We start from the raw sequence: 115,343 nt of genomic DNA, 5'->3' as shown, positions 1-115,343 counted from the left end.
CAAGGCTGGTGATGATGTGATGATTGAGTTTGTAGATGACACCATCATTACTTTTGCTACTCCCCCAGCTAAAGCTATGAAGTAATTCTGTATTCAGCAGTCTAGCTATATGCAACAGTCAAAGGCCCGCAATGCGGGCCTTTTTGTATCTTGGTTAAAGAGTGAGGTGGGGGCCTGGGTAGCAATTCTTGGGCATCTGAGAGCGCTTAACCCCCAGTTTGACAATAATTTTTCAATTTAATCAATGGCTTAGAGATAAAAGTCGACTATGCAAAGGTGGATTTTCTTTTGAAAAATAAGCAATAGCTATTAAATTCATCATGGTTACAATGATTTGAGTCCCAGAAATGGGCCCCACTTAAACCCTTTTTGACTTAGGAGTTATCTTGAAAAAATCTCTACTTACTGGTTTGTTTGCCGCTGCTGGCCTCGCATTTGCAGCTGCTGCGTTTGCTCAACAGCCTGCAAAAATGTTGCCATTGGCTGCGGAAGTCACTGTACTGAGCGCTACTGTGGATTCTGTGGATGTTAAGAAGCGTGTAGTTGTATTAAAAGACGCTAACGGTAATTTAGTGCAAATGAATGTAGCTAAATCTGTTAACGATTTAGACAAAGTTAAAAAGGGTGACATGTTTGTGGTTGAGCATGCCCAAGCGATTGCAGTGGGTTTAACTGCAGCTGGTAAAGATGCTAAGCCGGGAGTTTCCGGTATGCGTTCAGTAGTGATCTCTGGTAAAGGTTCTGCTAAGCCATTCGAAGAAACAACTGATACTATTTTTGCAACGGTGAAGATCTCCACTATCGATGCTAAAACACGTGTTGTTACTTTCACAATGCCAAACGGCGAAAAGCAAAAAGTGAAGGTAGACCCAGCTGTTTTAGGTCTTGAGAAATTTAAAGTTGGTGATGATGTAATCGTTGAGTTCGTTGACGAAGTTGCGATTGGCTTTGTAACACCGAAGAAGTAAATAGCCCTAGCTGGCAAAATGCCAGTGGCCAATAAAAAGCCCGCAGCTGCGGGCTTTTTAGTTACTTTTTGTTTACTTTTTATTATTTGATGTTCTACCTATTCATTTCTTGGCATTCGGGAAGAAGAGTTGTTCACCATCAATCTTGTAGCTGGCAATGACCTCTTGACCATTCTTAGAAATCAGCCAGTCGATAAATGCTTGTCCTTCCGCTTTTTTGACATGCGGAAACTTCGCTGGGTTTACTAGCATGACACCATACTGGTTAAAGAGCTTAGGGTCGCCTTGCACGAGGATGACGAGATCACCGCGGTTTTTAAAGCTGAGCCAGGTTCCGCGGTCTGCCAAGATGTAGCCATTCATTGCTGAGGCGGTGTTGAGGGCGGGCCCCATGCCAGAGCCCGTTTCTTTATACCAAGAGCTTCCAGGAGCAATAGTAATGCCGGCACCTTTCCAGTAGCGCAGTTCAGCTGCGTGGGTACCGCTCTTATCTCCGCGAGATATAAATGGCGCTTGTGCAGCGGAAATCTTCTGCAGTGCCGCTTGAATATCTTTACCGCCGCCAACTTTCGCGGGATCTGATTTGGGTCCAATTAGCACAAAGTCGTTGTACATCACTTCATAACGTTTGGTGGAGTAGCCTTCTTCAACAAATTTCTCTTCGGCAGGCTTGTCATGAACAAACACGACATCTGCATCTCCCCGTTTACCAATGTCGAGCGCTTGACCAGTACCCACAGCAACAACCTTGACATCAATACCAGACTTCATTTTGAAGATCGGGAGAATGAAGCTAAATAGCCCAGACTGCTCTGTGGAAGTAGTGGATGAAACCACAATACTTTTTTCTTCGGCAATAGCTGGGGTAGTTAATAGGCTTAGAGTGGCAGTTGCAATGAATAAAAGACGAGTAGAAAACAGTTTCATTGCTTGGGGTCTCCATATTGTTCAGTTAGTATTAGTAATATTACAAAACATCAATATGCAAAAAATTACATATGCGAATTCAGATAAGACCCACCCTCGTATTTGGGAATAAGGCAGCTAAAGACCCGGCAGTGATCGATTTGGTCTGGCTAAGCAGCTTACTGAGGGATATTGATCAAGGTAAAACCTTAGTCTCAGCATGTAAAAAGGCCGGCCTTTCCTATCGAAATGTCTGGCAAAAGGTCAATGAAGTAGAGCAGGCCCTAGGTTTTAAGCTCATGGAGCGGGTACGCGGCCATGGTTCGCAACTCTCAGAATACGCAATGTATCTGATTCAATTTACGGAAGACTTTGATGAAAAGACGCGCAGATTAGGTCAAACCAGCCTCGCACATTTAGAGGAGGGGTTTGCCCAATTTAGAGTGAAGTCTGAAAAGCGCTGGAAGTTAGCCAGTAGTAGTGATCCGATTATTCAGAAAGCGGTGGGTGATTTAGAACGTTATGACCTGACTACTGCGGGTTCAGGTGAGGCATTAGAGCGCTTATTAAATTATGAGGTGGATATCGCGGGCTTTCATGTATCGGATCCCCAATCATCAAAGGTCATTGCCAAGCGCTTACAAAAAGAGGGGATGCAACTATTTCCGGTGATGAAGCGCGTGCAGGGCTTGATGATTAACAAAGGCAACCCATTGGGTATTACTCGCCTCAAGGATTTATTAAGACCCAATATTCGATTTATCAATCGGCAGAAAAGTTCAGGCACACGATTGCTACTTGATACTGCTTTGGCTAAAGAGGCAATTGATTCCAAAAAGATTAATGGCTATGAGCACGAAGAATTCACCCACTCGGCAATTGCCACAGCGATCTTAGCCAAAAAGGCAGATGTAGGTATGGGAGTTAAAAGTATTGCGCTGGAGAACGGCTTGGATTTTATCCAGTTGAAAGACGAATTATTTTTCTTAGCAATGAGCGACGAGCTAGCCATAAATAAGGAAATGGGTAAGTTGATACGCAGAATTCGTCAGTTATCAGAGGAAGCCCCAGGGTATAAGTCGATAGGCCTGAAGCGCCAAATTGCTGAATGGATCTAAACTGAGTACTAGCTACTTACTAATAAGGGGTGCAGCTTGCGCAAAGTGATTCTGACACTACTTTTTGTCTTCGCCCAAAGTGTCGGTGCCCAGCAGACAACAGTCGCGGTAGCCGCCAATATGAAGGATGCCTTTGCCGAGATTGATGCTGCATTTAGGGCAACAGAAAAATCCCAAATGAGAGTGGTTTATGGATCTTCAGGTAATTTTGCTGCGCAGATCATGAATGGCGCTCCATTCAACTTATTTATCTCTGCTGATGAACGTTTCCCGCTGGAACTATATAAGCAGGGTAAGACCGAGGATGCAGGAATTGTGTATGCCTCTGGGAAACTTGCAATCATTACTAAAAAATCTACGGAAACAAAATCATTCGATAGTAAAGAGGTATTAACTAAGGCTATTCAAAGAGCAAACAAGATTGCGATTGCAAAACCAGAACTAGCCCCTTATGGTAAAGCTGCGGTTGAATATCTTAAGGCTGAAGGTCTATGGGAGTTGGCAAAAGATAAATTGATCTATGGAGATAATATTGGCATAGCGACTATGTATGTCATTACTGGCGGCGCTGACATTGGCCTTACGGCTTTATCTTTAGCAAAGTCTCCCGAAGTTGCAAAACAAACTAGCTATAGATTAGTTGACAGCAAGTTCTATGAACCCCTTAAACAAAGAATGGTGTTAATGAAAGGGGCTACACCTGAGGCAATAGACTTGTATCTATTTATGCAGGGGAATCAAGCTAAATTGATATTGCAGAAGTACGGTTACACCACCCCTTAGTTTTTTTTATTCCTTAAGGGTAATCCCATTTGTTTTGGATCAAGCCTCCAAAGCCCAAATTAGCCCATTATTTCTAGTATTGCGGAGGTTCTCCATGAATGATATTCATTCTCATTTGGGGATATAATCCCTCATAATCTAGTCAAAAAGCGTGCTTCATGAATTTAGACCAAGTCAAGCTAGGAAGTCTTTACCGTGTCAGTAAGGTAAATGCCCCTAAAGGTGCCCCTCAAGTTAAGGGTCAACTGGAGGATATTGGCTTTTTGCCAGGTGAGCCTGTCACTGTTTTACGCAAAGGATTACTGGGCAACGGCCCTTATATGGTCCGGGTCGGCGCTTCGACATTTGCCTTGCGCAAATCTGAAGCAAGCATGATTTCAGTCGATTGATTGGTATATGACTGAATCTAAACTCCACTTCTTCACCAATGAACCGGTTGTTGCACTTCTAGGTAATCCGAATTGCGGTAAGACTGCTTTATTCAATTTACTCACGGGTAGTCGTCAAAAGGTTGCAAATTATTCTGGAGTTACGGTAGAGCGTAAGGAAGGACGTTTATCTTTCGAGTCTGGCAAGCAGATTCGTATTCTAGATTTACCCGGAGCATACAGTCTTTATCCAAGATCACTCGATGAGCGGGTGACTTGTAATGTCTTAATGGGGAGAGCAGTCGGTGAGAAGCGCCCTGACTTAGTGATCTGTGTATTAAGCGCAATAAACTTGCGCCGCAATCTTCGCCTTGTTCTGGCTGCAAAGCGCTTAGGATTGCCCTGCATCGTGGTTCTCAATATGTTGGATATTGCCAATCGCCAAGGCTTACAAATCGATATTGCTGCGCTCTCACAAGAATTAGGCTTACCGGTTATCACCAGTGTCGGTATTCATACAGATGGCGCAGATGAGATCAAGCGCTTCTTGTCTACTTTAGATTGGCGCAACTTGAGTGCATTACAAACGGGCACTAGTGATGCCACGCTCGAGAATGTCGCATCGCATATCGCTCATACTGAATCCGATAATGTGCAGGTTCAGCAGATTCTGAAGAATTTAAACTTAGATAAAATCATTCCTGATCATTTGAGTGATCGCTTGGATGCGGTGTTACTTCACCCCATTTTTGGCCCCCTGATTTTGGTGGCGCTGCTGTTTTGCATTTTCCAGGCAGTGTTTAGTTGGGCCACTTTACCGATGGAACTGATAAAGACTGGCATCGAGTATCTTGGTGCTCAAATTAGTCAGGTTCTCCCCGATACTTGGATTAGAAGTCTACTGATTAATGGCATTCTGGCCGGCCTTGGTGGAGTGGTGATTTTCTTGCCCCAAATATTAATCTTGTTCTTCTTTATTCTTCTCTTGGAAGAATCAGGTTATCTACCCAGAGCAGCTTATTTGCTAGACCGTGTCATGGGTTCAGTAGGGCTCTCTGGTCGCTCCTTCATTCCGCTTCTATCCAGTTTTGCTTGCGCTATACCGGGGATCATGGCGACGAGAAGTATTTCTAATTCTCGCGATCGTATGGTAACGATCTTGATTGCACCAATGATGACGTGTTCAGCGCGTTTACCGGTCTATGCCTTACTCATCTCTGCGTTTATCCCAGAAAGAACATTATGGGGCAGTGTAGATTTGCAAGGACTCGTTCTATTCTCGCTTTATCTGGCGGGTATCTTGGGCGCCATGGGTGTTGCTTGGATTTTGAAGCGCTTTACCAGTGAGCAATTCAGAATGAATGCATTAATGATGGAGTTGCCTAGTTATCACTTGCCCCGTTTAGGTAACTTAGCTATCAGCTTATGGCAGCGCGCTGAAATCTTTCTGCGTCGTGTGGGCGGCATTATCTTAATCATGACAATGGCATTATGGGTTTTGTCTAGCTTCCCTCTGCCACCAGATGGAGCAACAGGATCTCCTATTGAATATAGTTTTGCCGGAATGTTAGGGCAAGCATTGGCGCATGTGTTTTCCCCTATTGGCTTTAATTGGCAAATTAGTATTGCTCTAGTACCCGGTATGGCTGCACGAGAGGTAGTCGTCAGTTCATTAGCGACTGTCTATGCCTTATCCAGCTCGAGTGCAGACGCCGCAGATGCGCTGATCCCATTAATCTCTTCTGGTTGGTCCTTAGCAACCGCACTCTCACTGTTAGCCTGGTTTGTCTTTGCACCTCAGTGCTTATCCACCATTGCCGCTGTTAAACGAGAAACCGGTGGCTGGAAGATCCCCATCATCATGCTGAGCTACTTATTTGGCTTGGCTTATTTAGCTTCCTTTATTACCTATAGAGTCTCAATTTACCTTGGCCTGGGTTAAGACAGTTGCCTTGAATATATATTGCACCACCGCATAAATTCCTCAAGTAATATTCCCTTTGTAGCTAGAAAATCAATAACAACAAAGGAGATTTAGATGAGTTCTCGCCGTCAATTTATAAAAACTGCTTCGGCCGCTGGTGCTGGTTTGGTGGCAGCTTCAACTATGGGGGTTATGCAAGAGGCTTCTGCACATCCCACTTCAATATGGGGTGGCGAGGTTTATACCGGCCCCCGGGAAATGGTGAAGAATAGCAAGATCCTCTCCATTATGAATTCTGATGGAACCGAGACATTAGGCGTAGTAACTCCTAAAGGTGTGATTGATGTACGTGCGGTTGCTAGGAAAATGAAAATTTCTGCTCCTGTAACTCTTGACCAGTTATTGCAAGAAGGTAATGCTGCTGGATTTAATAAGGTAGTGGCAAGTGCCGATAAATCCGGTGTGCCCTATTTAAAAGAGTCTGATATTACATTCGGACGTCTTTTTAAAAATCCAGGAAAAATTGTGTGCGTTGGTTTGAACTATCGCGCACATGCAGACGAGGTGGGTATGGCGCATCCGCGCGTACCGCCTTTATTTAATAAGTACAACAACAGTCTCGCCGCACACAATTGCTTACTACAGATTCCCCCGCCAGCTGTTTCATATAAATTGGACTATGAAACGGAACTCCTGATTGTGATTGGCAAGCAAATGCGCAATGTACCTGAATCAGCTGCCTTAGACTATGTCGCTGGTTACTGTACGTCCAATGATTTTTCATCGCGTGACTTACAACTAGAGTTACCAAGTGGTCAGTGGATGATCGGTAAGACCTTGGATCAATATGCTCCCATTGGCCCTTACTTTGTGACAGGTGATTTGGTTGGTAATCCAAATAGTCTTCAAGTGAAAACTTGGGTAAATGGCGAATTGCGTCAAAACTCGAATACTGCTGACTTTATCCATAATACCCAAAAGATGTTGTCCTATATCAGCACTTATTGGGCTTTGGAGCCAGGTGACATCGTCTTTACGGGCACTCCACAAGGGGTGATTGCCGGTATGCCAAAAGACAAACAAGTATGGCTTAAGAAGGGCGATAAGATCGTTAGCTCTGTAGAAAAGCTTGGAGAGCTGAAATTTACCTTAGCCTAAATAGTGAAGCTGAGTTATCCATTGAAAATAAAAGCCACCCTAGGGTGGCTTTTATTTGGTTTAAATTCAGATACAGAGTTTATTCTAGATCGCTACAAAAGTATTTTCTAGTTTTCCGATGCCACCCATTTCAACAACAACCACATCACCGTTAACTAAATATTTTGGCGGCTTAAAGCCAATACCAACACCCACGGGAGTGCCAGTTGCAATCAGGTCTCCAGGATAGAGTGTGATGCCAGCAGAAACAGTTGCAATCATATTGGGGATGTCAAAAATCAAATCTTTGGTATTCGAGTTTTGACGAAGCTCACCATTGACCCAGCATTTAACAGAGATGTCATTTGCGTCGACTTCGTCGGCAGTGACTACCCAAGGACCCATGGGACAGAAGGTATCAAAACTTTTACCCAGAAACCATTGTTTATGTCTTTGTTGCCAATCTCGCGCGGTGACGTCATTAATGGCTGTGTAGCCCCAGACATGTTTCATGGCATCAGCCTCACTAATCCCTTTCCCGCCCTTACCAATAACGATCGTTAGCTCTGCTTCGTAATCGATGCAAGTAGATACTGCAGTTGGAATGATGACATTGGTATTTGGGCCGGTGACAGATTCTGGTGGCTTGGTAAAGAAGATGGCGTGACTCGGAATGTCTTCACCAGGTTTGGCGCTGCCATCAAAGCCGCTATTAGAAAATTCTTTTGCATGCTCATGATAGTTTTTCCCAACGCAAAAGATATTGCGGCGAGGTCTTGGAACAGGGGCAAGCAGGCGAATATCGGTAAACGCATGGTTCGTGATTGCTTTTGGCAGATTGTGTGCTAAATCTGCACGCACGATAGCAACAATGCCATCCTCGCTCACATCCACCCCAAGATCGAGTTCTTGAACCGTCTTGCCATCGGCAGAAATAATTCCAACGCGTGTCTTACCAGCCTCGTTTGCCAAAGAAAATGTGGCGTATTTCATGTTTGGTGTCTCCAGTGGGGGTTATGTCTTAGCAAACCCATGTTTATTGTGATAAATCTTGTAGTAGGATTAAGAGCATAAATAATAACCAAATAACAAATATGAGACAAAAAATTGACTTTTGGCGCGCGCTAGCCTTTTTGGGGCTTTGTTTTTTTGCAGCTTCCGTATTTGCTCAGGGTCAGGAAGCATGGCCAACTAGACCGATTACGATGGTTGTGCCATTTCCTCCTGGTGGGGTAGCCGATACGGTTGGCAGGCCTGTAGCAGAAGCTTTGTCAAGAAGCCTAGGTCAGTCAGTCATTGTTGAGAATAAAGCGGGGGCTGGGGGTGGTATTGGTATGGCAGCAGTTGCCAAATCTAAGCCCGACGGCTACACCATCCTAATGGCTCTCTCTTCTATTTCTATCATCCCTGAGGCTGACAAGATAGTGGGGCGCGAACAAACATTTCAGCTAAATCAATTAAAACCGATCGCACGATTTACAGCCGATCCTACGGTCTTAGTAGTACGTGCCGATAGCCCTTGGAAAGATTACAAATCTTTTGTAGCGGCCATGCGCGCCAATCCTGGAAAGTACAACTTTGGCTCTTCAGGAAACTACGGCACTATGCATGTCCCAATGGAAATGCTGAAGTCTTCAGAAAAGTTCTATATGGTACATATCCCTTATACCGGCGCTGGCCCTGCGATTGTTGGTTTGTTGGGGGGTCAAGTCGACGCCATTGCAACGGGACCGTCATCAATCGTGCAGCAAATTAAAGCGGGCAAAGTACGGGCTCTCGCACATTGGGGAGATGGAAGACTGGCTAGCATGCCTGAAGTCCCCAGCTTTAAAGAGATGGGTATTAAGATTGAGTTTTCTCAATGGGCTGGTTTGTTTGTACCAAGCGCTACTCCGGATTACATCACTAATAAGTTACGCGAAGCAGCTAAGCAGGCAGCTAATGATGAGCGAGTACGTGCGGTAATCAATGGTGCTGGTAGCCCCATTCAGTATATGGATGCACCTGAATTTAAAGTGTACTGGGATAAAGAATCAGCGCAAATGGGGGAAGTAGTCAAAAAGATCGGAAAGATTGAGTGATGAAACGCACCTTTATTTCCCTAACTTTCTTGGTTGCCACTCATGTAAGCGCAGCAAGCGTCCAAGAGCAGATGGAGCAGAATGCTGCTGTTAAGACTGCAGTAGAGGAGCTAGTTCTTGCGAATCACATTTTGTATGATCAAAATGCAGTAGATGGCTACGGCCATATTAGTGTGCGCAATCCAGCCAATCCCAATACCTTCTTTTTAGCTCGCAGTGTAGCCCCGTCGGTCGTGAAGGTCGATGACATCATAGAGTTTGATATGAATGGCAAAGCGCTGAATGGCGATACCCGGACCGCCTATGGTGAACGCTTTATTCATAGTGGTATTTTGCGTAACCGTCCAGATATTAACTCTGTGATTCATGGTCATGCGTCCCCAATCCTGCCTTACGGTTTGACGGGTACTGCGCTTAAGCCGGTTTATCACATGAGCGCCTTCTTAGGGGAGGGTGCCCCTGTTTTTGAGATTCGTAATTTTGCTAAACCTAACCCCGATACGGATATGTTTGTCAGTAGCTCAGATCTTGGGGATGCCTTGTCTCAAACCATGGGCTTGCAGTATTTTGTTTTGATGCGTGGTCATGGCTATGCAACTGGAGCAGATTCAATCAAAAAAGCAGTATTTAGGACGGTGTACGCAATTCAGAATGCGAGCATACAATCGGAAGCAATGAAGATGGGTCAGGTTCAATACCTTACCCCGGGTGAAGCTGCTAATTCTAAAGAGACGATTGAAAAAACCATCGGACGACCATGGCAGCTTTGGAGTGAGCGCGTCAAAAATCAGTAATCGTTGTTAAACTCTTGCATCATGCAGATGCGAGCCCGTCTACCTCTCCGAATCCTATTACAAGTATTGCTATTAGTAGCTTTTACAGCCATTCCTTCAGTGAGTGTGGCTGTTCTCCAGGATGAGATTCAGGTGTACGACGATGAAATTAATGCCAAGGGTGAATCCAGTCTGGAGCTCCACGTTAATACAACACCTCGTGGAGTACAGACACCAAGCTACCCTGGTGAGGTAATGAGTAACAATGGTATGCGTGTGACACCAGAGTTAGCTTATGGCCTTGGCCATGATTTAGAGGCGGGGCTCTATATCGCTTACGTTAATTATGACAATAAGTTTCAGTATGCAGGTACGAAACTACGCATGAAGTGGTTGCCTTATCGCGAAGAAAATGGGGATGATTTTTTTGCTGGCGCCAATCTTGAGCTTGCCAATATTCAACCTCAGTTTGATGAGTCACGCTACAACGCGGAATTACGTTTTATTATTGGTAAATACTTTGATAAGTGGTTATTCTCATTTAACCCTATTGTTGGTATGCCACTCTCACAACCATATCTACATCAGTCGCCATACTACTCAACAGCTACCCGCCTATCTAGAGAAGTTATGCCCGATTTAGCATTAGGTGTGGAGTACTACTCCAACGTGAATCAGCTTGGTCAACCGGTTAATTATCAAAATACACAGCAACTGGGATTTTTAATGATGTACTACGATGGCAAGCCTATTTCCTTTCAGGCGGGTGTAGGGAAAGGCTTTTCAAATAGCACCGACTCGCTAACCTTAAAGGCTATATTCTCCTTTCCATTACCCTAGGATAAGTCAGTAGGACTTGATTGCGCAGAATGGCCAATATATGTTTAATATTGGCTAGATGGATTTTAAAACCCACTTAAAACTACAACATTGATCTAGGTCGGAGACAGCTATGCCCAACTCTTCTTTTGTGAAGCGCGCTTGCGCACTCGCATTTATCTCATTTGCTTCATTCCCTTTCTTGTGTTCATCGCTTTATGCTGCAGAGCCATTTCCAAATAAGCCAGTCAAAATCATCGTGACTGCAGCCCCAGGCGGAACTACGGATATTTCTTCCAGGGCGCTCGCGGATATTTTGGGAAAAGAACTTGGCCAGACAGTGATTGTGGAAAACAAAGCAGGCGGCGCCGGAATTATCGGTATTCAGGCATTGTTAGCTGCGCCTGCTGACGGCTACACCATGGCAATGGGCAACATTGGTCCGAATGCGATTAATTACAGCCTATATAAGAACCTGCCTTACAAGATGGAAGACATGGAGCCCATCACGATTGTGATTGCAAATCCGAATGTATTGGTTGTGAATCCAGAAGTTCCTGCAAAGACAGTTGCTGAGCTAGTTGCTTTAGCTAAAGCGAACCCGGGTAAGTATTCCTTTGCATCCTCTGGCCGTGGGCAATCGATTCATATGTCTGGAGAACTATTCAGGACGCAAGCTGGCATCGATATTATTCACGTTCCCTATAAGGGTGCTGGTCCAGCATTAGCGGATCTATTGGCTGGTCAGACCAACATGATGATCGATAACCTACCAAGCTCCATGCAATACATCAAGGCTGGAAAGTTACGCGCTTTGGCGGTAACTAGTAAGAATAGAGTTGCAGAGTTACCTGATGTGCCCACAATGATTCAATCAGGTTTTCCAAACTTTGAAGTGACTGCTTGGTTTGGTTTATTTGTTCCAGCAGGAACTCCTAAGCCCGTAATTGATCGCTTGTATGTGGCAGTCAAAAAAGCACTCGAGACCCCAGAGATCAAACAGCGTTGGAAAGACCTAGGTGGTTGGGCTGTAGGCGACACACCAGCCAATACCAAGATTTTTATCGCGGCTGAGAAGAAGAAATGGGAGTTAGTAGCTCAGCAAGCCAAGATCGAGGCTGAATAAGCCAGGATTTGAACTATCTGAAGTAGAGCTAAACAATCCAGACCTGCTAGCAGGTCTGGATAGCATCCAGTAAATTAATCTGCCTTGATGTTGGCATCCTTTACCACTTTGCTCCACATGCTTAACTCCCTCTGAATGCGTTTAGTAGAGTCCGCAGGGGATAAGTAATTAACATATACACCGGCTGCAAGCATGCGCTCTTGTACATCAGGACGCTGCAATATGAGCTTAATGTCAGCACTTAACTTATCAACGATTGCCTTGGGCGTATTTGCAGGGGCCTCAATTCCAAACATACTCACTACATCAAAGTTTGGCAATCCGGTAGCTTCAGTCACCGTCGGTACATCAGGTAATTGACTGATTCGTTTAGCGGTCGTTACTGCTAAAGGCCTTAGCTGTCCAGCTTGAATAAACTGTAAGGCTGCAGGAACAGTTTCTGACATTGTGAGAACCTGACCGCCAACCAGATCTGTCATGGCAGGACCACTTCCTTTGTAAGGAACGTGCAGTAAATCTAAACCTAACTGATAGCGAAACATTTCCATCGCCAGTCGCTGTGGTGCACCCGCTCCAGAGGAAGCAAAAGTGAGTTTTCCTGGGTTAGCTTTAGCGTAAGCAATGAACTCTTTCATATTTTTTACTGGAACGGAGGGGTTCACGACAAATACCAAGGGAACAACACCGACGATAGCAACTGGTGTGAAATCTTTTTCTAAGTTGTACTTGATTTTGTCTTTATCTAGATTGGCATTGATGGCATGAGAGGTTAGCGCTCCCATTAATAAGGTATACCCATCCGGCGGAGACTTGGCCACCATGTCTGCGCCGATATTGCCGCTATCCCCAGCGCGATTATCAGGAATCACTTGTTGGTTTAGTGTTTTAGAGAGCTCTTGTGCCATGATGCGCCCGATGACATCGGTGGCCCCACCCGGAGGGTAGGGAATCACCAATTTAATGGGCTTATCTGGATAGTTTTTGATTGCAGCAGTATTTGATTGCGCCAATAGCGGGGCACTCACTAGGCTAAGGCATAGGGTTGCACCTAGGCATTGAAGGATTTTTTGTCTCATAGTCGCTTTTTTATGGTTTTTAATGGCATTCTTATTATGAATGAATTCTGGCATTTGCAAATTACAATCCCAAAATGACTCTTGAACTACACCATATTGAAATCATTGGTTATTGCGCTGCATTTCTAACTACGCTCGCCTTTTTACCCCAGGCCATCCAGTCTTGGCGCACCCGAGATTTATCAGGGATTTCTTTGGGGATGTATTCATTATTTACGACTGGGGTCGGTTTATGGCTAATTTATGGCCTCTTTACCGAGACCTGGCCCTTGATCTTGGCGAATGCCCTGACTTTTGCTTTGGCTTTTAGTATCTTGTTACTGAAATTACGCCATACTGCGAAACGTCGTAAACATTAATTACTGTATTGAATGGAAGGGATTTTATGAGTTCAGCATTTGTTATTGAACCTCCAGTGCAAATCTCACTGCCGGTAACGGGAGATACCAAACGTTTTGCTGTGAATCGCATTTACTGTGTTGGTCGTAACTACGCTGATCATGCTCGTGAAATGGGCCATGACCCAGATCGTGAACCCCCATTCTTTTTTATGAAGCCAGCTAACTCGATCGTGACGGATGGCAAGGACATGTCTTATCCAAATCTTTCAAAAGATGTCCATCATGAAATCGAGATGGTAGTTGCCATTGGTAAGGGTGGTGCCAATATTTCAGCGGATAAGGCACTTGAACACGTTTATGGTTACGGTGTTGGTTTAGATATGACCAGACGTGATCTACAGGGTGAGGCTAAAAAGATGGGCCGTCCCTGGGATACGGGTAAAGCATTTGATCAGGCTGCACCTTGTGGTGAGATTACTCCAGTAACACAATGTGGTCACCCTACAAAAGGGAGCGTTAAGCTCTTGGTCAACGGTGAAGTCCGTCAAGAGGGTGATTTAAATCAACTCATTTGGAATGTACCCGACACCATTGCTTATCTCTCTACTTTGTTTACCTTAGAGCCAGGTGACTTAATTTTCTCTGGCACACCAGCTGGAGTAGGTCCTGTACAAAAGGGTGATGTGCTAGAGGGTAGTGTTGCAGGCTTAGTAAACCTCAGGACCAAAATTAGTTAATGAGCGCCTGGTTTTATTGGAGGATGAGCTGAGGCAGAACACCCCCCGAAAAATAGGTTAATTGCGCTGCGTTCTGGATAAGCTACGCTAAAATTCGTTTATGTATATGTTTCTTCCTTTTCTGACGGCTTTCATCGGACTAGTCTTAGCCTGGTTTGGGAAGCGCCTTGCAGCATTAATAGTATTGGCTTTCACAGTAGGAATTCTGATTTACTGGTTCCGCTTTCATGCCACCACCCATCTCAACATCAGCTTATAAAAGACCGTGAGTAAATTTTCGTTTCCCTCTTTGGCTGCGCTAGGTAATCAATTGGCCTTACTTGCTGTTGTTGGGGTCCTGTCTTATGGATTTGTAGATCAACTGTATTTTGGTGAACTACCGTGCCCATTGTGTTTAATGCAACGCATTGGCTTTGTGATTATTGGTTTTGCAATAGTGCTCAACATCCGTTTTGGAGCGCATTCCTCGCATTATGGCTGGGCAATTTTGGGGGGCTTAGTGGGGATGATGGTTTCTTTACGCCAAGTCCTGTTACATATATTGCCGGGTGACAAGGGTTTTGGTGCTACCTTTCTTGAGCTGCATTTCTATACCTGGGCATTCGTTGGATATTTGGGCTTATTAGCGGGCCAAGCGATTTTATTAATGCTACCAAATCGTGAGGTGCGTTCTCGGTCGATGTTTGCTAATACTTTGGTGATTCTTTTTATTCTGCTGGTATTTGCAAATTTGTTATCAACACTGCTTGAGTGCGGTATTGGTCAATGCCCTGATGATCCTATTCAGTATGAAGGTTGGCTCTGGCTGCGCAATCGCTTTGCCTTCTAAATTCCAGCTATTCAGTATTAGACTCAGGTAATGCAATTTATAAAAGTGGCTAAGTGCCTCTTATTCTTCTGCTTCACTTGGCTCAGTCTTTGCACTGCCCATGCACAAAGTAAACCAACAGCGCATGCTTGGCCCAAGCAGGCCATTCGAATCATTGTCACCTTTACTCCTGGTGGAGCACCCGACATCTTGGCACGTGTCTTAGCGGAAAGTTGGCAACAAAGCTTAGGCGTGCCAGTTCTGGTGGAGAACCGCCCTGGCTATGGTGGCAACATTGGCGCGGATATAGTTGCCAAAAGCGAACCTGATGGCTACACCTTGCTGATTGGTACCGTAGGGATACACGCCATTAATGGCGCCCTTTATGAAAAGATGTCCTTTGATCCCGTAAAGGATTTCACCCCCATTAGTTTTTTAGCGAGCACTCCCAATGTCTTAATTGTGAATAAGGAATCAGGTATTACCAATGTTCATGAGTTGATCGAGCTTGCAAAAACCAAGCCAAATCAACTGACGTTTGGCTCATCCGGCATAGGCACCTCATTACATATGTCTGGTGAATTATTTAAAGAGATGGCCGGCATTCAAATCCGCCATATTCCCTATAAAGGGCGTGCTCAGTCTTTGCCAGACCTCATCAGCGGACGCATCACCATGCTCTTTGATAATCTGTCCTCATCGCTTCCTTTGATCAGGGCTGGCGAAGTCCAGGCTTTGGGTGTAACGACCTTAAAGCGTTCACCTGCAGCCCCAGAAATCCCGACGCTAGCGGAGCAGGGTTTACCGGGTTTTGAGGCGGTCTCCTGGTTCTCTTTAATGGCGCCCGCAAACTTGCCTCTGCCAATTCAAAAGCGCCTAAATCAATTAACTCGTCAAACCTTAGAGAAACCAGAAATCAAAAATAGGCTCTTGGCAGGGGGGTTGGAGCCTGCTCCTGGTAGCCCTAAAGACCTTTCTAAGTTGATAGCCTCAGAGTCGCGTAAGTGGAATCGGATAGTTATTCAATCTGGCGCTAAATTAGAGCCCTAAATCAGCTGTTTTCTTGTCAGCCTTTGTCAATTTGAGCGCGTTATATCAGAAAGGGAATAGGATAGGCTTAGACAACTCCAATACATTCGATTGAAAAACCCATTATTCAAACACCTTCTTTTAATCGACTAAATTTGCCTAAATTTTCAGCATTAGACTTTTCTAAATTCGGCTGCATTATGAGCATGCTTTTATTGGTGGGTTGTGCAACACAAACTCAGCAAGTAAAGATGAATGAGTCTAAGGATCAGTTCAAGAATGGTGATCTACAAAACACTACTGCAGCGATTCAGTCTGCCTTTAAAGATAAAAATACCCTTTATTACTTAGAGATGGGTGAAGTACAGCGTCTTCAAGGCCCAGGACAGATTCCGAGTAGTACGCAAAACTTACTCATAGCAGATCAACAGGTTGAGCAATGGGAGCGCAGCACCAATGACAAACTCAAGCGCTCCTTTTCTGACATGAGCTCCTATGTTTTATCTGAGGGCTTTAGTAGTAATTACGATCCCAAGCCTTATGAGGTCAGTTTTCTGAGTCAAACGCTGGCCTTAAATCATCTCACGCAGGGGCGTTGGAACGATGCCATGGTTGAGGCTAAAAAGATGGCTCAGCGTGAGAAGGTCATTGAGGATCTGATTCAAAGCAAAGTCAGTGCGGTATCCAGAACAGAGCAGGAACAGCAAAATAATCGGAATACCAAAGGCGCCACCAGTCGCATTCAGGATATTAATGGCTACCCCATCAATCTCTTAGATGATGAAGAAACGCGCAGTATGAAGAACTCGTATCAAAATCCAGGTGCTTATTACCTATCAGGCTTTATTCATGAGTCACAAGGGGAGGCTAGCTTGGCAGCCCCAGGATACCGTCTGGCAATCGAGTTACGTCCCTCGGTGAGTTTTTTTAAAACCAGTATTGCTAAGTTGGATTCCAATATTGCTAACCAACGCAAAAAAAGTTTTGCTGATACCTTGATCATTATTGATACTGGTTATATCCCCAAAATTACTCCTCAACGCATTAGCCAGACCTTCAATTTTGGGGGCCACCCTAAATTAGTTACCTTAACTTTGCCCTCGATTGAAAAATCTACCGAGCGTTACACGCCGACTTTGGTTCAGCTCGGTGATCGGACTGCTAACCCAGAGTTGGTAGCCAGCATTGATTCAATGGCTAGAAAGAATCTGCAAGATGAGATGCCGGGATATGTCTTGCGGGCAAGCACGAGAGCGCTAGTGTCATTAGCAGCGCAATATGCAGCTGACCAGTCCGCACAACAAGCTGCCAGAAGAAATAGTCAAAATAATCAAAACAACAATACGGCTGCAATTATTGGCGCCATTGCTGGATTGATTACCGGTTATGGACTACAAGCAATCAATGTGACGGATGTACGTCATTGGAGTACCTTGCCAGCACAGACCTATATGGCCCGCATGGGATTGCCGATTGGGCCAACGATGCTGAAGTTCACCTTGCCCTCGGGCGTGATTCAAAGCCAAACAGTCAATTTAGTGGGGGGCTATAACGTCGTCTATATTCGGATGTTTAGAAACAAAGCAAGCGTCCTCACGTCAAATGACCCAGCAGCATTGCCTAAACAGCCAGTCGCCGTCCCCCAAGTACTTAGTGCACCCATCACTGCACCTATCCCAGCACCCATAGAACCTACAGAAGCTTTGCCAGTTAAGGTACCAGACCCAGTAGCGCCGTTCAGCAATCCCACTCCAAGTCCTGCAAGCAGTAATATGGAAGGGTTGAAACCAGATGAGTCACCCAGTTTGCTCAATCGCTTTCAGCAGCTTTTTAATTAGGAAACTCGAGCATGAAAAAACACCTTCTTAGCCTATTGGCAGCATTCGCACTGATTGCCTGTAGCTCTACTCCTTCAATGAAGGATATGACTTTGCGAACAGGGGATACCGATAGCATTCAAGTTACCGATATGCGTAGCCTGATGCGCAATGGTGTTCTGACAGCGCAAGTGACAATTCAAAATGAAAGTAAATCCAATTTGGTAGCCTATCGTTTCAAATGGATTGGCAAGAATGGTATGACCGTCACTGATGAAGAGGCATGGAAGCCAGTGACCGTTGGTAAGGGCCAGACGACCGTTATCATGGGCATTGCCCCAACACCAGATGCAAGCGATTTCCGTTTTGAATTAAATCAATATAAATAAACCAAAAGCTGATTGAGAATGATCATGAAAATGCACACTAAAACTATCCAACTATCTTCAGTTGCAATCTTTGCAGCTTTGCTCGTAGCATGTTCTGGGCCACAAGTTCGCTACGGTGATGCCAAGGCAGTAGAGACTGTCAATGCAAACTATGGCTCAACCGATCTGCAAATGATTGCTGAGGCAATGACCCGATCTTTACTGCAATCCAAAGCCATCTCAGGAAGTAAAGATGCGCCCATTGTGACTTTGGCTGATGTGAAGAACAAGACTTCTGAATACATCGATACGCGCGTGATTACTGACAAGATCCGGACCCAGTTAACCAAGAGTGGACAGGTGCGTTTTGCAGTAAGCGTTTCGGAAATGCAGAATCAAACGGAAGAGTTAAAACGCCAAAATCAGTCTGGCTTATATAAGAGCAATACGATTGCCAAAACCGGCAATATGCAGGGTGCGCAATATCGGATTGAAGGCTCAATTGCCTCTATTGTGAAGAATACGAAGGACGTCAAAGATGTGTACTACGTCTTTAACCTCAATCTGATCAATAACGAATCCGGCTTATTAGAGTGGTCTGATGAAAAAGAAATTCGTAAGACGGCAACTCGCTAATAAAGGATATGAATTCATGCAATTGATCCAGAGAACCTTTCTAGCATCCATTGGCCTTAGCCTACTGTGCTTAGCTGGCTGTGCTTCGAAGCCGCCGGCTGCAGTGCCTGAGCAAGCCGTTGTTGGTCAGGTGCCGGCAGATCCACCGAAGAATCCCGTCATTAGCGCTGAAGTCCTTAAAGCCGACTCTAAGACTATTGCAGTGACCGATATCTACTTTAAAAAAGAAGGTAAGAACCTGATTTTTATTGAAGAGACTCGTCACAAGACCAATAACAATGTGATTTCAACTATCGCACCAAAGTCTATTGAAGTGGATGCGGATAAAGCGGATGCCTCTGCCTTAACGGGGGGTCCAAACTCTTCTGCATTTCCGGTCAAATTCACTAATCTAGCTGATCCAAAGGCGACTGCGCCAGGAACAGGCCCCATTATTACGCCGGTAGATCCAGGAAGTAGTAGCAATTCTGCTTCGAATGTGGAAACGCAGAGCCAGAAAAAGTCAGGCTATGAGAGCAAGATGGAATACGGCGAGCTACGCTACTTAGCAAACCCAATTCGTGGTTTGTTGATCAAGTCTGGCTATAAGGTGGTGCAGGCTAAACCATCAACAGTCGCGCCAAATCAAGGTGATGAGTACTTTGATATTGTGAAACGCATTAAGGCTGGCGATTTTCCAGATGCCAGCTATGTACTTTATGGTGTTTTAACTGAAATCTCCGTAGTAGATAACACCGATGACATTCCTGGAACCAAATCCTCTTCTCAGCAGGTCGTTTTAGATGTCACAGTCGACTTTAATGTAGTTGATACGCAATCCAACCAGATCATCGCCTCATTTGTGGCCTCTGGTGAAGGTAAAGAAGTCCGAATTGATGGTAAAGATAATGCTTTCAAACCGAGCATGGCGAAGTTAATGAAGCTGGCTGCTGTAGATTTGGCAGAAGATGTGCGTAAAAACTTAGCTGCCCAAAATTTCATTACCAATAACCCAGGCTCAGCGGGTTATGAACGTAATCTCAAGCGTCGCTTGGATGATGATGCTACTACTTTAAAAGTCTACAAGTAGGTAAGTAAGTAGGCAAGTAAGCAAATAAGTAAAGATCACGCCCTGAGTGTTTTCAGACTTCAACAGGCGGATGCGTTTTTTCATAGCGCTCCGCTGTTTTTCTAAAGAGGTAGAGCAGAAAGCAGGCGGCTAAGCCTAGACTGATGCTGTTGCCAGCCCAAAACCCATTAGCACCTTGCAAGAATTCTGGTGTATTGCCAAAGACATTAAAGCCCATTAAGTAGCCGCCCCCTAAGCCCACACCCCAAAGCGATCCTGCGTAGATGAGCATGGGTAAGAACGCAATGCGATATGCCCGCAATATGAAGGCAGCCGTGACTTGCAAAGCATCAAAGACTTGATAGAAGGCGATAAATAAGAATAGGGGAATCGAAAAGACTTTCACTGCTGCTGGTGGATCATATAAATCGAGCAGTTGCATTCTGAAAACCCAAACGGCAATACCAATTGCGATGCAGCTAACAGTCGTGAATACAACAGACGACCAGCCAATCTCCTCAGCACGCTCTGGTTTATTTGCCCCAATCGATTGAGAGACTAGCGTCATGGTTGCAATCGACAGAGAGAGCGGGACCATATAAATCACCGTACCCATATTGGCTACGATCTGATGACCAGCTAATGCGGTGGTACCAAGCCGTGCAATAAACAAGGACATAAAGGTGAATGAGGTCACCTCAATCAGATAACTAAAGCCAATGGGGGTGCCCAGCTTTAAGAGCGTCCAGATGCGATGCCAGTCAGGTAGGCTAAAACGCTCGAACATTTTGAAGGGGCGATAAAAGCTATCCAATAAGATAATTCCTAAGGTCATGAGTAACCAAGACCAGTTGATAATGACAGTGGCTACTGCGCAACCAGGGCCACCCATTGCCTCAATTCCAAAGCCACCATAAATGAACAGTAAGTTTAGGGGCAATTTCAGTGCTAAGCCGATGAGTTGAACAGCGGTAATGATGGCGGGTCGAGATACAGCATTATGCAAAGCCATCAAGACCCGCATAGCCATACTTGCAGGCAGACCAATGGCCAGGATATTGAGATAGAGCTTTGCTTTATCTTCGATCTCAGGGCTGACACGAGAGATCGCCAAAATATGTTCTGCATTGAGCAAGATAAAGCAACCCAAGATGGTTAATCCAAGGGCAAGCCAAGTTGCCTGCCTGACTTCTTCGCCGATTTCAGAATAGCGTCTAGCGCCAAAGAGTTGTCCAGCAATTGGGGCAAGTGCAGAGACGACACCCGTTAAGCCTACATAAATACTAATGAAGATTGCTGAGGCCATGGCTAGAGCAGCTAAGTCTTCGGCAGAATAACGCGCTGTCATGGCGGTATCCAGAACACCGAAAGCAATAACCGCCAACTGACCAACGAGAATTGGACCTGCTAGTTTGAGTAAAGAAGGAACATCCTCGCGAAGGCGCGCTAACTTAAAGTGCAGCACAAATTACTCCGGAATTACTTCGTAAAGGCGGAGACGTTCATCTCGGTCAGCAGCGCGACGATCTTCCCAAAGCAGATTGAGTTTTTTATTGTTGAGCTTGGCGTAGGCCTTAGCTTCAGATTGGGTGTGGGTCAACATCCAAGGGCAATTAGGATCATCACGCAATGTCAGTTTAGTGAAGTATTCAAAAGAAGCCAGCTGCGCAAAGCCAATATTGCTAGTGTCGATACAGCCACCACCAGCGGGGACTACCTGGGCTAGACGCGCCGATACTTGACGATAAGTTTTAGCGTAGTTAATCGTTGGAAGCCATAAGGTCATCAATAAAACCCACATCAAGGTAGTACCTGATGCAGAAATAATCAGACAACGCCAGATTTCTTTAGGGGCACGCGAAGTTCTCCAGCGTACTACTGCTAGCCACATGCCGGTAATCACCAGCGCCACTAGTAATGCGAGGAGATTAAATTGAAACTCAAATCCTGGTAGCAGACGAGCCAAGTTGGCAGCGGTAGACTCTGGATAGCCTGTCACTTTAGCTAACCAAATAATCCAAATCGCTAGCGCAATCACCGTAAAGCTAAACATCGCAAACCAATCGATAAAGCTGATCATGCTGCGTCTCAGGATTGGCAGGCTAAAGGCAGCGATGATCGATAAGCTCGGAATCAGAATCAACAAGTCATGTTCATTAGCTTCTAAGCGGAATAACACATAAATCAAGCTGCCGATAAATAGGCTTAAGGGGATACAGAGGTGCGGAGCCCGCCAGGCACCCGCTTCCTTCGTACGTCCCCAGTGGGCCAGCGAGATGATTGCTAGCGGCCATACTGGCCATGCATAGGCCCAGAAGTTCACGCTCAAGAAGCTAAGAGACTCAATTGAAGGGTTTACGCGCATCTCTGGCATATTGCGCCAACCTTCTTCAGCAATATGTCGCCACTGAATAGGAAGATCAGTCAAATACCAAATGATGGGCCAAATAGCAAAACCGATTAAACCGATCACCGTACTGGTGAGAGTCCAACGAAAGCGCAGTTTTGCATTGCTAGCAATGACCGCAATAATGGTAGAGCTCACAATGATTAAGCTAAGAGTGAGATTGCTAGAAAGAGCAACAATGGCAATACCCAAACCTGTCCAAATACCACCTTGCCATGGTTTATCTAAACCTCGGACTGTGCCGTAGAGCACGATACTGATGCCCATGAGTTGCGCCATCATGGGCGTGGTTTCATGAGCGCGCTGAGCAAGACCGACACACGCTAAGAAGATGAGCAGGGCACCATCAGCCAAAGTCATGCCGTAACTCTTTAAATCCGGTTGACCACCAACTGCAAGCGCCATGGGTTGTACTTCACGACGTCGACCTAATAAATAAGTGGCATACCAAATGGCAAGAGCAGCAGCAAAAAAGCAAATCGCTGAATACAAGCGCGCTGCATTAGCAGCACCAAGCCATGGACCAAATAATTTAATCAGGGTGGCACCCATCCAATAGGGTAGTGGCGTGCCTAGGGAAATATCACGACCGGCTAAGTGTGGAACCACCCAATCCATCGAGTTACCACGAAATAAGCTCCACATCCCACCAAAACCAATCGCATCTTCATTTTTCCAAGGGTCCCGAAAGAACAGACCAACAAAGCCATAGACCAAGGTCAACGCAAAGATAACGATACGTGGAATTGATTTAGTAGCGGCGGCGGTGAGTTTAACCATGGACTTTATTAAAGGCGAATCTATTGGTATGGCGAAAGGTATAGCGAAAGATAAAGCAAAAGGTAAAGCAAAAAATAAAAAAGGCAGCAAACGCTGCCTTGATTATCTCGCAGAGAAGGTATTTCACATACCCTGCGAATAGAAGTGTTTTAAGCCTTCTTCTTAGCTGTCTTTTCAGCAGCCTTAGCTTCTGCAGCAGCCGCTTTTTTCTCAGCTGTTTTAGCAGCGCCATCACCGGTAGACTTAGCAACAGCCTTGGTACCGAATTTCTGACGGAATTTCTCAACACGACCAGCGGTATCCATGATTTTTTGGGTGCCCGTGTAGAAAGGGTGTGATTCAGATGAAGTCTCGATCTTGGCCAATGGATATTCATTGCCATCTTCCCACTTGATTTTCTCTTTAGTGGACATGGTGGAGCGAGTCTTGAAGCTGAAGTTATTTGAAACGTCTACAAAGACGATTTCACGATATTCGGGGTGAATGCCAGGTTTCATTGTGAGTCCTATGAGCGGGGAGCCGTTTTAGCCAAACTGGCTGAAATACTTTCCCAAGTTTTAAAAGCAGTAAAGGTAATTATTTGGTGCAACAAAGGCGAAATTATGCCATGAAATCAACAACAAAGCGCACTTTTAGGCGCTAAAACAACCTGAAATGGACATTCCAGGCCTCCTTGAGCTCTAAATTAGCCTCCGCGACGCATTAAGTCGAAGAATTCACCGTTGTTTTTAGTCGATTTGAGCTTATCCACAATGAAGTTCATTGCCTCGATATCGTCCATATCGGCCAGTAATTTGCGCAATACCCAGATTTTTTGGAGGTTTTCAGCCTTGACTAGCAATTCCTCACGGCGGGTGCCGGACTTATTGAGATTGATCGATGGATAAACACGACGTTCAGCCAAGCGGCGCTCCAGGTGTACTTCCATATTGCCAGTGCCTTTGAATTCCTCATAAATGAGGTCATCCATGCGGCTACCGGTTTCAATCAGGGCAGTAGCGATGATGGTTAAGGAGCCACCTTCTTCAATATTGCGGGCCGCACCGAAGAAACGTTTTGGACGTTGCAGAGCATTTGCATCAACACCACCAGAGAGGACTTTTCCTGATGACGGAATCACCGTGTTGTATGCGCGTGCAAGGCGGGTAATGGAGTCAAGCAAGATGATCACATCTTTGCCCATCTCCACTAAGCGTTTGGCTTTTTCAATCACCATTTCAGCAACTTGAACGTGACGCACTGCTGGCTCGTCAAATGTAGAGGCCACGACTTCACCGCGAACGGAGCGCTGCATCTCAGTAACTTCTTCAGGACGCTCATCTACCAGCAGAACAATCAAGATCGCATCAGGATGATTGGCAGCAATCGCATGCGCAATGTGCTGCATCATCACGGTTTTACCGGATTTAGGTGAGGACACAATCAATCCGCGTTGGCCAAAGCCGATCGGGGAGATCATATCGATGATACGACCGGTGAGATTTTCTTCTGCCTTGATATCGCGCTCTAATAGAACTGTGCGATTCGGGTGCAGTGGCGTGAGGTTCTCAAACATGATGCGGTTCTTGAGGGCTTCAGGAGCTAATCCGTTGATCTTGTCGACCTTGACTAAGGCAAAGTAACGCTCACCATCTTTAGGGGTGCGCACTTCACCTTCCACGCTGTCACCAGTGTGCAGATTAAAGCGGCGGATCTGCGCAGGAGAGATATAAATATCGTCAGGAGAAGCCATGTAAGAGGCTTCAGGAGAGCGCAAGAAACCAAAGCCATCTGGTAGCACTTCTAATGTGCCATCACCAAAAACCATTTCACCGGCTTTAGCGCGTTTCTTCAAAATGGCAAACATCAATTCTTGTTTGCGCATCCGTTGGGTATTTTCAATCTCCAAGCTAGCTGCCATTTCAAGCAGAGCGGAAACGTGGAGGACTTTGAGTTCAGTTAATTGCATGTGGTTCTCGGGTGTTGATAAGGATAAAAATGAATAAGGGAATTTGTTTTGAGGGATCGCTGCGCTGATTTAGATCACGCAGATAGGGAAAACAGAATTTGGGAGATGTACTTAAAAGAAGGGGGAGGAAAATTGCTGGAAATGGCTGCACCGGAAAAGGTGCTGAACTGCTAATAAACGCAATACTACACTAAAAAATGGGCCTGACAAGTACGCAGAGGGGATAAAAACCACAGGCTCAACGGGTGAACCTGTGGTGTGGGACTATTTAAAGATGACTATCAATAAATGCAGTCAACTGAGATTTGGCCAAAGCGCCTACTTTTTGAGCAGCCACAGTGCCATTTTTAAATAGAATCAAGGTCGGAATGCCGCGAATATTGAACTGGGCAGGAACGCCTTGGTTCTCATCTACGTTCATTTTTGCGATTTGCAACTTATCGCCATACTCACCAGAAAGCTCTTCCAGGATAGGGCCAATCATTTTGCAAGGACCGCACCACTCAGCCCAGAAGTCGAGCAGAACAGGTTTATCGGATTTGAGGACGTCTTGTTCGAAAGAGGCGTCAGTTACATATTTAATGCCGGCACTCATGGAAATTCCTTGTTTAGACTTATTTAGCGACTTATTTAATTGGGGTGTTACAAGGCTTATATTAGCAATAAGCGAAACACTCTGCCTAAATTTCACAAACAGTTTCAAAATCAACCCTCAAACGCCAATCATGTATCCCCTGTAATGCCCCAGCCATTTCCCACCATTTCAAAGCAAAAGCAGCCACTTACATGGGCAATTACGCCTGATAGCCATGCGCTTACCGAGCTAGCTAAAGAGATCTGGGATTGTGCAGTGCAAACGAATCAGCGCCCCTTAGTGGTGCTGAGCACTGCTGGCCCACTGATTGGGGTGAGAAAAGCCTTAGAGCAAAACCGACCAAAAGATCTGCCTAGCCATATTGCCTTTTTGCCACAAGTGATTAGTTTTGCTGATTGGCTAGAAGCAGCGCCAGGTGCATGGAAGTTTCCGAAGAAGCAAACGGACTTAGAGAGATGGTTATCGGTTTATATCAACCTATGCAAACATCCCAAGCTCAAAGCTTGGTTTAAAGCAGAGAGTGATTCTGGCGCATGGGGTTTAGCAAAGTCTGTGATTGATGCTTGCGATATTTTGTCGGAAGCCATCATTCCACAACTGCAAGATGAGTTAAAGCTGTTAATCGACAGTAAGGCGCTTGACTCTGAAGCGTGGACCAAAAAATTAGAAGAGGTATTAGGTAAAACAATCGCAGTAGCTTATCCGGATCTTGCACGAAAAGTAGTGGATCAAGAGTCTGAAGTGTTATTGACCTTCTGGCGTTACTTAAGCGGCGCTGGCGATGCTGTTTTTCGGAAGCAGTTTGCAATGGCGGCTTACTTAGATGGGGCAAGAGTTAATCAAACTGAGGCTCGCCCATTTATCTGGGTCCAAACTGCAGACCCTAAACCGATTGATCAAGAAGTGATTAGTAAGTACTTAAGTGACTATGCTCAATATGCTCCCGTCGTAGAAATTGCATTAGATTGGCAGTCCGTCGCTTTATGGCCTGAGGCTCTTGCGGGGGTAAATGCAGACGGTGAATTAATCGACTGTAATGCAGAGCAAGAGCGCCAACTCAATAGCAATATTCAAGTGGCACACTACCCAGATTGGCATTTGATTTCAGCAAGACGTTTTGAAGAATTAGCCTGGGCTGCAACCAAGTCTATCGAGTCCCATTTAATTGCCGGTAAAACGAATATTGCGTTAGTGGCACAAGATCGTCTCGCAGCAAGACGGGTACGAGCATTATTAGCGCGTTTAGGCCCCGCCTTAAATATTCGAGATGAAACTGGTTGGAAGATTGATACCACTAGGGCAGCGGCAGCAATCAATAGTTGGTTAGAGCTGATTCGCGCTCCCAAGGAAGGGCCAACAGCAAGTGCCTTACTCGAGTTTTTGCAAAACCCCTATTTAGATATCGCTGCTTGCATAGAAAAGCCCCCGGAGATTTGTATCGGCCTAGTAGCGAAACTTGAAGATATCTTGATTGCGAGTCAGGCAAAGTCTGGCTGGGAAACCTTTTATATGGCGATTGAGCGGGCTAACGCCTATGCCGCAAATCACGGTACTGCGCCTAATGAGGCCTTACTAAAGCTACTGCAATTTGTGCGGGAGCGACATTACGCTTGGCAAGAGTTAAGTCTTGATTGTTCAAATGCTTACGCACTCTTACAAAGCAATTTGCAAGATACCGGCATGGGTAAGACCTTGGAAAAAGATGCTGCTGGCAAGCAATTATTAGAGGTGATTAATACCTTTGATTTGCGCTCTAGTGAGTATCAGAGTGTTGCTATGCGACTGCCAGAATGGATCAGCCTGATTAAATCAGTGCTTGAAGACGCTTCTTATGAGGAGACAGGCAAAGAAGCACAAGCAAATTTAAGCATCTTGCCGCTTAGCTCAACACGCCTGCGTCAATTTGATGCGGTAGTAGTAGTGGGTTGTGATGAGCAGCAACTCCCTGCGTTTTCTGAGCCACCCTTATTTTTCTCGGACGCCTTAAGTCGCCTACTCAAAACTTCCACCATGAATGCCCAGTATGTTCAGCAAGCGCGAGATTTATCGCAACTCTTGGTTTCTTGTGCAAGTGTTGATTTGCTTTGGCAGAGCAAAAGTAAAAATGGTGAGCCGCTGAGGCCATCAGCATGGATACAGCGTTTGCAGACAAAATTACCTCATTGGAAAGCAGAGCTTGCCAAGCCAGACTCCTATAGCGGAAAAGCACGACCATTACAAAAGGCAGTTGCCACCATAGATCAAGATCTGCCTTTACCGCTCTCAATGAGTCCAAGTGCCTATAAGGCTTTAAGGGACTGCCCCTATAAATATTATGTGCGAAGTTTATTAGGACTACGAGAAGCAAAAGTGTTTGAAGAGGGATTTGATGCCTCCTTAGCGGGGCAATCACTTCACGCCTTACTACGAAACTTTTATCAAGCACTAAAGACTGAAGAGCAAAAGGCAGATTCTAAAATTATCAACAATACACAGGCTCGTCGTCTATGGATGGAGCAAGAGTTATCTACTGTTTCTGAAAAAGAATTTAAACGACTGATTGAAGGTGATAGTAGAGTACTTGGCACACTGCGTGATTGGCAAAAACAAATCCCTAGCTTTGTAGATTGGCAACTCCAAAGAGAAGCGGCCGGCTGGCGTTATCACAACGCAGAACATCAGGTCGGCTTTGATTTGCATTTTGTCGACCTGAATGGCGAGGATCGAGTGATTCGGATTGAGGGGCGCGCCGACCGTTTTGATATTCATATTCAAAGCGAGAAGCAAGCTGAGGTGATTGATTACAAAAATCAGTCGCTGACCAAGATTAAAAAACGTGCTGAGCATGTTTTAGATGACCCACAACTGCTTATTTATGCCCGTGCCGCCAATGAGAACCCTGCTAGCGCCCATCTTCAAGGCCATCAGGTCAATCATGCCCAATGGGTCTCTCTCAAATTAGATACCAAGAGAGATAAAAAATTACTGAGATCTTTGGAGGTGGGCAGCGTTCCTGAATTAATGCCCACCTTTAATGAGCAAATTACAGAAGATATGCAAAATTTGTGGTCTCGAAAAGACATGCTTGCTTTTGCACCGGACGGCGTGTGTAAATACTGTGAGGCAAGAGGGATTTGCAGAAAGGGAATGTGGTGAAGAAGTTCGATAACGCCATCGCCTGTGATCCTCGTCGATCGGTGATTGTCTCTGCTTGTGCCGGTAGTGGCAAAACATGGCTGTTAGTTGCCCGGATGATTCGTCTCTTACTAGCTGGCGCTAAACCGCAAGACATACTGGCATTAACGTTTACCCGTAAAGCCGCACAAGAAATGCGTGATCGACTCTACAGTTTGCTAGAGCAATTTTCAACCATGAGTGATGATGATCTTCTGTCTCAATTGTCTAAACGTGGTTTGGAGAAGAGCGAGGCCAGAGCATTGCTTCCCCAAGCCAAGGCGCTCTATGAGCAGGTTCTTGCTAGCCCTCAGTCCATCGTGATTGATACCTTCCATGGCTGGTTTGGCAGGCTATTAAATGCTGCCCCTATCTCAGCAGAAGTGCAGCCTGGCTTTAGCTTGCGAGAAGATGGCAAGAGATTATTAGAAGAGTGCTTAGATGATTGGTGGGGTGATCTGCCATTAGATCTGAAGACGCACTATGACGTTTTGCTACAGCAGTTAGGCGCAAGCAATACAGAGAAGTTCTTAATGGGCAATTACGGCCTGATGAAACAACGGGGCGCTTGGACTTTCTTTGTGCAGTCTTGCAAGGAAAAAGGTATTACCCCTATTGAACACTTCAAGCAATTTTTGCCCAGACTGAATCTAGATAACCCCTTGCTGCGCATGTGGAATGCACCGAAAGCCAGAGCAGACTTTGAGTTCTTGGTTCGGTGTTTTGCCCATAGCAGTACCCAAGAGCGTGATTTCTTGCCGCGTTTAGTGTCTGCACTACAGTGCATGCAAGGCGGTGGCGATGTCATGGAAATTGCCGCAAATTTGCAATTAGTATTTTTAAATGCCGATGGCGAATCCCGCACTAATAATAATAAAGCGCTTGGAGCGGTAAAAACGTATCTTCAAAACGAAGGCCTAAGTCATCTCGAGCCAGAGCATATTGCCTATAAACAAGCTTGGGCGCAGGCATTTGTCGAGTATTTAGCATGGCAAGCCGAAAAAGATGTTTATGAATTAAATCTTGCTTGGTTCGCTATGAGTGAGCGCATGATGGACCACGCAGCTGCAGCCAAAGAAGCGATGCGCGTGCGTGATTTTGATGATTTAGAAATCGGTGTGAGTAAATTAATGGCTGACAGCGCAAATGCAGCTTATTTGCAAGCGCGCTTAGATGCTAAATATAAACATATTCTCATTGATGAGTTTCAGGATACCAATCCATTGCAGTGGCAAATTTTGCGTTCATGGTTAGAAGGTTATGGACAAGATGAGAGTAAGCCCAGCATCTTTATCGTGGGTGATCCTAAGCAATCGATCTATCGTTTCCGCAGAGCAGACCCACGCTTATTTACTAGTGCAAAAGAGTTTCTAAAAAATCATCTTCATGCAGAAGAGCTTGATCAAGATACAACGCGTCGTAACGCTCCCAAAATCAACGCAGCCGTAAATGATACTTTTGCTTCTTCGCAACTACCACCCACCTATGATTTTCATGTCCAAGATACTTTGTGGGAACCCTTGCAAGAAGGCTTGCCAAGTGAAAACTATGCAAAAGAGGGGGAGGCGGCGCTCTTGCCTCTCATCCCTTATGTCAAGGAAGAGCTAGCTCCCCGAGCGGGCAATGCTTTTGATGTACCCATTACCGATGTCAATCAAACGGTTGCAGCAACGCAGCGCTATGTTGAAGGTCAGGAGATTAGCAAGTTGATTCATGAGGTATTAGCTTCGCACCAAGTGATGGACGAACAGGATGGCCGTATGGTTTGGCGCGCTGCTAGAGAGAGCGACTTCTTACTACTTGTTAAACGCCGGAAATACTTACCGCAGTTTGAAAGGGCATTACGTGAAGCCGATCTGGCTTATGACAGCTCTAGGCTTGGTGGCTTGCTCAACACCCTTGAGATTGATGACTTGATTGCCCTGCTAACCGTCTTATTATCGCCCCGCCATGATCTGCCTTTGGCTCAAGTATTAAGAAGTCCTATTTTTGGTTTTACTGAGCAGCAAATGCAAAACCTGAGCATTACTAAAGCCAACAATCAGCAATATCGTTCTTGGTGGGATGTCTTACAAGATAGCCAAGATGCATCAGCCCAAAAAGCAGCTCGCTTTTTAGAGCATTGGCGAATGTTGGCAGAACACTTGCCGGTACATGACTTGCTCGATCAAATTTATCAAGAAAGTAATTTGCGCTTTGAATATGCTATGAGTGCCCAGCCTTTGGCTCGCGCGCAGGTAATTGCTAATTTAGATGCCTTTTTGGAACTCTCTCTCAATCAAGATGGTGGCCGTTATCCGAGTCTGAGTCGCTTTATTGATGAGATTAATGCTATGCGTCGTAGCGATGATGATGAAACGCCGGATGAAGGTGATGTTGAGCTTGAATCTGAAGTTGAGCTTGCTGAGGTAGATGAGGACAGCGAGATGTCGGAGGAAGAAAAGCATAAGCGGGTACGTCTCATGACAATTCATGGGGCTAAGGGCCTCGAGTCACCCTTTGTGATTATTTTGGATGCCAATCATACGGTTGGCGCATCTGATCATTCTGGAGTTTTATTAGAGTGGTCACCGAATGACAAAAGCCCATCGCATCTATCGATGTACACCAAGGCAGGCTTAACCTCGCCACGTACTCAAATACGGGAAGATGAAGAGCTGATTAGTCAGAATGAAAACTGGAACTTACTGTATGTGGCAATGACTCGTGCCAAGCAGGGCTTGTGGATTAGCGGCGTAGCAAAAGAGCCTACGGCAAATAATCCCGTTGGACTAGACCAGAAATCTTGGTACGCCAGAGCCCAGTTTGGGCAGCTACCTACTGTTGTGCCTGTTGAGATAACTACCATTCCTAGTGGCGCAGTAAAACAGACACGCGCTCAAAAAGAACATTCTCCCATTTCGGAAACCTTTAGCATTGAAGACTTTCAGATTACTTGGGAGCAGGCAAAGCTTAGTCACGAGCAACAGTTGCTCGATATTGAAAATGGCATCACGGTGCAGCCTAGCGGGGCAGTAGCAAAAGAAGAGCCTGACCCAGAAATCTTAGAAGAAGGTACAAACTTTCATAAGCTACTCGAGTTCCTTACGGCAGACTCTACTAAGACTCAAACATCACCCATGCCAAGCGAGCAAGAGGTGATGAATTGGCTGAGCGTAGATCAAGCACATGCGCAAAAGCTGATCGCTCGTACCAAGACAGTATTGGAAGCAGCAGAACTCAAGAGATATCTCACTTCAGGGGAGTGGATCCAGGCTTGGAATGAGCTTGATATTGCTAGTGAAGAAGGTAAGAGCTATCGAATGGACCGCCTAGTCGAGTTTGACGATCACCTCGCCATCATCGATTACAAGCTCACCATTCCAGAAGTAGCTAGTGAGAAATATGAGATGTATCGTAAACAGTTACAGGGCTACCAAGCTGAGCTGACACGTATCCGCAAAGACAAACCCAATAAGGCTTATTTAATTTCGTCTAAGGGTGAGATAGTAGAAGTGAAGTAGGGTTTTAAGCGGCAGCCTTCAATTTGCTAGTGATCAGAGTACCCTTGTTTAGCTTCTTCTCAACAGTCGAGATGGATTTAGATTCTCTTTTCACTTCGCCAAGCACTTGATTGATAAACGTTTGCCAGCCTTCACCTTTAGATTTAAAAAAATCCAAAGTCTCTTTATCTATTCTCAAGGTAACTTGCTCTTTAATCCCGCTACCCATAGGTCTTCCCCTGCCGCGAACAACTCTGTGTTTAATCTCATTCCACTCTTCTTCCGTGATGGGTGGGTTGTCAGGATCGGATAAGGCAGCCTTAGTGATTGCGGCATCCTCTTCGGCACTCAGTCTAATTAGTTTCTTCTTCATAGATCTTCATCTCACGGTTATTTGCTTTTCTTAAGCTAATAATTCTCTTTGCTATTTTTGACTCCACATAAACCACGCAGTACAGGCGTTGACCGATCGGGACCAAAGCAATATGCCTTTCTTCGCCGTAATTCTTTCTTTCGTCGATCCAGCTAAAGGCTGTATTCCAATCAAGTAGCTTTGCAGCTGAGAGGGGTAGGCCATGTTTTCTAAGGTTTGAGTCATTTTTTGCCGAATCATAAGTGAATTTCATCGGAAATATTGTAGTTACGTTAAATCATAACATCAATGAATTAATATAACTACAATAATTAAGGGAATTCCCAGAAAAGTTCACTGGCATGCCAGATAAAGCACTATTATTCGCACATGGAACGATTCCCCATCATGATTGAAATAGCAGAAACCGTGCAGCCTTGGCTCTACCGCGCCAGCATTTATTTATCCAATACTTTTGCAGATGATCCGGCGATTCTGGCATTTGTGTTCTGCTAAATAAAAAACCACCGCAGTCGGTGGTTTTTTATTGGAAGCAAAAAAAGTAAAAGAAGTAAAAAATAAAAAGAAAAATTCAGCAGGCTTTACTTAATCATCCCTGCGTTCTTGGCATCATCCATCGCCTGAGGAATTTTCTCTTTCATGAAGGCGGGCATTTTTGCCAAAGGGATATCCACAATCACAAATCCAGAGTCCTCTAACTTTTTCTTAGTCTCAGGGTCTGCATTGAGTTTGGCAAAGTAGTCAGACAGCTTTTGTTGCAGTACTAATGGAGTGGCTTTAGGCACAGCCACACCACGATATGCACCGTCAACCCAGTTCAGGCCCAACTCTTTAAAGGTTGGCACATCCGGTAGGGCAGGGTTACGCTTCTCAGTAGCAATCGCCAGGGTGCGTACCTTGCCTTTTTGCTGAATCGCTAATGGCAGATAACCCATGGCACCATCCACATGCATTCCAATCAAGGCGGTAATCAAATCACCCGTGCCTTTAAAAGGAACATAAGTAATTTTGACGCCAGCCAATTTATTCAAGCGCTCAACTGCCATATGGTTGGCAGAGTATTGCGCCGATCCAGCTAGAGTCATCTTGCCTGGATCTTTTTTGGCGGCAGCAATAAATTCTTGATAGGTCTTGTAAGGGCTATCTGCGGAGACCATCAAGGCATCAGGCGTGAAGTGGTAGTAGTAGATCGCATTAATGTCTTCAGTCTTGTACTGAATACCTTCTTGTAATGGCTGCAAGATCGTGTGCGGAATATTCACACCCACTACCGTGGTGCCATCAGCAGGATAGGTATTGAGGGCGCTCCATACCAAAGCGCCGCCAGCACCAGCGCGATTAATCACCACCATAGGCTGCTTAAATTTCCTGGCAGATATTTCGGCTTGATAGCGTGCTACTAAATCCGATTCACCAGCGGCGGGGAAGGGGATGATGTACTGAATGGTTTTATCTGGAAAAGGCTGTGCACTAGCGCTCGATAACAAACCTAGTGAAATCAAGCAGATACTCAGTAACGTACTTAGTACAGTACTCAGTAAGGCGCTTAGTAATTTCAATCGCTTCATTTAGAAATCTCCTCAATTACTGCATTGGTAACATCACTCATCATGGCGGTGCCGCCTAAATCACGGGTGTGTAACTTTGGATTGGCTGTTACTTTTTCAATGGCAGCCATTAATTTGGCGCCAAGTGCTTTTTCACCTAAGAAGTCGAGCATCATGACCGCCGACCAGAATGTACCGATCGGGTTAGCAAGCCCTTTACCCATGATGTCAAAGGCAGACCCATGAATCGGTTCAAACATCGATGGATAGCGCCGCTCGGGATCCAGGTTAGCAGTAGGCGCAATACCTAAGCTGCCGGCGAGTGCTGCTGCTAAATCACTTAATACATCGGCATGCAAGTTGGTAGCGACGATTGTGTCTAAAGACTCAGGGCGATTGACCATGCGGGCTGTGGCAGCATCAACCAATTCTTTATCCCAAGTCACATCCGGGAAGTCTTTGGCAACGAGGTTGGCGATTTCATCCCACATCACCATGCCATGGCGCTGGGCATTGGATTTGGTAATGACGGTGAGGTGCTTGCGTGGGCGTGACTGCGCCAACTTAAAGGCAAAGCGCTGGACACGCTCAACCCCAACGCGAGTCATGATGCTCATATCCGATGCGACTTCAATGGGATGCCCTTGATGTGCTCTGCCGCCTACACCAGAGTATTCACCTTCGGAGTTCTCGCGCACGATCACCCAATCGAGTTGGCCCAGTTTGCAATTGCGCAGCGGTGTTTCAATACCGGGAAGAATGCGGGTAGGGCGCACGTTAGCGTACTGATCAAAGCCTTGACAGATTTTGAGACGCAAGCCCCATAGCGTAATGTGATCCGGAATGTGTGGGTCACCAGCTGAACCAAACAAGATGGCATCTTTAGAACGCAAAGGTTCAAGACCATCGTTGGGCATCATGATGCCGTGTTTGCGGTAGTAGTCACCACCCCAATCAAAGTGCTCAAACTCAAAAGCCACTTCAGGATGTTTTTTGCTGAGGGCGGTTAAGACCTTTTCGCATTCGGGAATCACTTCTTTGCCAATTCCGTCACCCGGAATGGACGCTATCTTGTACGTCTTCATGTGTCTCCTACTGTTCTTTTTATATGAGCCATTATGCAATCCATTACCCCCTGAAAGCGTCAAAACAACAAATACAGGCTCATTTTTTGAGGTTTTTACATATACTGTATAAACATACAGTATATTAATGACTATGACGCCAGTAATGAACCCTGCAAAAGTAAGCTTAAGCCAAGCACCACAAGCCTTGGGAGGGCATTTTGCCGCCTATGAACTCAAACTGCTGAGCCACCGGATTTCAGCGGGATTTCCCAGTCCAGCGGCAGATTACGCTGAGGACGGCCTAGATCTGAACCATTACCTAGTCCAGAACAAGCCGGCCACCTTCATGTTCACCGTCAAGGGGGACTCTATGTTGGGCGCGGGGATTTGTGATGGTGACAAGGTGGTGGTGGATAAAGCCCTCAAACCCAAACACAAAGACATCGTGGTAGCAGTGGTCGATAGTGAATACACCATCAAGCGTCTTTATCAATTACGTGGCCGTATTGAACTCCAAGCAGAAAACCCGAACTATCAACCCATTACGTTTAACGAAGGTAGTGAGTTGCAAATCTGGGGAGTGGTGGTTGGGGTGGTGCGTAAGTACAGCAATGCGAGTAGCCGATATAGCAAAGGCGGTAAGTCATGAACACATCTGCATCAAACTCAACAAACTCAACCAACCCACTCTTTGCATTAGTCGACGTGAACAACTTCTACGTCTCTTGTGAGCGGGTGTTCCAGCCCAAGTTAGAAGAGGTGCCGATGGTGGTGCTCTCCAATAATGATGGCTGCGCTGTAGCGCGTAGCGCTGAAGTCAAAGCACTGGGTGTGAAGATGGGAACGCCCTGGTTTCAGATGCAAGACTTAGCCAAGAAGCATGGCATCAAAGCCTACTCATCAAACTACACCCTGTATGGCGATATGAGTAGCCGGGTAGTGCAAGTACTCAAGACGTTTACGCCAAACCTTGAGGTCTACAGCATTGATGAGAGTTTCTTACAAATCGAAACGGTCTTAAAACAATACCAAGACACGATTGAGCTGGGTCAAATCATCAAGCAACAAGTCAAAGACACCACGGGCCTACCAGTATGCGTGGGCATTGGTGCTAGCAAGACCTTAGCCAAGCTGGCTAATCACTTGGCTAAGAAGCACAAGCAGTTCGCTGGGGTGTGTGATGTGAATGCCATGGCCAAACCAGAACTCTATCAATGGATGAGTGAGACTGAAGTGGGTGAGGTATGGGGTATTGGTAAGCAAATTGCCAAGAAACTCAAAGCCCAAAAAATTCAGAGCGTATTTGATCTCTTGCAGACTTCACCACAAGCCATGCGTCAGCAGTTTGGTGTGGTGATGGAGCGCCTTTGTTATGAGTTGCGCGGCGTTTCTTGTTTACAACTTGAAGAAGTAGCGCCCGCTAAACAACAAATTATTGCCTCCCGTAGTTTTGGCAAACTCGTGACGAGTCAAACAGAGTTAGCGGAATCCGTAGCGACCCATGCAGCCCGCGCAGCAGAAAAACTGAGAACGCAAAATAGCACTACGGGCGCGCTGACTGTATTTATTCAGACAAACCCGTTCAAACAAAACGAGCCACAGTATCACCAAAGTATCACGATCCCACTAGCAGATCCAAGTGATAACACCCTGACCTTAACCAATGCTGCACTGGCAGGACTAAAGCAAATTTACCAAACCGGCTTTCGGTATAAGAAAGCGGGAGTTATTTTGAATCTCATTAGCGATAAGCCAACCCTGCAGCAATCCTTATTTGAAGATATCGAAAGCAAAGGGAAGTCAGCGCATCTGATGAAAGCCATGGACGATATCAATCTACGCTTTGGTAATGCAGTCATTCGATCGGCGGCTGCAGGAACGAATAGTAGTAAACAAGATTGGCAAATGCGCTCAGGCAATAAGTCGCCGAATTACACCACCCAATGGGATGAGTTACCGGTGGTGAGGTAGAGGGTGAGAGATGGAAAACAACAAGAAAAGCAACTATTTTTTACTAGCTCATTTCGTGAGCTTTAAGTCAATTAATCTGAATTCGTAGCAGCAAAGTAGTAGCAATTAACTAGCAAAGGAAAAGAGCAATGGAACTACTAAATAACTTTAACGGCATCTCATTAGCGGTAATTATGGTGCTTTCTTACTGCGCAGTGCTAAAAAACACCAAGCGTCATGAAAGTGCCACAAATCAGGGATTAAATCACAGGTCTCAGCAGTAAATAAGTTTAAAAAACAATTGTTGTAGCAGGTTTTTTCGGGGGAATAAGGAAATCACGGACTCCTTATTCCCTAATTCTTTTGGGCGTCAAATACACCCTCATATCGCTGTCGAGTAAATAGTCTGGCCAGGGATGATTTACTCAGAAATCAAAATCACAATCATCGTCACCAAAGCGATACTCTAGATAGATATCTTTACGAGTTTTGTGTTGCCAATGGAGACGGTCTTTCAAGAGGTCGTATTTAATGCCATCGGCATACTCATTGAAATAATCATCTTCTTCATTATTAAAGTGATGAAATCGCATCATTACCTCCTAGGTGTATTAGGTTTGTGACCCAAAGACTGAGGAGCGGGTTAAAAATGTGCGGTAATCAAATTCCTATTTCGCTCCGCAGATCCAATGCTTGAGCGAAGTCTGAGTAATTTGTGATGACATGTCTATCAAAGAGGGAATTATTTTGTGTATAAAGCGCAAAACAATTGCTAAAAAACGACACAAATAAAATACTTACTTGGCTTCTAAGGCCTTGCGCAGATATTCAGAGACATTGTCTTGGCGCAACATCCACTGTTTGTAGTCTGATGGCATTTGGCTAATGAGTTCACCTTTGTGTTTACCGTAAGGCATCGTCGTCGGAATGCGAGCCTTCTCAGACATTTCCCAGAGGGCATCTAAAGAGAGTGGGTGTAACTGATTCATAATTTGCCCAACAACCTTAGAGCAGATCCAGACATCTGCTAAAGCGCTATGTGCATTACGTAATTGATCTCTAGCGCTATCTCGTTCAAAGTAATACAACAGGGCACTTTGGGTATGACTGTCTAATGCAGGCCAAAGACTGCGGGCAAGCGCTAAGGTACAAATACGTTTTACTTCGGGCTTGCCAATCGCTACCCAATCAAAATCGATATTGTGGCCAATCAGGTATTTAGTGCCAGCCGGCAGACTAAATGAGCTGCTTGGGGGGCAATTAACCAGCTCTTCATCCAGGATGTGATGGGTTGCCAGTGCGCCTAGGCTAATCGGTTTACCAGGGTTGTAGCGCTGCACCCAAGGGTTGCCTACTTCAAATGGATTGAGTGAGGTGACATCTAGCGTGGCAGCTTCAATAATGACAGCATCGTTTTTATCGGTTGCTTCAACATCAAAAATAATGGCTTGGGGCATAAGTTCTTTATTAGTTTTTATATGGAGACTATTGTGCACTTCTTTCTCACACCAAAATCATCCTTAATCCCTGTTATTTAACTTTCTAACGTTCTACGCTGATCTCTTGCATATATAAAGGAGGTCAGCTTTGCGAGTTTCTATTGAGTGTTCCCATAAACATCTGCAACTATTCAGAATTGCGCTAGACGCGAGAACTGTCCTCGTTTTACTAATTATTTGGATGATTTGGGGAATCCTAAGGATGCTGAAGATTTTCTAAAGCTTGCTTAAAAAGCTACAGTTGTTGCCCATAAAGCAACAATAGCAATGACATAAGATGGGGAAGGGTGGATGAGCCAAACCCCCGGCACTGGCAGAAACTGGGTTTGGCTGCTTCGTTCCCGACCTGACCAGGTTATCCAACCCACCATGCGGGGAGGCCCATCCAATTCCATTTTAGCTTGTTAGAATGTAAGACATGACAGCATTGGCATTAGCCCGTTCGTGGCGCCCTAAAACATTCTCCGCATTAGTCGGTCAAGACCATGTGGTTAAGGCTTTAACCCATGCTTTGGATCAGGGTCGTTTGCATCATGCCTGGCTCTTTACAGGCACCCGTGGAGTAGGTAAGACCACCATCGCCCGCATTATGGCCAAAGCCCTCAATTGCACTGGAGCTGATGGGCAAGGCAAGATGACTTCAGAGCCTTGCGGAAAATGCCCAGCTTGTATGGAAATCGATGCTGGTCGCTTTGTGGACTATATCGAGATGGATGCTGCCAGTAATCGCGGTGTCGACGATATTGCTGCTCTTCTAGAAAAAGCCGCTTACGCACCGAGCAATGCGCGGTACAAGGTTTACATGATTGACGAGGTGCACATGCTCACCAATCATGCCTTTAATGCCATGCTTAAAACTTTGGAAGAACCTCCAGAGCACGTCAAATTTATTCTGGCAACCACCGATCCCCAAAAGATCCCCGTCACCATTTTGTCCCGTTGCTTGCAGTTCAACCTCAAGCAAATGCCAGTACCCCTCATCGTTGAGCATCTAGAAAAAGTACTCGCCGCAGAGAAGGTGGAGTACGAAGTCAATGCCTTAAGAGTATTAGCTAAAGCAGCCCAAGGCTCGATGCGCGATGCTTTATCACTGACTGACCAAGCCATTGCTTATGCCGCTGGCAAAGTGAGTGAAGAATCTGTCCGCGGCATGCTTGGTACCTTAGATGATGCCTATCTCATTCGGATTTTGGATAACTTGATTGCAAAAGACGGCGCAAGTCTCTTAGCGGTTGCTAATGAAATGGGTGAGCGCAGTATGTCTTTCTCATTAGCATTGCAAGATCTCTCTAGCCTTCTGCAAAAGATTGCAGCAGCACAAGTAGTTCCAGAGTCAGTATTAGAAGATTGGCCAGAAGCAGGGGAGATTCGTCGCCTAGCTACCCAGTTCACTAAAGAAGAAGCCCAACTCTTCTACCAAATCACTATCACGAGTCGTCCCGATTTATCACTCGCACCCGATGAGCAGACTGGCTTTGCTATGACGCTGCTGCGCATGTTGGCATTTCGTCCGGGAAGCAATGGCAGTGGAGGAGGCAGTACTGCACCAACCTCATCATCGCCACCAGTAAATACAGTACGCCCTGCATCTGCCCCTGCAGCTAAATCCGCACCCGCACCTACAGCTAGCAAACCCGTTGCTTCTGCTCCGGCATCTGCCACCGCAGCTACACCAGTTGGCAACTCAGCAGAACGCCCCGATTGGCATAGCTTAATGCGCCAAATACCGGTCAAAGGAATGGTGCAACAGTTAGCGTTTCAGACAGAGTTACAAGATTGGGTAGATTCAGCAGCGGGTGTGAAAGCAACGATCGTCACACCAATGCCGCAGTTAGCATCAGATGCTTCAATAGCTCGCTTGGCGGATGCACTCACTGCGCACTTCGGTAAGCCAGTCAAGATCCTGATTGAAAAGGGTGAAGTGGAAGGTAAGACCGTTGCTAAGGTCGATGCCCAGATTCATCAAGAGAAAAGAATGAATGCGGAGCAAATGATTGCAGCTGACCCATTTATTCAGCAGTTAGAAAAAGAGTTCGGTGCCAAAGTGGTTGGCGGCTCAGTCAAACCCTTGTAATGCGCCTCTTTAAAGATACGTAAATATTTAATTCACTCTATATAGCCCTTAAGGAAAAGAAACGATGATGAAAGGTGGACTTGCTGGTCTCATGAAACAGGCTCAGCAGATGCAAGAGAAGATGAAATTAGCGCAAGACCAATTGGCTGCGTTAGAGGTCACTGGCCAAGCTGCTGGTGGCTTAGTGAAAGTAACGATCTCTGGCAAATACGAACTCAAGCGGGTGCAAATTGATCCAGGTGCAATGGATGATCGCGAGATGTTAGAAGACTTGATCGTTACTGCCTATACAGAAGCATTCAAACAAGTAGAAGCAGCAAGCGCACAGATGATGTCTGGTGCTACTGCTGGTATGCCAATGCCCCCTGGCTTTAAGCTGCCTTTCTAAACTAATTGATTTAATTCATTCATGGCACGCATAGAAGCACCTGTTGATGCACTCGGTCGTTTGATCGAGGCTTTGCGTGTGCTACCAGGAGTAGGCCCCAAGTCTGCGCAGCGCATGGCCTTTTATCTTTTGCAACATGATCGTAATGGCGCTGCAGTACTGGCGCAGTCATTAGGTGAAGCGGTAGAAACGGTTGGGCACTGCGCGCGTTGTAATACCTTCTCTGAAACCCAAATCTGTATCACCTGTTCCGATGATCGTCGTGATCCATCCTTGCTGTGTATTGTGGAAACGCCTGCAGATCAAGTGATGGTGGAGCAGACTTTAAGTTTCAAAGGCAATTACTTTGTATTGATGGGGCGTCTCTCACCACTCGATGGTATGGGTCCCAATGAAATTCATTTTGATCGCTTACTAACCCGTATTGAAAATCCGGATACCGGGGTATCTATTCGGGAAGTGGTGTTAGCCACCAACTTCACCAGTGAAGGTGAAGCTACTGCCCATTACATTGGTGAAGTACTTAAAGCCAAAGGCATCAAAGTCACGCGGATTGCACGTGGCATCCCCGTAGGCGGGGAGTTGGAGTATGTCGATGCGGGCACCTTGGCAAGAGCTTTAATGGATCGACGCTAATAGCTAGTCCTTAGCTTAAAACCCGCGTTCAGCCTATTACCCTCAGCTTAGGGGAAGTACTTAAATACGTACCGTAATAGTTGCATTAGAGTCGATTTATTACAAGAAAGTAGCTTAATAAGGGAGATGGGTCATGCGTAAATTTCAGTCCACCAATATCTTGGTAGCAAGCTTAATGAGTGCTGGTTTGATATTGGTTTCTAATGTTGCCCAAGCTCAAGTAGGCTTTCCGCCACCACCACCCAAAGTAAGTCCTGCAGCAGGGGTGATTGATATGCACGTGCACCCCGATCCAGATGTTTTTGGTAGATCCTTAACCGATTATGAATTAGCCACTATTGCTCGTCGCAAAGGGATGCGCGGTATCGTCATTAAAAACCACGTAGTGACCACGAATGATCGTGCAGCCTTGGTCATGCAACAAGTCCCAGGAATTGAAGTGTGGGGCGGCATTGTTCTGAACAAATCGGTTGGTGGGGTCAATCCTTCAGCGGTAGAGTGGATGCACCGTATGTCTGGCGGTCGCGGCAAAGTGGTTTGGTTGCCAACCTTTGACTCTGATAAGCATGTCAAGACTCTGGTTGATAAGAACCAATCTGGCATTGTGGTTGCGACCAATGGCCAAGTCACACCAGAACTTGAAGAGGTATTAAAAATCATTGCCCGTGAAGATTTAATTCTGGCTACCGGTCACATCTCGGCTGAGGAAGTTGTGACAGTAGTCAAGCGCGCCAAGGAATTGGGTGTCAAAAATATCTTAATTACCCATGGCTTAACGAATATTCCTGGCCTATCTTGGGAGCAGGCCAAGCAAGTTGCTGCGATGGGTGCTTATATTGAAATTTGCTACTTACAATTTATGACGGGTCCTACAGCACAGTACAAATGGATGACGCATTGGGAAAAAGTGGACGCAACCATGGTTGCTAAAGCGGTGAATGAAATTGGCGCAGACCATTTAGTACTCTCAACCGACCTGGGTCAACAGGGCATGATGACGCCACCCGATGGCGTTGAGAATGAAATTGCAGCGGTCAAAGCGGCGGGTGTATCACAAGCAGACGTTGACAAGATGATGAAAAAGAACCCAGCAAAACTCTTGGGTCTAAAAGACTGAGGCGCATTTCTGGCGAGGGATCGGTCTTTTGTCATGCCCGAGACATAAAAACTAGGTAAATTATCTCTTTTTGGGGATAATTTGGCCTGCAGCATCCTTGGTCTTCAATCCCAAGCCATGCTTGCCTTGTTTTTCCTATCGGCATGTTGCTTTTGCTTTGATTGCATTGGCATCCCAATTAGAAGTTGTGAATGACCCGCAAGATTTATCTTTTTCTCCTGTTGAGCATTTTTTATACTATGTTGGGCACTTCTGCATTTGCGCAGAGGGCGGGGTCAGGCGCTGATCAAATTGCCAGTTTTGCTGACGATATTTCCTGGCTGCCAACTGAAGGTGATATTTTTGGTCTGCCGGTAAACGTGCACGGTCAAACCACCTATATCAATCAGCGCTATAACAATTTCACCTCATCTTATTCTGGCCAGAACAGTTTGTCGGCTGAGAAGGCAATGAGCTACACCTGGTCGGGTACTTTATTTTTCGGTGCACGCTTAGCACCAAACACGGATGTGTACTTCAATCCTGAAGTAGTCTCAGGCGTTCCATTTTCTGGATTACTGGGTCTAGGTGGCTTTAGTAACGGCGAGGCAACTAAGGCAAGTGGATTGAATGCCAAGTTGTATTCTGCGCGCGCATTTGTGCGTCACACCATCAATCAAGAAGGCGACAAAGTGGTTCTTGAGAATGATGCCAACCAAATTACCCAAACCGTGAGTAGTAATCGCGTGGTGATTACTGCCGGTCAGTTTTCTACTTTAGATATTTTTGACGACAGCCGTTACGCTAAGGACCCGCGTATTCAGTTCATGAACTGGGGCAATATGACCTATCTAGCCTATGACTACGCTGCTGATGCCCGCGGTTACAGTACAGGCTTAGCAGGTGAGTGGTATGTGGATAATTGGGTTTTGCGCGCCTCTCGCATGCTTGCACCCAAGAACCCGAATGGCCGCGATCTCAGCTGGCAAATCTTTAATACCTATGGTGACCAAGTGGAAGTGGAGCGCCAGCACAATATCGGCGATCTCCCCGGTAAGGTTAGTGTGCTGGCGTATCGCAACAGAATGATCTTGGCGCGTTTTTCGGATGCAACCAATTATGTCATTGCGAATAACGCCCAAGGCACTCAAGCGATTAACAATGTACGCACTAACTATCAATACAAAACGGGTATTGGTATCAATGGCGAACAGGCCTTAACTAAGGACTTAGGTATCTATGGACGCGCCTTTACATCCGATGGCCATACTGAAACCATGTCTTTTACAGAAGCGGATAACTCCGTTTCTGTTGGTATGGGCTTTAATGGCACAAGTTGGAGTCGCCCCAGCGACACTATTGGTGTCTCGATGATGCAAAACGGCCTCTCCAGTTACAGAAGGGGTTATCTGCAAGCAGGTGGTGTGTCTTACTTTATTGGTGACTATGCTAGTCCTAGCCAGACAATTTCTTATCGTCCAGAGCGGATTGGCGAGGTCTATTACAACGCCTTGGTAGTCCACAATATCCTTGCAGGTTTGAACTTTCAGCACATCAGTAATCCGGCCTACAACTCAGCCCGCGGTCCGGTAAATATCTTGTCTTTCAGGATTCATGCTGAGTTTTAGAGTATTGACTGCGGTGAAGGTTCATTATTATTTTTAGAATCAATAAGATAGGGTTTGTTAATTATTCGCCTTTTCACTTTTGTAACCTATAATCCCTAAAACCCCCTGTAGCGGTCATGAACTGACGGTATTTCTGCATCAGGGGCTGTAAAAACAGTATTTTGATTGATTTAAAGGCAGCCGCATTTGTTGAATTTCGGCATACGTAAAACTAGCGCATCAAGCCTATTCAAAAGCATTGCGCCATTTGCAATGATGACTTTTGCTATTTCAGTATTTGCCCAAACATCTACAGATAAAGTGCCCGCTAGTGTGACTGTTCAGTCAGGGGATTCTGCATTATCTGCGCCACCATCGATTGGCTCGCAACTCAATTCCCAAGATAAAAGTTCTAAAGCGGCTGAGCTCTTTGCGCCTGTAACCCAAAAAAATACCCCCATGATTTATACCAAGGGTACGCCGTCAGGTCCTTCTGAGATGGATTTGCGCCAACTCTGGAATGAGTTGAGGTTGAACAATCCGCAGTTGTCCTCCTTACGCGAATCCTATCTCGCTGCCAAAGCAACCGTGCCGCAAATTAATGCGCCTGCCAATCCACAAGTTGGTCTCATCTGGTCTGGTATGCCAGCGGGTGCTCCATTTGCTTTGGGTGGGGCAAATGCACCAACAACGCAATACCCTCAGGGTATTAGCCAAAATAACGGCATTACCTTTGCTCAGCCGTTCCAGTTCCCAGGTAAAAAGAGTTTGGCATCGGAGATTGCCAATACCAATGCCGAAGCACTGTTTGCTAGTGCGGAATCAACGTATTTGCAATTGGGTGCTCAACTATCGACTTTGTACTACGGTGCTCTTGCTGCTCAGAAGCAGTTACAAGTACTAAAAGAATCCGTTGTGCGCTTGGAAATGATTAAGAACGTGGCTAAAGCCCGTTACTCCAATAACGCTGCAGCGTATGTTGAATTTCTGAATGCGCAGGTCGCGCAAAGTTCAGCACAAGCAGACCAATTTAATGTGGAACGTCAGCTACAAGTTGCGATTAATAGCATCAATACCTTGGTTGGTCGACACTCGCGTGAAAAACTCATACTTCGCGCCGATGTGCGGCGTGCTTTAGCTGGTACACCTTCCCTGATTGAATTAGAAGATTACGCAGAAACGAGTCATCCCTCTTTGAAGAGCACGACTTTACAATTGGATGCTGCACGTAAAGGCGTGGACCTAGCCAAGAAAGCCTATTTACCGGATTTCCAAGTCATTGGATCTTCCTTTACTCCGCGTGGACCATTTTCTGCAAATAACGGCACGATGTTTTATCAGCTGGAATTTGATCTCATTATTCCGCTATATTTCTTTACCAAAGAAAAATATGGGGTAGAGCAGGCCCAGCGCAATCAAGCGGCTGCCGAGGCGGGTAATATTTCGAATCGCCAGCAAATCGTGCTCGCCGTCAATGCTGCGTATGCTGCCTATGAGCTGGCCAAGAACCAAACCCAATTTTTGCGGGAGCGCCAGGTACCGCAGGCGGATGCCGCCTATAGGGTAGGCCTGACGCAGTACTCGAATAATGGTCAAGGATTTAATGATTTATTGATTGCCCAAACCCAATTGCGTACATTGGAGATTGCATTGGCGCAGGCAGAGAGTAATCTATTGCAAGCACAAGCAATATTAATGGTTTCAGCGGGCAAAGAGCCTTTTTAAGGAGTAGTTTTGATCGACAAAATTCTTTCGTTTCTCAAGCAATTATCTGAAAAGGCAAAACCCATTTTGCAAAAGGGTGCCGATCACGGCGCACATCATGCAAAGATTGCCGCTGCCGGTTTGGTGGGCTTGTATTGGAACCTTTCTGCGATTAATCGATACCGTTTGCGCTTGGCAGCCTTTGCTTTTGCAATCCTGTCGCTAGGGATCGTAGTAGGCCGCATTACTAACGTTGACCGTACAGTAAAGACTACTACTTCAGATAAAGCACTCAAAGTAGAGAAGAGTGGCGTCTTAGAGTTAAAACTTCCTGGCGTTCAATTGAATCCGGAGATTTATGTATTTCAGGTAGCTGAAAAAGTCCAAGTACCAGTCAATATTAAAGTACCGGGACGTTTGGCATTTAACGCAGAAAGATCGAAGGTTCTTTCTGTTCGTGCTCCCGGCAGAGTAGAGCGCATTTATGCTTTTGATGGTGCTCAAGTAGAGATGGGTTCTCCAGTAGTTGAACTCTACAGCCCAGAGTTTTTATCGGCACAGCAAGAGTATTTGCTTTCCTCCAAGACCGCTAAGATTTTGGAGGGCAGCAAAACGATGAGTGATTTACTGGGTGATGCCCGCATTACTCAACAAGCGGCTGCAAGCCGTATGAGAAATTTGGGCGCCGGTGAAGGCGATATCAAGAGTATCGAAACCACGGGTAAGACTTCGAGTAATTTGATCATGCGCTCACCGATCAAAGGCGTTGTAGTCAAGCGCAATGTTGAGCCTGGTGCTGCTGTGAACTCAGGTGATGTCATTACCACTTTGGCTGACCCGAAGCATCTTTGGTTTTTGGGTAACGTGTTTGAACAAGATTTTCGCATGATCAAGCAGGGTCAGAAAATGACCTTACGGCTTGAAGCCTATCCTGATAAAGAATTTATTGCCTATGCGAATTACATCGCACCCACGATTGATCCACAGACGCGCGCCTTGTTGATTCGTGCTGATGTAGAAAACACAGATGACTTATTGCGTCCTGATATGTATGCCTATGGTTTACTGAATACGGGCACTGCTGATGCGGTAGTGGTGCCGCAATCCGCGATTGTGCGGGTGCGCGAGAACCGTTACGCCATTATTAAGATTGGTCCTGAAACGTATCGCCGTGTGCCTGTTAAAGGTTATGACCTCAATAGCAAGAGCTTTGCCATTACTGAGGGTGTAGAGCAGGGCTGGCAAGTATTGGCTGAAGGCGCTGTTTTGTTAAATGATCGCTTCGCTAAACAGGAGGACTAATTGAGTATTTTTACCTCCTTCATTCGGGGAGTTATCGAAAAGCGCATATTAGTCATCTTTGCTTCAATCGCATTGCTGGGCTTGGGTATGTTCAGCCTCAGCAAGCTACCCATTCAGCCCTATCCAGGGGTTGCACCATTAACCATCCAAGCAATTTCGCAATGGCCTGGACGAAGTACTACTGAGGTTGAGCAACAGGTCACCATTCCCGTAGAGAATGCACTAGCGGGTATTCCTGGTTTACAAGCATTTCGTTCAGTCTCTTTATTTGGACTCTCAGTTGTTACGCTTAAATTTAATGACACAACCGATCCATTTAAGGCGCGTCAAGTATTTATATCAAATTTAGGGAATGTCGCCTTTCCTCCAGGCGTTACTTCCAGTATTAGCCCTGACTCAGATGCAACCGGCGAGATTATGCGTTACGAGGTGCGCTCTGATTACGCCTCTTCTACGCAATTGAAGACCTTGCAAAACTATGAGATCTATAAAGAGCTCAAACAAACACCTGGTGTAGCCGATGTATCTTCTTTTGGCGGTAAGGTGCGTCAATATCAAGTGATTGTTAGTCCTGAAAGTTTGCAAGCCAAGGGTGTATCCGTCAATCAGCTGATCTTGGCACTCACTAACGCTAATAGCAATACCGGTGGTGGACTCCTTCCAAGTGGAGAGCAACAGTTTGTGGTGCGTGGCGTTGGTTTACTGAAGAATATTGATGACATTAAACAAGTAGTCATCACCATTAATAATGGCGTGCCGATTCGGATTGGTGATGTTGCTCGGGTGGAGATTGGGAATGCGCCACGCTTAGGCATGTTCCAGTTCAATGAAAACCCCGATTCGGTTGAGGGCATTGTTTACCTGCGTCGCGGTGAAAATGCTACTGAAGTTTTAGCACGTGTCCGTACTACTATTGATAATATCAATAGACATGTATTGCCCCCCGGTATTGAAGTAAAACCCTTCTATGATCGTCAGGTTCTTTTAGACATCACCATTGGAACGGTCAAGCACACCTTATTTTTTGGTATCTCTTTGGTGTTGGCGGTGCTGTTCTTCTTCTTAGGCAATATCCGTGCTGCAGCAGTGGTCGCTGCTGTGATTCCCTTGGCTTTATGCGTGTCTTTTATTCAGATGCACATCTGGAGTGTGCCGGCCAATTTGATTTCCTTGGGTGCGATTGACTTTGGAGTCATCGTTGACTCTGCAGTGATTCTGACTGAGAACGTCATGCGTCACTTAGAAGAGGGCGGCAAGCGTCTCAATCAAAGCATCATCATGGCAACGAGTGAAGTACAGCGCGCCATGATTTACTCCACGGGAATCATTATTGTTGCCTACTCACCATTGTTCTTTATGGGCGGGGTAGAGGGCATTATCTTTAAACCAATGGCCTTTACCATGGGCTTTGCCTTGATCGCAGCGATGGTATTGAGTCTGACTTTCTTGCCGGCGATGATTTCTTTAGTGTTTGGAGAGAATCTGCAGCACAAACCACCCTCCTTTATCACCAAGATTTTGGCTGGTTACAAACCTTTACTCAGAGGCTGGATGGATCGTCCTTTTACCGTTTTTGCTGCAGCGGTATTTGTGTTGGGTTTAACTCTATTGAGTATGACGCGCTTAGGCACTGCCTTCCTACCAACCTTGGAAGAAAATAATATTTGGTTACGCGTGACCTTACCTAATACGGTCGATTTAGATTACTCCGTGAAGGTTGCCAATCAACTGCGCGAAACCTTTTTGAAGCAGCCAGAAATTGACAAAGTCGCTGCACAAATTGGCCGACCAGATGATGGTACTGATTCCACCGGGGTGTTTAACCAAGAGTATGGCTTGTATCTCAAGAGTCCAGAGAATATGCCAGCTGGGACTTCTAAAAAAGATCTCATCACCCATTTAGAAACTGAGCTCAATAAGATCCCAGGTATCACTTATAGCTTCTCGCAATATATTCAAGATAACGTCAACGAGGCTTTATCCGGAGTGAAGGGCGAAAATTCCGTCAAGATATATGGTACTGATCTTGAGGTCTTAGACCAAAAGGCGCACGAAGTCATTAACCAACTCAAGCTCGTGCGTGGCGTAGCGGATGAAGGTATCCTGAAAGAGCTCGGTCAGCCCACGCTCAACATTCAGATCGATCGCGATCGTGCTGCGCGTTATGGCATCAATATGAATGATATTCAAACAGTGGTAGCCAATGCAATCGGTGGCGCTGCAGTAACCAACCTGCTCGAAGATGAAAAAACCTTTGGCATTGCGATTCGCCTCAATGAGGGTAGTCGTAATGACGTATCTGATATCGGCCATTTATTAGTAGATTCCCCTGATGGCACCAAAATCCCACTCTCGATGGTTGCTACCGTGCAACTAACGGATGGCCCATTCTTTATTTATCGCGAAGCAGGTAAACGGTACATTGCCATTAAATTTAGTGTGCGTGACCGTGATTTGGGAAGCGCTGTGGAAGATGCCCAATTCTTGGTTGAGAAGAATATTACTTTGCCGCCAAATTACTCGATTAGTTGGGATGGCCAGTTTAATCAGATGAAGCAGGCACAGAAAAAGTTGATGTTTATTGTGCCTTTAGCGCTATTAGGTATCTTCTTACTTCTCGTCAGTGCGTTTGGTAACTTCCGGGATGCTTTCATTGTGATGCTGAACGTACCATTTGCGGCTATTGGTGGGGTGGTTGCATTACATCTTGCGGGGGAGACGCTCAGTATCTCGGCTTTCTTCGGATTCTTATCACTCTTTGGTATTGCGATTCAGGACGGTGTGATCTTAATCTCCTTTATTAATAAGACCGCTGCTACGGAGCATGGTCAGATGAAAGACGTCATGGTCGAGGGTGCTTCATTGCGGGTGCGCCCAGTATTGATGACTGCTGCGCTTTCTGGATTGGGACTGTTGCCAGCTGCTTTATCTCACTCGATTGGTTCTGAGGCACAACGTCCTTTAGCCCTAGTGATTGTGGGTGGTATGGTGACGACAACTATCCTGACCCTCTTGGTGTTACCGGTCATTTATGGCTGGTTTAGAGCGCGCGCCTTAACTCCAGCAAGCAATGTTTAAATAAGTACATGAGCAAATAATTGAAAGTAACGAATCGTCATGAGTGAACGTCAGCCCCACATCTTGGTCTCCAATGACGATGGCTATTTAGCTCCAGGCTTATTGGCTTTAGTCAATGCAGTGCGACCACTCGGCCGTATTACCGTGATTGCACCTGAGCAAAACCACAGCGGGGCTTCTAATTCCTTAACGCTCTCTAGACCACTCTCGATTCATCGGGTGGCTGGTGGTGAGCGTGATGGCTTCTTCTTTGTTAATGGCACGCCAACGGATTGTGTACACGTGGCCATGACTGGCTTCTTAGATGAAAAGCCTGACCTTGTGATTTCCGGCATTAATCAGGGTGAGAATATGGGTGAGGATGTCTTGTATTCAGGTACGGTAGCTGCAGCCATCGAGGGGGTGATGTTTGGAGTTCCTGGTATTGCCTTCTCCCAAATTGATCGTGGCTGGAATCGGATAGAAGATGCTGCTAAAGCCGCCCATGATGTCGTGGCGCAAATGTTAGTGTCTACCTTGGCTCGCACTGAAGGCACTGCGACTTTACTTAACGTGAATATTCCCAATCGTCCTTATGCGGATTTATATCGTTGGCGTGTTACTCGCCTAGGCAATCGCCATCACTCTCAACCAGTTGTAGTTCAAGATAGTCCACGGGGCGATAAGATCTATTGGATCGGAGCAGCAGGGGATGTCAAAGAAGGCTCTGAAGGTACTGACTTTCATGCGGTTGCCGAAGGATGTATTTCTATCACACCTATGCAGCTCGATTTAACCCACCATACCCGCTTAGCAGCGATGTGTGCGAACGGTTGGGATCGCGGTTGAAGGTTCCAACAGAACGTTTCGCAGCTTATCGTCAAGCGCTCGCAGCCAAAGTACACGCTAGCGGTGTAAAGCACGGCAAAACTTTAGAAGCGATTGCCACGGTTCCGCGCCATGCTTTTATGGACGCTGGTTTACACGCCCAAGCATATGAAGATACGGCGCTACCCATTGGTCATGAACAAACCATTTCCAAACCATCGGTTGTCGCCCGCATGATTGAGTTATTGCATAAGCCCAGACATAAGCTGGGCAAAGTGTTAGAAATTGGCACTGGTTGTGGATATCAAGCAGCAGTTCTCAGTCTTTTAGCGGATGAAGTGTATTCAGTAGAGCGTATTCGTTTGTTGCATGACATGGCAAGAGCAAAGTTACGTCCATTTCGCATTAATAATCTCCGTCTCATTTATGGCGATGGTATTTTGGGTTTACCGCAAGCTGCGCCCTTTGATGGAATTATTTTGGCAGCAGCAGGGCTGGGAATTCCGGATGCCTTATTAGACCAATTGGCTATTGGCGGGCGTTTAGTCGCCCCGGTTGCCAAAAATGAGAAAGAGCAACAACTCATCATGGTCGAAAGAATGAGCTCCCAGCGCTATCAAAGGACTGTGCTGGACGAGGTCTTTTTTGTCCCCTTACAATCAGGGGTAGTATGAGATCTATCCTGAGATCTATCGCAAATTCAATGCCCAATATGCCTAAAAGCCTATCCCACTGTTTCTTATTCGCTGCACTGTCTGCCTCATTGCTACTGATTACGGCTTGCACTACCCCGCGCACTAAGCCAGCCACTGTCACTGACCGCACCAGCAGCGTTGTTGAGCAAACTCCCCCAGGTTACTACCGCGTGAAGAAGGGTGACACCTTAGCGCGGATTGCTTTAGATAATGGTCAAGCGCCACGAGATGTGGCGCAGTGGAATAGTGCAGCTAATCCCAGCTTTAATCCCAATGTGATTGAAGTGGGTGACTTAATCTTGGTTAAACCGCCAGCAGGATCTAAAGTTGCTAAGGCTCCTGAGAAAAAATCCACTCCCACGACTGATAAAACAGACGCTCTAACTTCTACTCCAGAGCCAACAAAAGCTGAAGTGGTTGCTGAGCCAGGTATTCGTTTATCTTGGCCAGCTAAAGGCAAGGTCAGTGCTGAATTTAGCGAAAGCAATAAAGGCATCGATATCGCTGGTAAGGTCGGCGAGCCGGTGCTTGCTGCATCGGACGGTAAAGTGGTTTATGCCGGCAACAGTTTGCGCGGTTATGGCAATTTAATTATTGTGAAGCATGACAATACCTATCTCACTGCTTATGCTCACAACAGCAAGCTCTTGGTAAAAGAAGGCGATTCTGTGCGCAAGGGGCAGAAGATTGCGGAAATGGGAGACACGGATACCACGGCCCCTAAACTCCATTTTGAATTACGCGTAAACGGCAAGCCAGTAAATCCCACCCCGTATTTGCAGTAATGCTACTGAAATAGGGTAAGGGGTATGGCCACTGTTCTGGTATTTGATATTGAAACCATTCCCGATGTCGCCGGACTGCGTCGTCTGGAAGACTATCCAGACTCCCTGAGCGATACCGAGCTAGCCGCTCAAGCAATGGCGGAGCGTGCCACCAAAACCGGTAATGAATTTCTGCCCCTGTATTTACAAAAGATTGTGGCGATTTCCTGTGTGATTCGTAGAAGTACCAAAGAGGGTGCGCCCCAGATTAAGGTTGGTACCCTAGGCACTCCGCAAGACGAAGAGAAAGTCTTGATACAAGCCTTCTTTGATTTAATTGAAAAGTACACCCCCCAATTGGTTTCTTGGAATGGCAGTGGCTTTGATTTACCAGTATTGCATTACCGCGCATTAGCAAATCACATTCAAGCACCACGCTATTGGGAGATGGGTGAGAGCCAGGATTCTGACAGCCGTGAGTTCAAATGGAATAACTACATTGGCCGTTATCACATGCGCCATCTCGATTTGATGGACTTGCTGGCAAAATTTAATGGCAGGGCTAACGCCCCCTTGGATGGCTTAGCAAAGTTATGCGGATTCCCGGGCAAGATGGGCATGGACGGCAGTCAAGTCTGGCCTGCCTATCAAGAGGGCAAGATCAATGACATTCGGCGTTATTGCGAGACCGATGTTGTCAATACCTATCTCATGTATTGCCGCTTTCAATTACTGCGCGGTGGATTCTCATTAGCAGAGTATCAAGAAGAGATTGATTACGTAAAAGCCTATTTAGAAAAAGAAGCCAAAGAGCCTAACGGTGGTCACTGGCAAGAATATCTCCAAGGTTTTACTCCGAATGCGTAGAGGGGATAAGCCAGTCAATATTGAAGTGACTGTGCCAATCCAAGTTGATGCTTTGGATCTAGATGCCCAAGGGATTGCTCGCTTGGTACCTAATGAGGAAGAGACAAGCCAAGGCCAGAGCGGGAAGGTGATCTTTATCAAAGGCGCGCTGCCTACAGAGCTTGTTACCTATACGATCACTAGTGAAAAAGCCCGTTTTAGTAAAGCGAAAGTGCGCGAGATATTAAAGCCGGCTGTATTTAGAGCAGAGCCCAAATGCAAATCCTTTGGCGTTTGTGGTGGATGCACAATGCAGCACTTAGATATTCGGGCCCAAGTCGCCATGAAGCAGCGTGTCTTGGAAGATGATCTGCAACATATTGCCAAAGTAAAACCCTTAGAAATTCTACGACCTATGGGTGGGCCTGCTTGGGAGTACCGCCATCGAGCGCGCTTAAGCGCTGTCAACCGCTCTATTAAGAAGGGCACGGTACTGATTGGATTTCATGAGGGGAAGAGTGGCTATGTTGCTGACATGCTTGCCTGCGAGATTCTGCCAAAGCAGGTATCCGACCTACTCCCCGAAATGCGTAAATTGGTCATGGGCTTATCGATTGTGGATCGCATGCCACAAATTGAAATCGCCGTAGGTGAGCCTGAAGAGCCAGGGTCGGATGATCCCAAGAAGGCTAAGCCAGTCACTGCATTGGTATTTCGTAACCTCCTGCCTTTAACAACTGCCGATGAGGCGCTTTTAAAGGCCTTTGCAGATGAGCACCAGGTGTGGATTTGGTTACAAGCAAAAGGGATTGAGACTGTCGCACCGTTCTACCCAGAAACAGGCAAGCTTTGCTATCGCCTACCCGAATTTGAAATCGAGATGCCATTTAAGCCGGCGGATTTTACGCAAGTCAATCATATGATGAACCGCGTGCTTGTCAGTAGAGCCATGCGTTTACTAGATGTAAAGAACACCGATCGCATCCTTGATTTGTTTTGTGGCATTGGCAATTTCACCTTACCGCTCGCCAGAAAAGCCAAAGCAGTATTAGGAATCGAAGGGCTCGCAAGTTTAACTACGAGAGCAACAGAAAATGCCGAACATAATGGCCTCACTGATAAAGCCAGCTTTATGCAAAGTGATTTATTTGAAGTCACCACCGAAACGGTTGCCTCGTGGGGTAAAGCAGAGCGTTGGCTAATGGATCCGCCCCGCGAAGGGGCGATGGAGATATGTAAAGCACTTGCCCAATTGCACGCTCAAGCGAGTGACTTACCCCCTGAGCGCATCGTGTATGTCTCTTGTAATCCCAAGACTTTGGCAAGAGACGTGGAAATCTTGTGTCATCACGCAGGCTATACGCTGAGTAGCGCAGGGATCATCAATATGTTTCCCCATACTTCCCATGTGGAGTCGATTGCGGTATTTAACCGCTTAACGCCTCCCTAAATCCCTGATTTAGTGCATTGGGCTTTTTTACGGTGCAATAGGCCCAACTCCCTGTCTTATAGAAGAGTAGATTGAAGCTGTGCAGTGAGGTATGACTGTTAACAATTTCCTCAAAGGGAGCGTCATGAAAACCTCGGATGGTTTTGTAATCGTATTGATTTTGATTACACTGTCTTTTGCGGTCAGCATGTTTGTGGCTAACTGATTTAAGACAGCTTAATGCCATTGTGTGATAAAAAATAGGTATCATATTTATTTTCACGCAAAGGTATTTTATGAAATCAATGATTGGCCTCACGCTTGGCCTTGGAATGAGTTTCCTCGTAAATGCGCAAATGACCCCAAGCTTGGCTAAGGTCTATAGTGGTAATACCGTTGAAACTTCCATCAACGCTTCCCAAAAGAATCCGAAAGTACAAAAGCAAACTGTCACTGCCACCTTAACCATCCTGAAACAAGATGGGCAGCATGTTGAATTTATGTATCAAAATCCGGCTTATAAAGCTTATGAAATTGGCACCATCTCTGCTGATGGCAAGAAATTACAAATTGCCTATAAGGGCGGCTTTGGCGTTTATGACATTAGTGAAAATAAATTGGTGGGCTGTGGATCTGGGCGCGCTAGTGAAGGCCCGTTTAGCCAATGGGTGAATACCTACTTCGCGTGGTGTGATGATTTAATTGCCAAGTGATATTGGGCAGGGCATAAAAATAAAGGCGCCGAGGGCGCCTTTATTCATGAGAGTAATGAGATCTTAATCTCGGTTGCCGCCAACAATACCCAAGAGGGCGAGTAGGTTGGTGAACACGTTGTAGACATCTAAGTAGATTGCCAAGGTAGCCATGACGTAGTTGGTTTCACCACCATTGATGATGCGTTGGACATCCACCAAGATGAAGGCAGAGAAGATGGCGATTGCTAAAACCATCACGGTCAACATCAGCGCTGGCAACTGCAACCAGATGTTTGCTAAGGAGGCAACGATCAAGAGCAGAACACCAACCATCAACCATTTACCCATACCAGAGAAGTCGCTCTTGCTCACAGTAGCAATAGTTGCCATCACGGCAAAGATCGCTGCTGTACCGCCGAAGGACAGCATGATGAGGGTAGCGCCATTGCTGTAGCTACTGAGGGTGTACCCAATCAAGCGGGACATCATGATGCCCATGAAGAAAGTAAAACCGAGCAGGAGTAAAACCCCTATGCCAGTGTCTTTATTCTTTTCAATCGCCCAGAAGAAGCCAAAAGCCACCGCCATAAAGACGATGAAGCCCATGAATGGGCTTTCAGCGAAGAGACTAAAGCCTGTTGCAACCCCAAGCCAGGCGCCAATCACGGTAGGGATCATGGATAGTGCCAAAAGGGCATAGGTATTGCGTAGTACGCGGTTACGTATCTGAACGGTGCTGATCGAGCCTGCTTGCCCAAAGCCGTAAGAGTTGAGATCACTCATATTGACTCCTTTTTTCATATTAAATACATGAGCCCATGGAGGGCTTATGAGAGTAAGTATAGACAAAATGCCTGAATTTCAAGACCCCCCGTAAAAAGACTACAAATCAAGGGGTTATGCCTTGTAAATTCAAGGGCTTAGCCCTACTCATATAGGGGTAAATACGGTCAGGCATTGTATAATTCGGGGGTCGTTGAAGTAGGGCGGGTATTACACCCTTTTTAGCCCTGCCGAACAAATATCTTTGAATTCACTATTGGAGTCTTGCATGGCAATTGAACGCACCCTTTCTATCATCAAACCTGATGCTGTCGCTAAAAACGTCATCGGCAAAATCTATGACCGTTTTGAATCCGCTGGTTTGAAGATTATTGCTTCCAGAATGGCGCATCTCTCCCAAGTAGAAGCTGAGCAGTTCTATGGTGTTCACAAAGATCGTCCTTTCTTTAAAGATTTGGTGAGCTTCATGATTTCTGGCCCTGTGATGATTCAGGTGTTGCAAGGTGAAGGCGCAATTACGAAGAATCGTGACTTGATGGGCGCGACTGATCCTAAGAAGGCAGACAAAGGCACCATCCGTGCTGATTTTGCAGACAGCATTGATGCTAATGCAGTACATGGTTCTGATGCTCCTGAAACAGCTGCTGTGGAAGTAGCCTTCTTCTTCCCTGGCATCAATGTTTTCAATCGTTAATCACAGCCTTTAATTCAATAAGCTATATTTACTTTATAAGTAGACGCATTGACCTCCCCGCGCGTAAATCTCTTAGATTTTGACGCTGACCAAATGGCGGCGTATGTTGCGGGGTTGAATGAAAAGCCCTTTCGGGCAAAGCAGCTCATGCAATGGATCCACCAACGTGGTGTAGCCGATATTAATGACATGAGCGATCTGGCAAAAAGCTTCAGAGCGACCTTGCTAGATAAGGCAGAAGTCCTTTCTCTTCCCGTCATGAAAGATGAACACGCTACAGACGGCACCCGCAAGTGGTTGCTGGACGTTGGGGCTGGCAATGCAGTTGAGTCCGTATTTATTCCCGAAGATGATCGTGGCACTTTGTGTATCTCGTCACAAGCAGGCTGCGCAGTCAATTGCCGTTTTTGCTCAACCGGACGCCAGGGGTTTTCTCGCAACCTCACTTCCGGTGAAATCATCGGCCAACTGTGGTTTGCTGAACATCTATTGCGCAGTGATCCCGAAGCGATTCGCAGAATAGAAAAATACCCAACTCCAGGCTGGGAGCACACAGGACGTGTGATCTCAAATGTGGTGATGATGGGAATGGGCGAACCACTCCTCAATTACGACAATGTGGTGTCTGCATTGCGTTTAATGTTAGATGACAGGGCCTATGGTTTGTCACGCCGTCGTGTGACTGTTTCTACTTCGGGCGTCGTACCGATGATCGATCGCCTGGCACAAGATTGTCCAGTAGCTTTGGCAGTGTCACTGCATGCGCCGAACGATGCACTGCGTGATCAACTCGTACCACTCAATCAGAAATACCCCTTACATGAATTACTCGCTGCTTGTGAACGTTATCTGCCGTTTGCACCAAGGGATTTCTTGACATTTGAATACTGCATGCTCGATGGCGTGAACGATTCGGATATTCAGGCAAAAGAGTTGGTACGCTTACTCAGAAACATCAAGTGCAAAATTAATTTGATTCCGTTCAATCCATTTCCAGAGTCTGGCTTGAAGCGCTCATCAGACCAGCGCATCCATGCCTTTTTTGGCATTCTCTTGGATGCCGGCATGGTGGCTACAGTACGCAAGACCCGTGGTGACGATATTGCAGCTGCCTGTGGCCAGTTAGCCGGAGATGTCGTAGATCGTACGAAGGTACGCGAGCGGGCCTTGCACAAGGCTGAGATCGAACTCACCGAGCTTGAGTCTGATGAAGATACAGATGAAGAGCTCAATGCACGGTCAAACGAGCAGCCCATTGAGTGGCTCAAAAAGTTAAACTAAAGATTAGATCCTAATCCACTGATCCAATGCAATCGAATCATTCCTTACCACCCCTTCCGAGCTTACCTTTGGGACCATCTCCTAAGAGAGCAACACGTCAAGCAAGAGTTACATGGAAAACCAACATCATTACTGTGGGTGGTGATGCACCAGTGCGCGTGCAGTCAATGACCAATACCGATACTGCCGATGCGGTGGGTACCGCGATACAAGTAAAAGAGTTGGCACGGGCTGGCTCAGAGATGGTCCGCATTACTGTAAACACCCCTGAAGCAGCAGCAGCGGTTCCGTATATTCGTGAGCAGTTGGACAAGATGGATATCTTGGTGCCCTTAATTGGCGATTTTCATTACAACGGCCACACTTTATTAAATGATTTCCCCGAGTGCGCTAAAGCGCTCTCCAAATACCGGATTAATCCAGGTAATGTGGGTAAGGGCGCTAAGCGTGATCCGCAGTTTGCACAAATGATTGAAGCTGCTTGTAAATATGACAAGCCGATTCGCATTGGTGTCAATTGGGGAAGTCTAGATCAAGCGCTGTTAGCTTCCATCATGGATAGCAATGCTGCTTTAGCAATGCCTAAGACTGCACAAGAAGTGATGATCGAAGCATTGATACAGTCTGCACTGCAGTCCGCAGAAAAAGCAGTTGAGTTGGGTATGAACCCAGATCAAATTATGCTTTCTTGCAAAGTGAGTAATGTCCAAGATTTAGTTGCGGTCTATCGCGATCTTGCGCGCCGCTCAGACTACCCATTGCACTTAGGTTTAACCGAAGCTGGCATGGGTAGTAAAGGCATTGTGTCTTCCACAGCGGCGCTGGGCATCTTGTTGCAAGAGGGTATTGGCGACACAATTCGGGTTTCACTAACTCCTGATCCAGGCGCGCCACGTGAGAACGAAGTGATTGTGGCTCAAGAGATTTTGCAAACCATGGGCCTGCGTCATTTCACGCCAATGGTAATTGCATGTCCTGGCTGCGGTAGAACGACTAGTACCACTTTTCAAGAATTGGCTGCCAATATCCAATCTTATTTACGCCATCAAATGCCTTTATGGAAGAAAAGTCATCCTGGTGTTGAGAATATGAATGTGGCTGTAATGGGCTGTATCGTGAATGGCCCTGGTGAAAGTAAGCATGCCAATATTGGTATCTCTTTGCCGGGTACGGGCGAGGCACCTGCAGCACCCGTGTTTGTGGATGGCATTAAGGTGAAGACTTTGCGCGGTGAACACATTGCCGAAGAGTTTCAGGTCATCGTGGATGAGTATGTCAAACAGCATTACTCAGCAAAATCCTAATCAAGCCCAATTAGCAGAACAAGAATAAATATGACCGATCAAAGCAAAGACCTCAAAGTGCAAGCTAAAGCCCAGAAGATCAATGGCGTTCGTGGCATGAACGATCTATTGCCGGCTGATGCAGCACAGTGGGAACACCTTGATCATGTTCTGCGTGATGTAGCGCGTGCTTATGGTTATGAGTTTTTACGAACACCAATCCTTGAAGCAACTGCCGTATTTCAGCGGGGTATTGGTGAGGTTACCGACATCGTTGAAAAAGAAATGTACTCCTTCGAGGATCGCTTGAATGGTGAGCAGCTCACCTTACGTCCTGAGGGTACTGCAGCACTTGTGCGCTCTGTGATTGAAAACAATCTCTTGTATGAAGGGCCTAAGCGTCTTTGGTACACCGGTCCGATGTTTCGGCATGAGCGCCCACAACGGGGTCGCTATCGTCAATTTCACCAGTTTGGCATTGAAGCACTGGGTTTTGCTGGTCCTGATATCGATGCAGAGATTATTCTCATGGGTCAACGCCTCTGGGATGAGCTCGGCCTTAAAGGGGTTCGACTGGAGATTAACTCCCTAGGACAGGCTAATGAGCGTGCCGAGCATCGTGCTGCGTTAGTGACTTACTTTGAGAAAAATACAGCGCAACTAGATGAAGATTCACAGCGACGTCTGATGACGAATCCTTTGCGTATTTTGGATTCCAAGAATCCAGAGATGCAAGCATTGATTGAAGGCGCACCCAAATTATTGGACTTCTTGGGAGCAGAGTCACTCAAGCACTTTAACGCCGTACAGGCTTTACTTAAGTCAAACAATATTCCTTGCAAGATCAATCCACGTCTAGTGCGTGGTTTGGATTATTACAACCTCACGGTATTTGAGTGGGTGACTGATGAATTGGGTGCACAGGGTACTATTGCTGGAGGTGGTCGTTACGATCCCTTAATTGAGCGGATGGGTGGTAAAGCAGCCCCCGCGTGTGGTTGGGCAATGGGTATGGAACGGGTGTTAGAACTCATGAAGGTTTCAGGATCATTGCCAGAGCCCCAAGCACAATGTGATATTTTTGTTCTGCATCAGGGTGGAGAAACCTTAACTGCTGCCATGATTATTGCTGAGCGTTTGCGGAGCGCCGGTATCGACACTATCCTTTTCTGCCCCCCAGATGGGGAATCCGCTAGTTTTAAGTCTCAAATGAAGAAAGCGGATAGCAGTGGGGCTGCCTTTGCAGTCATCATTGGTCCAGATGAATTGGCCAAGGATGAGGCTCAGATCAAAGACTTGCGTGCGAGTGGTGAGCAAAAATCCATACCTTTGGATGGGGTACTAGAGGCCGTAATGAATGCTCTAGTAGGCGCCTCCGAATAGAATGGGTCTCATAGTCGACTTAATTAGCAATACATTACTTATAAATCAGCTTGGATTCACATGCCTTTAGATCTAGAAGAACAAGAACAGTTAGACCAATTCAAAGCATTTTGGAAAAAGTATCGCAACCTCATTACAGGGGTTTTGACAGTCGCTTTGTTTGCTTATGCTGCCTACAGTGGTTATCAGTGGTGGCGTAATAGCCAAGCGCTCGAAGCTTCTAAACTCTATGAAACGATGATTAGCGCCATTGCCAAAGGCGATAAAGAGCAGACCTTACGTGCTGCTGATGATTTGCAAAAGCAATTTTCTAGTACGCCATATGCATCGATGTCTAGCTTAGTTGCCGCAAGAATTGCTTCTGATGCTGGCGATAGCGCTAAAGCGCTCGACTATTTGCGTTGGGCTGCCAAGAATGCATCAAATGAAGGTTATTTAGCTTTAGCTAAGTTACGCCTTGTGACCCAGTTGATCGAGCAAGGGACTGAAAAAGATTTTGCAGAAGCAGACCAAATCTTGAAAGAGACTCCCATCGCTGGCTTTGAGGCTTTATGGCTCGAGCGTCGTGGCGATTGGTATTTAGCGCAGAAGAAAAATGCGGAAGCCAAAGGTAGTTACCAAGAAGCTTGGAAGAAATTAGACCAAGCAAAAGAATTTCCTGAAGAAGCCCGTCGTCTCTTGAAAGTGAAATTAGATGCCGTTGGAGGAGTTGCTCAGTGATCAATGTGGAGATGATGGCGATGAAGCGTTTTGTAAAGTTGGCAAGTACCACTGTGTTGGTAGGTTTGCTTGCTACTACTTTAGTTGCTTGCTCAGGGGGGTCTAGGGTTCGCAAACCTGCTGACTTGGCTACAGTCAGTAATCAGTTCGATTTACAGCCAGTCTGGTCAACCAGTGTTGGCTCTTCAGAAACCTTCAACTTTCATCCGGTAGTTGCGGGTGATGCGGTATATGCAGCGTCGCATCGCGGCAATTTAACAAAAATTGATTTAGTAACGGGTAACAAACTATGGGAGGCATCTGTTCCGGAGCGCCTCGCAATTGGACCTGGGTCTGATGGGCGCACAACAGCAGTCGTTAGTATTAAAGGCATGGTGTATGCCTATGACGACACCGGTAAACCCATCTGGAATGTTAGTGTTGGTAGCGAGGTCTTGAGTGAACCGATTGTTGCTGGGGGTGTGGTAATTGTGCGCGCTTTAGACAATCGATTTATTGGCTTGGATGCACAAACTGGGGCACGCAAGTGGACCTACCAACGTCAACAATCTGCCTTATCCTTGCGCGTAGGTTATGGCATGTTGGCTCTCGGTAATGAAGTGATTGTGACTGGGTTTGCTGGTGGTCGTTTTGGCATGATTGCCATTGCCAACGGTGGTTTAGTTTGGGAAACACCGGTTTCCTTCCCGAAAGGCTTCTCTGAAATTGAGCGTCTTAACGATGTCACAGCTAAACCGAGTATGGATGGCGATGTCATCTGTGCAGTTTCTTATCAGGGGCGGATTGGTTGTGGGCAAGCCCGTACTGGCGCTCTCATCTGGTTTAAAGATTATTCCAGCTACACTGGCACCTCACAAAGTGCAGATTTAGTGTTCTCTGCTAATGAAAAATCCCATATCACCGCATTTACTACTAAAGACGGTACTCAGTTTTGGGAAAATACCCAACTCCAGTACCGCGATGTGGGCGAATCTTTAGCGGTGGGAAGAGTGTTACTGATGGGTGATGCGCAAGGTTATATTCATGCATTTTCACAGGCGAATGGCGAGATGGTTGCGCGCATTCGTCACGATAGTAGTCCAATCTCTGCCGCACCTCTTGCAGTCGGCGGTCTCATCTTGGTTCAATCTCAAGGTGGGAAATTAGCGGCGTATAGTCCAAAATGAATCCAGTCATCACTATCGTCGGCCGTCCCAATGTAGGGAAGTCGACTCTCTTTAATCGCTTAACGCGTTCACGTGATGCCCTGGTAGCCGACTTTTCAGGTTTAACGCGAGATCGTCACTACGGTAAAGGCCGCATTGGTGAGCGTGCATTTATTTGCGTCGACACTGGCGGTTTTGAGCCGGTTGCTAAAACCGGCATCGTTGCCGAAATGGCAAAGCAAACCAAGCAAGCGGTAGCTGAGTCAGACATTATTATTTTCTTAGTCGATGGGCGCTTAGGCATGGCACCACAAGACCGCGTGATTGCCGACTTCTTGCGCAAGACAGGTCGCCCAATCATCTTGGCCGTAAATAAAACGGAAGGAATGCAGGCAGGCATTGTGACTGCCGACTTTCATGAGCTTGGCTTGGGTGAACCCTTCCCCATTTCTTCTGCGCACGGCGATGGTGTGCGTGGTCTGATTGATGACGCATTGGATTCACTTGGTATTGCTGAGCCAGACGAAGAAGAATTAGCAAACGACCCTAATCGCCCCATGAAGATTGCTGTCGTTGGACGTCCGAATGTGGGTAAATCGACTTTGATCAATAAATTGATTGGTGAGGAGCGGGTGATTGCATTTGATCTGCCCGGAACGACTCGCGATGCAATTGAAGTTCCCTTTGAACGCAATGGTAAGCCATACATCCTGGTTGATACTGCTGGCTTACGTCGTCGCGGCAAAGTATTTGAAGCCATTGAGAAGTTCTCCGTTGTTAAAACATTACAAGCTATTGCTGATTGCAACGTCGTTATCTTGATGTTGGATGCACAGCAAGATATTTCTGAGCAAGATGCCCACATCGCTGGATTTATTGTTGAAGCAGGGCGTGCACTCGTTGTTGCTGTGAACAAGTGGGACGGAATAGATACGTACGTAAAAGAACGTGCGCGTTTAGAGATTGCACAAAAACTCCGCTTCTTGGATTTTGCCAACGTGCATCCGATCTCTGCTAAAAAAGGCACTGGCCTCAAAGAACTTTTTAAAGATGTAGATGCTGCTTATGCAGCAGCGATGGCTAAACTCCCAACGCCACGTTTGACTCGTATCTTAGAAGAGGCGATTGAACATCAGCAGCCCAAACGCGTGGGTATGGGCCGGCCAAAATTGCGTTATGCGCACCAAGGCGGCATGAACCCTCCCATTGTGGTGATTCATGGAACGGCATTGAGTGGTGTGACGGACAGTTATAAGCGCTATCTGGAAGGGCGTTTTCGGGATGTATTTAAGCTACGCGGCACCCCCTTACGCATTCAGATGAATACCGCTAAAAACCCTTATGTGGATGCCGATAAAGGCAAAAAAGGTAAAAAACGCTAATTTTTATTCAGCTTTATCGATTGCGCCCGCTTGGGGGCTTGATTTTCCTGAAATTAAGCCCAATATAGATAGTTCAGCAACAGTGATCAGAGTAGTTTGAAGCAAATCATTCATTAAAAAAGCAAGACTCCCAAAAAAACAAATCAGCAAAAGATAAAAAATAAATAAGGAGCAGTATGAGTAATAGCAACCCCAACAAAATCCAATTACTTCAGGATCCATTCCTCAATGCCCTGCGCAAAGAGCATATTCCTGTTTCGATCTATCTCGTTAATGGTATTAAGTTGCAAGGCAATATTGAATCTTTTGATCAATATGTTGTGCTCTTGCGCAATACGGTGACACAGATGGTTTACAAACATGCAATCTCGACGATCGTTCCTGCTCGTGCGATTGACTTCCGTATAGAAGAAGCTAGCCCTGTATAAAACTGGAGTAGATGCGGCACGCGCCGTCCTGGTTGGTGTTGATACTGGACGCGATGATTTTGCAGATAGCATGGCCGAACTTAGCCTCTTGGCTGATAGTGCAGGCTCTATACCCACAGCCAGTGTGATTGCTCGGAAGGGTAAAACGGATCCCGCCTTATTTATTGGCTCAGGAAAAGTCAATGAACTCAAGCGGGTAATGGAAGAGCAAGATGCTGAATTGGCAATCTTTAATCATCCGCTTTCCCCAACGCAGCAACGAAACTTAGAGCGCCACCTTGGTCGTCACGTCATGGATCGCACAGGTTTAATTTTAGATATCTTTAGTCAAAGAGCGCAAAGTCATATTGGTAAGACCCAGGTAGAGTTGGCGCAAGTGCGTTATCGCATGTCACGCTTAGTGCGGGCATGGAGTCACTTGGAGCGTCAACGCGGCGGTATTGGAGTGCGGGGTGGTCCTGGCGAAACGCAGATGGAGTTGGATCGCCGGATGCTGGCAACCAAAGCCAAGCGCCTAGAGAATGAACTTGAAAAACTCCAGCGTCAGCAAAGAACCCAAAGAAGAGCCCGCAACCGCAAGGATGTGTTCTCGGTTTCTTTGGTCGGATATACCAATGCTGGTAAATCCACACTATTTAATGCCCTAACTAAAGCAGGGACATACGCAGCCGATCAATTGTTTGCCACCTTGGATACCACCTCCAGAAAAGTCCATTTGGAAGGGGTTGGGTCGATAGTGGTCTCCGATACCGTCGGATTTATCCGAGAATTGCCTCACCAACTAGTAGAGGCTTTTAGGGCGACCCTCGATGAAACCATCCATGCAGACCTGATTTTGCATGTGATTGATGCCTGTAGCCCCGTTGCTAGGGAGCAAAAGGCTGAAGTTGAGGCAGTTTTAGTAGAAATTGGCGCCCAAGATATCCCTCGAATTGAGGTGATGAACAAGATTGACCAGATGCCCCAGACCTTTAACCGGGGGGCAGTTTTAGAGCGGGATGGTGAGGGTTTCCCAAGCCAAATTTTCTTATCAGCCCAGACTGGCTTAGGCCTTGATTTGCTCCGCTCGGCACTCGCCGAATGCGCGCAAATGACTGATAGAATTAGGGTCGAGAACAACCGTGCCAAGAAACAATTGGCCCCGGATGAGTTTTTAGAGCCTTTACCTGAACGACCAGAATCTTCTGAATTTAATCCGATTGCCAACCGAAACTATTTTTCTAATGATGCGTAAATTTTTGGACCTGTTTTCAGTCAATGACCCAGGTTGGGGCAATAGCCACAACACCGGATCTAAAGATGCCAAAGATGGGCAGGCTAGTGATCAAGCTCCAAAAGCAGACCCAGATAGCAATAAGCCAGTTGAAACTCAGCCAAGTAATCAACCGCCCGCTGCAAAGCCAGATGGTCCTCCTGATTTGGATGAGTTGTGGCGTGATTTTAATGACCGATTGGCTGGCATCTTCGGGGGTAAGAAGAAGCCAGGTACATCGGCTAATAAGCCTGCCAATAAACCTAATAGCACTGACATTCCTCCGCCATCGCAGCGCGGTGGTAGTGGCGGTGGCAATGGTAATGGTAATGGTGGAATTGGTGTGCCAAACTTTAAATTCACCAATCCATTTGGATCAAAAGCCAGCATTCTGATGGCAGCTGGTGGCATTTTCTTTATCTGGATCTGTAGCGGCTTTTTCATTATTCAAGAAGGTCAGGCCGGCGTCGTTCTGACCTTTGGTAAATACGATTACACCGCGAGGCCTGGTATTAACTGGCGTATGCCTTGGCCAGTTCAGTCAGATGAGACTGTGAATCTCTCTGGTGTGCGCTCGGTTGAAGTAGGTCGCCCCGTGTTGATTAAAGCAACGAATCAAAAAGACTCTTCCATGCTCACTGAAGATGAAAACATCATTGATGTGCGCTTTGCCGTGCAATATCGTCTGAAAGATCCAACTGATTACTTATTTAACAATCGTGATCCGGATGCAACGGTAGTGCAAGCAGCTGAAACCGCTGTCCGTGAAATTGTGGCACGCAGCAAAATGGATACTGTCCTTTATGAAGGGCGTGAAAAGATTGGCATTGATTTGGCTAACTCGATTCAGAAAATTCTGGATAGTTATAAGAGCGGTATTTACGTAACTAGTGTGACCGTGCAAAACGTGCAACCGCCCGAGCAAGTGCAAGCTGCATTTGATGATGCGGTGAAGGCTGGTCAAGACCAAGAGCGTTTAAAGAGTGAAGGTCAGGCTTATGCTAATGACATTATTCCTCGCGCCAAAGGAACTGCAGCTCGCTTGATTCAGGAGGCTGAAGGCTATAAGGCAAGGGTTGTTGCTACTGCAGAGGGTGATGCAACCCGCTTCAAGCAAATTTTGGTTGAGTACTCCAAGGCACCACAAGTTACGCGTGATCGGATGTATATCGATAGCATGCGTGAAATGTATAACAACGTCACTAAGATTTTGGTGGATACAACCAAGAGCAATAGCCTACTGTATTTACCATTAGATAAGATTGTGGCGCAGGTCAGTGCTGAAAGCGCACAAGCTGCTAGTAATCAAGCCAATCAATCCGGCACAAGCACCCCAACGGGCAGTGTTACGGTAGGTGGAGCAACAGGGATAAGCAGCTCGAGTTCTCCATCCATTTCTGCTCCAGCAACACCTGCATCTACAGTGAATAACTTGCCAGATAATAAACGCGATGGTCTCCGCAGTCGTGATCGGGAGGCAAGATAATGAATGCTAATCGTTTAATTGCCGCAGTCATTGGCTTTATTGCACTGATTTATATCCTGTCATCCAGTATCTTTATTGTTGATCAGCGCAAGTTTGCCGTAGTGTTCTCATTCGGGCAGATCGTGCGCGTGATTGAAGAGCCAGGTTTACGAATAAAGCTACCAGCCCCTTTCGAAAGCGTGCGTTTCTTTGACCGCCGTATTTTGACTATCGATAATCCAGAAGCAGAACGGTTTATTACTGCTGAAAAGAAAAATCTGCTGGTGGACTCCTATGTGAAATGGCGTATTGTTGATCCCCGTAAATTCTTCATCAGTTTTAAGGGTGATGAGCGTTTAGCTCAAGACCGTTTGACTCAGTTAGTCCGCTCGGCTTTGAATGAAGAGTTCACGAAGCGTACAGTACGTGAGTTGATTTCTGATCAGCGTGAAGAAGTGATGCAGGGTATCCGGAAAAAAGTAGCAGATGATGCTGCTGATATTGGCGTTGAAATTGTCGATGTGCGCTTAAAGCGCGTTGACCTCTTGGCAGAAATCAGCGACTCGGTCTATCGCCGTATGGAAGCTGAACGCAAACGCGTTGCCAATGAACTGCGTTCGATGGGTGCTGCAGAGTCAGACAAGATACGCGCAAATGCCGAGCGTCAACGCGACACGATTTTGGCAGAAGCCTATCGTGATGCTCAAAAGATCAAAGGGGCAGGGGATGCGAAGGCCACAGCCCTTTACGCCGAAGCATTTGGACGTGATCCGCAGTTCGCTCAGTTCTACCAAAGTTTAGAAGCCTATCGGAGTTCTTTCAAGGATAAGAAAGACATCATGGTGGTGGAGCCTAATGGCGAATTCTTTAAGTTTCTGCATAAAAAATAAGAAAGTAATTAGTCCCTATCATGAATCGCTGGTTACTTCCTGAAGATATAGCAGATGTTTTGCCAGCTGAGGCTCGCAAGGTAGAGACTTTGCGTCGCTCCATTCTGGATTTGTATCAATCTTATGGATATGAATTGGTTGCCCCGCCTATTTTGGAGTTCTTAGACTCCTTATTAACAGGTACTGGTTCCGATCTGAATCTGCAAACCTTTAAGTTGGTAGATCAGTTATCTGGCCGTACCTTAGGTTTGCGTGCTGACATTACTCCTCAAGTAGCGCGTATCGATGCGCACTTATTAAATCGTGCAGGCGTTACCCGCCTTTGCTATGCAGGGTCTGTTGCGCACGCGCGTACCCCAGTGGGCAGTACTGCGCGTGAAGAATTGCAATTGGGTGCAGAGATTTATGGCTGCGCGACTTGGGAAGCAGATTTCGAGGCCATCACACTCCTCCTCAAGACACTTTCGATTGCAGGCTTAGATCGGGTGTACCTTGATCTATCGCACGCTGGTATCTTGACGGGAATTTTGGCTGATCAAAACCTGGATAAAGAGACCATCGAAACTGTATATGGTTTATTGCAAACTAAGGATCGCCCTCGCTTAAGTCAATGGGCTACTTGTTTGCCAGTAAATGCTAGTGCAGCGCTGATGGCTTTAACTGAATTGAATGGCCCTTGCGCAGAAGTATTAACAAAGGCTAAAAAGATATTGCCTAAGCATCCCGCTATCGATCAGGCCTTGGCAGATCTAGAGCGCTTAGTTGCTGTGGCAAGCTCCTCTAGTGACCTAGAGATCAGTATTGATTTGGCAGATCTACGAGGCTATCAATATCACAGCGGGGTGATGTTTGCTGCTTATATTGACAAGCTTCCTCAACCGATTGCGCGAGGCGGCCGCTATGATCATGTAGGTCAGGCCTTTGGCCGCTCACGTCCAGCAACCGGCTTCTCATTAGATCTTCTAACCTTAGCAAGCTTGTCGTCTCTGCAAGTAAGCCAGCAAGCGATTGTTGCTCCTTGGCTTGATGATGCCGCTTTAAATCAGGCTATTGTGAAATTACGTAGCGCTGGCGAGGTAGTCATTCAGGTGATGGCTGGTGAAACAATAGAAGCCGCCGAATATGTCTGTGATCGCGAGTTGGTAAAGCAAGGCAACTCTTGGGAAGTAAAGAAAAAATAAAGCCGCAAAACATGAGGGTTGGCTTTAACCTATTTTGTAATACTCTTTTTGGATTTCAATATGTCTTCAAAGCAGCAAGCTAAAGGTCGTAACGTAGTTGTCATAGGCACCCAATGGGGTGACGAAGGCAAAGGTAAGGTAGTAGATTGGTTGACGGATCATGCGCAAGCAGTGGTTCGTTTTCAGGGTGGTCACAATGCTGGTCATACTTTAATTATTGGGGGCAAGAAAACCATCTTGCGTTTGATTCCATCGGGAATCATGCATAAGGAAGTGATCTGCTATATCGGTAACGGCGTAGTCTTATCTCCAGAAGCCCTTTTTAAAGAGATTGGTGAGCTAGAGTCTGCAGGTCTAGACGTGCAATCCCGTTTAAAGATTTCTGAAGCAGCTACTTTAATTTTGCCCTACCACGTCGCAATTGACCATGCCCGTGAAAAGAAACGGGGTGATGCCAAGATTGGTACTACAGGTCGTGGCATTGGCCCAGCGTATGAAGATAAGGTAGCTCGTCGTGCATTGCGCGTACAAGATTTGTTTTACCCAGAAAAATTTGCTGAACAATTGCGCGAGAATCTGGAATATCACAACTTCATGCTCACCAATTACTACGGTGCAGAACCCGTAAGCTATGAAAAGACCTTGGCAGAGGCCATGTCATATGCAGAACGTCTCAAGCCAATGGTAGTGGATGTCTCTAGTGCTTTGTATGCTGCTGAACAAGCGGGAAAAAATTTGCTGTTCGAAGGTGCGCAGGGCACCTTGCTGGACATTGATCATGGCACCTATCCCTATGTCACTTCGAGCAACTGCGTAGCAGGTAATGCTGCTGCTGGCTCTGGAGTGGGTCCAGATTCTTTGCAATATATCTTGGGTATCACTAAAGCCTATTGCACCCGCGTTGGCGCAGGCCCATTCCCAAGCGAACTCTATGACCATGACAATCCTGCCAAGCAAGATCCGATTGGCATTCGTTTGGCCGAAGTAGGCAAAGAGTTTGGCTCTGTTACTGGTCGCCCCCGTCGCACCGGTTGGCTCGATGCGGCCGCATTGAAACGCTCCATTCAGATCAACGGTCTTTCTGGTTTATGTATCACTAAATTAGATGTGCTCGATGGTTTAGAAACCATTCGCCTTTGTGTTGGTTACAAGCTCGATGGGCAGCAATTAGATGTATTGCCCCGCGGCGCTGAATCGGTTGCCCGTTGTGAGCCGATCTATGAAGATTTTCCAGGCTGGCAGGGCACCACCTTTGGCATCCGGGAATGGAACAAGCTCCCTATAGAGGCTCAGAACTTCTTACGTCGTATTGAAGAAGTCGCTGGCAAGCCAATTGCGATGGTCTCTACCGGCCCAGAACGCGATGAAACTATCTTGATTCAACATCCGTTTCAGGAATAATCGAAAACAATTAATTCACTGTACTTATTAACTTATATATAAACCAAGGTTTACAAAATGACTGCGCGTACTATCTGCAACAGCCTTCAAGTGGCAACCCCTCTCTATCGTTTTATCGAAGACAAAGTTCTTCCTGGCACTGGCATTCAGAGTGCCGACTTCTGGAAAGGTTTTGATGAAATCGTTAAAGACTTAACACCTAAAAATGAAGCTTTACTGGCAAAACGCGATCGCTTACAACTCGATTTAGACCAATGGCACAAAGCTAATCCAGGCCCAATCAAAGATATGCCTGCCTATCGTAAGTATTTAAAAGAAATTGCTTATATTGAGGATGTGCCTGCCAAGATTATGGCCACTACTCAGAATGTGGATGATGAACTAGCTCTTCAGGCTGGTCCTCAGCTTGTTGTTCCTGTCTTAAATGCACGCTATGCCTTAAATGCTGCCAATGCCCGATGGGGGTCTTTGTATGATGCTTTATATGGCACAGATGTTATCTCTGAGGCAGATGGCGCTACTAAAGCTGGTGGATACAATCCAATTCGAGGTGCCAAGGTAGTTGCCTATGCGCGTCAGTTTTTAGATGAATCCGCTCCTTTAGCTGGGGCTTTATATAGCGAAGTAGTGGCGTATAGCGTCGTAGATAAAAAACTGTCCGTGAAGCTAAAAGACGGGAGTACTACTGGCTTAATTGATGAGAAACAGTTTGTTGGCTATCAGGGCGATGCTTCTTCGCCATCATCTATTTTGTTGCGTAATCATGGCATTCATATCGATATCGCAATTGATAAGACCAAGACCATTGGTGCTGCAGATCCTGCTGGAGTAAATGATGTAGTGCTTGAGGCTGCGCTTTCGACGATTCTCGATTTAGAAGATTCAGTAGCGGTTGTGGATGCTGATGACAAAGTGCTTGCTTATGAGAATTGGTTGGGAATTCTCAAGGGCACCTTGGTTGAAGAGGTCAGCAAGGGTGGCAAAACTTTTACTCGCTCACTCAATCCAGATCGTAAGTACACCGCTGGTATTGGCGCAGTGAATGCTAAGGATGGCGTAGTGACCTTGCATGGCCGTTCACTCTTATTCCTACGTAACGTGGGTCACTTAATGACTAACCCAGCAATCATTACTGGTGAAGGTAAAGAGATTTACGAAGGTATCTTGGATGCCGTTGTCACGGTACTAATCGCTTTATACGACATTAATCGTCCAGCTAGCCAAGCCATCGGCAATACGCGCAAGGGATCCGTCTATATTGTGAAGCCAAAAATGCACAGCGCAGAAGAAGTGGCATTTGCTAGTGAGCTCTTTGGGCGAGTTGAGAAATTGCTTGGTTTGCCTGAGAACACTGTCAAATTAGGCATCATGGACGAAGAACGTCGCATGAGTGTCAATATTAAAGCGGCTATTGCAGCAGCTGGTGCTCGGGTTGCATTTATTAATACTGGCTTCTTAGACCGCACTGGTGATGAAATGCATACCGGAATGTATGGCGGCGCCATGGTTCGCAAAGGAAGGATGAAGATTGCTAAATGGTTCGGAGCTTATGAACGCCGTAACGTATTAGCAGGCTTGGATTGTGGCCTACGTGGTCGCGCACAGATTGGTAAGGGTATGTGGCCCGCACCTGATCTCATGAAGGAAATGGTAGAACAAAAAGGCGCACATCCTCTAGCAGGAGCAAATACCGCTTGGGTACCATCACCTACTGCTGCTACTTTGCATGCAATGCACTATCACCAGATTGATGTTGCAAAGATCCAAGAGGATATGGAGAAGTTAGATACTGCAGCTGAGTATGAGGCCCTGACTGATGACCTCTTGACTGTGCCAATTGCGCTATTTCCTGATTGGACTAAAGAGGAGATTCGCGAAGCCCTCAATAATAATTGCCAAGGTATTTTGGGTTATGTGGTTCGCTGGATTGACCAAGGTGTGGGTTGCTCTAAGGTGCCTGATATTTATAACGTCGGTTTAATGGAAGATCGTGCAACATTGCGTATTTCTAGTCAGCATATTGCCAACTGGTTACTGCATAAATATGTTACTAAAGCGGAAGTGAATGAAGCCTTACAACGCATGGCCATTATTGTTGATGCGCAAAATGCAGGCGATCCACTTTACAAGCCGATGATGCCGAACTATAAAGATTCATATGCCTATCAAGCTGCAAGCGATCTGATCTTTAAGGGTCTTGAGCAGCCAAACGGGTATACCGAACCCTTGCTACACGCTTGGCGCTTGAAGGTTAAGCAGGCGCAAGCAAAGTAATCTGCCGCTAATCTCACATTAGAATGGATTTGTCGAAAGGCAAATCCATTTTTTATTGAATACAGCCCCATGTTTAGTTTTCTAAATCCCTTTTCTCGCCCCAAGCAATCATTCGCCTTCCAGGTAAACGATGGAGGCAGAGGACAAGCCGGGTTTAAAGGCGGCGCAGGGGATTGTGTGGTGCGGTCTATTGCCATTGCGACCAATCTTCCTTATCTAAAAGTCTATGAAGATCTCCGCATGGCCAACGCCAACTATGCTGAATTGAGAAACGATCGCTTGGCAAAACGTTTGAACAGTAAGGGCTCATCGCCTCGGAACGGCAATCATCGCAACGTCTTTCACGATTACATTTTAGGTTTGGGATTTGGGTGGGTGCCAACCATGAAAATTGGAGCTGGGTGTCAGGTGCATCTCAGACCCGATGAGCTTCCATCCGGTGTATTAATCGTTAAAGTGTCTAAGCACTTAACCGCGATTATTGATGGAGTGATTCAGGATACACACGATCCCTCCAGGGGTGGAAATCGCTGTGTGTATGGTTATTACATCAAGAAATGATCAAGAAATAAGCCATAAATGCTCAATAAAAAAGCCCCAGAGCAGGGCTCAAGGGCTTTTTTATTCAGAGCAACTAAAACCAGCTAAAAACAGCGAAATTTAGCTCTAAATCAGTAATAAATTACCAATTTGCACTGTTTTTGTGACTTTTCTGTTCCATTTCCTTAGCTTCTGCCCAAGCAGCTGAAAGTAAGGCGAAAAAGTCTCTAATAGCGAACAAAGGCTTAAAACTAAAGACCGGTGTTTGGTGAAACTGTACTGAGTTGGAATGTGCCATTTTGGAGCTCCTTTAAGGGTATACCCTAATGATACTCCTGATTTCCAAAAAAAGCTGCTTTAAGACAGAGAATCTCTTTATTGCTTGAGATGCCCAAATCTTGCGTCGTAAGCCGTTTTATAGGTACCGGTAAGGGCAATCATGACGGAGGTTGTCCAAGCTAGGGTGAACAAACCTGTAAAGGCAATAAAAAAGGCGAGACTTTTCCATCCAGTGGGCAGGATGTCGGGGACGAAACCAACTGTGGTGTAACAACTGCCGGCAAATATGATGGATTCAACCAAGTTTGGGACCAGGTTAAGTGCATACATATAAATCCCCCACATCAATACTTCAGCAATGTGGATCAGGGCAATATAAATAAAGGCGCAATAGAAGTGAAAGAAGACCCGGTGGAATTGGCGCAGAGTTAAATTCTTTGTAGTGAAGCGTTCAAACCGCATCACTACGAAGTTAATGCTGCCACCATGAAACATCAGGATCACGATTAAGCCAGCTACTCCATACAGAATATCTATGAGCAGGGGGAGTACTTGAAAAGTGGGGCTAACAGGAGGAATCATATTGAATTCAATTGTCTAGGCAATGCAATCATTGGTCTTAGCGTTGATAATGGCATATCCCCCCATTCGTGTAAAGCAAGCATTGATCAATATCCCCCATAGCCCAGAAACTAAAAAACGCGAGCGCTATTTTCTATTTTCCTTAGCTGGAATCCAGTTCACGCACATTCTGGATTTCATGATCATGATGCCTTTGGGCCCTGAATTTATTCGGGTGCTCAATATCAATACGCATCAATTCGGACTCCTACTGTCTTCTTATACTTTTGCAGCTGCCGCGGCAGGAATTTTTGCGACGTATTACATCGATCGGTTTGAGCGTAGACAACTATTGCTAACTTTGTATGCATTTTTTATTATTGCCACCCTCGCCTGTGGCTTTGCACCGAGTTACGAAACACTCTTTATTGCTAGAGCATTTGCGGGGGCTTTTGGTGGAATTTTAGGATCCTTGGTGCAAACCATTGTTGCAGATTCAATTCCATTTGAGCGCAGGGGTAAAGCTTTGGGGACAGTCATGGCTGCCTTCTCCGTATCTACAGTTGCCGGTGTGCCCCTGAGTTTATTCCTAGCTAACCATATTACTTTTCTAGGTTGGCGCGCACCCTTCCTATTTATCGGATTGGTTTCTACACTGATTTTATATATTGGCTATCGACACATTCCGAAGATAGCGGGGCACTTGGATCATGTTCATGAAGGAAGTCGCTTCAGCCAGATTCTCAATATCATGCGCGCTCCACAAAATCTCAAAGCCTTCTTGTTTATGGCCTTGATCATGATTACGGGATTTTCTGTTATCCCTTATATCGCCCTTTATTTCACGACGAACGTTGGTATCAACAATTCGTATATCCCTCTCATTTATTTATTTGGAGGGGTAGCAACGCTGTTGAGCTCACGGTTTATTGGGCAGATGGCTGATCGCTATGGCAAGGTTACGGTTTTTAAAGTCTTAGCCATCATCAGCTTAATTCCTTTGATCGTAACTACTAATTTGCCAGTAACGCCTTTGTGGATTGTGCTGATCAATTCCACTACTTTCTTTGTCTTGGTTTCGGGGCGCATGATACCCGCCATGGCAATGATCAGTCAGGTAGTAGAGCCCAAGATACGTGGCACTTTTATGAGTCTAATTGGTTCAGTGCAGATGCTAGGTTCGGGTATGGCCTCGGTAGTGGCGGGAATGATTGTCACCATTGGGCCAGATGGCATGATGGAGCACTACAACTTGGTGGGTTATGGGGCAGCTGTATGTGGCCTGCTCACATTTTGGCTGGTAGGATATATTCACACAGATACGAAACACGCTTAAAGGAGCAGGCATGATTCAATTTACAAGACCCGATGGCAAGACAGTGGATGGCTATTTAGCGGAACCTGCCAACAGCATTAATGCGCCTGGGGTGGTAGTGATTCAGGAGTGGTGGGGGCTAGATGATGAGGTGATATCGGTTGCAGATCGCTTGGCAACAGCAGGTTATCGTGCTTTGGTGCCTGATCTGTATCGAGGTAAGCTGGCATTGGAAGCGAATGAGGCCGAGCACCTGATGAATGATCTGAATTTCGGGGATGCTGCTAGTCAGGATATCCGCGGCGCGGTTCAATACCTCAAGGCAACTGGCAGTAGCAAAGTAGCTGTGACTGGATTTTGTATGGGGGGCGCCTTAACCATTCTGGCAGCCTGTAATGTGCCTGAGCTGGATGCTACTATTGTTTGGTACGGAAATCCGCCTCTGGAGTATGTCAATGCTGAAGCGATTACAAAACCCATGCTGGGTCATTGGGCTTTGCAAGATGAATTCTTTGCCGCAGCTGGTGTTGATCAATTAGAAGAAAAGCTCAAGCAAGCTGGAGTGAATTACCAGTTTCATCGCTACGATGCTAAACACGCATTTGCTAACCCAAAATCAGACTCTCGTGGCATGCCACCTCTCAAGCATGATGCAGAGGCTGCAGCCTTGGCCTGGCACCGCACTCTGGATTTCTTGAAGCAGCATTTAACTTAAACCACACTGATCTTTTTTGAGCACCATGCATTTATTTTCTGAGAATCTAGCAGTAGAAATTGCTTCTTATTACCGCAACCTTGCTTTAGGTCATGGGGTCATTCCCAAAGTATTTACTTTGGTGAATGGAGAGGGTGATCAGTATCTCTTTTTTATCGATGATCTTGGGATGGAATCGGATGAAGAAAATCAGTTCTTAGCTTACATCGTTCAACAACAGGATGCCGTTAGCTATGCACGTGGCACTTTGGTGATTGTTGATAAAAGCCAGCAATATATTGAGTTTGCTGTAGTGGATCGAGATGATGAAGACGCTATTGTCTGCTCAGCAGAACTCACGCGGGATATGGACGATAAGCCTATTGGCTTGACAGAGTTTGATAAGACTCTAGTGAAGAAGGGTTCGATTGTATTTGGTGGGCTCTTTAATCCTGTACACCTATCCGAGGCGAAGACAGAGGATTTTGAAAGCCTCTGGGATGAAATGAGGGCAAAGATACTACATCGCTCGATGAGTATTTAATCAGGGTTGATTTACTTGGGTATTTCTGGATTTGCGCTTCCGATACGAGGCCTCAAGTAAGAATGAACCGACCAGTGCGCAGCCTAGAGATATGGCGCTTCCTGGGGCAGTTTTTACTACGCTAATAAATAGAGCGGCAAACAAACCGAGGTTTACAGTAATGGCGCCCCACAGAAGCCATGGATTGGCACCAGTTTGATTACGTACTCTTAAGTGGCCAAAAGTGACGGCAGCATACACCAGTAAAAAAGCAAGGCTTGCCATTTGACCAACGACGGCCAGCGGAAAGAGTAATACCAAAATAATCACTGAACAGCTTGAACCTACTAAGGAGTAAACCTTTGTTTTCAATACCGTACTACCTAAAGTTTTTGATATTGTATTTTTATGCAGCATATCTGCTGCAATATTAGACGCTGCAAACATCGTGGCATTCAAGGCGGCTGCGCACGCAAGCAGAGCCGAAGCCCCTATGACTACAAAGCCTGTTTTACCAGCCACGAGTCGTGCAGCGTCAGCCAATACATGACCATTGAAACTCAGAATTTGTGCTGGTGGCAGGAGAAATATAGTTGCTGTGCTGACTAAGACGTAAGCAATGGTTACCAGAATCAAGGCGGTAAACATAGCTTGAGGCAACTCTTTTTGAGGTGCTTTCATGGCGCCAGAGGAATTCGTGACCACACCAAAGCCTTGGTAATTAATATAGAGAATCCCTGTAGCAATCGCAATGCCATTAATGGATCCACCGGACATTTCGAATTTGCTGATATCCGCAATATGAATGCCTTCTACTGCAAAAAGAAGTAGGGCAATTGTTACAAAGCCAATCGCCAGCATTTCGGCGCGACCCACAATAGCAGTGCCTAGTAAATTAATGCCAGCACACAGAATCACAATTCCAGCGCCTACGACTTTCACTTCGAATGGAGAGAGTCCCCCACCTAACAAGGTGTTGGCGTATTCAGAAAAGCCTGCCGCATACAAGGCTGCGGCAATTAAATACGCAATGTACTGAAAGATATTGAGCCCACCAGAAATGACGCCGGGACCAAAACTCATGACGGTAAAGGTAGCAGCCCCACCACTACTCGGAAAAGTTGCCCCTAATTTTGCATAGGAGTAGACCGAAAAGGAAGCTGCAAGAGCGCCAAGAAAAAAGGCTAAGGGAATATGGGTGCCCGCATGCATGCTGGCCGTCCCCAGTAAAGAAAAGAGCCCGGCTCCCATCATGCCGCCAATACCTAGTGCGGTAGCAGAAAAGAGGCTAATGGACTTACCTTGCTTACTGGGTGTTTTTAGTAGGGCTGAATTCACTTAGCTTTGTTCGAAATACGCAGATTGGATTTTCATTCCTACTAGGCTAGCCATGATGAATGGAATTTTTATTAGGTCTTGCCATCTAGAATGAAGTCTCATATCAGCTCTATTAAGAGGATTTGTCGCCCAAAAAGGGTGCTCAATACCCGCTAAAGAGCCATATAAAACAATAGTTTACCAGTGATCGCATTACGTATTTTATTCAGACTTATGTAGAGCTTGCCATGCTATTCATTTCTTCGCGGAATATCAAAATCTTCTATAAGCGAGGATCGTACTGAAAGGGAACAGATTAGAATATTTCTATGACCAAAGAATTGAACTTGGAATATGGGGGCAAAGATAAACCTGAAAAGTCCCCTGCGCTGAAAGAGGATTGCAAGAAGGAGCAAGATCAGGTTTTTGGTAATCAAGAAAGCCTAGCCAAATCCGACTCGAATAGATTAAGAAAAGCTGCGCTAAGTAAGCGAGAAATCATGGAGGAGCTATCTCGTGCAAGATTCCCTTGGGAGGACTAAGTCCACAGACAATATGAGCCATTATCAAAGTGGCACCGAGGAAGAAATTCGCATTCATCTAGCAGCGGCATATCAGCTTGCGGCAATGAAGCGTTGGGACGATGGAATTTATACCCATATTTCAGCTTGCGTTCCAAATGAGTCTGGCGCCTACCTCATTAATCAATTTGGCTTGCGCTTTGATGAAGTATCCCCAGAAAATCTAGTCAAAGTGAATCTGCAAGGAGAGATCATCTCGGGCGTTGGGCCGGTGAACAAATCTGGTTTTGCGATTCATGGGGCAGTTCATGCGGCCAGGCCTGATGCAGTATGTGTGCTGCATTTACACACCGACTCGATCATTGCCGTATCTGCGCAAAAAGTAGGCTTATTGCCGATATCACAACACGCTTTGCGCTTCTATGGTGATATTGCGAAGCACCGCTATCAGGGATTAGCTTTATCAGCCACTGAGCAAGAGGGGCTTATTAAGGCCCTTGGAAATAAAAAGGCTTTATTGTTAGAAAACCATGGCAGCATCGTATGCGGCACAAGTATTCAGCAAGCATTTTATTTAATGGATGTTCTAGATAAGGCTTGCAAAATTCAGCTATTGGCTGGGGAGATAGATGGACTGATTATTCCTGATTCGACAATCTGTCAGTTAGCCAATCAGCAATTATGTAGTGATGGGGATAACGAAGGCCAGATAGAGTGGCCAGCTTATCTAGGTTTGTTAAACAATAAATGATGGGAGATGGCTGTGCCGTTAATACAAATTCAACTATTTGAGGGTCGTAGTGAGGATGTAAAGCGCGAGTATGCAAAGGCAATCACTGAAGCGGCAGTCAAAATTATGGGATGCAGTGCGGAATCAGTGGATGTGATTTATCAGGATGTTAAAAAATCAGATTGGGCGACTGCGGGGAAGTTATGGAGTGATTAATTTGTCAAGTAAGTCTTGAATCCTAAAAAACCCCGCCTGTCGGGGTTTTTTGCTGCATAGCTATTCCGTGGAGGAATATTACATATTGAATCTACGCACTTCTCACATTCAATTGCTTTGTGGATGATGGCCTTAATAATAAATGTACTGTTCTTATGGGGTCTTTATGAACATCTGTGTCATAGGCGGTGGTGGAGCAATCGGCGGCTATCTTGCGGCGAAATTGGCTAGGGCCGGCAATCAGGTTACGGTGGTTGCTAGGGGGGCTACCTTAGAGGCTATTCAGAAAAATGGGCTAACCCTTCACATGGAGGATGAGCCGCAGCCTCTCGTTGCAGCGGTAAAGGTAGTTGGAAAAATCACCGAGGTCGAAACTCCAGATGTAGTGATGCTGGCTGTTAAAGCGCATCAAGTGGAGCCGGTTATTGACGATTTGGCCAAAATTATGGGGCCGAATACCGTTTTAATTCCGCTGCAGAACGGGATTCCCTGGTGGTATTTCCAAAAACTCGCTGGCCAATTTCACGATCTTCCCATAGAGGCTGTTGATGCAGGCGGTTTGATTATGAAAAAAATTGATCCACAGAATATTATTGGCTGTGTTGTATATCCTGCCACTTACACTGAGTCTCCTGGTGTTATTCGCCATGTAGAGGGTAATCGCTTTCCGCTTGGTGAGCTCGATGGTTCGGTATCTGAGCGCGTTAAAGCAATTTCTCAAATAATGACTGATGCCGGATTTAAATCCCCGATATTGGAAGATATTCGGGGTGAAATTTGGCTGAAGTTGTGGGGCAATATGACTTTTAACCCGATCAGTGCCTTAACTCATGAGCATTTGGAGGGAATCTGCCAATATCCCTTAACCAAAGATTTGGCTCGCAATATGATGGCTGAAGCCCAGGCAATCGCAGAAAAATTAGGCGTGGTGTTTAGGGTAGATATTGAACGCCGCATTAATGGAGCCGAAAAAGTAGGTAAACATAAAACTTCCATGTTGCAGGATTTAGAGGCTGGCAATAGTCTGGAAATCGATGCGCTTCTTGGATCTGTGATTGAGATGGGGCGGATAACTGATACGCCAACACCCTGTTTAAGTACTGTATTTGCTTTGACTAAATTACTGAACACTAAGGTTCAAACATCTCAAGGGCGTTTATCTTTACCCCAGGTTGCTTGAGCTTTAAGTATCGAAGTCATGTAGTATCTATGTTGTCACTTTCCCCGCCTCTTGAAGGCGGGGTTTTTTTATTCTGATTTTCCAGTCGTCATATCCTTCCACCATTCCCCTTTAAATTGCCCCTGTAGCCAATCAATACATTGGCTCACTTTAGTTGGCACATGTTTTGGTGATGAAAATACCGCATGAATTTCTTGCGTAGGAAGCGTCCAATCTAGCATCACAGGTTCAAGAATCTGATCTTTGACTGATTGGTGCGCTACATACCAGGGAAGAGCTGCTAAGCCCATGCCAATCCTGGCGGCTGCCAAAATCGACGATAGGTTATTAGAGGTAAATGGACCTTTTACTTCAATAATTTCGTTTTGATTATTACCGTTTGTAAAACTCCAACGATGATCACCTTGAGCGGTGGTGTAAATCAGCGCATGATGGTTGCGAATATCCTCAGGTTTTTTTGGAGCAGGGTGGTCCTTAAGGTATTTGGGGTTGGCCACCAAGACCCAAGGATTTAAACCTAAGAAGCGAGAGCCAAGAGAAGAGTCTGGCAAACGACGCATCCGTATAGCCAGATCCACTCCTTGTTCAATCAGGTTGATGTAGCGATCATCCATATCCAGATTGACCTCTAACTCTGGGTGGTGAGACATAAACTCCAAAATAGAATGCATGAGGACGCGTCGTCCGAAAGCGACAGAGGAGCTGATGGTGAGTTTGCCACGCACTTTCGACTGCATGAGAGAGGCCAAGTCATCGGCCTCTTCGATTTCTCGTGCAATCCCTTTACATTTCTCGTAATAAATCTTGCCGATTTCAGTGGGGGTAACGCCTCTTGTGCTGCGGTGCAATAAGAGGGTGCCCAAGCGTTTCTCCATACTGGCAACGAATTTGGTTGCGGTAGGCTGTGTAATACCTAAATCTTCTGCAGCCTTGCTAAATGAGCCTGTTTCAACCACTCGAATAAAGAGCGATATGCCTTGTACACGATCCATGTTTTATCTTTTTGGGGCTAATAAGAGACTTTTTACACTATTCCACCACGGAATACTAGATATAGATTTGGTGAGGTTCCCAAGTTGGCCGAATTTGAAGATGATTCACTCATCGCAAAAATAGGAGATTAATCATGGCAAAGATGAAGGCCGCAATGGCAGCAGTATTGGTGATGGAAAAAGAAGGTATCACCACTGCTTTTGGTGTTCCTGGAGCTGCTATTAATCCACTTTACGCACAATTACGCGAACGTCAGTCAATTACGCATATCCTAGCCCGACATGTTGAAGGCGCTTCACACATGGCTGAAGGTTACACAAGAGCTAAAGCAGGCAACATTGGTGTTTGTATCGGCACTTCCGGCCCAGCCGGAACTGACATGATTACAGGACTGTATTCCGCAAGCGCTGACTCTATTCCCATTCTCTGCATTACTGGACAAGCTCCACGAGCTCGTCTTTATAAAGAAGATTTTCAGGCTGTTGATATTGAGACGATTTCTAAGCCAGTAACAAAGATGTCTGTAACGGTTCGTGAGCCTGGCTTAGTGCCTCGGGTTTTCCAACAGGCATTTCATTTGATGCGTTCAGGCCGCCCCGGCCCAGTATTAATCGACTTGCCGATTGATGTTCAATTAGCTGAAATTGAATTTGATATCGATACGTATGAGCCATTGCCGGTATACAAACCAGCAGCTAGCCGCAAGCAGATCGAAAAAGCGCTCGAAATGTTGATGTCTGCCAAAAAGCCATTAATTGTTGCTGGCGGCGGCATTATTAACGCTGATGCAGATGCTCTATTAGTGGAGTTTGCAGAATTGACTGGTATTCCAGTGATCCCAACCCTAATGGGTTGGGGAACCATTCCGGATGATCATCCATTGATGGCCGGTATGGTTGGTCTTCAAACCTCACACCGCTATGGTAATGCCACCATGCTAGCTAGTGATTTTGTTTTGGGTATTGGTAACCGCTGGGCTAACCGCCACACTGGATCAATCGATGTGTATTGCAAAGATCGCAAGTTTATTCACGTTGACATTGAGCCAACCCAAATTGGTCGCGTATTTAATCCCGACTACGGCATTGTTTCAGATGCAAAAGCAGCGTTAGAGTTATTTGTTGAAGTTGCTAAGGAATGGAAAGCAAAAGGCAAGCTTACTAATTACACTGAATGGGTTGAGCGTTGCCAGGAGCGTAAGAACTTGATGCACCGTAAAACCAACTTTGATAATGTGCCCATCAAGCCACAACGCGTCTATCAAGAGATGAATTCCGTATTTGGTCGTGACACTGTATATGTATCGACTATTGGCCTATCGCAAATTGCTGGTGGTCAATTCTTAAATATCTACGGTGCTCGTCAATGGATTAACTGCGGTCAAGCTGGCCCCCTTGGCTGGACAATTCCAGCTGCATTAGGTGCATTGGCCTCCGATACAACCAAGACTGTAGTTGGACTTGCTGGTGACTACGACTTCCAATTCTTGATTGAGGAATTAGCAGTTGGCGCACAATTTAATTTGCCATTAGTGATGGTCTTGGTGAATAACAGTTATTTAGGATTAATTCGTCAGGCGCAGCGTGGTTTTGAGATGGATTATTGTGTACAACTTGCTTTTGACAATATCAACGTCGACGATCAAACCCTGAAGGGCTATGGCGTAGATCACGTTCAAGTCGTTGAAGGGCTTGGTTGCAAAGCTATCAGAGTCTCGGATCCAAATAAAATCAATGCTGCATTGATTGAGGCGCAAAAGATGGCCAAAGAGCATCGTGTTCCGGTAGTAGTGGAGATCATTCTAGAAAAGATCACCAATATTGCGATGGGTACTGAAATTAATAATGTGAATGAATTTGAAGATATTGATTGCCGGCATCCCGCTGGAACTGAGGGATTGGTAGCCGCCGGTCTCCTAGAGTAATCGCTTCATTGCCTTGAATTTATCCATGTATCGTTCAGTTTGATTGTTATTAAGGAATAGGAATGCCTAAGTTTGCAGCTAACCTCACAATGTTGTTTAATGAAAAACCATTTTTGGAGCGTTTTGCGCTAGCCAAGATTGGAGGTTTCAAAGCAGTTGAGTTTCTATTTCCTTATGCTTTTGAAGCTAGCGAAATCAAATCAAATCTCGATACCTATGAGCTCAAGCTCGTTTTGCATAACTTACCAGCAGGGGATTGGGATGCAGGAGAGCGCGGTATCGCTTGTCATCCAGACCGCGTCGAAGAATTTCGCTCTGGAGTTGCCAAGGCAATTGAATATGCTACCTACCTCAATGTCGGTCAGGTCAATTGCTTGGCTGGTAAAACGCCAGCTGGAGTAGATGCCAAACTAGTCCACGATACTTTTGTCAGTAATTTGAAATACGCTGCTGAGCAATTAAAAAGAGCGAATATCAAACTACTCATCGAACCAATCAATACTTTTGACATTCCTGGGTTTTATTTATCCAAAACCCAACAAGCGATCGACATCATGGATGAGCTTGGTTCAGATAATCTGTATCTGCAATATGACATCTACCATGCACAGCGCATGGAAGGGGAGATTGCCAACACAATTCAAAAGTATTTACCCCGTATTGCGCATATTCAGTTAGCGGATAACCCGGGACGAAACGAGCCAGGTACTGGTGAAATCAACTACGACTATTTGTTTGGCTTGTTAGATCAAATTGCTTACAAAGGTTGGATTGGTTGTGAATACAAACCGTTAAAAAATACTGCCGCTGGTTTAGGATGGATGCATCGTTATGAGCATTCACATCATGAGAGCATTTACGCCTAAAGAGTAAAAGATAGAAATAATGTAGGCCTCAAAGGTACTACTGTGTCTTCTAGGCTTAGATCTTCAACTGGGGGCTCATAATCTATTGAGCTGCCCTGATATAAATCTTATGTAGTTTTATGTAGAAATGAGCCAATTTTCTTTATAATGGCCTTGTATTAACTGGCGCAGAGCGCAGTTAAGCTGTGTTTGGTGCCCAGGAAGGGACTCGAACCCCCACAACCTTACGATCGCCAGCACCTGAAGCTGGTGCGTCTACCAATTTCGCCACCTGGGCATGCCACTATTATAGAGGGATGGGCGTATTTGAACCTTTTCCAGGCCAATTTAGCTTTTTCTCTTCAGACTCAGTGGTTTGATACAGTAGCCTTATTCATAACAAAAATAGATATCAGTAGATATATAGCAAGGGCAGGTATTGCCGAAGGAATTAAATGCGTAAAGCAAAAGACTTGGTGCCACGTGAGGCTGACCGTTTAGGAACAGTTCAGGGTCACCGAGATGGATTTGGATTTGTCATTCCCGATGATGGTGGTGAAGATATTTTTCTCTCTGAACGAGAGATGTCCCGCGTCATGCACGGCGATAGAGTCAATGTCAGAGTATTGGGAGCCGATCGACGTGGTCGTCCAGAAGGGCAGATTGTTGAGGTCGTTCTACACGCAAACAAAGTCGTGATTGGTCGCCTTTTAAATGAAAATGGTGTGCTGATTGTGGCGCCAGAAGATAAACGCATTGGCCACGACATTTTGATCCCACCCAAAGGGCAAGGTGCAGCAAAGTTAGGCCAAGTAGTGAGCGTGGAGATTATTGATTACCCAGATAGCTATCGTCAAGCAGTTGGTCGCGTAGTTGAGGTCTTAGGTGAGATCGATGATCCTGGTATGGAGATCGAAATCGCCGTACGCAAATATGGCGTGCCACATGAATTCTCCACTGCTGCTAAGAAAGAAGCAGCTGCCTTACCAGATACAGTTCAGCAAGCAGATCTAGAAGGTCGGGTTGATTTACGGGATGTGCCCCTAGTTACGATTGATGGCGCAGATGCCAGAGACTTTGATGATGCGGTGTATTGTGAGCCGATCATGTACGGCAAGACTAAAGCTTGGCGTTTGATTGTGGCGATTGCCGATGTTTCGCATTACGTTAAGCCTGGGCATCCTTTGGACGACGAAGGCCTACTGCGTGCCACTTCAGTCTATTTCCCAAGGCGCGTTATTCCCATGCTGCCTGAGAAGATCTCCAATGGCCTGTGCTCCTTAAACCCCGGTGTCGACCGTCTTTGTATGGTCTGTGACTCTGTAGTAGATAACAACGGCATTGTTTTGGCGTACCAGTTCTATCCAGCAGTCATGCATTCAGCTCAGCGCTTTACTTACGATACGGTTTGGGAAATCCTTTCCAATAGTAAAGGCCCTGAAGCAGCGCGCTTTGCGCAGTTCCGTCCTTTACTAACTAATCTCTACTCTTTATTCAAGATTCTTTTGTCTGCTCGTGAGAAGCGGGGTGCGATTGAGTTTGAAACTACTGAGACACAAATTATTAGTAATGAGCTTGGCAAGATCCTGCGGATTGAGCCACGCCTGCGTAATGATGCCCATCGCCTGATTGAAGAGTGCATGCTGACGGCCAACGTTTGCGCTGCAGACTTTATTGATAAGAATAAACATTTAAGTCTTTACCGTGTGCACGGTGAACCCTCTGAAGAAAAATTGGCCACCTTACGTCAAGTTTTAAGAACCTCAAGCCTGTCATTGGATGGGGGCGATAAGCCTAAGCCTCGAGATTATGCAAAGCTCATGCGTGAGGTTAAAGAGCGCCCGGATGCCAATATGCTGCAATCAGTTGTATTGCGTTCGATGCAGCAGGCAATGTATCAACCTGATAATGAAGGTCACTTCGGTTTAGCTTATCCAGCGTATTCTCATTTCACCAGCCCGATTCGGCGCTATCCCGATTTATTAACCCATCGCGTGATTAAATCGATTCTGCAGAAAAAGCCCTATGTACCGGTTCTGCCACCACTAGTACCTTTGAATCTGACTTTGCCACGTAAGGGTAAAGGCCGTGAAAATGCAGTCAATGCGAAAAAATCCCAAAGTGATGCTAAGGCTACTCCAGTAAAAGGGGCTCGCTTGCCAAAAGGCGCAAATGCCGCCTTACCAATCTGGGGCCAGTTAGGCGTGCATTGCTCTTCCAATGAGCGACGTGCTGATGAAGCATCTCGCGATGTCGAGGCGTGGCTCAAGTGTTACTACATGCGCGACCATCTTGGTCAGGAATATGCCGGAACAGTCACAGGCGTAGCGAATTTTGGCTTATTTATTCAGCTCGAGAATCTGTTTGTTGAAGGCATGGTTCACGTCACTGAATTGGGTGGAGATTATTTCCAGTATGACGAAGCTCGTCAAGAATTGCGTGGCGAGCGCACTGGTATTCGTTATCGTTTAGGCGATCGTTTACATGTGCTAGTTAGTCGCGTTGATCTCGATGCTCGCAAGATTGAATTTAGTCTGGTGAAATCAATGGGTGCTGAGCCCGGTGGTTCTGCTAATCGTAGGCAATTATTACTCGCTACCGATACCGGAAAACCGAATAAGAGGGCCGCCCCTAAGCGGAATAGGGCTGACAACAAAACCCCGCAAAAACCGGGTGGAGTGAATGTCAATGCCGCTAAATCTGCTGGCACATTGGGTGCCACCCAATCGAAGAGTAAGGCTAGTCGCAAAAATGGCAAATCCAACAAGCCAGGGCGTTCTGTTGGCAAGCCTGCTGGCACAAAGCCGCCAGTCCGTAGCACCAATGCTCGTCGAAAATAAAGATTAAGTAAACAATGAAACAAATATTAGTAGGCTTTCATGCGGTACAAGCACGTTTGCGCGTAGATCCAGATAGCCTGAAGTCTGTGTATTTTGATCCGAGTCGTCGTGATAGGCGGATGGGGGATTTCTTAAAGCAAGCTGAAGAGAGTTTGGGTGAACGCTTACATGCTGCCGATGCAGAGCGTCTGCATAAATTAGCCGGTCATGATCGCCATCAAGGTGTCGTTGCCTTAGCTGAAAAGATGACCATTGCGCGCAGCATTACTGAAGTGGTAGAGGATTTAGAGGGTACGCCAAAGAAGCCGCTGTTCCTGGTCTTAGATGGTGTAACAGATCCCCATAATTTTGGAGCCTGTTTGCGTGTCGCCGATGGCGCTGGTGTTGATGCGGTAGTGGTCCCTAAAGATCGCTCAGCCTCAATTAATGCCACCGTTAGTAAAGTCTCTAGTGGTGCATCTGAAGTGATTCCAGTGATTACCGTAACCAACCTCGTCCGCAGTATGAAAGAGATGCAAGAAGCGGGTGTGTGGCTCATTGGCACAGATGATGAAGCTGAAAAATCCATCTACGATTTAGATCTGACTGGCCCCATTGCCATTGTGATGGGCGCTGAGGGTGAGGGTATGCGCCGCCTGACGCGCGAGAACTGTGATGAGCTGGTGCGTATTCCAATGCAGGGTGCGGTAGAAAGTTTGAATGTTTCGGTTGCAAGTGGCGTATGCTTGTATGAGGCATTAAGACAGCGCCTAGCAAAAGCAACTAACAAAGCTGCCAAGTAAATTACTCGAAAGGCTTATATGCAATGCAATATTGGTCACACTGAACGTGTACTACGCATGACTGTTGGCGTCACCCTGATGGGTCTGGCAGCATTTGGTATCACTGGCCCATGGGCTTGGATTGGCATTATTCCTCTGGCAACGGGTATGCTCGGTAATTGCCCAGCTTATGGCTTACTCGGTATTAATACTGCTAAAAAATAAAATAAGCAGCAAATCAAAAATCTAGAAGCTTTACTTAGCGAGTAGCGCTTCTAGTTTTTCTGTATCCACACAGAAGTTCCGAATTCCTTCAGCGAGCTTTTCTGTTGCCATGGCGTCATTGTTTAACTGCAAGCGGAAACTAGACTCATCAAGCTTTAATGGGGTAATCGCTTCCCCTTGTGCATTCGCTGCATCGAGTTTTTTGCTCACTGCAGTAGTGCTGCCCTGAAGTTCGGCTAAGAGTTCTGGACTAATCGTTAATAGATCACATCCTGCCAACTCTAGGATCTGACTCGTGTTACGAAAGCTCGCCCCCATGATTTCTGTAGAGATGCCAAAGTGCTTGTAGTAAGCAAAAATGCGCTTTACCGAAGTCACACCGGGATCATTGGCGCCACCATGATTGACATCACTCCAATTTGCCCCAAGTTTTACCTTGTGCCAATCGGTAATTCGTCCCACAAACGGAGAAATTAGCTTGGCATTTGCAGCGCCACAGGCAGCCGCTTGCACTAAAGAAAAGAGCAAGGTCATATTGCAATGAATTCCATCAGCCTCTAATTCTCTAGCTGCTGCAATCCCTTCCCAAGTGCCAGCTAATTTAATTAAGATGCGTTGGCGATCAATGCCATGCGACTCATACAGGGCAATCAAATGCTTAGCCTTGGCTACGGTTGCTTTGCTATCAAAAGAGAGGCGGGCGTCTACTTCTGTAGAGACTCTGCCAGGAACGATTTTAAGAATCTCTAAACCAAACGCCACCAAGATGTAATCTACCAAGTCAGTAGGGCTCAGACCAGGATGGGCATTTTTAACCGACTGCACTAGGGCTTGATAGTTACTTTGTTGGGCCGCCTTCAGAATGAGGGATGGGTTGGTAGTGGCATCCTGCGGCCGGAACGCCTGCATGCGCTCGAAGTCACCTGTATCGGCAACTACCGTTGTAAGTTTTTTGAGTTGCTCTAGTTGGTTTGGGGCTGATGAGGTGCTATTCATGGCTAGATTGGTCTAAATAAGGGTCTGCAGTAGTGGGTTTCTAATGGATATCATATGATAGATGGATGAATTACTCCATTCCAGTTAAGGCATAAGGGCGTTCAGCAGGCATATGAACCAAGATCAATTGAAACAAATGGTAGGCGAGGCAGCGCGAGATGAAGTATTGAAGCTGCCTACCGGGCAAATATTAGGCGTTGGAACTGGCTCAACCGTCAATTACTTTATTGATGCACTAGCGGGGCACAAAGATCACTTTGCTGGAACAGTCTCGAGCTCGAATGCCACTACGGAGCGTTTACTGAAGCATGGATTTAAGGTGCTCGATCCGAATGACGTCGTCAGTCTTCCGGCCTATGTCGATGGTGCTGATGAAATCGATCCAGCAGGGCACATGATGAAGGGCGGTGGCGGGGCACTCACCCGTGAAAAGATTATTGCCTCTATGGCTAAGCAGTTCATCTGTATTTGTGATTCATCAAAGCAAGTCCCGGTTTTGGGTAATTTCGCGCTACCAGTGGAAATTATTCCGCTTGCAAAAGGAATAGTCACGAGAGAATTAGAGAAGTTGGGCGGTAAGGTAAGTCTACGCTTGGCAAAAACGACTCGCGCAGACCTGAACCAAACTCCAAGCGCAGCATTTGTGACTGATAACGGCGCTTGGATATTAGATGTAGCTGGTTTGCAGATTACAGACCCCATCACCATGGAAGCACAAATCGATCAAATTGCGGGTGTGATTACGGTTGGACTCTTTGCAAAAGAAAAAGCCAATATCTTGCTAGTGAGTAATGCCTCGGGCGTAGACAGAATCGTGCTCTAAGGATTAAAAAACCCGACGGGGTATGCCCATCGGGTTGTTTGCCATGGATTGCATGGCGCAGGCGCTCGGAAGGTATTTAGTTCCTTAGCCTATGAGCATATAGATATGCTCATTCCTAGTGGCTTTCGCCAATGTGGCGGAACACTATTTCTGTCGCACCACGATTACATCCTATGCTTTAATATTTTGGGTGTCAACAAAACAAATCAATGAATGCAAATATATTTTTGCTGTGATGCAATACCTTCTTTACTCTGCAGGCGGAACGTAGCCCTGCGCCGTATCGGCACCACCTTCAAAGAAATACTTTTCTACCTGCTTTAACAAGTACTGACGTGCACGGGGATCGGCCATATTGAGACGATTCTCATTAATCAACATCGTCTGCTGCTTTAACCAGGCAGCCCATGCCTCTTTGGATACTTGATTCCAAATCTTTTTACCAAGGTCACCGGGAAGTGGAGCGAAATCCATTCCTTCAGCTTCTTTATTCAGTTTGATGCATTGAACCATCCGTGCCATCTGTAATACCTTTCTTGTTTTTCTTATAGATCTCTTATAGATCTTTAGTTAATACCATGGACTTACGGTCCCAGTTATAAATTTCTTTTCTTTCTTCGGGCAAGTCATCCACCGTGGCCCGCTTAAAGCCGCGCTTCAAGAACCAGTGCTCTGTTCTGGTAGTCAGAACAAACAATTTTTTAATACCTTCTTGTTTGGCACGCATTTCTACCCGCTTGAGAAGACGTTCACCGTCACCCGAGCCTTGAACATCGGGATCAACCGCCAGACAGGCTAATTCACCAACGCCATTGGGGAAGGGGAAAAGAGCGGCGCAACCGAACAGTACACGGTCATGCTCAATCACGGAGAAGCGTTGAATATCACGCTCGATCACATCTTGGCCTCGGGAAGCCAAAATACCCTCATCTTCAAGAGGCATCGTGAGTTGCAAAATACCACCGACGTCATCCTGATTGGCTTCACGCAGGTTCTCAATATCGGATGAGGCAAGCATCATACCAATACCATCGTGGGTAAAGAGTTCTTCAAGTAAAGCGCCATCACGATTGCAGGGCAAGAAATGGACGCGGCTCACTCCAGAGCGAATTGCTCTGCCCGAGATATTGAGCAAGCTCTTCATACCAATATCCAGTGCGCTGTTCTCAACCATGTAGTCTTGCAATTGAGGTAAGGATAATTCTGTAATGAGATCACCTTCGAGGTCGTACAGACCTTCATAAGGACTCAAGAAAATTAACTTATCCGCTTTGAGCGCAGCAGCAGTAGAGGCGGCTACATCTTCATAGGCTAGATTAAACGCTTGACCTGTAGGGGAGAAACCTAAAGGCGAGAGTAAAACAATCTTGTTGCTATCTAAGGATTGACTAATAGAACCAGAGTCTACTTTGCGTACTAAACCAGTATGGATATAGTCAATCCCTTCCACAACGCCCACTGGCATTGCGGTGATGAAGTTTCCGGAGATCACTGAAATACGGGAACCTGCCATAGGTGTGTTTGGGAGACCACGACTAAACGCTGCCTCGATATCAAGACGCAATTCTCCGGCAGCCTCTTTGACGCACTCTAATGCGGCAGCATCGGTAATGCGGTAGTTATGGATGGAACTTTTACCAAACTTACTTTTAATCTTGCGCAACATCAGTTGCTCTTCAATCTGGGGACGAATGCCATGAACCAACACAATGCGCATGCCCATGGCATGCAACATGGCAATATCCTCAATCAGGTTCTCAAGGCCGATTTCTTGAACAAGTTCACCCGCAAAGGCAATGACAAAGGTCTTTTCGCGGAAGCTATGAATGTAGGGGGCGACGTCGCGCAACCAGCCTACGAAGGGGAAGTTGGAGGTAGTTTCATCGGCAATAGAAGCCGAGTTTGGTGCATTTGTTGGCATAGTGAGAAAATTATAGGGTGCAAGAGCCTATAAACCAACAAAAACCCAAAGCAATGCCAAAGCCTGTGCCTGCTTCCAACACCCCACGCAGGCTCGAAATCCGCTTTCCGGAAGAATTGCCGGTCTCTGGCCAGAGGCAAATAATCAAAGATGCCTTGCAGAGCCATCAGGTGGTCATAGTCTGCGGTGAGACTGGTTCAGGCAAGACTACCCAGCTACCCAAGATTTGTTTGGACCTAGGGCGTGGCACCATCAATGGCGGCAAGTTGATTGGCCATACTCAGCCGCGTCGTATTGCAGCGACCGCTACAGCCAAAAGAATTGCGCAAGAGCTTGGCTCGCCAGTTGGGCAAGACGTTGGCTATCAAGTGCGCTTTGCTGACAAGACAAGCCAGACCGCCTCAATCAAGCTCATGACCGACGGTATCTTATTGGCAGAGACCCAGCGCGACCCCCAGCTCAAAGCCTATGACACCCTCATCATTGATGAAGCGCACGAACGCAGTTTAAATATCGACTTTCTTTTGGGATATCTGCGGCAGCTGCTCCCAAAGAGACCCGACCTCAAACTCATCATTACCTCAGCAACGATTGATGCCCAGCGTTTTGCTGAACACTTTGCCATCAACGGCAAGATGGCACCGGTGATTGAGGTCAGTGGTCGATTATTTCCAGTGGAGCAGCGCTATTCACCACTAGAGCCTGATGTCAAGCCCGATGGAAAAAAAGAATCGAAGGCTGCAAAAGAAATTTCAGATGCAGTTACAGAAGAAATTGCCAACCTTTGGCGAGAGGGTACTGCAGGCGCGGGTGATGTCTTAGTCTTTTTACCAGGTGAGCGCGAGATTCGTGATTGCGCTGAAGCGCTACGCAAGGATCACGTCTTGCAGCAGCGTTTTCATCCAGAGATTCTGAGTCTCTTTGCTCGTCAGTCAGTAGCTGAGCAAGAACGGGTATTTAATCCCGGCAATGGGCGCCGCATTATTTTGACAACCAACGTTGCTGAAACTTCTTTAACTGTACCCAATATTCGGTATGTGATTGATAGTGGCTTGGCTAGAGTCAAGCGCTACTCTTATCGCAACAAGGTTGAGCAACTTCAAATTGAGCCGATTTCTCAAGCGGCAGCCAATCAAAGAGCAGGGCGCTGTGGCCGTGTCTCAGACGGTATCTGTATTCGTTTGTACAGCGAACTCGATTACCAAGGTCGCCCCAAATTTACCGATCCTGAAATATTGCGTAGCTCATTAGCAGCAGTCTTGTTGCGCATGAGCTCACTGCGCTTGCCAAAAATTCAGTATTTCCCATTCATTGATAAGCCGCTTGGTAGAGCCATTGCAGACGGTGTCCAACTCTTAGATGAATTAGGCGCTATCGAGTTGGATGACTCAGAAGCTGGCGATGACAAAGATATCAATAACAGCTTTAAGCTCACAGCCATTGGCAGGCAACTAGCAGACTTGCCATTGGATCCGCGCATCGGTCGTATGTTACTAGCGGCTAAAGAACAAAACGCTTTAAAAGAAGTTGCCATCATCGCATCCGCTTTAGCCACTCAGGATCCCCGCGATAGACCGATGGATCAAGCAGCGGCAGCAGATCAAGCCCATCTTCAATTTGCCGACGAACGTTCTGAGTTTCTGAGTTTTGTAAAACTGTGGAATTGGTATCAAGATGCTTTACAACATAAACACAGTAATCGCCAGCTGGAGAATTTATGTAAAAGTAAATTCTTATCCCCGCGTCGCCTACGTGAATGGCGCGATGTGCATGGACAGTTGCACACCATGCTCGGCGAGAAGGGCTGGAAAGAAAATGGAATTCCTGCCACTTACGAGCAAGTACACCTCTCTTTATTAACAGGACTGCTTGGCTATGTCGCCAAAAAAGAAGAAGATGAAAAATCCCAGGACCGCAACAGCAAGACTGGTGGTTATGTAGGTGCTAGAGGTATTCGTCCATTTATTTGGCCAGGTTCAACGATTGGTAAAAAAGCGGGTGCCTGGATCGTAGCGGGTGAACTGCAAGAGACCAATCGCATGTATGCCCGCACGATTGCCAAGATTGAGCCGCAATGGGTTGAGCAAGTGGCAGCCCATCGGCTCATCAAGTCATTAAGTGAGCCGTTTTGGGACAACCGCCAAGGTGAAGTGATGGCTTTTGAGCGCGGTACCTTATATGGTTTGCCGATCTATCATGGTCGACGTGTGCGCTATGAGCCGCACAATCCGGATGAAACCCGCGAGTTATTTATCAGTCAAGCCTTAGTCCAAGAAGAATTGTTCGGGCGCATGGATACCTCAGCACTGCAGCGAGAGACAGAAGCTGACGCCAAGAAAAAATACTCTGGGCTATTTAACTTCTTTTGGCATAACCGGCGCCTGATTAAAGAAATTGAAGCGCTGGAGCATCGCTCTCGCCGTCCAGATGTCTTGGTAGACGATGATCTGCTCTTTGCGTTCTATGAGTCACGCATTCCGAAGGAGGTCCGCAGTCGGGAGGAGCTGAAGTCTTGGCTTAAGAAGGAAGCTGATCTAGATAATCAACTGCGACTCGAAAAAGCCGATTTAATGCGCCATGAAGCTGCTGGCATCACCGTGGATCGCTATCCAAAGAATATGATGGTGGGTGGCGCAGACCTTAGCTTGACCTATCACTTCGAACCCGGAAGCCCAAAGGATGGAGTGACCTTAGTGGTGCCGCTGACGCAACTCAATCAAGTAGATGGACGTCGTTGCGAATGGCTAGTACCAGGGATGTGTGAAGAAAAAGCACTTCTCCTCTTGAAATCACTCCCACAAAAACTCAGACGGCATTGTGTACCACTACCGGATTACGCTAAGTCATTCCTGGAGCGCAAGCTAGAGGAAAAACAATTTGGAGTGGGGGATTTCTTAGATAGTCTGATTGGAGATATTCGCAAAGAGCGTGGTTTAGAAATTAAACGTACTGACTTTAGACCTGAATCATTACCTTTGCACTCCTCCATGAACTTTCGCTTGATTGATGAACATGGCCGCCAGCTAGAAGTAGAGCGCAACTTAGCACGCTTACGTGCGGAATATGGGGAAACTGCGCGCAGTGCTTTTCAGGCGATTGCCCAAGAAACGGCGCAGGCAGAACTCGGGGTTGATCCCGCACCTCGGCTTGATGGAGCTAAACCCCTTGCTGATAAAGTCCAACAGCTTGAGCAGGGTGGTTACCGTAGCTGGGAGTTTGGTGAGCTACCAGAGACATTAGAAATTCAAAAAGGCAATAAAACCTTATTTGGATATCCTGCCTTGGTTGATCGTGGAGGCTACTGTGACTTAGAAGTCTTTGATGATCTATTAGAGGCTCGCAAGCAACATCAATTCGGATTACGTCGCTTATTCGCCTTAAGTAATAAAGATACTTTGAAAGCATTGCAAAAACAGTTGCCGGGTATTCGGGAACTGGGCTTGTTGTTTATTAATGTGGGGTCAGTAGATGGTCTGATAGAACAGATTCTCCATGTGGCACTAGAGCGTGCTTTTATGATCGATCCGCTACCAAACAACACAGAGCAATTTGCTGAACGCGTACAGGCAGGTAAAGCACGCTTAGCTTTAATTGCTCAAGAAATTGCACGGCATGCATTAAATGCACTACAAGCGCATGCGGATTTACAGAAAAAAATTGCTCAAGCAAAAGCAGCATCGCCAAGTGCTTATGTGGATATTCAAACCCAAATGCAAGCCTTGATCTTTCCTCAGTTCGTTGCGGAGATTCCCTATGCGCAATTAGTGCATCTGCCACGTTACTTAAAAGCGATTGCAATGCGAATTGATAAGTTGCGGACGAACCCGAGTCGTGATGCGCAATGTCAAAAAGATTGGGAATCCGTGGCGCGACCTTGGCAAAAGCGCTTGCAGGGTAATAAGGGTTCAGCCTCTTATGCCATGACAGAAGACCCGGCTTTACAAGATTTCCGTTGGCAGTTAGAGGAGCTAAGGGTAGCTTTATATGCCCAGGAACTGAAAACCCCAAGCCCAATGTCTTTAAAACGATTAGAAAAAGTTTTGGCTAGCTTGCGCTAAGTCAAATCCACTGTGCTATTGAGGATATTAGAGGGTAATAAAAGCCTATTGATTGCTTACAATAGCGGGATGCATATATTTATTCAGATTAGAAGATTTCGCACTATTGCGGCATCCTCTTGGTTTGCCTTACTTTCAGTAAGTCACTTTGTGCTTGCACAAACGAACCCTGCCACTATCCAGGCCCCTGCAGCAAATCAGCCAAAGCTGGCGATTATTCTCAATTCAGGCGAAGCTTCCGTGAGCTTGATTGACATGCCGACACGGCAAGTAATCAAGACAGTTCCAGTGGGTAAAGAACCCCATCACTTGATGATGACCCCCGATCAAAAAACCTTACTGATTGCGAATGCAGCAGGTAATGATGTGGTGTTGATGAATCCTAGTACTGGCGAGTTAACTGGAAAAATTCCGAACATCATCGACCCTTACCAAATTGGGTATTCACCAAACCATAAATGGTTTATTGCAAATGGCAATCGTTTGGACCGGGTAGATATTTATGCGGCGGATGGCGCCAATCTCAAATTAGCCAAGACAGTGAAGCTGGCGAAAACTCCGAGTCATATCGCTTTTACTGCAGATAGCAAAATTGCCTTTATTACTTTACAAGATTCAAGCGAACTTGTAGCCATTGATTTAGAAACACAAAGCGTACTTTGGGTAATGCCGACTGGCAAAGTCCCTGCTGGTTTGTGGATGACACCGGGAGATCAGTACTTATTGGTGGGTATCACTGGCGATGACTACGTGCAAGTGATCGATTGGAAGACACGCAAAGAAGTGAAACGTATTCCCACAGGCAAGGGTGCACACAACTTCCGACCGCTGGGTGATAAGAAGCATCTCTTTGTTAGTAACCGGATTGCATCCTCTATCAGTTTAATTAATATGCAAACGCTGGAAAAAGAGGGTGAAATCACCGGCTTGCCAGCAGGTCCAGATGATATGGAGATCACCCCTGACGGTAAAACGCTGTGGGTTACTTTTCGATTCTCTAAAAAAGTAGGCGTGATTGACATCCCTTCCATGAAGCTGATGACAGTCATCCCAGTGGGTAAATCACCCCATGGCGTATTCTTTTATCCTCGAGCCGCTTGGGAATAACTATTCACCATGAAGTACAAGCAACTCATCTTTTTAACAGCCGTGCTACTACTTGGTTGTTTTGCTGTTAGCACGCGCGCACAATCAAGCTGTCATAAAACGGTTTACTTGAGCTTTGACACTGGCAATATGGCTATGGCGAGCAAGGTCGCTGAGATTCTGAAGCGTCAAGATGTAAAAGCGACCTTCTTCTTATCGAATGAAAAAACGTATCGCGGTGATTTTGCTTTAGACGATTCTTGGAAGGCCTATTGGCAAGAGCGGGCTAAAGAAGGACACCATTTTGGCAGTCATACCTATGATCACATTTATTTTGTCAAAGATGGACCTAAAGGCGAAGTCTTTGAGAAACCTCAGTTTGGTCCTAAAGCGGGTATGACCCTGCTCTATAACGAAGCAGCGATGTGCAAAGAAATACGCAAGGTAGATCAGCGCTTTCAGGAGTTGACCAATCAGCCATTAGAGAGAATCTGGCGTGCTCCTGGTGGCAAAACTTCACCGGCCCTGATCCGTATGGGGGATATGTGCGGATATGAATATATTGGCTGGGCAGCAGCGGGCTTTTTGGGTGATGAGCTAAATTCAGACAGGCATCCCAATCACGTACTGTTGGATAAAGCGAGTCGGGATATCCAAGATGGCGATATCACCATGGCTCACTTGGGTATTTGGTCCAGAAAGGATCCTTGGGCACCTGCCGTCTTAGAGCCATTGATTGTCAATCTAAAAAATCGGGGGTTTTGCTTTGGTTTATTGCCTAAAGCACCCATCAATGTACCCATGCCACCCAAAAATTCCCTACTTCAGTCAAAATAAAGCATGGATTTCAGTTCTATCACCTCAACCCTCTCGAGTGCTTACGGTAGCGTTCAGGAATTCATTTTTGCCAATTTGCTAGGTCCTCTCCTCTATCAATTCGATTTGATGTCTTGGGCAGAAGACGTATTCGATGGTATTGATTGGTTTTTATTTGGCTGCATTCAGATTCTCTTGATTGTTGTCGTACTGAGAACTTGGGAGCGCCTCACTCCAGCAGAAACGCAAGAGCGCTTTGCAAAAGTCAGTAGGGCAGATCTTTTTTATACCCTGTTTCATCGCCTAGGTATTTTTCATGGATTGATATTTATTGCACTATCTGGATTCTTTTTTGAAGTCGATTCCATCTTGCATGATTTTCGTTTCGATCGTTTCAACGTTGAATCATGGTGGCCTGGTGTTACCTCAATTCCAGTTGTGAGTTTCCTGATTTACTTGGTTCTACTGGACTTTGTAGACTATCTCTACCATCGTGCCTCCCATACTGTTCATTGGTGGTGGCAATTACATGCTCTGCACCACAGCCAGACAGTGATGACTGCTTGGTCAGATAATCGCAATCATCTTTTGGATGACACCATGCGCGCTATGGTGATGGCCTTCTTTGCCTTGCTCTTCGGAGTATCTCCAGGTCAGTTTGTGATGCTGATTGCATTGAGTCAGTTTATTCAGAGCTGGCAACATGCCAATATCAAAGTCCATTTAGGCAGTGCAAAGTATTTCCTGATTTCTCCGCTCTATCACCGTTTGCACCATGCGGTGGGTTATGGCCATGAGGCCATCGGCAAGCCGGGCGTTCTCGGGGGTTGTAATTTTGGAATTTTGTTTCCCTGGTGGGATATGGTGTTTAGAACAGCTATCTTTCCTAAAGAGGTCTATCCTACGGGGGTGAGAAACTTCACTGCTTCGCAGAATATTCTCACTCAGCAATGGCAGGGTCTTGTCAATGCAGCCAAAGAGTTCATGCCAAAGTAAACATACGTTAGCGTATGCCTAGCAGAGTGTGAAAGAGGAGTTTTATGGTCGGATTGCAGCAGGTAATTAAATCTTTTGGTTTGGCATTGGTAGGAACAATGCATCCAAGAATGTTGTGGCTGAGCTTACGACCATTTTTGATTGTGTCTATTTTATGGGGCTGCCTGATCTGGCTCACCTGGACTCCTGCATTAGCTATGCTGAGCGAGTTTCTCACTAACTCCGTATTTACCAACTGGATACAAGAGGGTCTGATTTGGGCCGGCTTTGAGAACGCCAGAGCGTGGATTGCGCCATTATTTTTTGTCATGCTCATCATTCCCCTCATCACGATTAGCTTGCTCGTATTGATTGCCTTTTCTACTGTGCCTGCCATTGTCAACATAGTCATCAGACAAACGCCTTACCAAGATCTGGAATGCAAGCGGGGCGGCGGTTTATTGGGAAGCTTGATTTATACCTTATGGTCTGCCTTGATTTGTCTGGCATTAGTCATGCTGACATTGCCAGTATGGTGGATTCCTCCACTGGTAGCGGTATTGCCGCCATTGCTTTGGGGATGGTTGACCATGCGCCTGATGTCTTACGATGTGCTTGCTAAGCATGCCAGCGTTGATGAGCGCACGCAGCTCTTAGAAAAATATCGATGGCCTTTGCTATGGATGGGCATCATCTCCGGAATGCTCGGTGCAGTGCCTACTTTCTTTTGGGCTACCTCTGCATTGGCTTTGGTCTTGTTCCCAATAGTGAGCTTTGTAGCACTATGGATTTATTCTTTAATCTTTGTCTTCGCAGCGCTGTGGTTTAGTCACTTCTTATTGGATGCTTTAAAAGATTTAAGGCAAGAAGAGTTAGATAAAGCCTTAACGGTGCATTCTCGTGTAGTTGATATGGAACTTCCTTACCATGGTTGATGCAATAAAAAAAGTTGAAATAGATGTGCCCGCTGTAGCAGAGCCAAGTGAGGCGCAACGCCGCTTTGGTTTGATCGTGATTGGTGATGAGATCTTGTCTGGTCGTCGTCAAGATAAGCATATGGCTACATTGATTGAGCTTCTCAATGAGCGGGGCTTGAGCCTGGCATGGGTCAAGTACGTAGCAGATGATCCTGAGCAGATTACTGCAACCCTGAAAGCCAGTTTTGCTAGAGGAGATGTTGTCTTTAGTACCGGCGGTATTGGTGCAACCCCAGATGATCACACGCGTCAATGCGCCGCATTAGCACTCGGAACTAAAACCGAATTACATCCCACCGCTCAAGAACTCATTGCAGGGCGCATTCAGTCGATGGCAGAAGGTGATCCGATTAAGGCAGATTTAAGTACCCCAGAGAATCAACAGCGCTTCAAGATGGGTGAGTTTCCGCTGGGTAGTGAAATCATCCCTAATCCCTATAACCAAATTCCGGGCTTTCGGATTCAAGAACATCACTTTGTGCCTGGATTTCCGGTGATGGCTGCGCCCATGATGGCATGGTGTCTTGATAACCATTACAAAGATCTATTTCATCAAGAGAACCGGGCAGAGCAGAGTTTTATTGTGCCAAAAGGAATTGAATCTACCTTGACCCCTTTAATGGAGCGCATAGAGGCAAACTTTCCTGGTGTGAAGGTCTTTAGTCTGCCATCTGTTGGGGATGCGAGTAAGGGAGGGGTCTACGCTCAGCGCCACATCGAACTGGGCATCAAAGGGAATGCCAATCTACTGGAGAGTGCTTGGATTGCCCTCAGAACAGGTACCCAAGCGCTAGGTTATGAAATTCACGATATCAGCTAAATATTTACAAGTACAATTTGCACCAAATAAGTGCAAATAGGGGCTTTTGGGGCCAGTCCCGAGAGAAACGAGCACTTAATTAGTGCAATAATAATGCTTCCCATTTGTTTGCTTCAGTAAATTACATACATCCAATAGGCATGTTTGCTGCCTGGAATGAACAAGGGTGTATGCCTTGAGTTTGAATTCCGAATTTAGTTAATAGAGGAGATTTGCATGACGAAGACCGTCGCTGATGTGATGAAGTTGGTTAAAGAGAAAGAATGTACTTTCGTTGATTTTCGCTTTGTGGACACAAAGGGTAAAGAACAACACACGACAGTTCCCATTTCTGCTTTTGACGAAGACAAATTTGAGAGTGGTCATGCCTTTGATGGTTCCTCGATCGCTGGCTGGAAGGGTATTGAGGCATCTGATATGTTGCTCAAACCAGATCCAACGGCTGCTTACATCGACCCATTCTATGAAGAGCCAACCTTAGTATTAACCTGCGATGTAATCGAGCCTGCTGACGGAAAAGGTTACGACCGTGACCCACGCTCTATTGCAAAACGCGCTGAAGCCTATTTGAAGAGTACTGGCTTAGGTGATGCTGCTTACTTTGGCCCAGAGCCAGAGTTCTTTATTTTTGATGGCGTGCGTTGGGGTGCCGATATGCAGGGCTGCTTCGTGAAGATTGATTCCGAAGAAGCGCCATGGTCATCTGGCGCTGAGATCGAAGGTGGTAATACTGGCCACCGTCCAGGTAAAAAAGGTGGTTATTTCCCAGTTTCTCCAGTAGATTCATTCCACGACATGCGCTCTGAAATGTGTTTGATTCTTGAGTCATTAGGCATTCCAGTAGAAGTGCACCACCATGAAGTGGCTGGTCAAGGCCAAAATGAATTGGGAACCAAGTTCAGTACATTAGTGCAACGCGCTGACTGGACTATCTGGCAGAAATATGTTGTTCATAACGTTGCCCATGCTTATGGCAAGACAGCTACCTTTATGCCTAAGCCAGTAGTTGGCGACAACGGTTCTGGTATGCACGTTCACCAATCCGTTTGGAAGAATGGCGAGAACTTGTTTGCTGGTAATGGTTATGCTGGTTTGTCAGAGTTCGCTCTGTTCTATATCGGCGGTATTATCAAACACGCCAAAGCATTGAATGCGATTACTAATCCAGGCACCAACTCCTACAAGCGTTTAGTGCCAGGTTTTGAGGCTCCAGTGAAATTGGCTTACTCAGCACGTAACCGTTCTGCTTCTATTCGTATTCCACACGTTCCCAATCCGAAGGGTCGTCGTATCGAAACCCGTTTCCCAGATCCTTTGGCTAATCCTTACTTGGCATTCTCTGCTTTGTTGATGGCTGGTTTGGATGGCGTGCAAAACAAGATTCATCCAGGCGAAGCGGCTGACAAGAACTTGTATGACTTGCCACCAGAAGAAGACGCCAAGATCCCAACGGTTTGCGCCAGCTTAGAAGAAGCTTTGGATGCATTGAAGAAAGATCACGAGTTCTTGACTCGCGGTGGAGTATTTACTGAGTCCATGTTGGATGCCTATATCAATTTGAAGATGGAAGATGTCACACGTTTCCGTATGACAACCCATCCAATCGAATTTGATATGTACTACTCCCTATAAGCGAAGGAGAAGACTTGAGCGCAGGTCTGTTGCGCAATTCGTTCAAGGGAGCAGCTTCGGCTGCTCCTTTTTTTCCGACATTGCTTGATCAGATGCCAAATGCCATTGTGGTATTTGAGGCAGAGAGCCAACAATTGGTGTATGCGAACCCGGCCGCTGAGTCAGCGCTGGATCTCTCGCGTAAATCTCTTGAGGGCCAAACTGTGCAGGATTTGTTTGGCGAGACAGGCGCATTGCAGGACATGATTACTGAGGTAAAACTCGGGCATGTTTCAGCACAGCGTCAAGAAATGGTTTTATATGCATTGCCTAGCAGGATTCATCAAGATTCCATTCCGGCACATGTTGTCATTGCTGCGCTTGAGGATCCAGACCTCATCATGATGGAGTGGTTCCCAATCGATCAACAGCTGCGCAGCGAACGTGATGAACGTGTAACACAGCAAGTGGAAGCAAATAAGCAATTAATGCGCAATTTGGCGCACGAGATTAAAAACCCCCTCGGTGGAATCCGTGGCGCAGCGCAGTTATTAGAATTTGAGTTGCCTGAAAAAGGCCTGCGTGAATACACCCAAGTCATCATCAAAGAATCGGATCGCCTTCAAACTCTGGTAGATCGATTATTGGCACCACACCGTAAGGCGCATGTGATTGAGGCTTTTAGCATGCATGAAGCTCTCGAGCGTGTGCGCAGCTTAGTCCTTGCCGAATTTCCTAAGGGCTTAAAAATTATTCGGAACTATGACACTAGCCTGCCTGATGTGATGGGTGATCGTGAGCAATTGATTCAAGCAGTTTTAAATATTGTGCATAACGCTGCGCAAGCGCTTGCTGAAGAAATTCAAGCTGGTGTTGCGCAAATTGAATTAAACACTCGAGTGGCAAGGTCAGTCACCATTGCAAAACAGCGTTATAAGCTGGCAATGGATTTGCATATTATTGATAACGGCCCTGGCATTCCAGAAGACATTATTGAACGTATCTTCTTCCCTCTAGTGACTGGTAGAGAGGGGGGTAGTGGTTTAGGCCTTACTTTGGCACAAACCTTTGTGCAGCAACATCAAGGCTTTATTGCGTGCAATAGTCGCCCTGGATGCACCGATTTTCATATTCAAATTCCATACCGTAGGCAGGAGAAAGCATCATGAAACCAATTTGGATCGTCGATGATGATCAATCTATTCGTTGGGTCTTAGAGAAAGCCTTGGCGCGTGAAAATATTCCGCACAAGAGCTTCTCAAATCCAAATGATGTCCTCAATGCATTAGAGAAAGAGTCGCCTCAGGTTCTGATCTCCGATATTCGCATGCCGCGCGGTAATGGTTTGGATTTATTGCAACATGTAAAGGCCAGCCATCCGCATTTGCCTGTCATCATCATGACCGCTTATTCAGATTTAGATTCGGCAGTGTCATCATTTCAGGGCGGCGCATTTGAATACCTGACCAAACCCTTCGATATCGAAAAAGCCGTTGAGTTAATCCGTCGCGCGGTAGAGCAGGGCATTCGTAATGAATCTACTACCAAAGACCCGGCTGGATGGAGGCAAGAATCGACTGAGATTATTGGTCAGGCTCCAGCAATGCAAGAAATCTTTCGTGCGATAGGTCGTTTAGCCCAATCCCATGCGACTGTGTTGATCAATGGCGAGTCTGGAACTGGTAAAGAGTTAGTTGCCCATGCGCTGCATAAACATAGCCCAAGAGCCAAGGGTCCATTTGTATCACTGAGCACCTCAGCAGTTCCTAAAGACTTACTCGAATCTGAATTGTTTGGTCATGAGCGCGGTGCATTTCCGGGTGCGCAGACTTTACGTCGCGGTCGCTTTGAGCAGGCTGATGGCGGTACATTATTTTTAGGTGAAATCGGTGAACTACCATTTGATTTGCAAACACGTCTCTTGCGTGTATTAACAGATGGTCATTTTTATCGCTTAGGCGGGCAAGACCCAATCAAAGCGAATGTTCGTATTATCGCTTCTACACATCAGAATCTTGATAGCAGAGTTGCCGCGGGATTATTCCGTGAAGACTTATTGCACCGTTTGAATGTCATCCGTCTGCGTATGCCTTCATTACGCGAGCGTAGTGAAGATATTCCGATGTTGGCAAGACACTTCATGCTGAATTGCGCTAAATCTTTAGGCGTCGAACCTAAAAAGCTCTCTGACGAAGTGCTTAAGGAAATCGCAGCGATGCCATTCCCAGGTAATGTTCGTCAATTAGAGAACTTATGCCATTGGCTTACTGTGATGACACCGGCTAACGTGATCGGCATTAGTGATTTACCTGCAGACATCCTTGCTGAAGCAAGTGATCAGCCACCCATTTTGCAAGGTGAGTCATCTCCAAGTAATTTAACTACGGCAAAAACTTCAGCTGGCGACTGGGAGAGTGGTCTTGGACGTTTAGCAGTGAAGATGCTGCAGGATGGCGATACTGAGGTTTATGACGCACTCTGTGCCCGTTTTGAGAAGGCCGTATTAATGGCTGCCTTAGAGGTAACGCGTGGTCGCCGAGTAGAAGCAGCGCAACGCCTTGGTATCGGCCGTAATACCATTACCCGTAAGTTGCAAGAACTCGGCATCGATGACTGATTCAATCCGCATCGCCGCATGGAATGTCAATTCCTTAAAGGTGCGCCTGCCACATGTACTTCGTTGGCTGCAAGATCAAGAAAAAACTCAGCAGCCGATTGATGCCTTGTGCCTGCAAGAGCTCAAGCTTACGGATGATAAGTATCCCCATGCAGAACTTGAAGCTGCGGGCTACCTCAGCATCGCTGCAGGGCAAAAGACCTATAACGGCGTCGCCATCATCGTGCGTAAGGCGGCTTTAGCCTCGATTGCTTCAGATGCAAGCACTACTTTTTTAAAGCCCACCAGAAATATCCCTGGAAACGAAGATGAGCAGCAGCGCATCTTGGCTGCGACTATTCCCTTTGCGGGCATTCCACCCATCAGACTGATCTCGGCTTACTTCCCCAATGGGCAATCACCTGACAGCGACAAGTTCGCATACAAACTAGACTGGTTAAGCAAATTACAAGACTGGTTAACAGAAGAGCTGCAACAAAACCAGCGCTTGGCGCTACTAGGGGATTTCAATATCGCACCAGATGATGCAGATGTTCATGACCCTAAAGCATGGGAAGGGCAGAACTTGGTATCCCCTCCAGAAAGAAACGCCTTCCAAGAATTAATCAAGCTCGGGTTCTCAGATTCCTTCAGAATGTTTGAACAAGCCCCCAAAACCTTTAGTTGGTGGGACTATCGCATGATGGGCTTTAGAAGAAATGCCGGCATGCGTATTGATCACATCCTTCTCAGCGCGGCACTGCAAGAGCAATGCAGCGCTAGCCTAGTAGATAAGGCACCCAGAAGCTGGGAGCAGCCCTCTGACCATGCTCCAGTGATCGCCACAATCAAAAAAGCCTAAGTCATTCAGGCTTTCCTAAAGGACTATTGGACAGTGTTGGCCATTCATAAGAGACCCTAGAATAATTATGGGGATTTGGCATGACTGTCGACTTACCTCATTAATCTAATTGTGATAGTCTGAATCTAGAACTAAACCCATAGGAGATGCAAATGATCAAAAGGAATACTTTAATTAAAACTACCATTGGATTTTGCATTGGCATTACTTCATTGGCTGTTAGTGCCCAATCAATGAAGGTAACCCTTACTGGAGCCCAAGAGGTTCCGCCAGTGATGACCTCTGCATCCGGAGTGGGTTCCATCATGGTTACTCCAGATGGATCAGTATCAGGAACGATTACTACAACTGGTGTTGACGGAACGATGGCCCATATTCATGAAGCGCCGATGGGCCAAAATGGTCCCGTAATCGTGCCATTTGCTAAGACTGCAGACAATGTTTGGTCAGCTCCAGCAGGCGCCAAATTAACGGATGCCCAACTCCAAAGTTTGAAGAGTGGCAATCTGTATCTCAATGTTCACAGTGCCACCAATAAACCGGGCGAAATTAGAGCGCAGTTGAAGCCTTAAGAATGAGAGATCCTCGGCCCTAGGGCGCTTAGAAGCATTAAAACCACCTACGGGTGGTTTTTTCCTTAATGGGGTCTAGAATGGCGGATGTTGTATTTCCTCTTAAGACTCTTTAGCGCTCTCCCCCTAGCTGTCCTTCAGACTATTGGCGCTGCTGTAGGGATTTTGATTTACTTGTGTTCTGCGCGGTATCGCGCGCGCTTAGATAAAAACTATCAGAGCGCCGCAATGTATTCTGGATTTGAATTAACTCCGTGGCGGGTTGCCGCTGAATCTGGAATTATGATTGCAGATACTTTATGGATCTGGAGACATCCACAGTCTGCTATCAACAAAGCCACCATAGAAAACCTGGATCAAATCATTGAACTATCCAAAAATGGAAAAGGCTTAATTATTCTGGCCTCCCATTTTGGTGGATTTGAAATAGTGCCTCGTATTTTTGCCGAGCATATGAAGGCAACGGTAATGTATAGGCCAGCCAAAAAGAACTGGGTCAATACGCTAATGTTGAAGTCTCGGAAGCATTCACAGATGGTATTTGTGGAGGCGAATCTTGGCGGGGTCCGTCAAATTAAGCGAGCTCTGCTTCAAGGTGAGGTCATTGGTATTCTGGCCGATCAGGTGCCTAGCGTTGGAGATGGAATTTGGGCTAAATTTTTCAACCAGTATGCTTATACCACTTCATTTCCGATTAAATTGGCTCGTCAAGCAAATGTAGCAACGCTGTTTGTTGGAGCAGAAAGATTGGGATTGGGTAAAGGCTGGGTAATTAAAAGTCGTCTCTTGCCAGAAGTATTTCCAGATTGCTTGGTTGATGCCTGCACAGAAATGAATCATTATTTTGAGGAAATGATCGTGTCCAAGCCGCACCAATATATGTGGTCTTATAACCGCTACAAGCGACCTATTGGAGCAGAAATGGTTCCCATAGAGTAAGCCATGTGCCTTGGTCGATACCGCCTAGGGCCACTAAATGCTAATAATGCCCTGCTTTTGTAGGGCATTTTTTGTAGAGGTGCAAGATCATTCGCTGTAGATTACGATAGGGCGAATACCCTACAAAATACACAAATAATCATGACTTTTCTAAGCCGAATCATTTCAACGAGCCTTTTTTTACTGTGCACCTTTTGCCTCTCTCAGCAAGCATTGGCTGCCTTAGCGGCGGATTTACAAGATGGCCAGCACGTCCTCCTGATGAGGCATGCCGATGCGCCTGGTTATGGTGATCCTTCTGGATATGTGATTGCTCAATGTGCCACTCAACGAAACCTAGGCGAATATGGCAAAAAGCAATCAAAAGCGATTGGAGCGTGGTTATCCAGTCAAGAGATTCAGGTTGCTACGGTATTCAGTAGTCCTTGGTGTAGATGCTTAGAGACGGCAAATCTTTTGAATAAAGGTCCGGTAAAAATTGACCCAGCAATAGGATCTTTTTTTGATGATATGTCTTTAGAAAAAAAGCAAACCAAGCAGTTGGAAGTACTGATTAAAAATGAATTAGGAAAGCAATCTAGGGTACCCATTATTCTTGTGACACATCATGTCAATATTCAGGCTTACACTGGTAAAGTCGTTGGTGTAGGCGACATGGTGTTAGTGAAAGTGAATAAAAATGGGGAATATGTTTCTCATGTAATGTACCCAAGCCCTTAACCATCAAGCACGCAGAGATTCTATCTAGGAGAAATGATGAAATACTTGTCTTTTAGCTTTTTATTGTTTTTATTTTTCATCGGAGTCTCTCAGGCAGCAGATACCGCCCCTGCAAAGCAAGATCCTGTTTGGCTAAGCGAAGCAAGGGCAAGTATCAAGGCAGAAAAATATAATCAGGCTATTCAGCAATTACAGACTGCCAACGATATAAGTTCAGCCGACTGGAATAATTTGATGGGCTTTAGTCTGCGCAAGAAACAGCCGCCTGACTTGATCGGGGCAGAAAAATACTATCAAGCAGCATTAAAAATTGACCCAAAGCATCGTGGGGCTCTTGAGTATTATGGAATGTTGAAGTTAACTAATAATGACTTGGCGGGGGCAGAGGCCTTATTGGCCAGGCTAGATAAGGCCTGTACTTTTGGCTGCGAGGAGTATTCAGATTTAAAAGAGGCCATCCAAAAATATAAGTCTAAAAAATAGGAGTTTGATAATCTGACTACCTGATCGAGTTCAAGCTCGATCATCCCGCTTTTTAGAAAAGCATTGCCAGAAAAACGCAGTTCAAGTATTGTGGTTTTAGAATCCTAACTTATTGAAAAGTGAAATGATGATGAAATCCATCAAGCAGTTATTTGTAATAAGCCTAGCTATCCTAGCCACCAATGCATTAGCGCTTACCCATCTCGATGGCAAGGTGCCTTATGAAGATATCGATGCGACGCCGATCACAATTGTTGGGGCACCTAAAACAACCCTTGGACAAGACTTTAATTATCCAGTAGGGCAACCCCTCATTAAGGCCTTTATTATTGATATTCCTGTAGGCAAACAAACTGATCTTCATAAGCATTTGATACCACTGTATGTTTATGTAATATCTGGTGATTTAGAGGTTGATTACGGCAGCAAGGGTAAAAAAATCTATAAACCGGGCACATCGTATGTAGAAGCAATTGATTGGTGTCATATCGGCAAGGTGGCAGGAAAAACACCTGTAAAAGTGATCGGCGTTTACTTAGGAGAGACAACTCCCGATCAAATTAAACCCACAAGTTGCACTGCGCCAAATTAAAATCGAGATGACAGCTTAGTGCTGTTCTGATTTCGTAAAATGGTATTTCACCTGAACGAGGAAGGTAGCTAATAAGCCAATCATCAGCGCAATATTTCCCGAGGGGTTTGTGTTGTGCCCATTGATGAATAGAAAAAGAAATAGGGATACATTAATAATGACCCCGCACCAGAGTATCCAAGCCTGAGTGCCGGTTTGTTGACGAATTCGTAAATGCCCAAAAGTAATTACGGCAAAGAGAATTAAAAAAGCCATGCTTGCCATTTTCCCAACGATTTCTAGAGGAAAGGCTAACACCAGGCCAATCACAATCACCGCAGAAATCAGCAGGGGTCTAAATTGACCTTCTCCGATTGCCTTGCTTAGCCATTGCGTTTTAGGATGCGCATGCACGATAACATCCAGAACCTTAGACGCAGTAAAAATAGTGGCATTTACTGCAGCCGCAGAGGCTAACAGGGCCGAGAGTCCAATCACAATAAAGCCTGCGTCACCAGCAATCAGCTTAGCAGCTATTCCCAGCATATTTCCAGGATCAGCCTGTATTGCGGCAAGCGGAGTGATTTGGATCGCAATCCAACTTACTAAAACATAAAGACAGATGATCAAAGGGGTGGCAATCAGCATTGCTTGGGGGACTGTTTTCTTGGGATTAGTCATAGAGCCTGCGGCGCTGCTGACTACTGCAAAACCTTGGTAGTTGACATAAAGCATTCCAGTTGCAATGGCGATGCCTTCAAACGAGCCACCCAATAAAGTGACATCAGCAAAATGAATGTGGCTCAAGCCAATACCGCTAAATCCAAACAGCGCTAAAAATACCAGGCCAATTGCGATGGAGCCGGCAATGCCAACGATACGAGCGCCCAGAAGATTCAGTAGTGAAAAAAGCATTACTAATCCAGCCCCAATCAATTTCAGCCCTAGGGGAGTGAAGAAATTTCCCGTTAATACGGCGATAAATTCTGTGAATCCGGAGGCATAGAGTGCAGTAGAAATTAAAAAGCCAATATAGAAGAATAAATTCATCCAACCCGCAATAAACCCATCACCATAGACCGTGACGATGTATCCCGCAGGACCACCCCTTGCAGGAAAAGCGGCGCTAATTTTGGCGAAAGAATATACGGTAAAAAATACAGCGATACCTGCCAACAAAAAAGGAAATGGAAAATGGGTTCCTGCTGTCAAGTAGGCGAAGCCAAAAACGGTAAATAGTCCTGAGCCCATCATGCCACTTAAGCTCATCGTCGTTGCAGATACTAAGCCAACATTTCCTGTGCCCTGCAAGCTAGATGCTGAAGCGGCTTTCATGATTTCTTCGGCTTTGATGATGAGAGCGAATCAGCGCTTAGCAACCTTCGGCTTGGTAGGACTGCGTAGTTGTGGATCACTTAAGCAAGGCCACCGTGACGCAATAGCGCATCAATGCTGGGCTCTCTTCCCCGGAAGGCTTTGAAGGATTCTGCCGCAGGACGACTGCCTCCGACTTCGAGGATTTCTTCACGGTAACGCTGACCGGTTTTGGCATCTAGTACGCTGCCAGTTAACTTTGCAGCTTCTTCAAATGCGGAGTAGGCATCCGCAGAGAGAACTTCTGCCCACTTATAGCTGTAATAACCGGCGGCATAACCACCGGCAAAGATATGACTGAAGGTATTAATCCAGCGAGAGATCTCGGGCTGAGGAATGACATTAAATTCATCAGCAATCTTTCTGGAAACATCCAAAACAGCATGACCCTTTGCATCCCTTGCTTTAAAGTGGGAATGCAATCTCCAATCTGTTAAAGACATCACTATTTGGCGTAATGTCATATACCCATTTTGGAAATTCTTGGCAGCAAGCATCTTTTCAAATAATTCGCGTGGCAAGGGCTTACCAGTTTCTACATGGGCAGTCATTTTCTCGAGCACTTCCCATTCCCAGCAGAAGTTTTCCATAAACTGACTTGGTAATTCCACAGCATCCCATTCAACACCATTAATACCAGAGACACCCAAGGCGTCTACTTGTGTAAGGAGGTGATGCAAACCATGGCCGCTCTCGTGGAAGAGGGTGATGACATCATCATGAGTAATCGTCGGTTGACGCAATACTCCGTCTACTTTTACTGGAGGTGCAAAGTTACACACCAGATAAGCTACTGGCACTTGGATCTCTCCATTAGAGAGCACTCTCCGACCGCGGGCATCATCCATCCATGCGCCTCCCCGTTTGCCAGGGCGGGCGTAAGGGTCTAAATAAAAATACGCGACGATATTACCTTGGGTATTACTAACTGAAAATGATTGCACGTCAGCATGCCAGCTTGGCAAATCTGCAGCTGCAATTTTGACGCCAAACAGGGTCTGGATCACTTGAAATAAACCATCCAGTACTTTGGGTAAAGGGAAGTATTGCTTGAGTTCATTTTCTGAAAATGAATAGCGTTCTTGTTTTAATCTTTCAGAGGCAAAAGCGACATCCCAGGGTTCTAGGCCATCTACCAGTCCCAATTCTGATTTTGCAAATGCACACAGCTCAATCCAATCCTTTTTGGCAAATGGTTTGGCTTTGATAGCAAAGTGACTCAAGAAGCGATCAACTTCCTCTACGTTATCTGCCATTTTGGGTGCTAAACTTAAGGCTGCAAAATTAGCGAAGCCCAACATACGAGCCTCTTCATCGCGAAGTTGTAATTGGTCCAACATATTCTGGGTGTTATCCCAAGCAATATTGCCGTGGGCGTATTGCGGTGCTAATTCTGATGCGCGAGTCACGTAGGCTTCATACAGCAAGCGGCGCAAGGCACGATTCTCGGAGTACTGCATGACTGGGTAATAAGAAGGGAAGTGCAGAGTAAATGCCCAACCTTGGAGGTCTTTCTGCTTGGCGGTATCTGCAGCTGCCGCTATGGCATCCTCAGGCAAGCCTACTAGCTCAGATTCCTGCGTAATCAGATGTACAAATCCATCAGTAGCATCTAAGACATGATCTGAAAATGCTTTACCCAAGGTGGCTTGCTCATCCTGAATTTGTGCAAAGCGTGGTTTGTCAGCATCACTTAATTCAGCACCGCCCAAACGAAAATCTCGTAGGGAGTTTTCAATCACTTTTTGCTGTGCGCGATTGAGTTTTCCAAACGCAACACTATTGTTCAGTTCCTTAAACTTTTGATAGAGCGCTAAGTTTTGTCCAAGGCTAGAAAAGAACGCAGTTACTTCAGGCAACATCTCGCCGTAGGCGGCTCGCAACTCTGGGGTATCCGCAACGCTATTGAGGTGAGAGATCACACCCCAGGACCTGCCTAGAGACTCTGTTGCATCTTCCAAAGGTTCGGCAAGCTGATCCCAGCTCGAAGGTGTATTGGGATTTGTTGCTGTATCCACAGCATCTTGCGCATGCTTGAGTAGAAACTGAATAGCTGGGGCAATATGCTCAGGCTTTATTTCAGAGTAAGCAGCAATACCGCGACCAAAAGTCAGGAGGGGGTTGTTTTGTAATGCAGGGGGTAGGGCAAAGAGGGATGTAGTCATAACCTCTAGCTTAATGGATCTAATGCTTAGCTGCTTTTTCTGCTGCTTCCAGGGTATTCATGAGCAACATGGTAATTGTCATGGGTCCAACACCACCAGGAACTGGAGTAATCCAGCCAGCGACATATTTAGCGGCATCAAAATCCACATCACCACAAAGTTTGCCATCCGGTAGACGATTAATCCCAACGTCAATTACGACCGCGCCGTTTTTAACCATATCACCAGAAATCATTTTGGCTTTGCCGGTTGCTACCACCAAAATATCGGCATCTTTGGTGTGATGCGCCAAATCTCGGGTTTTGCTATTGCAAATCGTGACGGTTGCGCCCGCTTGCAGTAGAAGCATGGCCATTGGCTTGCCCACAATATTGGAGGCGCCAACAATTACGGCACGAGCACCACGAATAGGGTAATCAATACTCTCTAGCATCTTCATGCAGCCATAAGGTGTGCATGGCTTGAATTCGGGATGGCCAACCATTAATGCACCAGCATTGGCAATGTGAAAGCCATCTACATCTTTTTCAGGGGCAATCGCTTCGAGCACACGCTCAGCAGCAATCTGTTCTGGCAGGGGTAGCTGCACCAAGATGCCATGAATAGATGGGTCTGCATTTAGGGTGGCGATACGAGCAAGCAACTCTTCTTCGCCAAGTTCAGCAGAGTAGCGCTCTAATACAGAATGAAAGCCCACATCCTCACACGCTTTGACTTTATTGCGAACATACACTTGACTGGCGGGATTTTCACCAACCACGATGACTGCTAATCCGGGTCGAACCCCTTTCGCAGTCACAATCGCACCTCGGGCTGCAATCTCAGCACGAAGTTTTTTAGAGAGCGCGTTACCGTCTAGTAATTGGGCAGGCATTGCAAGTGTATTAATTGGGTTAACTACGGGTTAATTAGGCTGCGGGTCAGATAAGGCTAGGCGAAGCAGGTCAGCAACAGTATTGACGTTGAGCTTTTCCATAATGTTAGCGCGATGGGCTTCAACAGTCTTAATCGAAATGCCAAGATCGTCAGCAATCTGTTTATTCAAACGACCAGCAACAATTCTTTCTAATACTTGACGTTCACGACCAGTGAGTTTACTCAGCAAACTCTGGGTAATTTTTCTTTGGCTAGCCTGTGTGTAATCAATCCGTGCTTTAGCAAACATGCGATCTACTAAGCTGCAAAGATCATTTTCTTTAAAAGGCTTCTCAATAAAGTCGACTGCACCGCGTTTCATCGTGGAGACTGCCATCGAGACATCACCATGACCAGTAATAAACGCAACGGGCATCGGTGAATTTTCATTAATTAAACGCTCTTGTAACTCTAGCCCTGACATTCCCGGCATGCGCACATCCAAAATGGCGCAGGAGATAGTTGACTTATCTGTGCTTTGTAAAGATTGCAAGAAGCGTTCAGCGCTGGCATGACAGCGCACAACATAACCATTGCTTTCTAAAAGCCAAGTAAGAGAGTCACGAACTGCTTCATCGTCATCAACGACATAAACAACTTCGGCATGGTTAGGTTTTGCTGCTGTGCTTAAGTTCATATTCAATCTCTGTTGGTAATTCTAAAAATGCAGCTATTCAACTTGTTCCTTGGAATCCGGAGATTCTAGGGGTAAGAGTATTGTAAAGGTGCAGCCCGTCAGCTTGGTCTGTTCTGCGTCCATGATATTGGAGGCCCATAGTCGGCCGTGGTGGGATTCGATGACGGAACGGCAAATATTGAGTCCCATACCCATTCCATCCGATTTGGTACTGAAAAATGGCTCAAACATGCGTTCAATGACGGTATCTGGAATGCCGCCCCCAGCATCCCTTAACCGAATTCGGAGCATTGCCGGGAAGGTGCTGGTATCCAGATCTGCACTAATTTTGACCGGTGGGGCTGACCAGCGCGAAGAAAGGGGGTAGGCCTCGCGCACACTATCAAGGGCATTTTTCAGTAAATTTACCAAAACCTGCAAAATGAGAACGGGGTCTATGTTGACCTCTGGCAGATTTTCTGCCAGATCAGAGCTAATACTTAAGCGATGTCGATCAGCCTCAATTTCGACAAGACCAACAGCATCATTAATGATCTCGGTGATACAAATGGATTTGCGTTGTGGCTCACTACGCTTCACAAATCCTCTAATCCGTTGAATGATGGTAGCAGCGCG

Annotated in this window: 108 protein-coding genes, 1 tRNA gene, 1 other RNA gene and 1 pseudogene (2 of these 111 cut by a window edge); 83 read left to right on the top strand and 28 right to left on the bottom strand. The window is 46.1% G+C overall.

The genetic code is table 11. The features are described from left to right. Together ICN45_RS02825 and ICN45_RS02820 are read left to right on the top strand one after the other, a co-directional pair. A protein-coding gene (locus ICN45_RS02825) for a hypothetical protein (protein ID WP_255531066.1) crosses the window boundary here: on the top strand, nt 1-85 show its end. It extends 509 nt beyond the left edge of the window; only the last 85 of its 594 coding nucleotides appear in the window; its start codon lies beyond the left edge, outside the window; it ends in the stop codon at nt 83-85. A gap of 301 nt (nt 86-386) precedes the next feature. Next, nucleotides 387-968, top strand: a complete 582-nt coding sequence (locus ICN45_RS02820) for a hypothetical protein (RefSeq protein WP_255531065.1) — start codon at nt 387-389, stop codon at nt 966-968. A 102-nt stretch (nt 969-1,070) separates the two neighbouring features. Here ICN45_RS02820 and ICN45_RS02815 read toward each other — a convergent pair whose 3' ends face one another. Beyond that, nucleotides 1,071-1,895 carry an ABC transporter substrate-binding protein gene (locus ICN45_RS02815; RefSeq protein WP_216172866.1) on the bottom strand — a complete coding sequence of 275 codons (825 nt, stop codon included), beginning with the start codon at nt 1,893-1,895 and terminating at the stop codon, nt 1,071-1,073. Nucleotides 1,896-1,966: 71 nt separating this feature from the next. Here ICN45_RS02815 and ICN45_RS02810 point away from each other — a divergent pair, with 71 nt between their 5' ends. The 5 genes from ICN45_RS02810 to ICN45_RS02790 all read left to right on the top strand — a co-directional run bounded on the left by ICN45_RS02810 (nt 1,967) and on the right by ICN45_RS02790 (nt 7,225). Next, complete coding sequence (locus tag ICN45_RS02810; protein WP_216172864.1) at nt 1,967-2,992, top strand: substrate-binding domain-containing protein; 1,026 nt, start codon at nt 1,967-1,969, stop codon at nt 2,990-2,992. Between the two features lie 45 nt (nt 2,993-3,037). Next, on the top strand, nt 3,038-3,775 hold the full coding sequence (modA, locus tag ICN45_RS02805; protein WP_369411476.1) for a molybdate ABC transporter substrate-binding protein: 738 nt from the start codon (nt 3,038-3,040) through the stop codon (nt 3,773-3,775). Nucleotides 3,776-3,933: 158 nt separating this feature from the next. Then, nucleotides 3,934-4,164, top strand: a complete 231-nt coding sequence (locus ICN45_RS02800) for a FeoA family protein (RefSeq protein ID WP_216172861.1) — start codon at nt 3,934-3,936, stop codon at nt 4,162-4,164. Nucleotides 4,165-4,171: 7 nt separating this feature from the next. Beyond that, a complete protein-coding gene (feoB, locus tag ICN45_RS02795; protein ID WP_216172858.1) occupies nt 4,172-6,085 on the top strand; it encodes a ferrous iron transporter B in 1,914 nt (637 codons plus the stop codon). A gap of 96 nt (nt 6,086-6,181) precedes the next feature. After that, nucleotides 6,182-7,225: a fumarylacetoacetate hydrolase family protein gene (locus tag ICN45_RS02790; RefSeq protein ID WP_216172855.1), complete on the top strand. Its 1,044-nt coding sequence runs from the start codon at nt 6,182-6,184 to the stop codon at nt 7,223-7,225. A gap of 84 nt (nt 7,226-7,309) precedes the next feature. On the opposite strand, the gene ICN45_RS02785 is transcribed toward ICN45_RS02790, so the two are convergent. Continuing rightward, complete coding sequence (locus ICN45_RS02785; protein ID WP_216172852.1) at nt 7,310-8,197, bottom strand: fumarylacetoacetate hydrolase family protein; 888 nt, start codon at nt 8,195-8,197, stop codon at nt 7,310-7,312. 101 nt (nt 8,198-8,298) lie between these two features. Between ICN45_RS02785 and ICN45_RS02780 the strand changes: the two genes are divergently transcribed. The 4 genes from ICN45_RS02780 (at nt 8,299) to ICN45_RS02765 (ending at nt 12,003) form a co-directional block, all read left to right on the top strand. Then, on the top strand, nt 8,299-9,285 hold the full coding sequence (locus ICN45_RS02780; protein WP_216172849.1) for a Bug family tripartite tricarboxylate transporter substrate binding protein: 987 nt from the start codon (nt 8,299-8,301) through the stop codon (nt 9,283-9,285). Next, nucleotides 9,285-10,079 (top strand): class II aldolase/adducin family protein, encoded by a 795-nt coding sequence (locus ICN45_RS02775; protein ID WP_216172847.1) that lies wholly within the window; start codon nt 9,285-9,287, stop codon nt 10,077-10,079. Before ICN45_RS02780 ends, ICN45_RS02775 begins: the two co-directional genes overlap by 1 nt. A gap of 21 nt (nt 10,080-10,100) precedes the next feature. Continuing rightward, the gene (locus ICN45_RS02770; protein ID WP_216172845.1) at nt 10,101-10,898 is read left to right on the top strand and encodes a hypothetical protein; all 798 of its coding nucleotides are present in this window, start codon (nt 10,101-10,103) and stop codon (nt 10,896-10,898) included. Between the two features lie 112 nt (nt 10,899-11,010). After that, complete coding sequence (locus ICN45_RS02765; RefSeq protein WP_216172843.1) at nt 11,011-12,003, top strand: Bug family tripartite tricarboxylate transporter substrate binding protein; 993 nt, start codon at nt 11,011-11,013, stop codon at nt 12,001-12,003. Nucleotides 12,004-12,077: 74 nt separating this feature from the next. Here ICN45_RS02765 and ICN45_RS02760 read toward each other — a convergent pair whose 3' ends face one another. Then, on the bottom strand, nt 12,078-13,079 hold the full coding sequence (locus tag ICN45_RS02760) for a Bug family tripartite tricarboxylate transporter substrate binding protein (RefSeq protein WP_216172841.1): 1,002 nt from the start codon (nt 13,077-13,079) through the stop codon (nt 12,078-12,080). Nucleotides 13,080-13,153: 74 nt separating this feature from the next. Here ICN45_RS02760 and ICN45_RS02755 point away from each other — a divergent pair, with 74 nt between their 5' ends. From ICN45_RS02755 to ICN45_RS02715, 9 genes are all read left to right on the top strand, one after another. Next, nucleotides 13,154-13,438: a SemiSWEET transporter gene (locus tag ICN45_RS02755; RefSeq protein WP_216172838.1), complete on the top strand. Its 285-nt coding sequence runs from the start codon at nt 13,154-13,156 to the stop codon at nt 13,436-13,438. 26 nt (nt 13,439-13,464) lie between these two features. Beyond that, a complete protein-coding gene (locus ICN45_RS02750) occupies nt 13,465-14,157 on the top strand; it encodes a fumarylacetoacetate hydrolase family protein (protein WP_216172835.1) in 693 nt (230 codons plus the stop codon). 100 nt (nt 14,158-14,257) lie between these two features. After that, nucleotides 14,258-14,416, top strand: a complete 159-nt coding sequence (locus tag ICN45_RS02745; protein ID WP_216172833.1) for a DUF5993 family protein — start codon at nt 14,258-14,260, stop codon at nt 14,414-14,416. 6 nt (nt 14,417-14,422) lie between these two features. After that, nucleotides 14,423-14,986 (top strand): disulfide bond formation protein B, encoded by a 564-nt coding sequence (locus ICN45_RS02740; protein WP_216172830.1) that lies wholly within the window; start codon nt 14,423-14,425, stop codon nt 14,984-14,986. 30 nt (nt 14,987-15,016) lie between these two features. Then, a complete protein-coding gene (locus ICN45_RS02735; protein ID WP_216172827.1) occupies nt 15,017-16,015 on the top strand; it encodes a Bug family tripartite tricarboxylate transporter substrate binding protein in 999 nt (332 codons plus the stop codon). Nucleotides 16,016-16,194: 179 nt separating this feature from the next. After that, entirely contained in the window at nt 16,195-17,832 is a 1,638-nt protein-coding gene (locus tag ICN45_RS02730; protein ID WP_255531063.1) for a COG3014 family protein, read from the top strand. Between the two features lie 11 nt (nt 17,833-17,843). Continuing rightward, nucleotides 17,844-18,200 carry a YcfL family putative periplasmic lipoprotein gene (locus ICN45_RS02725; protein ID WP_216172824.1) on the top strand — a complete coding sequence of 119 codons (357 nt, stop codon included), beginning with the start codon at nt 17,844-17,846 and terminating at the stop codon, nt 18,198-18,200. 24 nt (nt 18,201-18,224) lie between these two features. Further along, nucleotides 18,225-18,815 (top strand): penicillin-binding protein activator LpoB, encoded by a 591-nt coding sequence (gene lpoB / locus ICN45_RS02720; protein ID WP_216172822.1) that lies wholly within the window; start codon nt 18,225-18,227, stop codon nt 18,813-18,815. Further along, nucleotides 18,781-19,884, top strand: coding sequence for a hypothetical protein (locus tag ICN45_RS02715; RefSeq protein ID WP_255531062.1), 1,104 nt, complete (start codon nt 18,781-18,783; stop codon nt 19,882-19,884). The genes lpoB and ICN45_RS02715 overlap by 35 nt, the downstream gene beginning before the upstream one ends. Nucleotides 19,885-19,936: 52 nt before the next feature. Here the strand turns inward: ICN45_RS02715 and ICN45_RS02710 are convergent, their stop codons facing one another. Continuing rightward, the gene (locus ICN45_RS02710; protein ID WP_216172819.1) at nt 19,937-21,328 is read right to left on the bottom strand and encodes an MATE family efflux transporter; all 1,392 of its coding nucleotides are present in this window, start codon (nt 21,326-21,328) and stop codon (nt 19,937-19,939) included. Nucleotides 21,329-21,331: 3 nt separating this feature from the next. Next, nucleotides 21,332-23,050, bottom strand: a complete 1,719-nt coding sequence (locus tag ICN45_RS02705) for an ArnT family glycosyltransferase (RefSeq protein WP_216172817.1) — start codon at nt 23,048-23,050, stop codon at nt 21,332-21,334. Here ICN45_RS02705 and ICN45_RS02700 point away from each other — a divergent pair. After that, nucleotides 23,049-23,192, top strand: coding sequence for a hypothetical protein (locus ICN45_RS02700; protein WP_216172814.1), 144 nt, complete (start codon nt 23,049-23,051; stop codon nt 23,190-23,192). The two genes, ICN45_RS02705 and ICN45_RS02700, sit on opposite strands and share 2 nt — an antisense overlap. A gap of 7 nt (nt 23,193-23,199) precedes the next feature. Here ICN45_RS02700 and ICN45_RS02695 read toward each other — a convergent pair whose 3' ends face one another. The 3 genes from ICN45_RS02695 to trxA form a co-directional block, all read right to left on the bottom strand. After that, nucleotides 23,200-23,547: a type B 50S ribosomal protein L31 gene (locus ICN45_RS02695; RefSeq protein ID WP_216172812.1), complete on the bottom strand. Its 348-nt coding sequence runs from the start codon at nt 23,545-23,547 to the stop codon at nt 23,200-23,202. Nucleotides 23,548-23,735: 188 nt separating this feature from the next. Further along, a complete protein-coding gene (gene rho / locus ICN45_RS02690; RefSeq protein ID WP_216172809.1) occupies nt 23,736-24,998 on the bottom strand; it encodes a transcription termination factor Rho in 1,263 nt (420 codons plus the stop codon). A 268-nt stretch (nt 24,999-25,266) separates the two neighbouring features. After that, nucleotides 25,267-25,593, bottom strand: a complete 327-nt coding sequence (gene trxA, locus ICN45_RS02685; RefSeq protein ID WP_068948270.1) for a thioredoxin TrxA — start codon at nt 25,591-25,593, stop codon at nt 25,267-25,269. 144 nt (nt 25,594-25,737) lie between these two features. Between trxA and ICN45_RS02680 the strand changes: the two genes are divergently transcribed. Together ICN45_RS02680 and ICN45_RS02675 are read left to right on the top strand one after the other, a co-directional pair. Beyond that, nucleotides 25,738-28,728: a PD-(D/E)XK nuclease family protein gene (locus ICN45_RS02680; RefSeq protein WP_216172806.1), complete on the top strand. Its 2,991-nt coding sequence runs from the start codon at nt 25,738-25,740 to the stop codon at nt 28,726-28,728. Beyond that, nucleotides 28,725-32,249, top strand: coding sequence for a UvrD-helicase domain-containing protein (locus ICN45_RS02675; RefSeq protein WP_369411458.1), 3,525 nt, complete (start codon nt 28,725-28,727; stop codon nt 32,247-32,249). The genes ICN45_RS02680 and ICN45_RS02675 overlap by 4 nt, the downstream gene beginning before the upstream one ends. Nucleotides 32,250-32,253: 4 nt before the next feature. Here ICN45_RS02675 and ICN45_RS02670 read toward each other — a convergent pair whose 3' ends face one another. Continuing rightward, nucleotides 32,254-32,601 (bottom strand): BrnA antitoxin family protein, encoded by a 348-nt coding sequence (locus ICN45_RS02670; protein ID WP_216172803.1) that lies wholly within the window; start codon nt 32,599-32,601, stop codon nt 32,254-32,256. Next, nucleotides 32,582-32,854, bottom strand: coding sequence for a BrnT family toxin (locus tag ICN45_RS02665; RefSeq protein WP_216172800.1), 273 nt, complete (start codon nt 32,852-32,854; stop codon nt 32,582-32,584). Before ICN45_RS02665 ends, ICN45_RS02670 begins: the two co-directional genes overlap by 20 nt. 116 nt (nt 32,855-32,970) lie before the next feature. On the opposite strand from ICN45_RS02665, the gene ICN45_RS10400 reads away from it, so the two are divergent. Further along, on the top strand, nt 32,971-33,096 hold the full coding sequence (locus ICN45_RS10400; RefSeq protein WP_255531060.1) for a hypothetical protein: 126 nt from the start codon (nt 32,971-32,973) through the stop codon (nt 33,094-33,096). Between the two features lie 86 nt (nt 33,097-33,182). On the opposite strand, the gene ICN45_RS02660 is transcribed toward ICN45_RS10400, so the two are convergent. Continuing rightward, a complete protein-coding gene (locus ICN45_RS02660; protein WP_216172797.1) occupies nt 33,183-34,169 on the bottom strand; it encodes a tripartite tricarboxylate transporter substrate binding protein in 987 nt (328 codons plus the stop codon). Beyond that, nucleotides 34,166-35,233: a tartrate dehydrogenase gene (locus ICN45_RS02655; RefSeq protein ID WP_216172794.1), complete on the bottom strand. Its 1,068-nt coding sequence runs from the start codon at nt 35,231-35,233 to the stop codon at nt 34,166-34,168. Before ICN45_RS02655 ends, ICN45_RS02660 begins: the two co-directional genes overlap by 4 nt. Before the next feature lie 145 nt (nt 35,234-35,378). On the opposite strand from ICN45_RS02655, the gene ICN45_RS02650 reads away from it, so the two are divergent. Next, a complete protein-coding gene (locus ICN45_RS02650) occupies nt 35,379-35,864 on the top strand; it encodes a LexA family protein (protein WP_255531059.1) in 486 nt (161 codons plus the stop codon). Further along, complete coding sequence (locus tag ICN45_RS02645; RefSeq protein WP_216172789.1) at nt 35,861-37,186, top strand: Y-family DNA polymerase; 1,326 nt, start codon at nt 35,861-35,863, stop codon at nt 37,184-37,186. The genes ICN45_RS02650 and ICN45_RS02645 overlap by 4 nt, the downstream gene beginning before the upstream one ends. Nucleotides 37,187-37,590: 404 nt before the next feature. Here the strand turns inward: ICN45_RS02645 and ICN45_RS02640 are convergent, their stop codons facing one another. From ICN45_RS02640 to ffs, 3 genes are all read right to left on the bottom strand, one after another. Continuing rightward, on the bottom strand, nt 37,591-37,758 hold the full coding sequence (locus tag ICN45_RS02640; RefSeq protein ID WP_216172786.1) for a hypothetical protein: 168 nt from the start codon (nt 37,756-37,758) through the stop codon (nt 37,591-37,593). Nucleotides 37,759-37,962: 204 nt separating this feature from the next. Next, nucleotides 37,963-38,622 carry a putative quorum-sensing-regulated virulence factor gene (locus ICN45_RS02635; RefSeq protein ID WP_216172783.1) on the bottom strand — a complete coding sequence of 220 codons (660 nt, stop codon included), beginning with the start codon at nt 38,620-38,622 and terminating at the stop codon, nt 37,963-37,965. 329 nt (nt 38,623-38,951) lie between these two features. Continuing rightward, an RNA gene (gene ffs / locus ICN45_RS02630) (signal recognition particle sRNA small type) lies at nt 38,952-39,050 on the bottom strand. 32 nt (nt 39,051-39,082) lie between these two features. Here ffs and dnaX point away from each other — a divergent pair. From dnaX to ICN45_RS02560, 14 genes and pseudogenes are all read left to right on the top strand, one after another. Continuing rightward, nucleotides 39,083-40,738 (top strand): DNA polymerase III subunit gamma/tau, encoded by a 1,656-nt coding sequence (dnaX, locus tag ICN45_RS02625; protein WP_216172780.1) that lies wholly within the window; start codon nt 39,083-39,085, stop codon nt 40,736-40,738. A gap of 64 nt (nt 40,739-40,802) precedes the next feature. Beyond that, complete coding sequence (locus tag ICN45_RS02620; protein WP_216172778.1) at nt 40,803-41,126, top strand: YbaB/EbfC family nucleoid-associated protein; 324 nt, start codon at nt 40,803-40,805, stop codon at nt 41,124-41,126. A 21-nt stretch (nt 41,127-41,147) separates the two neighbouring features. Then, complete coding sequence (gene recR, locus ICN45_RS02615) at nt 41,148-41,762, top strand: recombination mediator RecR (RefSeq protein ID WP_216172775.1); 615 nt, start codon at nt 41,148-41,150, stop codon at nt 41,760-41,762. Between the two features lie 133 nt (nt 41,763-41,895). Beyond that, nucleotides 41,896-42,879, top strand: a complete 984-nt coding sequence (locus ICN45_RS02610) for a DUF6282 family protein (protein WP_216172772.1) — start codon at nt 41,896-41,898, stop codon at nt 42,877-42,879. A gap of 239 nt (nt 42,880-43,118) precedes the next feature. Beyond that, on the top strand, nt 43,119-44,486 hold the full coding sequence (locus ICN45_RS02605) for a carbohydrate porin (RefSeq protein ID WP_255531058.1): 1,368 nt from the start codon (nt 43,119-43,121) through the stop codon (nt 44,484-44,486). A 252-nt stretch (nt 44,487-44,738) separates the two neighbouring features. Continuing rightward, nucleotides 44,739-46,190, top strand: coding sequence for a TolC family protein (locus tag ICN45_RS02600; protein ID WP_255531057.1), 1,452 nt, complete (start codon nt 44,739-44,741; stop codon nt 46,188-46,190). Nucleotides 46,191-46,199: 9 nt separating this feature from the next. Further along, nucleotides 46,200-47,471, top strand: a complete 1,272-nt coding sequence (locus ICN45_RS02595) for an efflux RND transporter periplasmic adaptor subunit (protein WP_216172764.1) — start codon at nt 46,200-46,202, stop codon at nt 47,469-47,471. After that, entirely contained in the window at nt 47,472-50,549 is a 3,078-nt protein-coding gene (locus ICN45_RS02590; RefSeq protein ID WP_216861708.1) for an efflux RND transporter permease subunit, read from the top strand. A gap of 39 nt (nt 50,550-50,588) precedes the next feature. Further along, nucleotides 50,589-51,377 carry a 5'/3'-nucleotidase SurE gene (gene surE, locus ICN45_RS02585; protein ID WP_216172761.1) on the top strand — a complete coding sequence of 263 codons (789 nt, stop codon included), beginning with the start codon at nt 50,589-50,591 and terminating at the stop codon, nt 51,375-51,377. 29 nt (nt 51,378-51,406) lie between these two features. Next, nucleotides 51,407-52,030 (top strand): annotated as a pseudogene (locus ICN45_RS02580) (protein-L-isoaspartate(D-aspartate) O-methyltransferase); the annotation flags it as partial. Nucleotides 52,031-52,068: 38 nt separating this feature from the next. Beyond that, a complete protein-coding gene (locus ICN45_RS02575; RefSeq protein WP_255531056.1) occupies nt 52,069-52,836 on the top strand; it encodes a peptidoglycan DD-metalloendopeptidase family protein in 768 nt (255 codons plus the stop codon). A 24-nt stretch (nt 52,837-52,860) separates the two neighbouring features. After that, nucleotides 52,861-53,682 carry a 3'-5' exonuclease gene (locus ICN45_RS02570; protein ID WP_216172753.1) on the top strand — a complete coding sequence of 274 codons (822 nt, stop codon included), beginning with the start codon at nt 52,861-52,863 and terminating at the stop codon, nt 53,680-53,682. Beyond that, nucleotides 53,675-55,111, top strand: a complete 1,437-nt coding sequence (gene rlmD, locus ICN45_RS02565; RefSeq protein WP_216175596.1) for a 23S rRNA (uracil(1939)-C(5))-methyltransferase RlmD — start codon at nt 53,675-53,677, stop codon at nt 55,109-55,111. Before ICN45_RS02570 ends, rlmD begins: the two co-directional genes overlap by 8 nt. 275 nt (nt 55,112-55,386) lie before the next feature. Continuing rightward, entirely contained in the window at nt 55,387-55,803 is a 417-nt protein-coding gene (locus ICN45_RS02560) for a hypothetical protein (protein WP_216172750.1), read from the top strand. Between the two features lie 63 nt (nt 55,804-55,866). Here the strand turns inward: ICN45_RS02560 and ICN45_RS02555 are convergent, their stop codons facing one another. Next, nucleotides 55,867-56,568, bottom strand: a complete 702-nt coding sequence (locus tag ICN45_RS02555; protein ID WP_216172747.1) for a Bax inhibitor-1 family protein — start codon at nt 56,566-56,568, stop codon at nt 55,867-55,869. 268 nt (nt 56,569-56,836) lie between these two features. Here ICN45_RS02555 and ndk point away from each other — a divergent pair, with 268 nt between their 5' ends. The 15 genes from ndk (at nt 56,837) to ICN45_RS02480 (ending at nt 73,908) form a co-directional block, all read left to right on the top strand. Beyond that, the gene (gene ndk, locus ICN45_RS02550) at nt 56,837-57,262 is read left to right on the top strand and encodes a nucleoside-diphosphate kinase (RefSeq protein WP_216172744.1); all 426 of its coding nucleotides are present in this window, start codon (nt 56,837-56,839) and stop codon (nt 57,260-57,262) included. A gap of 48 nt (nt 57,263-57,310) precedes the next feature. Beyond that, nucleotides 57,311-58,543: a dual-specificity RNA methyltransferase RlmN gene (gene rlmN, locus ICN45_RS02545; RefSeq protein WP_216172738.1), complete on the top strand. Its 1,233-nt coding sequence runs from the start codon at nt 57,311-57,313 to the stop codon at nt 58,541-58,543. A 26-nt stretch (nt 58,544-58,569) separates the two neighbouring features. Next, a complete protein-coding gene (gene ispG / locus ICN45_RS02540; RefSeq protein ID WP_216172735.1) occupies nt 58,570-59,847 on the top strand; it encodes a flavodoxin-dependent (E)-4-hydroxy-3-methylbut-2-enyl-diphosphate synthase in 1,278 nt (425 codons plus the stop codon). A 30-nt stretch (nt 59,848-59,877) separates the two neighbouring features. Beyond that, a complete protein-coding gene (gene hisS, locus ICN45_RS02535; RefSeq protein ID WP_216172732.1) occupies nt 59,878-61,209 on the top strand; it encodes a histidine--tRNA ligase in 1,332 nt (443 codons plus the stop codon). 60 nt (nt 61,210-61,269) lie between these two features. After that, nucleotides 61,270-61,929 (top strand): YfgM family protein, encoded by a 660-nt coding sequence (locus ICN45_RS02530; protein ID WP_216172730.1) that lies wholly within the window; start codon nt 61,270-61,272, stop codon nt 61,927-61,929. Beyond that, entirely contained in the window at nt 61,926-63,095 is a 1,170-nt protein-coding gene (gene bamB / locus ICN45_RS02525; RefSeq protein WP_369411457.1) for an outer membrane protein assembly factor BamB, read from the top strand. Before ICN45_RS02530 ends, bamB begins: the two co-directional genes overlap by 4 nt. Next, a complete protein-coding gene (gene der, locus ICN45_RS02520; protein WP_216172727.1) occupies nt 63,092-64,456 on the top strand; it encodes a ribosome biogenesis GTPase Der in 1,365 nt (454 codons plus the stop codon). The genes bamB and der overlap by 4 nt, the downstream gene beginning before the upstream one ends. A gap of 176 nt (nt 64,457-64,632) precedes the next feature. Then, entirely contained in the window at nt 64,633-64,884 is a 252-nt protein-coding gene (gene hfq / locus ICN45_RS02515) for an RNA chaperone Hfq (protein WP_216172724.1), read from the top strand. Beyond that, complete coding sequence (gene hflX, locus ICN45_RS02510; RefSeq protein WP_255531148.1) at nt 64,877-66,118, top strand: GTPase HflX; 1,242 nt, start codon at nt 64,877-64,879, stop codon at nt 66,116-66,118. The genes hfq and hflX overlap by 8 nt, the downstream gene beginning before the upstream one ends. Further along, a complete protein-coding gene (hflK, locus tag ICN45_RS02505; protein WP_216172722.1) occupies nt 66,108-67,622 on the top strand; it encodes an FtsH protease activity modulator HflK in 1,515 nt (504 codons plus the stop codon). The genes hflX and hflK overlap by 11 nt, the downstream gene beginning before the upstream one ends. Next, nucleotides 67,622-68,491 carry a protease modulator HflC gene (gene hflC, locus ICN45_RS02500; RefSeq protein WP_216172720.1) on the top strand — a complete coding sequence of 290 codons (870 nt, stop codon included), beginning with the start codon at nt 67,622-67,624 and terminating at the stop codon, nt 68,489-68,491. Before hflK ends, hflC begins: the two co-directional genes overlap by 1 nt. Nucleotides 68,492-68,511: 20 nt before the next feature. Beyond that, nucleotides 68,512-69,672: an ATP phosphoribosyltransferase regulatory subunit gene (locus tag ICN45_RS02495; protein ID WP_216172718.1), complete on the top strand. Its 1,161-nt coding sequence runs from the start codon at nt 68,512-68,514 to the stop codon at nt 69,670-69,672. 60 nt (nt 69,673-69,732) lie between these two features. After that, nucleotides 69,733-71,073 (top strand): adenylosuccinate synthase, encoded by a 1,341-nt coding sequence (locus ICN45_RS02490; RefSeq protein ID WP_216172716.1) that lies wholly within the window; start codon nt 69,733-69,735, stop codon nt 71,071-71,073. A 57-nt stretch (nt 71,074-71,130) separates the two neighbouring features. Beyond that, nucleotides 71,131-73,347: a malate synthase G gene (locus ICN45_RS02485; RefSeq protein WP_216172715.1), complete on the top strand. Its 2,217-nt coding sequence runs from the start codon at nt 71,131-71,133 to the stop codon at nt 73,345-73,347. A gap of 69 nt (nt 73,348-73,416) precedes the next feature. Continuing rightward, nucleotides 73,417-73,908 (top strand): hypothetical protein, encoded by a 492-nt coding sequence (locus tag ICN45_RS02480; protein WP_216172712.1) that lies wholly within the window; start codon nt 73,417-73,419, stop codon nt 73,906-73,908. Between the two features lie 354 nt (nt 73,909-74,262). On the opposite strand, the gene ICN45_RS02475 is transcribed toward ICN45_RS02480, so the two are convergent. Then, a complete protein-coding gene (locus tag ICN45_RS02475; RefSeq protein WP_216172708.1) occupies nt 74,263-74,748 on the bottom strand; it encodes a hypothetical protein in 486 nt (161 codons plus the stop codon). Nucleotides 74,749-74,797: 49 nt separating this feature from the next. Between ICN45_RS02475 and ICN45_RS02470 the strand changes: the two genes are divergently transcribed. The 3 genes from ICN45_RS02470 to ICN45_RS02460 are packed head-to-tail and all read left to right on the top strand — an operon-like array spanning nt 74,798 to nt 77,280. Then, entirely contained in the window at nt 74,798-76,063 is a 1,266-nt protein-coding gene (locus ICN45_RS02470; RefSeq protein WP_216172704.1) for an MFS transporter, read from the top strand. A gap of 10 nt (nt 76,064-76,073) precedes the next feature. Beyond that, nucleotides 76,074-76,757: a dienelactone hydrolase family protein gene (locus tag ICN45_RS02465; protein ID WP_216172702.1), complete on the top strand. Its 684-nt coding sequence runs from the start codon at nt 76,074-76,076 to the stop codon at nt 76,755-76,757. 25 nt (nt 76,758-76,782) lie between these two features. After that, on the top strand, nt 76,783-77,280 hold the full coding sequence (locus ICN45_RS02460; protein ID WP_216175593.1) for a hypothetical protein: 498 nt from the start codon (nt 76,783-76,785) through the stop codon (nt 77,278-77,280). Here ICN45_RS02460 and ICN45_RS02455 read toward each other — a convergent pair whose 3' ends face one another. Then, nucleotides 77,281-78,597: an APC family permease gene (locus tag ICN45_RS02455; RefSeq protein ID WP_216172698.1), complete on the bottom strand. Its 1,317-nt coding sequence runs from the start codon at nt 78,595-78,597 to the stop codon at nt 77,281-77,283. Between the two features lie 308 nt (nt 78,598-78,905). On the opposite strand from ICN45_RS02455, the gene ICN45_RS02450 reads away from it, so the two are divergent. The 4 genes from ICN45_RS02450 to ICN45_RS02435 all read left to right on the top strand — a co-directional run bounded on the left by ICN45_RS02450 (nt 78,906) and on the right by ICN45_RS02435 (nt 81,223). Next, nucleotides 78,906-79,118: a hypothetical protein gene (locus tag ICN45_RS02450; RefSeq protein ID WP_216172695.1), complete on the top strand. Its 213-nt coding sequence runs from the start codon at nt 78,906-78,908 to the stop codon at nt 79,116-79,118. Between the two features lie 13 nt (nt 79,119-79,131). Continuing rightward, the gene (locus ICN45_RS02445; RefSeq protein WP_216172692.1) at nt 79,132-79,848 is read left to right on the top strand and encodes a class II aldolase/adducin family protein; all 717 of its coding nucleotides are present in this window, start codon (nt 79,132-79,134) and stop codon (nt 79,846-79,848) included. Nucleotides 79,849-79,860: 12 nt separating this feature from the next. After that, nucleotides 79,861-80,043, top strand: a complete 183-nt coding sequence (locus ICN45_RS02440; RefSeq protein ID WP_216172690.1) for a 4-oxalocrotonate tautomerase — start codon at nt 79,861-79,863, stop codon at nt 80,041-80,043. 166 nt (nt 80,044-80,209) lie between these two features. Next, on the top strand, nt 80,210-81,223 hold the full coding sequence (locus ICN45_RS02435) for a 2-dehydropantoate 2-reductase (protein ID WP_216172689.1): 1,014 nt from the start codon (nt 80,210-80,212) through the stop codon (nt 81,221-81,223). A 68-nt stretch (nt 81,224-81,291) separates the two neighbouring features. On the opposite strand, the gene ICN45_RS02430 is transcribed toward ICN45_RS02435, so the two are convergent. Continuing rightward, complete coding sequence (locus tag ICN45_RS02430) at nt 81,292-82,215, bottom strand: LysR family transcriptional regulator (protein WP_216172687.1); 924 nt, start codon at nt 82,213-82,215, stop codon at nt 81,292-81,294. A gap of 134 nt (nt 82,216-82,349) precedes the next feature. Here ICN45_RS02430 and gcl point away from each other — a divergent pair, with 134 nt between their 5' ends. Then, entirely contained in the window at nt 82,350-84,140 is a 1,791-nt protein-coding gene (gcl, locus tag ICN45_RS02425; RefSeq protein ID WP_216172685.1) for a glyoxylate carboligase, read from the top strand. A 62-nt stretch (nt 84,141-84,202) separates the two neighbouring features. Further along, nucleotides 84,203-85,006 carry a hydroxypyruvate isomerase gene (hyi, locus tag ICN45_RS02420; protein WP_216172681.1) on the top strand — a complete coding sequence of 268 codons (804 nt, stop codon included), beginning with the start codon at nt 84,203-84,205 and terminating at the stop codon, nt 85,004-85,006. Between the two features lie 190 nt (nt 85,007-85,196). Here the strand turns inward: hyi and ICN45_RS02415 are convergent. After that, nucleotides 85,197-85,283 (bottom strand) — tRNA-Leu (locus tag ICN45_RS02415). Between the two features lie 157 nt (nt 85,284-85,440). Between ICN45_RS02415 and rnr the strand changes: the two genes are divergently transcribed. From rnr to ICN45_RS02400, 3 genes are read left to right on the top strand one after another with little or no spacing between them, the layout of a single operon-like run. Then, nucleotides 85,441-87,825, top strand: coding sequence for a ribonuclease R (gene rnr / locus ICN45_RS02410; RefSeq protein ID WP_216172678.1), 2,385 nt, complete (start codon nt 85,441-85,443; stop codon nt 87,823-87,825). A 14-nt stretch (nt 87,826-87,839) separates the two neighbouring features. Further along, nucleotides 87,840-88,607: a 23S rRNA (guanosine(2251)-2'-O)-methyltransferase RlmB gene (rlmB, locus tag ICN45_RS02405; RefSeq protein ID WP_216172675.1), complete on the top strand. Its 768-nt coding sequence runs from the start codon at nt 87,840-87,842 to the stop codon at nt 88,605-88,607. 18 nt (nt 88,608-88,625) lie between these two features. Next, nucleotides 88,626-88,811, top strand: coding sequence for a YgaP family membrane protein (locus tag ICN45_RS02400; RefSeq protein WP_216172672.1), 186 nt, complete (start codon nt 88,626-88,628; stop codon nt 88,809-88,811). Between the two features lie 30 nt (nt 88,812-88,841). On the opposite strand, the gene tal is transcribed toward ICN45_RS02400, so the two are convergent. After that, nucleotides 88,842-89,807, bottom strand: coding sequence for a transaldolase (tal, locus tag ICN45_RS02395; protein ID WP_216172669.1), 966 nt, complete (start codon nt 89,805-89,807; stop codon nt 88,842-88,844). A gap of 112 nt (nt 89,808-89,919) precedes the next feature. On the opposite strand from tal, the gene rpiA reads away from it, so the two are divergent. Continuing rightward, nucleotides 89,920-90,630 carry a ribose-5-phosphate isomerase RpiA gene (rpiA, locus tag ICN45_RS02390; RefSeq protein WP_216172666.1) on the top strand — a complete coding sequence of 237 codons (711 nt, stop codon included), beginning with the start codon at nt 89,920-89,922 and terminating at the stop codon, nt 90,628-90,630. A gap of 249 nt (nt 90,631-90,879) precedes the next feature. Here rpiA and ICN45_RS02385 read toward each other — a convergent pair whose 3' ends face one another. Both ICN45_RS02385 and argA read right to left on the bottom strand, forming a co-directional pair. Then, on the bottom strand, nt 90,880-91,152 hold the full coding sequence (locus ICN45_RS02385; RefSeq protein WP_216172663.1) for an oxidative damage protection protein: 273 nt from the start codon (nt 91,150-91,152) through the stop codon (nt 90,880-90,882). Between the two features lie 34 nt (nt 91,153-91,186). Then, on the bottom strand, nt 91,187-92,551 hold the full coding sequence (gene argA, locus ICN45_RS02380) for an amino-acid N-acetyltransferase (protein WP_216172660.1): 1,365 nt from the start codon (nt 92,549-92,551) through the stop codon (nt 91,187-91,189). 53 nt (nt 92,552-92,604) lie between these two features. On the opposite strand from argA, the gene hrpA reads away from it, so the two are divergent. The 15 genes from hrpA (at nt 92,605) to ICN45_RS02305 (ending at nt 109,658) form a co-directional block, all read left to right on the top strand. After that, nucleotides 92,605-96,609: an ATP-dependent RNA helicase HrpA gene (gene hrpA / locus ICN45_RS02375; RefSeq protein ID WP_216861706.1), complete on the top strand. Its 4,005-nt coding sequence runs from the start codon at nt 92,605-92,607 to the stop codon at nt 96,607-96,609. 69 nt (nt 96,610-96,678) lie between these two features. After that, complete coding sequence (locus ICN45_RS02370; RefSeq protein ID WP_255531055.1) at nt 96,679-97,716, top strand: YVTN family beta-propeller repeat protein; 1,038 nt, start codon at nt 96,679-96,681, stop codon at nt 97,714-97,716. A gap of 9 nt (nt 97,717-97,725) precedes the next feature. Next, nucleotides 97,726-98,532, top strand: coding sequence for a polysaccharide deacetylase family protein (locus tag ICN45_RS02365; RefSeq protein ID WP_216172657.1), 807 nt, complete (start codon nt 97,726-97,728; stop codon nt 98,530-98,532). A gap of 3 nt (nt 98,533-98,535) precedes the next feature. Next, on the top strand, nt 98,536-99,507 hold the full coding sequence (locus ICN45_RS02360; RefSeq protein ID WP_216172654.1) for a sterol desaturase family protein: 972 nt from the start codon (nt 98,536-98,538) through the stop codon (nt 99,505-99,507). Between the two features lie 44 nt (nt 99,508-99,551). Continuing rightward, nucleotides 99,552-100,421 carry an EI24 domain-containing protein gene (locus ICN45_RS02355; RefSeq protein ID WP_216172651.1) on the top strand — a complete coding sequence of 290 codons (870 nt, stop codon included), beginning with the start codon at nt 99,552-99,554 and terminating at the stop codon, nt 100,419-100,421. After that, nucleotides 100,414-101,283 carry a competence/damage-inducible protein A gene (locus ICN45_RS02350; RefSeq protein WP_255531054.1) on the top strand — a complete coding sequence of 290 codons (870 nt, stop codon included), beginning with the start codon at nt 100,414-100,416 and terminating at the stop codon, nt 101,281-101,283. Before ICN45_RS02355 ends, ICN45_RS02350 begins: the two co-directional genes overlap by 8 nt. A 216-nt stretch (nt 101,284-101,499) precedes the next feature. Then, a complete protein-coding gene (gene glnA / locus ICN45_RS02345) occupies nt 101,500-102,915 on the top strand; it encodes a type I glutamate--ammonia ligase (protein WP_216172648.1) in 1,416 nt (471 codons plus the stop codon). 26 nt (nt 102,916-102,941) lie between these two features. Further along, nucleotides 102,942-104,063: a nitrogen regulation protein NR(II) gene (gene glnL, locus ICN45_RS02340; protein WP_439650793.1), complete on the top strand. Its 1,122-nt coding sequence runs from the start codon at nt 102,942-102,944 to the stop codon at nt 104,061-104,063. Then, nucleotides 104,060-105,511 (top strand): nitrogen regulation protein NR(I), encoded by a 1,452-nt coding sequence (gene ntrC / locus ICN45_RS02335; protein WP_216172647.1) that lies wholly within the window; start codon nt 104,060-104,062, stop codon nt 105,509-105,511. Before glnL ends, ntrC begins: the two co-directional genes overlap by 4 nt. Then, entirely contained in the window at nt 105,504-106,352 is an 849-nt protein-coding gene (gene xth / locus ICN45_RS02330; RefSeq protein WP_216172644.1) for an exodeoxyribonuclease III, read from the top strand. Before ntrC ends, xth begins: the two co-directional genes overlap by 8 nt. Before the next feature lie 152 nt (nt 106,353-106,504). Further along, nucleotides 106,505-106,924 (top strand): CHRD domain-containing protein, encoded by a 420-nt coding sequence (locus ICN45_RS02325; protein WP_216172641.1) that lies wholly within the window; start codon nt 106,505-106,507, stop codon nt 106,922-106,924. Between the two features lie 87 nt (nt 106,925-107,011). Continuing rightward, nucleotides 107,012-107,863 carry an LpxL/LpxP family acyltransferase gene (locus ICN45_RS02320; RefSeq protein ID WP_216172638.1) on the top strand — a complete coding sequence of 284 codons (852 nt, stop codon included), beginning with the start codon at nt 107,012-107,014 and terminating at the stop codon, nt 107,861-107,863. Nucleotides 107,864-108,004: 141 nt separating this feature from the next. Next, nucleotides 108,005-108,583: a histidine phosphatase family protein gene (locus ICN45_RS02315; protein WP_216172635.1), complete on the top strand. Its 579-nt coding sequence runs from the start codon at nt 108,005-108,007 to the stop codon at nt 108,581-108,583. Between the two features lie 36 nt (nt 108,584-108,619). Then, on the top strand, nt 108,620-109,066 hold the full coding sequence (locus ICN45_RS02310) for a hypothetical protein (RefSeq protein WP_216172633.1): 447 nt from the start codon (nt 108,620-108,622) through the stop codon (nt 109,064-109,066). 124 nt (nt 109,067-109,190) lie between these two features. Next, the gene (locus ICN45_RS02305; RefSeq protein WP_216172630.1) at nt 109,191-109,658 is read left to right on the top strand and encodes a cupin domain-containing protein; all 468 of its coding nucleotides are present in this window, start codon (nt 109,191-109,193) and stop codon (nt 109,656-109,658) included. Nucleotides 109,659-109,673: 15 nt separating this feature from the next. Here the strand turns inward: ICN45_RS02305 and ICN45_RS02300 are convergent, their stop codons facing one another. The 5 genes from ICN45_RS02300 to ICN45_RS02280 all read right to left on the bottom strand — a co-directional run. Next, nucleotides 109,674-110,972 carry an APC family permease gene (locus tag ICN45_RS02300; RefSeq protein WP_216172627.1) on the bottom strand — a complete coding sequence of 433 codons (1,299 nt, stop codon included), beginning with the start codon at nt 110,970-110,972 and terminating at the stop codon, nt 109,674-109,676. A gap of 80 nt (nt 110,973-111,052) precedes the next feature. Beyond that, nucleotides 111,053-113,176 (bottom strand): M3 family metallopeptidase, encoded by a 2,124-nt coding sequence (locus tag ICN45_RS02295; protein WP_216172624.1) that lies wholly within the window; start codon nt 113,174-113,176, stop codon nt 111,053-111,055. 19 nt (nt 113,177-113,195) lie between these two features. Then, nucleotides 113,196-114,050, bottom strand: a complete 855-nt coding sequence (gene folD, locus ICN45_RS02290; protein ID WP_216172621.1) for a bifunctional methylenetetrahydrofolate dehydrogenase/methenyltetrahydrofolate cyclohydrolase FolD — start codon at nt 114,048-114,050, stop codon at nt 113,196-113,198. A 30-nt stretch (nt 114,051-114,080) separates the two neighbouring features. Further along, complete coding sequence (locus ICN45_RS02285; RefSeq protein WP_216172619.1) at nt 114,081-114,728, bottom strand: response regulator transcription factor; 648 nt, start codon at nt 114,726-114,728, stop codon at nt 114,081-114,083. Nucleotides 114,729-114,761: 33 nt separating this feature from the next. Then, a protein-coding gene (locus tag ICN45_RS02280; protein ID WP_216172616.1) for a PAS domain-containing sensor histidine kinase crosses the window boundary here: on the bottom strand, nt 114,762-115,343 show its final stretch. 1,935 nt of this gene lie beyond the right edge of the window; the window shows 582 of its 2,517 coding nt (coding positions 1,936-2,517); its start codon lies beyond the right edge, outside the window; the stop codon is at nt 114,762-114,764.

It is taken from the genome of Polynucleobacter alcilacus (assembly GCF_018881545.1).
GTDB lineage: Bacteria > Pseudomonadota > Gammaproteobacteria > Burkholderiales > Burkholderiaceae > Polynucleobacter > Polynucleobacter alcilacus.
This window is presented reverse-complemented; position numbering and strand designations above follow the sequence as displayed.

Excerpts from the sequence above, each read along its gene's own strand:
- hflK (WP_216172722.1), top strand. The coding sequence starts at position 66,108 with ATGATGCGTAAATTTTTGGACCTGTTTTCAGTCAATGACCCAGGTTGG.
- ICN45_RS02435 (WP_216172689.1), top strand. The coding sequence starts at position 80,210 with ATGAACATCTGTGTCATAGGCGGTGGTGGAGCAATCGGCGGCTATCTT.
- rlmB (WP_216172675.1), top strand. The coding sequence starts at position 87,840 with ATGAAACAAATATTAGTAGGCTTTCATGCGGTACAAGCACGTTTGCGC.
- ICN45_RS02735 (WP_216172827.1), top strand. The coding sequence starts at position 15,017 with ATGCAATTTATAAAAGTGGCTAAGTGCCTCTTATTCTTCTGCTTCACT.
- ICN45_RS02605 (WP_255531058.1), top strand. The coding sequence starts at position 43,119 with ATGTTGGGCACTTCTGCATTTGCGCAGAGGGCGGGGTCAGGCGCTGAT.
- ICN45_RS02400 (WP_216172672.1), top strand. The coding sequence starts at position 88,626 with ATGCAATGCAATATTGGTCACACTGAACGTGTACTACGCATGACTGTT.
- ICN45_RS02355 (WP_216172651.1), top strand. The coding sequence starts at position 99,552 with ATGGTCGGATTGCAGCAGGTAATTAAATCTTTTGGTTTGGCATTGGTA.
- ICN45_RS02575 (WP_255531056.1), top strand. The coding sequence starts at position 52,069 with ATGCCTAAAAGCCTATCCCACTGTTTCTTATTCGCTGCACTGTCTGCC.
- ICN45_RS02485 (WP_216172715.1), top strand. The coding sequence starts at position 71,131 with ATGACTGCGCGTACTATCTGCAACAGCCTTCAAGTGGCAACCCCTCTC.
- der (WP_216172727.1), top strand. The coding sequence starts at position 63,092 with ATGAATCCAGTCATCACTATCGTCGGCCGTCCCAATGTAGGGAAGTCG.
- ICN45_RS02760 (WP_216172841.1), bottom strand. The coding sequence starts at position 13,079 with ATGAGACAAAAAATCCTTCAATGCCTAGGTGCAACCCTATGCCTTAGC.
- ICN45_RS02660 (WP_216172797.1), bottom strand. The coding sequence starts at position 34,169 with ATGAAGCGATTGAAATTACTAAGCGCCTTACTGAGTACTGTACTAAGT.
- ICN45_RS02470 (WP_216172704.1), top strand. The coding sequence starts at position 74,798 with ATGGCATATCCCCCCATTCGTGTAAAGCAAGCATTGATCAATATCCCC.
- ICN45_RS02755 (WP_216172838.1), top strand. The coding sequence starts at position 13,154 with ATGACTCTTGAACTACACCATATTGAAATCATTGGTTATTGCGCTGCA.
- ICN45_RS02600 (WP_255531057.1), top strand. The coding sequence starts at position 44,739 with ATGATGACTTTTGCTATTTCAGTATTTGCCCAAACATCTACAGATAAA.
- ICN45_RS02305 (WP_216172630.1), top strand. The coding sequence starts at position 109,191 with ATGATGATGAAATCCATCAAGCAGTTATTTGTAATAAGCCTAGCTATC.
- ICN45_RS02650 (WP_255531059.1), top strand. The coding sequence starts at position 35,379 with ATGAACCCTGCAAAAGTAAGCTTAAGCCAAGCACCACAAGCCTTGGGA.
- ICN45_RS02490 (WP_216172716.1), top strand. The coding sequence starts at position 69,733 with ATGTCTTCAAAGCAGCAAGCTAAAGGTCGTAACGTAGTTGTCATAGGC.
- ICN45_RS02530 (WP_216172730.1), top strand. The coding sequence starts at position 61,270 with ATGCCTTTAGATCTAGAAGAACAAGAACAGTTAGACCAATTCAAAGCA.
- trxA (WP_068948270.1), bottom strand. The coding sequence starts at position 25,593 with ATGAGTGCCGGCATTAAATATGTAACTGACGCCTCTTTCGAACAAGAC.
- ICN45_RS02775 (WP_216172847.1), top strand. The coding sequence starts at position 9,285 with ATGAAACGCACCTTTATTTCCCTAACTTTCTTGGTTGCCACTCATGTA.
- ICN45_RS02570 (WP_216172753.1), top strand. The coding sequence starts at position 52,861 with ATGGCCACTGTTCTGGTATTTGATATTGAAACCATTCCCGATGTCGCC.
- rho (WP_216172809.1), bottom strand. The coding sequence starts at position 24,998 with ATGCAATTAACTGAACTCAAAGTCCTCCACGTTTCCGCTCTGCTTGAA.
- ICN45_RS10400 (WP_255531060.1), top strand. The coding sequence starts at position 32,971 with ATGGAACGATTCCCCATCATGATTGAAATAGCAGAAACCGTGCAGCCT.
- ICN45_RS02785 (WP_216172852.1), bottom strand. The coding sequence starts at position 8,197 with ATGAAATACGCCACATTTTCTTTGGCAAACGAGGCTGGTAAGACACGC.
- ICN45_RS02385 (WP_216172663.1), bottom strand. The coding sequence starts at position 91,152 with ATGGCACGGATGGTTCAATGCATCAAACTGAATAAAGAAGCTGAAGGA.
- ICN45_RS02365 (WP_216172657.1), top strand. The coding sequence starts at position 97,726 with ATGAAGTACAAGCAACTCATCTTTTTAACAGCCGTGCTACTACTTGGT.
- ICN45_RS02300 (WP_216172627.1), bottom strand. The coding sequence starts at position 110,972 with ATGAAAGCCGCTTCAGCATCTAGCTTGCAGGGCACAGGAAATGTTGGC.
- ICN45_RS02655 (WP_216172794.1), bottom strand. The coding sequence starts at position 35,233 with ATGAAGACGTACAAGATAGCGTCCATTCCGGGTGACGGAATTGGCAAA.
- ICN45_RS02640 (WP_216172786.1), bottom strand. The coding sequence starts at position 37,758 with ATGCGATTTCATCACTTTAATAATGAAGAAGATGATTATTTCAATGAG.
- feoB (WP_216172858.1), top strand. The coding sequence starts at position 4,172 with ATGACTGAATCTAAACTCCACTTCTTCACCAATGAACCGGTTGTTGCA.
- ICN45_RS02350 (WP_255531054.1), top strand. The coding sequence starts at position 100,414 with ATGGTTGATGCAATAAAAAAAGTTGAAATAGATGTGCCCGCTGTAGCA.
- ICN45_RS02450 (WP_216172695.1), top strand. The coding sequence starts at position 78,906 with ATGACCAAAGAATTGAACTTGGAATATGGGGGCAAAGATAAACCTGAA.
- ntrC (WP_216172647.1), top strand. The coding sequence starts at position 104,060 with ATGAAACCAATTTGGATCGTCGATGATGATCAATCTATTCGTTGGGTC.
- ICN45_RS02635 (WP_216172783.1), bottom strand. The coding sequence starts at position 38,622 with ATGCCCCAAGCCATTATTTTTGATGTTGAAGCAACCGATAAAAACGAT.
- hflC (WP_216172720.1), top strand. The coding sequence starts at position 67,622 with ATGAATGCTAATCGTTTAATTGCCGCAGTCATTGGCTTTATTGCACTG.
- hisS (WP_216172732.1), top strand. The coding sequence starts at position 59,878 with ATGACCGATCAAAGCAAAGACCTCAAAGTGCAAGCTAAAGCCCAGAAG.
- ICN45_RS02370 (WP_255531055.1), top strand. The coding sequence starts at position 96,679 with ATGCATATATTTATTCAGATTAGAAGATTTCGCACTATTGCGGCATCC.
- recR (WP_216172775.1), top strand. The coding sequence starts at position 41,148 with ATGGCACGCATAGAAGCACCTGTTGATGCACTCGGTCGTTTGATCGAG.
- ICN45_RS02665 (WP_216172800.1), bottom strand. The coding sequence starts at position 32,854 with ATGAAATTCACTTATGATTCGGCAAAAAATGACTCAAACCTTAGAAAA.
- ICN45_RS02285 (WP_216172619.1), bottom strand. The coding sequence starts at position 114,728 with ATGAACTTAAGCACAGCAGCAAAACCTAACCATGCCGAAGTTGTTTAT.
- ICN45_RS02465 (WP_216172702.1), top strand. The coding sequence starts at position 76,074 with ATGATTCAATTTACAAGACCCGATGGCAAGACAGTGGATGGCTATTTA.
- lpoB (WP_216172822.1), top strand. The coding sequence starts at position 18,225 with ATGAAAATGCACACTAAAACTATCCAACTATCTTCAGTTGCAATCTTT.
- ICN45_RS02695 (WP_216172812.1), bottom strand. The coding sequence starts at position 23,547 with ATGAAACCTGGCATTCACCCCGAATATCGTGAAATCGTCTTTGTAGAC.
- ICN45_RS02715 (WP_255531062.1), top strand. The coding sequence starts at position 18,781 with ATGAAAAAGAAATTCGTAAGACGGCAACTCGCTAATAAAGGATATGAA.
- ICN45_RS02800 (WP_216172861.1), top strand. The coding sequence starts at position 3,934 with ATGAATTTAGACCAAGTCAAGCTAGGAAGTCTTTACCGTGTCAGTAAG.
- ispG (WP_216172735.1), top strand. The coding sequence starts at position 58,570 with ATGCAATCGAATCATTCCTTACCACCCCTTCCGAGCTTACCTTTGGGA.
- hrpA (WP_216861706.1), top strand. The coding sequence starts at position 92,605 with ATGCCAAAGCCTGTGCCTGCTTCCAACACCCCACGCAGGCTCGAAATC.
- ICN45_RS02700 (WP_216172814.1), top strand. The coding sequence starts at position 23,049 with ATGGACTTTATTAAAGGCGAATCTATTGGTATGGCGAAAGGTATAGCG.
- ICN45_RS02555 (WP_216172747.1), bottom strand. The coding sequence starts at position 56,568 with ATGAGTGATCTCAACTCTTACGGCTTTGGGCAAGCAGGCTCGATCAGC.
- argA (WP_216172660.1), bottom strand. The coding sequence starts at position 92,551 with ATGCCAACAAATGCACCAAACTCGGCTTCTATTGCCGATGAAACTACC.
- xth (WP_216172644.1), top strand. The coding sequence starts at position 105,504 with ATGACTGATTCAATCCGCATCGCCGCATGGAATGTCAATTCCTTAAAG.
- ICN45_RS02745 (WP_216172833.1), top strand. The coding sequence starts at position 14,258 with ATGTATATGTTTCTTCCTTTTCTGACGGCTTTCATCGGACTAGTCTTA.
- ICN45_RS02315 (WP_216172635.1), top strand. The coding sequence starts at position 108,005 with ATGACTTTTCTAAGCCGAATCATTTCAACGAGCCTTTTTTTACTGTGC.
- rnr (WP_216172678.1), top strand. The coding sequence starts at position 85,441 with ATGCGTAAAGCAAAAGACTTGGTGCCACGTGAGGCTGACCGTTTAGGA.
- ICN45_RS02445 (WP_216172692.1), top strand. The coding sequence starts at position 79,132 with ATGAGCCATTATCAAAGTGGCACCGAGGAAGAAATTCGCATTCATCTA.
- hfq (WP_216172724.1), top strand. The coding sequence starts at position 64,633 with ATGAGTAATAGCAACCCCAACAAAATCCAATTACTTCAGGATCCATTC.
- ICN45_RS02560 (WP_216172750.1), top strand. The coding sequence starts at position 55,387 with ATGAAATCAATGATTGGCCTCACGCTTGGCCTTGGAATGAGTTTCCTC.
- ICN45_RS02780 (WP_216172849.1), top strand. The coding sequence starts at position 8,299 with ATGAGACAAAAAATTGACTTTTGGCGCGCGCTAGCCTTTTTGGGGCTT.
- ICN45_RS02620 (WP_216172778.1), top strand. The coding sequence starts at position 40,803 with ATGATGAAAGGTGGACTTGCTGGTCTCATGAAACAGGCTCAGCAGATG.
- tal (WP_216172669.1), bottom strand. The coding sequence starts at position 89,807 with ATGAATAGCACCTCATCAGCCCCAAACCAACTAGAGCAACTCAAAAAA.
- ICN45_RS02295 (WP_216172624.1), bottom strand. The coding sequence starts at position 113,176 with ATGACTACATCCCTCTTTGCCCTACCCCCTGCATTACAAAACAACCCC.
- ndk (WP_216172744.1), top strand. The coding sequence starts at position 56,837 with ATGGCAATTGAACGCACCCTTTCTATCATCAAACCTGATGCTGTCGCT.
- ICN45_RS02495 (WP_216172718.1), top strand. The coding sequence starts at position 68,512 with ATGAATCGCTGGTTACTTCCTGAAGATATAGCAGATGTTTTGCCAGCT.
- ICN45_RS02815 (WP_216172866.1), bottom strand. The coding sequence starts at position 1,895 with ATGAAACTGTTTTCTACTCGTCTTTTATTCATTGCAACTGCCACTCTA.
- rlmD (WP_216175596.1), top strand. The coding sequence starts at position 53,675 with ATGCGTAGAGGGGATAAGCCAGTCAATATTGAAGTGACTGTGCCAATC.
- hyi (WP_216172681.1), top strand. The coding sequence starts at position 84,203 with ATGCCTAAGTTTGCAGCTAACCTCACAATGTTGTTTAATGAAAAACCA.
- ICN45_RS02475 (WP_216172708.1), bottom strand. The coding sequence starts at position 74,748 with ATGATTCCTCCTGTTAGCCCCACTTTTCAAGTACTCCCCCTGCTCATA.
- gcl (WP_216172685.1), top strand. The coding sequence starts at position 82,350 with ATGGCAAAGATGAAGGCCGCAATGGCAGCAGTATTGGTGATGGAAAAA.
- ICN45_RS02460 (WP_216175593.1), top strand. The coding sequence starts at position 76,783 with ATGCATTTATTTTCTGAGAATCTAGCAGTAGAAATTGCTTCTTATTAC.
- ICN45_RS02725 (WP_216172824.1), top strand. The coding sequence starts at position 17,844 with ATGAAAAAACACCTTCTTAGCCTATTGGCAGCATTCGCACTGATTGCC.
- ICN45_RS02610 (WP_216172772.1), top strand. The coding sequence starts at position 41,896 with ATGCGTAAATTTCAGTCCACCAATATCTTGGTAGCAAGCTTAATGAGT.
- ICN45_RS02680 (WP_216172806.1), top strand. The coding sequence starts at position 25,738 with ATGCCCCAGCCATTTCCCACCATTTCAAAGCAAAAGCAGCCACTTACA.
- glnA (WP_216172648.1), top strand. The coding sequence starts at position 101,500 with ATGACGAAGACCGTCGCTGATGTGATGAAGTTGGTTAAAGAGAAAGAA.
- ICN45_RS02310 (WP_216172633.1), top strand. The coding sequence starts at position 108,620 with ATGAAATACTTGTCTTTTAGCTTTTTATTGTTTTTATTTTTCATCGGA.
- ICN45_RS02705 (WP_216172817.1), bottom strand. The coding sequence starts at position 23,050 with ATGGTTAAACTCACCGCCGCCGCTACTAAATCAATTCCACGTATCGTT.
- ICN45_RS02670 (WP_216172803.1), bottom strand. The coding sequence starts at position 32,601 with ATGAAGAAGAAACTAATTAGACTGAGTGCCGAAGAGGATGCCGCAATC.
- folD (WP_216172621.1), bottom strand. The coding sequence starts at position 114,050 with ATGCCTGCCCAATTACTAGACGGTAACGCGCTCTCTAAAAAACTTCGT.
- ICN45_RS02480 (WP_216172712.1), top strand. The coding sequence starts at position 73,417 with ATGTTTAGTTTTCTAAATCCCTTTTCTCGCCCCAAGCAATCATTCGCC.
- dnaX (WP_216172780.1), top strand. The coding sequence starts at position 39,083 with ATGACAGCATTGGCATTAGCCCGTTCGTGGCGCCCTAAAACATTCTCC.
- ICN45_RS02730 (WP_255531063.1), top strand. The coding sequence starts at position 16,195 with ATGAGCATGCTTTTATTGGTGGGTTGTGCAACACAAACTCAGCAAGTA.
- surE (WP_216172761.1), top strand. The coding sequence starts at position 50,589 with ATGAGTGAACGTCAGCCCCACATCTTGGTCTCCAATGACGATGGCTAT.
- ICN45_RS02765 (WP_216172843.1), top strand. The coding sequence starts at position 11,011 with ATGCCCAACTCTTCTTTTGTGAAGCGCGCTTGCGCACTCGCATTTATC.
- ICN45_RS02645 (WP_216172789.1), top strand. The coding sequence starts at position 35,861 with ATGAACACATCTGCATCAAACTCAACAAACTCAACCAACCCACTCTTT.
- ICN45_RS02325 (WP_216172641.1), top strand. The coding sequence starts at position 106,505 with ATGATCAAAAGGAATACTTTAATTAAAACTACCATTGGATTTTGCATT.
- ICN45_RS02430 (WP_216172687.1), bottom strand. The coding sequence starts at position 82,215 with ATGGATCGTGTACAAGGCATATCGCTCTTTATTCGAGTGGTTGAAACA.
- ICN45_RS02750 (WP_216172835.1), top strand. The coding sequence starts at position 13,465 with ATGAGTTCAGCATTTGTTATTGAACCTCCAGTGCAAATCTCACTGCCG.
- ICN45_RS02790 (WP_216172855.1), top strand. The coding sequence starts at position 6,182 with ATGAGTTCTCGCCGTCAATTTATAAAAACTGCTTCGGCCGCTGGTGCT.
- ICN45_RS02360 (WP_216172654.1), top strand. The coding sequence starts at position 98,536 with ATGGATTTCAGTTCTATCACCTCAACCCTCTCGAGTGCTTACGGTAGC.
- rpiA (WP_216172666.1), top strand. The coding sequence starts at position 89,920 with ATGAACCAAGATCAATTGAAACAAATGGTAGGCGAGGCAGCGCGAGAT.
- ICN45_RS02810 (WP_216172864.1), top strand. The coding sequence starts at position 1,967 with ATGCGAATTCAGATAAGACCCACCCTCGTATTTGGGAATAAGGCAGCT.
- ICN45_RS02320 (WP_216172638.1), top strand. The coding sequence starts at position 107,012 with ATGTTGTATTTCCTCTTAAGACTCTTTAGCGCTCTCCCCCTAGCTGTC.
- ICN45_RS02770 (WP_216172845.1), top strand. The coding sequence starts at position 10,101 with ATGCAGATGCGAGCCCGTCTACCTCTCCGAATCCTATTACAAGTATTG.